Source organism: Salinicola aestuarinus (assembly GCF_003206645.1).
GTDB lineage: Bacteria > Pseudomonadota > Gammaproteobacteria > Pseudomonadales > Halomonadaceae > Salinicola > Salinicola aestuarinus.
On sequence record NZ_PZJP01000008.1, the window covers coordinates 1 to 115,343 of the forward strand.

The window sequence follows — 115,343 nt, forward strand, 5'->3', positions numbered from 1 at the left end:
CGGTTTCGATGCCGCATTCGGCGGGGCGCGACGCGACGAGGAGGCCTCCCGAGCCAAGGAGCGCGTCTATTCGTTCCGCGACAAGCACCACCGCTGGGATCCCAAGAGCCAGCGCCCCGAGCTGTGGAATCTCTACAACGGCCGGGTGAACCAGGGCGAATCGATCCGAGTGTTTCCGCTCTCCAACTGGACCGAGCTCGATATCTGGCAATACATCTACCTCGAGTCAATTCCCATTGTTCCGCTCTACTACTCCGCCCCGCGCCCTGTCGTGGAGCGTGAGGGGATGCAGATCATGGTCGACGACGAGCGGCTGCCGCTCGAGCCGGGTGAAGTGCCGGAAGAGAAGTGGGTGCGCTTTCGCACGCTCGGCTGCTATCCGCTCACCGGCGCGGTGGAGTCCAAGGCGTCGACCCTGCCCGCGATCATTCAGGAGATGTTGTTGACTCGCACCAGCGAGCGTTCGGGTCGAGCCATCGATCACGATCAGGCGGGCTCGATGGAGAAGAAGAAGCGCGAGGGCTATTTCTGACGCCGAGTCACGGGCTTCGAGCGCCTTTTTTCCATTGCAGTGTGTACGACCGGCTCGCAGCCCGAGGCTCGCGGCTCGTGTCATGCCAACGACTACGCGAGGGGCAACCATGTCACACCAGTCTTCAATGATCGCCGACAACATCGAGCAGTATCTCAAGGATCATGAGAACAAGGACCTGCTGCGCTTCATCACCTGCGGTAGCGTCGACGACGGCAAGTCGACCCTGATCGGGCGGCTACTGCATGACTCCAAGATGATCTACGAGGATCAGCTCGCCGCCATCACGCGGGATTCCAAATCCCGTGGCACCACCGGCGAAAAGGTGGACCTGGCGCTGCTCGTCGATGGGCTGCAGTCAGAGCGAGAGCAGGGCATCACCATCGATGTTGCCTACCGTTTCTTCTCCACCGACAAGCGCAAGTTCATCATCGCCGACACCCCGGGCCATGAGCAGTACACCCGCAACATGGCGACGGGCGCTTCGACGGCAAGCCTTGCGGTGATTCTGATCGACGCTCGCTACGGGGTGCAGGTTCAGACGCGGCGGCACAGCTTCATCTGCGATCTGCTGGGCATCAAGCATCTGGTGATTGCGGTCAACAAGATGGATCTGGTGGCGTACTCGCAGGCGCGATTCGATGAGATCGTCGATGAGTATCGGGAGTTCGCGACCCAATTGTCGGTGACGGACATTCGCTTCGTGCCGATGTCGGCACTGGATGGCGACAACGTCGTCAACCACAGCGAGCATATGCCGTGGTATCTCGCTGGCCGGGAGCGCGGGGCACCGCTGATCCAGATTCTCGAAACCATCGACGTCAGCCATGAGCTGCCGCTGGATCAGCTGCGATTTCCGGTCCAGTACGTCAACCGCCCGAATCTCAACTTTCGCGGTTACTGCGGCACGCTCGCGGCCGGCGTCATCCATCCGGGGGACGAGATTCGGGTCATTCCCTCCAACCAACGCTCCCGGGTGTCCCGCATCGTCACCAATGACGGCGACCTGGCGGCGGCCTATCCCGGTCAGGCAATCACGCTAACGCTCACCGACGAGATCGATATCTCCCGCGGGGATCTTCTCGTCGATGCTCAGAGCGACCTCGAGCCCTGCACGGCCTTCACCGCGGACCTGGTGTGGATGCACGACCAACCGCTGGCAGTCGGTCACGAATACGAACTGAAAGCGGGCACGCGCACCGTGGTCGGTCGCGTGGTTCGTATCATCTATCAGGTCGACGTCAACACCATGGCGCGCAGCGCCACCGACCGTCTCGAGCTCAACGGCATCGCCCGCTGCCAGCTCGAAACCACGCAGCCGCTGACGCTCGACGGCTACCAGCGCTCGCCGCACACCGGCAACTTCGTGCTGATCGACAAGCTCAGCAACCTGACCGTCGGCGTCGGGATGGTGGTGGACACACTGAGCGCCAGCAACATCGTCTGGCACGACATGGCGGTGACCAAGCAGCGCCGCGCCGAGCGTAACCGCCAGACGCCCTGCATCGTCTGGTTCACCGGTCTCTCGGGTGCGGGCAAGTCGACGGTCGCCAATGCGCTGGAACGGCAGCTCTTCGGCATGGGGTACAACACCTACCTGCTCGATGGCGACAACGTGCGTCACGGCCTGTGTCGCGATCTTGGCTTCAGCGACAGCGACCGCCAGGAGAATATTCGCCGCGTGGGTGAGGTCGCCAAGCTGATGGCGGACGCCGGCATGGTGACGCTGGTCTCCTTCATTTCGCCGTTCCGTCAGGACCGCCAGATGATCCGCGACATGGTCGGGCCGGGCGAGTTCATCGAGGTGTTCGTCAATACGCCGATCGAGGTCTGTGAGCAGCGTGATCCCAAGGGGCTCTACCAGAAGGCCCGCTCCGGAGAAATCACGCAGTTCACGGGCATCAGCTCGCCCTATGAAGAGCCGGAGGGTGCCGAGGTCGAAATTGATACCTCGGCGCATGACCTGGAAGAGACGGTTGGGCGCCTGATCGCGGCGCTGCGCCGCCACCAGGTCATTTAGTCGTGCGCATTGCGACCGGCGTCGGCAACTGACCGACGCCGGTCCGATGGAAGGGGCAGTGTCGGCCCAGCCGGAGCGATCTAGCGAAGCTGCCGTCACTGCACCCGCATCAATAACCATGAAAAGAATCGATGACCATGAAAACGATCGATGCAATCCATACGCCAAGTCGCCGCTGGTTTCATCTTGCGAGCATCGCGCTGATGGCGCTGATTCTCTCTGGCTGCGCCGCCAACGCGCACCGTGCGAACAGTGCCGACAGCGTCCCCATGGATGACGCCACACCCGCGAACGCCCAGCTCGCTGCCTTTCTCGACGGCGCCGCGCCGGGGAGTACGGTGACGCTCACCACCTCTCCCTGGGGCGACAACGTGGCGGTCTACGCCCGCGACCGCTACTTCGCTGCCAGCGGACGCCAGTGCATCCATCTCGAACTCACGCGTACCACGGCGCCGGCATCGCTGAATGACGGTCGCCTGGCCTGTCGGGTCTCGGGCAAGGGCTGGTACACGCAGCGACTGGTGACGGCCCTTATTCGCTGATCGTTCCGATCCGCGACGCCGTCGAAACCCGCCGACCCAGATAGCGGGAAGGCATTTACGCCGTAAGGCTCGCGACCCCGTTTCCGGGGCCGGCGGACCCCTCATGGCCGCATAAAGAGTGAGGCAGGACAACATGAAAGAGCCGACAGCGATAATTTCCCGAGCGACGCGCTCGGTGTTGGTAGCGTGCCTGATGGCGGTCACGGCGTTGGTGACCAGCGGCCTCGGCGCAACGACGGCCCAGGCGCAGTCGATCGGGGTGAGCAGCAGCTCGTTGCTCGGAAGCCAAGAGGAGGCGCAGCCGATGACGTCCTCCGGAGAGGGCGATGACATGGAAACCTCGCCGCGGGCGAACTGGAATAACGCCAACTACGGCCATGGCCCTCAGGGTCCGAACGGCTATGGTGCCGGCCAGTACCCCAACGGCTCGCGAGGCCTCAATGGGGGCGTGCCGATCAACGCGGACCGGCTGCCGCCGTTCGGCGCCAATCTGTTCACCGGAGGCTTTCGCGGCATCATGGCCGATGGCCTCAATCCGGAGTATCTGATCAAGCCGGGCGATCAGATCACGCTGAGAGTCTGGGGCGGGGTAGAGGTCGATCGCGTCCTGGCGGTGGATGCCCAGGGCAACATTTTCCTGCCGGGGATCGGGCCGCTATCGGTGCAGGGGATCTCCAACGCCCAGCTCAACTCCCGGGTGCGCGGGGCCATCCAGTCGGTCTATCCGGAGAACGTCAGCGTCTACACCAATCTGCAGGGCGTGCAACCGGTCGGAGTCTTCGTCACGGGCTACGTGCAGAGCCCCGGGCGCTATTCGGGAACACCCAATGATTCGGTGCTCTATTTCCTCGACCAGGCAGGCGGCATCGATCACGCGCTGGGCAGCTACCGGCGCATCGTCATCAAGCGCGGCAACACCATGCTCGAGGTGGTCGACCTCTACGACTTTCTCATCGAAGGCCGCATTGCCCGTCCCCAGTTCCGCGATGGCGACACCATCGTTGTCGAGGAGCGGGGGCCCGCGATCAGCGTGGCCGGAGACGTGCAGAAAGCCTACCGCTACGAGCTCGTCGGCGAGACGCTGACCGGACGCGACGTCGTGGATCTGGCGCGGCTACGCTCGGGCGTCTCCCACGTGCTGCTGCGCGGTAGCCGCGACACGGGACCGATCTCGCGTTATCTGCCGCTGACGGCGTTTCGCGGCGCAGAAGTGCGACGGGGCGATGAGGTCCTGTTCAGCGCCGACCGTCGCGATGAAACCATCGTGGTGCAGGTCGAGGGCAGCTACTACGGTCCGTCTCGCTACGCGCTGCCTCGCGATGCGCGGCTCGGCGAGCTTTTGAATGCCATCAGCGTTCCGCAGTCGATGACCAGCTATCGCGACGTCTCCATTCGCCGCGTGAGTGTCGCCGAGCAGCAGGCGGAGTCGCTCAAGCAGAGCCTGCGCCGGCTGGAGACGACCTACCTGGGCTATCCATCGCGCACCGCGAAGGAGGGCGAGATTCAGGTCCGTCAGGCCGAACTGATCGAGCGCTTCGTGCAGAAAGCCTCTCAGGTGGAACCGACCGGGCGACTGGTCGTGGCGCGCACCAACGAGGTGGCGAACATTCGGCTGCAGGACGGCGATGTCGTCACCATCCCCGAAAGCAGCGACTCCATTCTGCTCAGCGGCGAGATCGTGATCCCGCAGTCGATCGTCTTCACGCCGGGGCTGAGTGCGCATGATTACATCCGTCTCGCTGGCGGCTTTACGCCGCGCGCCGATGACGACCAGGTGCTGGTGGTCCATCGCAATGGCGCGGTCATTTCCGCCGAGGACACGGTAATGCGCGCAGGCGACGAGGTCATCGTGCTGCCGGCCGCACCGACCAGCAACATCGAGCTGGCTTCGAGTATCTCGCAGATCCTGTTTCAGATCGCTGTCGCTACTCGCGTGGCGCTGGACCTATGAGCTGGCGCAACGCGCAATGTCAGCCGCCGCCTGGCTCGGGCGCACCGGCTGATCTCGTAGCGGTAGTCGAGACGCCGGCCCGGACAGGGAACGTGCGCGCGATGCCAACCGCTATGCGTCCTGGAGGTGAGTCATGGCGACACTAAGCCTTTCTCAGCGTCCCCGGCGGGGGGCGTGGCGAGTCACCCGTAGCGTCTGGTTCGCGATGTTCATGCGCGAGGCGATCTCGCGGACCATGTCGGACCGCATGGGCTGGTTCTGGATGCTCTTCGAGCCGCTGGCAATCATCGTGGTCATGGTGTCGATGCGCGGGCTCTTTCTCTCCGGGAGCGAGATAGCCGGCGCCGATCATGTGCCTTGGCTGGTGGTAGGGCTGATGGGCTTCGGGCTCTTTCGCGAAAACATGATGCGCTCGCTCGGGGCGATCGAGGCCAACAAGGGACTTTTCGCCTATCGCCAGGTGAAGCCGGTCGACACGGTGCTGGTCCGCTGCTTCCTGGAGGGCGCGCTCAAATCATTGCTGTTCCTGATCTTCATCGGGATCGGCACGCTGCTCGATTTCGATCTGATGCCGGCGCGGCCGCTCGGGGTGATGCTCGACTGGCTGTCGCTCTGGGCGCTCGGTTGGGGCGCGGGGCTTACCGTCTCGGTGCTAGGCGATCTGGTGCCGGAGGTCGCGCGCGTGGTGCGCATCCTCAACCTGCCGCTGCTGTTGCTCTCCGGGGTCATTCTGCCGGTCATGTTTCTGCCGTACCCGTACAGCCATTACCTGCTTTACAACCCGATCGTGCATGGGCTGGAGAGCATGCGAATGAGCTTTTTCGACGGGTATCACACCCTGAATGGGATCGACATGACCTATCTCTGGTTCTGGGCGCTGGCGCTGATCGCGCTGGGGTTGATCCTTCATCTTCGCTTCGCCGCGAAGCTCAAGGCGCAGTGAGGAGACTCCCATGATCGAGATTCGCAACCTCTACAAGCGCTACCACAACCACCACGGCAGCCCCTGGGTGCTCGAGGACGTCTCGTTGACGATACCCGACGGCGTCAGCGTCGGGCTGCTCGGACGCAACGGCGCCGGCAAGACGACGCTGCTGCGACTGATCGGCGGGATGGATACGCCGGACCGAGGCGAGATCGTCCGGGAAAGCCGTGTCTCCTGGCCAATCGGGTTGGCGGGGGGCTTTCAGGGCTCGATGACCGGCCGCCAGAACGTCAAGTTCGTCGCCCGTATTCACGGTGCCGACGAGGAGATCGACGCCATCATCGAAGAGGTCGAGACCTTTGCCGACATCGGCGATGCCTTCGACGAGCCGGTCAAGACCTACTCGACCGGCATGCGCTCGCGACTGGCATTCGGCCTCTCCCTGGCGTTCGATTTCGACGTCTATCTCTCTGACGAGGCCACTGCCGTAGGCGACCGCGGGTTCAAGCAGAAGGCCCGTCAGGCGTTCGAGGCGCGCATCGGCAAGGCGAGCCTGATCATGGTCTCCCACGGCGAGGGCGTACTTCGCGAGTTCTGTCAGGCAGGGATCGTGCTGGAGAAGGGCAGCGCACGCTGGTACGACGACATCGAGATGGCGATCGCCGCGTACCACGAGGCAACGGATGGCCGGCCCCCGAAAGTACCGGTCGTGCCCGAGACCCATGAAGAAGCCAAGCAAGTCCTTGCCGACGCCAATCTCGACTTTGCCGAGGCCAAGGCGGCTTTCGAGGCGGCCGGAGACGACCCGGCTCGGGAAGCGGAAGACGACACGCTGCGCTGGCGGCTCGAAGAGGCGCGCGAGGCGATGCTTGACGCTCGCCGTCACGTTCAACGGTTACGTCCCCAGCCGCCCGAGAAGACTCCTCCGCGCAAGACTCACCACAAGAAGAGACGGTCATGAAGAAACACTCCTCTTTTGCCAGCAAGTATCTCCACTGGCTCGTCTGCGTCGCGGCGATCATCGGTGTCTCGCTCTATTGGATGCTGTGGGCCAGCGACCGCTACGTCTCGCATGCCAACGTGGTCCTGGAGAGCCCGCAGCTTGCCGCGCCCGACTTGAGTTTCAGCTCGCTGCTGACCGGAAGCGCCTCCGGCAATCTGGCAGACATGCTGCTGCTGCGCGACTACCTGCGCTCGGTGGACATGCTCAAGCTGCTCATCGAGCAGGCGGACTTTCGCGACCACTACGCCAATTCCGGCGCAGACCCCTTGAGCACGCTGCGCGACGAGCGCGCGCCACTGGAGACACTTCATGAGTACTACCTGTCGCGCGTGTCGGTCGAACTCGACGATTACGCTGGCGTGCTGCGGCTCGACATCGAGGCGTTCACCCCGGAGAAGGCTCACCAGATCGCCCAGTTGATGCTCGATGAGGGAGAGCGGCACATGAACGAAATGGGCCAGCGCCTCGCCGAGGAGCAGGTGCGTTTTCTGGAGAAGCAGGTGGCGATTCTCGAGCAGAGGTTTCAGGAGACGCGGGATGTACTGCTCGACTACCAGAATGCCAACGGTCTGGTGTCGCCGGTGGGCACCGTGGAGAGCCTGAGCTCCGTCGTCGCCTCGCTGGAGGGCCAGCTCGCGGTGGCCAAGGCGCGCAAGAGCGCGCTTTCGAGCTTCCAGAGTGGTCGCTCGCCGGAGATGGTACGCATCAACGCCGACATCAACGCGCTGAACAGTCAGATTCAGCAGGAGAGCGAGCGGCTGGCCCGCCAGTCCGGCGATGCACTGAACGCGGTCTCCTCCGAGTATCAGACACTGATGCTGCGAGCCGATTTCGCCCAGCAGAGCTACTCCGGCGCGCTGGCTGCGCTCGAGAACACGCGTATCGAAGCCGCCCGTAAGCTGAAGCAGGTCTCGATCTTGCAGGCGCCGACGCTGCCGGAATACCCGGAGCAGCCCGAGCGGCTCTACAACGTCGTGGTATTCGCGGTCATTGCACTCTTCGTGACGCTGATCCTCAACATGCTGATTCTCATCGTGAAGGATCACCGCGACTGAGGCGGGCGCTGCGCCGAACTCGACCCGTCGTCGACACCGGCTCGCGCCGATCGGCGAGCGGTGAAATCAACGACACGTCTCACCAGTGGTCTGTCAGACCGACGACACGCCAGACGACACGACAAATAGAGGGGGAGGGACACCATGAGCAAGACGTTTCTGGTCACCGGCGGCGCCGGTTTCATCGGCTCTGCCGTGGTACGCGAACTGATCCGTGAGACGGGCCACCGGGTCGTCAATGTGGATAAGCTCACCTACGCCGGCAATCCGGAGTCACTCGCCGCGATCGACGAAGACCCGCGTTACACCTTCTATCAGGTCGACATCTGTGACGCCGATGCGATGGCGGCCGTCTTCGCCGAAACCCGGCCGGACGTGGTGATGCATCTGGCCGCGGAGAGTCACGTCGACCGCTCCATCGACGGTCCCGCGGCGTTTATCGAGACCAATGTCGTCGGCACCTATGTGCTGCTCGAGGCCGCCAGGCAGTACTGGAAAGGGCTGAAGGAGAGCGATACGCAGAAAGCGACGGACTTTCGTTTTCATCACATCTCCACCGACGAAGTCTACGGCGATCTGCACGGCGCAGACGACCTCTTCACCGAGACCACTTCCTATGCGCCGAGTTCTCCCTACTCGGCGAGCAAGGCGAGCTCCGATCATCTGGTACGCGCCTGGCAGCGCACCTACGGACTGCCGACCCTGGTCACCAACTGCTCCAACAATTACGGCCCGTATCACTTCCCGGAGAAGCTGATCCCGCTGACGATCCTCAATGCAGTCGCCGGCAAACCGCTACCGGTGTACGGCGATGGTCAGCAGATTCGCGACTGGCTGTTCGTCGAGGATCATGCCCGGGCGCTGATTCACGTCGCGAGCACGGGTGAGATCGGCGAGACCTACAACATCGGCGGCCACAACGAAAAGCCCAACCTCGAAGTGGTGGAGACGATCTGCGCCCTGCTCGAGGAGCTCGCGCCCGCCAAGCCGGATGGCGTGACGCACTATCGAGATCTGATCACGTTCGTTACCGACCGCCCGGGCCACGATCTGCGCTATGCCATCGACGCCGGCAAGATCGAGCGAGAGCTGGGCTGGACGCCACGGGAAACCTTCCAGAGTGGCATGCGCCGTACGGTCATGTGGTTTCTGGATAACGAGGCATGGTGGCACCGGGTTCAGAGCGGCAAATATCAAGGTGAACGACTGGGAGAGAAGGCATGACGGTACTGGTCCTTGGCGGTAACGGGCAGGTCGGCTTCGAGCTAAGACGTTCGCTGGCGCCGCTCGGTACGATCGTCGCCCCGACACGCGCAGAGCTCGATCTAATGGACGCGGGCGCCGTCGATGCCCTGCTGAAGCAGCAGCGCCCGGCCGTGATCGTCAACGCGGCCGCATGGACGGCCGTGGACGCGGCGGAGTCCTCCCCTGAAGAGGCTCGACGGCTCAACGCCGGGCTTCCGGAGCAGCTCGCCGCCCATGCCATCGATAGCGGAGCGGTGCTGGTGCACTACTCCTCGGACTACGTGTATCCGGGCAACGGCGAGACGCCCTGGACGGAGGAGAGTCCCACCGGGCCGCTTTCCGTCTACGGCGCCAGCAAGCTCGCCGGCGATGAGGCGGTGGCGGCCAGCGATGCCACTGCCATTGTCTTTCGCACCAGCTGGGTCTACAGCGCCCGCGGCGGCAATTTCTTGAAGACCATGCTGCGGCTGGGACGCGAGCGGGAAGCGCTCAACGTCGTCTCCGATCAGGTCGGTGCGCCGACGCCGGCTCGGCTGATCGCCGAGGTCACGCTGCTGGCCCTGCAGGGCTTGCGACAGGGAACGTTTGGGCCCGGGCTCTATCATCTTGCGCCGCGCGGCGAGACGAGCTGGCACGGCTTCGCCGAGGCGATCTTCGCCGCGGCGCGGGCACGCGGTGAAACCCTGGCGATTGCTGACGCCTCGCTCGGAGCGATTCCTACTCGCGACTACCCCACGCCAGCACAGCGTCCGCTCAATTCGAGGCTTTCGCTCGACAAGCTCGAGCGCGAGTTGGGGATCGAACTGCCCTCGTGGCAGACCCAGCTCGAGCTCACGCTCGACGAAGCCTTGAACACGCACTGAGCACCTGGCTGGGCTTTCGGGGCTCTTGGGACGTGAAAAGGGTGTGCGCTGTCGACAGCGCAAAGGTTTATGCAGAACGCCGGCTCGACCGGTGAGCAGGTCACGTTGCCGGTCACGCCGGCGTCACGCGTCAATGTCGGACATCCCGACAAGGAGTTTCAACATGGCACGTAAGGGCATCATTCTCGCCGGCGGTTCCGGCACGCGTCTGCATCCGATCACGCAGGGTGTCTCCAAGCAGCTGCTGCCGGTTTACGACAAGCCGATGATCTACTACCCGATCTCGGTACTGATGCTGGCAGGGATTCGCGACATTCTCATCATCTCCACGCCGGAAGATCTGCCGCAGTACGAGTTCCTGCTCGGCAACGGCGAGCAGTTCGGGGTGCATTTTTCCTACGCCGAGCAACCCTCTCCGGACGGCCTCGCGCAGGCGTTCCTGATCGGCGAGTCGTTCATCGGTGACGATTCTGTCTGCCTGGTGCTTGGCGACAATGTCTTCCACGGTCAGCACTTTTCCGAGCAGCTCAAGCGTGCCTCCGAGATAGAGTCGGGCGCGACGGTCTTTGGCTATTTGGTCAAGGATCCGGAGCGGTTCGGCGTAGTGGAGTTCGATGACAGCGGCAAGGCCCTCTCCATCGAGGAGAAACCGAGCGATCCCAAGTCGCCATACGCGGTGACGGGACTCTATTTCTACGACAACGACGTCGTCGACATCGCCAAGGAAGTGAAGCCATCACCCCGCGGCGAGCTCGAGATCACCAGCATCAACAACGCCTACCTCGAGCGCGGGAATCTTCACGTTGAGCGCCTCGGCCGCGGCTTCGCCTGGCTCGACACCGGTACTCACGACAGCCTGCTGGAGGCGGGGCAGTACGTGCAGACCATCGAGCATCGCCAGGGGCTCAAAGTGGCGTGTCTCGAGGAGATCGCCTGGAACCAGCACTGGATCGACGATCAGCAGCTTGCCGCCCGCGGTGACGCGCTGAAAAAGACCGGTTATGGCCAGTACTTGCTCAAGCGTCTGGAGGACAGCCGGCGCGGCTCGGTGGCCTGAACGTCGACGGCTAGGCCTTGTGGACTCTGACAACCGATCCATTTCAAGAGGGAGACCTTCATGCAATACGAACGCCTCGCCATTCCCGACGTTGTCCTGCTCACCCCCAAGGTGTTCGGCGACGACCGTGGTTTCTTCATGGAGACCTTTCGCCATAGCGAATTCGTCGAGCACTGCGGTGATTACGCTTTCGTGCAGGACAATCACAGCAAATCGGGTCGCGGGATTCTGCGCGGCCTGCACTATCAGCTCGAACACCCGCAGGGAAAACTAGTTCGCGTGACCCGAGGCGAGGTGTTCGACGTGGCGGTGGACCTGCGTCGTGGCTCTGCCACCTTTGGTCAGTGGGTGGGGGCACGGCTGAACGAAGAAAACCGCCAGATGCTGTGGGTGCCACCGGGTTTCGGTCACGGCTTCTACGTCACCAGTGACGAGGCCGAGTTCCAGTACAAGTGCACCGATTACTACGCCCCCGGCGACGAATACAGCCTGCGCTGGAACGATCCGACATTGGCCATCGACTGGCCGCTGGTCGATGGCCAGCCGATTCTGTCCGTCAAGGACGCCGACGGTGCGACGCTCGAGAACGCCGCGACTTTCACCTGACCCATCGAGTGGAACGGGCCTTCGAGTGGAACGGGCCTTCGAGTGAAGGGATAGCGAGCGCTTAGGCGGCGCCGACGCGTCACCGCCAGGGCGCGATCCAGGCCCTTAAGGCGCCACGTCGGGGGCTTCAGGTCCTGCTGACCGACTGGCGAGGGCGCCGATACTTTCCCACCCTGTCGTTCCTACGGGAGCACAAACCGGCGGTCAGCGTTCGGCCTCCGGTTGCGGTGAAGGGGCCCGGAGTGGTGGATGGCGTGAGCGCGCGTGGTGCGCAGTCGTCGTCAGATTGGGTCACTGCAATCGGCGAACTCTATGCCTATGTCGACCGTTGGCAGGCACTCTCCCAAGAGAGTCGCGGCGTCGCGCGTGCACGCTGCGGCTTTGCCCGAGGCTGCGAGCAGATGCGCACCATTCTGCGCGGCATGGGGCCTGAGCCCTGGATCTCCCCACGTGCCCTCTGCACGTGTCGTGGCCGCTGACCCCATCACTTCGTCAAAGCGAACTTCTCACGTGAGTAGGCCTGACCGGGGTTCGCATACGCGAGCGCTGCCAATGTGGGCGAATCGCAACGGACTTTCCCTTGACGGTTTACCCGCCCGTGCACTGCTAAGGCATCACTTCCTCCGAACCGTTAATGACAGTGTCGTCAAGAAGCGTCACGACTGCCCAAGGTTGTCACACTTTGGCAACAGTGTCGGATAAGCGCGACGATTTACGTGTTTAATCCGTAACGGCGTGATCAAGCCGAATACAAATGATCCATTACGATGAGTAAATTCATCTTCAGATAAAGGCCATCCGAGCTTAGCCTTTAGTCACGGTGTCGCGATACGATTTGTCGTGGTCTAGCTCTATATTGAGCGTCTAATGTTAAGTGCGACGAGCGTCTTGAAAGTTGCGATTGCTACCGCTATCTGATTTCTGTCGCCACTGGATATCGGCTATTTTCCGCTTTTTCCCTTTGCGGTAATTTGAAACGATGCTGTCTCATTACTTTCGCCTTCTGATATTAGAAACGATACCGTTGAATTAATAGTGTCGAAGTAATTTTGTGATTATCAGAAGCCCTGTTGCGACTTAATAGTGTCATACGGGGCGAGCTTTTTCTTTAATTGGTGTGCGATGTCCGCGGGCATCGTCAAGCGTTTCAACGTTTTTCGAGGCCCAACATGCAAGCGAAGAGTCGAGCATTACAGGATTTCGGCGCAACCTTTCTGGGTCCCGCTCTGCACGCCTATGCCGATGCTATCGAGGCAGAGTCAGCGGGTCATCTCCCTGTGTGTCTGGCGAGGGAGGGGTGGTGCTTCCATCGTTTGCTCGGTCGGCTCAAGCGAGAGGGGCTGATCGAGATCGAGCACGACCCTGTCTATCTGAGAGTTTCCCGGACGCTACTGTTTCGCGCGATGCTCGGCTCGTCGACGATCATGCCAATCGCGCTGGGCAATGACTTCAAGGGCAGCGTGCTGGATCTGATGCGCAAGCGCTTTGGCCTCCAGCTGCATGAAATATTCAGCGTTCTTCCCCTGGAGTTGCTGCAGTTCCAGTGCGAACTCCCGCAGGACAACGACAAGGTGAGCGAGTGGCTTGCCGCGCATCTGCCGGCGCTGACGGCGCTGGTCGCGCCGACCCGCAATGCGCTCGTGGCCTATCTCGCTCGCTCAGGGCTCACCGACTCTCGGATGAAGCCGCTGATGCTCGACCTGGGGTATTCGGGCACCATTCAGAAAATTCTGACCCATGTGACCAAGCGCGATACGGCCGGTCTCTATTTCATCGCCACCAAGCCCGGCGACGCGCCGGTCGGCGATTATCACGCCAATCTGAAAGGCATCTTTCACGAAGGTGTCGGCTGGCGTAGCGGCTGCGTCATGCTCGATCGTTCACTACTTTTCGAGTCGCTGCTTACAGCGCCGCAAGGGCAGATGGTCGATATCCGTCAGAAGCATAACGGCGAGTTCGAGTTCTTTTACGGGCGTGAAGCAGCAACGCAACGTCACTTTCAGGACCTGAAAATGGTGTTCGATGGAGCCATCGACCATGTCATCGACTGCCGTCGCCATGGCGTGAGTTACTCCGCCACCGACGTGCAGAATCTCTACGAAGTGTTTGCTACGCGTCCCAACTGCATTCCGAAAGACGTCTGGCACCTTTTTAGCGTGGATGACGACATTACCGGCAATGGACTTATTAATCCGTTGAAGATGTTCGCAATATAAAAGCGAGGGGACCACATCATGAAATCAGCGGGGAAAATATCGTCGCTACTGCCGTGGCTCTTTCAGGACCCGGCGCGGCGCCGCGCCAATAAGCGGCGAGGCGATCAGGGGGAGGTGCCGGAGGAGATCGCCTCGCTCGACGGTGACAGCGCCATGGTCCATGCGGCCGTCGCTCACCGTGTTGATGTCGAGGAACGTCCGGTCTCCGTGGCCGTTCGTCAGGCGCTTTACAACCTGTCTCGACGAGGGGGTGCAGCGGCCCCTGGTCGAGTGAGTCAGCCGCCGATGGTGTCTCAGGAGTCGACCGTGACCGATAGCGATCAATCCCGTCCTCAACACCTGGCGGATAGCGATAGAGTCGGGCCCCCCTGGCTGCCGGCTGAATCGGACACGCCGCTTATCGAGACTCGAGATGACAGCGCGCCGACTGCGCCGATGCCGGAGCCTATGACGGCCCAGGATTCGATCGTTGCCAGTCTCGGTGCACATCATAACGTCACCCAACAGGCAGCCAATCAGGCGGAGCTTGGGCCCGACGACCCGTTTGCGATGACTGCCGGTCCCAACCAGAGTGGCGATACGCCGGGCCACGCGACAATGGCCGCAAGCCGCAACGTGACTTCGGAGCCGCGACACCAAGACAAGGGCGCTAGCGAAGACCGCAGCGGCCATCCGGCAGGCGAGGAGGCCAGCGAGCGCCCGGTGCTCGGGGGCACCTCGCCGCGTCCGAACGAATTAATGCCATCCCGTGAGGAGAGTCAGGCCTCCAACGATCCACGCGTGGCGGATCAGCACGAGGGCGTGATCGATCGCCGGGACTCGCTGGACAGTCATGCGGCGGCCAACGACGAGCCGGCACTTTCGCTGGTTGACCGGTTGGAGCAGCTCGAGCAGCGCTCGGCGCAGGCCAATCAGCAGGCGATGATGACCCGTGTCTATCAGGAGGCGATCGAGAGCGAGCTATTCGATCCTAACTGGTATCAGGCAACTTATCGCCAGACGTTCGACAGCCCGCGCGCGGCGTTCGACGACTATCTGCGCAAGTCACGTTTCGCACCCGTCAATCCGTCGCCGAAGTTCGACAGCGAAACCTATCACCGCATGTACATGGACGTGTTCCATGCCCAACAAAGCCCGCTACAGCACTACCTGTTGCATGGGCTCACGGAGGGGCGAGTTCATGCTCCCGCAACCGTTCGCTGGTATCCCCGTGAGGTGATCGAACCCGCTGCAACGCTGAGTGAAGCGGCGAGCGAGCTCAAGGTCGCACTCTGCTTGCACGTCTTCTATGACGATTTCATCGACCGTTTTGCCAATGCCATTGCGCAGTTTCCGGTTGACGTCGATGTCTTTCTGACACTGGCCGATGCCAAGTTCGAGACCCGAGCCCGACAGGTTTTCGAAAGTCATGCCCGTGTGGGGCATGTGGAGACTCGCGTCGTTCCCAACCGTGGACGCAACTTCGGGCCGATGCTGGTCGAGTATGGCCCCGAACTGGATGAATACGATCTGGTGTGTCATTTGCACTCCAAGAAGTCGCTCTACTCCGGCAAGGAGCAGACACAGTGGGCGGAGTACCTCATCGAATACCTGCTGCGCGATGTGTCAGTCATGACGCGGCTGCTCAACGCCTTTGCCGGTGATGACACGCTCGGCATCTATTACCCGACGACCTTCTGGATGATGCCGGGCTGGGTCAACCATCTGACCATGAACAAGGGGGCGGTGCGCGAATGGCAGACACGGCTCGGCCTCGGTCGGATCCCCGATTTTCTGAGCTACCCGGCAGGCGGCATGTTCTGGGCGCGGCCAAAAGCGCTCAAGGGGATATTCGATCAGCGATGGACCTACGAGGATTTTCCGAAGGAACCGCTGCCCAACGATGACTCAATGCTGCATGCGCTGGAGCGCGTGCTGGGGCCGCTGGTGGAGAATCTCGGTTATCGCCAGCTCTTTTTCTATCCGCCGACGGGGCAATTCACGACCGATAACGGCTATATCACCTCGAGCTATCACGGCCATATCGATCATCATCTGCCGAGTATTCAGGCCCATCCCTGCGTCAGCTTCGATGTGTTCGACACTCTGGTTCGGCGGCGCTACACCATCCCCGACTACGCGAAATTGAAGCTCGGTGCCCGTCTGCAGGCCCTGGGACTGGTCGACAGTCCACGCGCTTTCGTGGCCCTACGTAATCAGGTCGAGTCGGATCTACGCCGCCGCGCCAATTTCCAGGGGGACGTGCGTATCGCGGATATCTACGTCGAGATCGGCGAGCGACTCGCGGTCGATCCCGCCCTGGCACAGCAGTGGATGAATGAGGAGTTCGAGCTCGACTTGGAGATGATTCTGCCCAAAGACGAGATGGTTGAGCTGTTCAATCACCTGGCGTCCAGCGGCCATATTCTGTGGGTCATTTCCGACAGCTATTACTCACGCGATCAGGTGGGCTTGATGCTGCGAAAGGCGGGCGTTTCCGCTGCCTATCGGTTGATGGTGTCAAGCGATGAGCAGGCGCGTAAAGACAACGGCACGCTCTGGATCAAGGTGAAACAGGATCTCGCCAGTGAGGGCATTACTGGCCACCTGCATATCGGCGACAACGTGGTGGCCGATGCGCAGCGGCCTGGTGACATGGGTATGACCACGTTCCACATCCTGCATCCGATGGACAAGTGGCGTGCGCTCGGATTCCCGGACGTGCTGGAAGGGGGAGAGTCTCTCGACGAGCAGGAGATTCTCAAATGGGGACGCTTGATTAGCGAGGTTGGACGTAATCCGTTCATTGGCCAATGATGAAAAAAGACACGCTATATCTTCACGTAGGTTGGTCCAAGACGGGGACCTCGGCGATTCAGGCGCAGATCCAGGCGCAGAATGCAGAGTTTCTTGCTCGCGGTATCCTCTACCCGCAATCGCTGCAGTGGCCGGATCACTCGCACCATCCATTTGCGCTCGCTTTTCGCAATGCCGGGGTTTACGCCAGTGACATGTCGCCGGCTCAGGCGGTGGACAAGCTGGAGGCCGAGGTAGAGAAGAGTGATGTCGAGAACGTGCTGATCTCGTCCGAGCTCTCGCCCTTTTATTTCGACAATCCGCGTTTTCGTCAGTTCGTGGGGCAGAATTTCCAGCAGGTAAAGGTGATCTTTACGCTGCGCTGCCAGTCGGAGCTTCTGCTTTCATTGTTCAATCAGCTGGTCAAAGATCCGAATATTCGCTATCCCTCATCGCTATTTTCACTGGCGATGAACAACATCAACTGGTTGAACTATCACCAGACGGTCAAGCGCTGGATGGACGTCATCGGCCAGGAGAATGTCGTCATCGTTCCCTACGGTCGAGATGTCGTAGATCGCTTCCTCGGACTTTTCAACGTTCATTACCGGAAGGCGGATGCCAGCGACACCACCATCGTCAATCCTTCAGTGCCCACGCGCTGCCTGTCGATGATCCAGTCAAAAGCGCGCCAGGCGAGTAACAATGAGGAGTTTTTGGCGATTCGTGATCGGATCATTACCGCGTCGAAGTACGTTGACGGGGATCACGACAAGCACGTGCTCTTCGACGTCCCTGAACAGCAGTCTTTTGACCAGTACTTCAAGCACTCCAACCAGACGCTGGCAGAGCAGTTCGATTTCGACGTCTCGTTACTCGAAAAATCGACTTATAACCCCGTGCTGGTGCTGCCGCCCAATTTCAATCTCGAAGCCTGTCAGGTGGCCTAGATCGCGTCGACGCAAGGCGCGCTAGGTTCGCGTGCCCGAACCGTTTTCGACAGGAGAACGTCATGAGTAACGCCTGCTTCACGGCACTGACCATGGTAAGAGGTGAAAGCGACATCATCGGGTCATCGCTCGAGCATCACGCGCGGCTGGGTTTCGATCGGCTGATCGTCATCAGTCACTTGGAACACGCCTTCATACGGGAGTGTGTCGATGAACTCCGCCAGCGCTTTGATGAGTGCGAGATCGATCTGATCGAACTCGAATATGACGGCAACTTTTCGCAGAAAAAAGCGTTTTACGTCAATCGTGCGTTAACGCTCTTTCTCGATCCGAAGCAGGAGAACCATGTCTACTGCTTCGATGCCGACGAGTTCCTGTTCCTCGGTCCGCATCAGGACATCAAGGGGTTCTATCAAGCCTTTACGGATAGCTTGCCGGCGAGTAGCGACCCCAGCGTGGCGTCGCGTTGTTTCTTGCTGCCGTGGCTTAACCTCGTGCCTCGAACGCAGGCGTTCGTCCCGCGTGATCTCTCCGCGCAGTTTCTCGAAGCGGAGTACTTCTGTGTCGACCGGCGTGAACAGAGCCGGACCAAAGTGCTCTTCCAGAAGCACGCCGGTACGCGCGTGCACATGGGCTATCACTTCTCTTTCGACTCGCCGAAGGACGTCCCCATGACGATGACGCCGGCGGCCAAGCAATTCGTCGAGAAGACGGGGTGCTGCGTCTATCACGTGCCGCTGAGAAGCTTTTCGCAGTTCAGTGACCGGCTGGCGGTCTACCGGCGAAGTGCCACCCAGACCGAGAAATACAACACGTTGATCGCGCTCTCCAACGGTCGCGAAGAGGACTTCCTGCAGGCGCTGTTCATGGCCTGCACCGCAGCGCAGCCGCTGTTTTCGACGCTGGAGGAGGCCGCTGGCGTCTTCGGCGATGCCATCACCGACAAGAAGCTTCTGGCCATTACTCGCTTCATCGACAGGCCGCGAGTCGATGTGGGCAGGGTATTGGCCACCGCGACGGCTAGGTTGGCGGCGAGTGAAGCCGTGACGGCTCGCGAGCCGGCAACGCGCGACGTGGCGAATAAAGCCGTGACGTCGGAATAGGGCAGCGCGATGCGCCAGACAGGAAGTCGACGATGAATGACTCATTACACCGTCCGCGACATGAATTCGCGATTGCGGCAATCATCAAGAATGAAGCCCCGTATCTTGCCGAGTGGATCGCCTATCACCGGCTGATCGGCTTTACGCACTTTTTCATCGCCGACAACGGCAGTGAAGACGGTAGCGCCGAGCTACTAACGAGCTGGGCGCGTCGCGGATTCGTGACCACCCGGCACTGGACACCGGAAGAGAAGGCGCAGACGAGCTGGTATCGCCACGTGCTCGACGAGTACGGCGAACAGATCGAACACCTGGCGTTTCTGGATGCCGACGAATTCCTGGTCCATCCACAGACGGACCGGCCACTCGACTGGTTATCGCCGGTGCTCGCGCGAAACGACGTCGGCGCGGTGGCGGTTAATTGGCGAATCTTTGGTTCTTCCGGCATGCGGCATCGCCAGCCCGGGGGAGTCCTTGCGCGTTTTCGCAACGCGAGTCGCGCCGATCGCCAGGTCAACTGTCACATCAAGTCGATCGTCAAACCGCGCCACGTCAAATCGATGACCGCCCATGCGGCCGTGCTCGAACCTGGATTTCGTTACGTGACGGCCGATGGCGTGTCGGCCGCCTTCGTCGATGACAGGCCAGAGTCGGGACGAACGCAGACGGTGTCGCCGACCCCGCTCAAGATCTATCACTTCAACGTCAAATCCCGCGACGAGTTCATCGATACCAAGATGACCCGTGGGCGCGCCAATTTGGGTCCGAATCACTCACGCGACATGAACTATTTCCGTCACCACGATCTCAACGAGGAGCCGGCGTCGCTGCCCGATGGACTCTTCAGCCAGTTGAATGCGCTGATCTCCCGTCTGGGTGTCGAGGAGAGCCAGCGCGCGCCCACCCGTTTCTTCGTGCATATCCCCAAGACCGCCGGCACCAGCTTTCGCCTTGGCGCCAAGCAGTACCTGGGTGACCGCCACGTCTGGCACGACTACGGCGAGAACCAGCGTGAAACGGCGCCCGCGGTCGTGCGCTGGGCTTACGAGCGTCGAGACCACTGGTGGCTGTGGGAGACAGTACGCCAAAGTCAGGTAAAACTGCTGGCGGGCCACGTTCCTCTGGCCAAGTACGCGCATCTCGCCGGCCTGCGCGACTGCTTCACCTTCGTTCGCGAGCCGCTGCAACGGCTCGCCTCCGACTACCACCACTTCGCTCGTCATCATGGCTACGAGGGCAGTTTCCAGGATTTCTACCGCCGGTCCGACATGGTCAACCGCCAGAGCCGCTTCCTCGAATCGACACGGTTGGAAGCGCTCGGCTTCGTCGGAATCACGGAACGCTACGCTGACTCGCTGGCGTTGATCAACGATCTCTACGGTTGGGAGATACCGGGTCTCAAGGAGAACCTGGGCCATGCCAGTGCCGAGCATGTCTACGAGATTGGCGCTGATGATCAGGAAGCGCTACGGGCGTTGAATCTGGAGGACATCCGGCTCTACGAGCAGAGCCTGCGGATCTTCGAAACCCGTTTGAGCCTGTGGAAGGCTGGCCAGCCCTTCGCTCACGGCGCGATCCAACAGTGCCTGTCGGATCGCGTCGTCGGCTGGGCATGGTGGGCGGGCGAGAACATGCCGGTGGAAGTCGACGTCTGGGTCAACGGCATTCGTATCGGTAGCTGCCTAGCCAATGCGCTGCGCCCGGGATTCCTGCGCTGGGGGGCGCCGCGGGGGGCCTACATTGGCTTTCACATGCCGCTCGACGCAGAGCCTGGCGATCGCATCGAATGCTGCGTGGCCCTCACCGGACAGTCGCTCGGCGAGCAGCCAATCGCGGCGACCGAACGCATGGCGACGAGCCAGGAGGCCTGAACCATGTCGCTACGTCCTGTTCCGCTCCTTTCCAACGACTCCCACGCCGTGCCGCTGCGTCAACGCCTGCAAGCGGCGTTACGGCTCGTCTGTGCCCCGCGACTGCGCCCGGTGCATCAACTCGAGGCGATCGATCCGCAGTCACCGGCGGGGCGGGAAGGCTTCACCTGGCGTGCGACGGGGGAGGATCCGCAGTTTCTCTGGCATCGTCGGCTGCCACTGCCGGGCTGGAACATGCTGGAGGCGACACTGGGCCACGATCAGCCCAACGCCGCCGTGCGGCTCTATCTCGATACCGGAGAAGGGTTCAGCGAAGCGCAGAGTCTCTATCTGGTGCTGCTGCCAGGACGCATGAGCAAACGACTTTGCTATATCCCGCCGGGCACACAGGCGATCCGTTTCGATCCGCTGGAGACGCCTGGCAATCTGGTGATTCGACACCTGCGTCTGGTGTGGCTGATGCCGGCGTTCGCGCGTGACCGGCTTGCCCAACGGCTCTGCAACCTCCATCCCGAGTGGCTGGAAACCCCCAAAGACGAGGTGGTCTCGGCACTCAAAGCGGCGGCAAGAGATCGCGGTCAGCCCTGGCGCCCACTGGCGCTGGCGCAGTATGAATCGACTTTCGTCAGGCGCTGCGCCGGGCGAAGCTACAACGAGTGGTTACGCGCACAGACGCCGCTGTCCGCGGTGGCCATTGCCCGGCGGATGGAACGCTTCACACAGAAACCGCTGATCTCGATCGTCGTGCCGGTGCATGACCCGGATCCCGTGCACTTGCGTGAATGCCTGCAGTCAGTGATCGATCAACAGTATCCGCATTGGCAGCTCTGTATCGCCGATGATGCCTCTCGCGACCCCGATGTGTGGAACATACTCTCCGCCGTCGCGGCCAGCGACTCACGCATCGAGCTTGTCCAGCGGGAATCCAACGGCCATATCTGCGCGGCCAGCAACACGGCATTGTCCCTCGCCCGCGGGGAGTTCGTGGCACTGCTCGATCACGACGACTGTCTGCACGCAGAGGCGCTCTTTCGCGTGGTGGAGGCACTGCAATCGAATCCCGCGGCGGAGGTTCTCTACTCCGACGAAGACAAGATCGACGATCGGGGCGAGCGTTTCGAGCCGCACTTCAAGCCGGCCTGGAACCCGGATCTGCTGCTCAGCCAAAACTACATCTCCCATCTCGGCGTCTACCGGCGCGAGCGGCTGCTGTCACTGGGCGGATTTCGACCGGGCTTCGAGGGGAGCCAGGATCACGATTTGGCGCTGCGATTCGTCAATGGCCTCGAGAGCCGCGCGATCGTGCGAGTGCCGCACGTGCTCTATCACTGGCGCGCGTCCACCGGTTCGACGGCGACTGCCGCGGCGTCAAAGAATTACACCCATCAGGCGGGGCTTTCCGCGGTGCGTGAGCACTTGGAACGCACCAATCTCACCGCGTCGGTGGAGGCGGGGCGCTACCCCAATACCTATCGAGTGCGCTGGCCGCTTCCATCGCCTGCGCCTCGGGTCTCGTTGCTCGTTCCCACCCGGGATCGGGTCGAGGTTCTGAGACCCTGCCTGGAGGCGCTGTTAGAACGCACCGACTATCCGAATTTCGAGCTATTGGTGCTCGATAACGGTTCGCGCTGTGCGGAGACCCTCGCGTTTCTCGAGACGGTCGCCAGTGATCCGCGTGTGCGTGTGCTGGGCTGGCCCGCGCCGTTCAACTATTCGGCGATCAACAATTTCGGGGCCCGAGAGGCAACCGGCGACATTCTGGCGCTGATCAACAATGACATCGAACCGCTCAATCCCGACTGGCTGACTGAAATGGTGAGCCAGGCGTGCCGTCCCGGGATCGGCTGCGTCGGCGCCAAACTCTACTACCCCAACGGCACGGTGCAGCACGCCGGCGTCGTTCTGGGGATCGGCGGCGTGGCAGGACACGCGCACAAGTACTTCTCGCGCCACGAGCCCGGCTACTTTTCCCGACTTCATCTGGTGCAGAACTACTCAGCGGTGACCGCCGCCTGTCTGGTGGTTCAGCGCCGGATCTTCGAGGCGGTCGGCGGGCTCGACGAGGCCAACCTGGCGGTCGCATTCAACGACGTCGATTTCTGCCTGAGAGTAGGTGAAGCCGGCTACCGCCACGTCTGGACTCCTTACGCCGAGCTTTGGCACCACGAGTCGGTGTCGAGGGGAGCCGATGACACGTCGAAAAAGCGGCTGCGCGCGGCGGGGGAGGCAAATTACATGCGCACCCGCTGGCGTCATCGTCTCTTCGATGACCCCGCCTATCACCCCAATCTTACGCTGACTTACGAGGATTTCTCGTTGCGTTGACCGCCGAGTCTTTCGGGCGTGTCCTTTTTATCAAGGGGAGTCGACCATGACCCATCCGCGCTGGGTGGTATTGAGTGACGGTAGCTGTCCCACCGAGGACATCTACTTTTTGCGTTCGGTTGGTCCCTGGCTCCAGACCCGCGGCGCGGAGGTTCGGCGTATCGACACCAGCTACTGGCGTCTGCCGATTCTCTGCACGCCATGGCTGGTCGGCGAGATGCGCAACGCCCATGTGATCGTGTGTCGCTCACTCAACACCCACTGGCTCTCCTGGCTTGAGACCAACCGCGGCCAGATGGCCTCGATCCGTTATCTGATCGACGACGATATCGCCGCGGCGGCGCTGGATCCGCGTCTGCCGGAGGGCTATCGCCGGCGCATGGCGCATATCGCCGCCAACGTGCAACCGCGTTTGATGGCAATCTGTGACGAGATCGTGGCCTGCAGCGAGGGGCTCGCCCAGCGCTATCGCGAGTCTCATCCCAACGTGTCGGTGCTGACCCCGTCGCTGATCGTCGCGCCCTCTTGGCGCGATGCTGGCGCGGATAGGCAGGGCATGCCGCTCACCGTAGGATTCTTCGGTTCGCGGGCGCACCTCGCCGATCTCGAGACGATCACTCCCGCTCTGGTCGAGCTGCACGGCAGTCATGCAAGCCTGACCTTCGAAATCATGCTGGGCGGTCACTCGCCGGCATCGCTGCAGTCCCTCGACCGTGTGCGCACGCCCAAACCGATGAGCTGGCGGGCATTCCAGCGCTACCGGCAGCATCAGCGCGTGGACGTCGCGCTCACACCGATGGTCGACACGCCGTTCAACGCCGGCAAGTCGCACATCAAGTTTCTGGACAACGCGATTACCGGCAGTGTCGGGGTCTACAGCGCCTGCTCGCCGTATCGGAACATCGTCGAGCACGGCGTGGATGGCCTGCTGGTGGAGAATCAACCGGGGGCGTGGAAAGCCGCGATTCAGCGCCTGGTCGAGCGACCCAGTGAGGCAAGACGCATGGCGGGTAACGCCGTTCGCAAGGCGATTGAGCTTGGAGACCCGGTTCGGGCCCAGACGTTCTGGTGGCAGCGCCGCTGAGTGCCACGATTCACGGATTAGCCTCCCACCTGTCGCGCCCACCGCTCATCACGGTGGGCGTTGTCGTTTGGGAAGGTCGGTTGGGTACGTCGTTGAGTCAGGTCGCGAGGGTGGGGAGCTCGGTCGTCGCTATGCTCCGCCGGTGTTCCTTCTCTTCAATGCATTAGTCGCTCTTCAATGCATTAGTAGGCGACCCGAGCGTCGGAGTGACGCAGCAGCGTCTCGAGAGGAGAGTGAGTGTCGCTGAGGCGAGGGGCTGCGTTGATGACAGCGAGATCGCGACCTTGCGGACTATAGAGATCGCCGTTGATCTGGGTCGCGTGGATGAGCACGCGACGGTGGGTCGCGACGAGTCTGGCGTCCGGCGATGGTGGCGCGTGCCAGAAACGGTCGAGATGCTGGCTAGCGGCGAGACCGGGGAGCGCGCAGGGTAGCGACGCGCGTGTGAAGGCGGGGCAGCCGGCCGAAAGCGCCGTGAGTGCCTGGGTCATATGGGGGGTAACCCAACCGGCAGCAGCGGACACCACCGGCAACGTCGGCGGGCCGATGACGCCAAGTCTGCCCTCGATGCCCAAGCGGCGCGCCAAGCGCATCAGGTATCGCGTGGTGGCATGAAGCGGCGTTGCCGAACGGCAGGGCGAGCGGTGGACGTCGACGAGCAGCAGACGATAGCCCGACGGCGCATGGTGAGCGAAGGAGGCGACAATGCGTTCCAGCTCATCGAGGCTCAGCAAGCGCCGTCGCGTCTGCCGCAACGTCGCGTCTTTCGCGCCATCCCTGTCCGGCTGCCGTGCCGGCGCCAGCGACAGTAAAAAGTAGGGCGCGCCGAGACGTTGCGGTTGTCGGCGACGCTTCCTGTCGCCCCGTCCAAGCAGTGACGACGTCCGTTCGCGGGGCAGTGAATGAGCCATACCGGGCGCCAGCGAATGCTCGAAGGTGGGCGCGGCCGACTCCCTGATATCGGGCGTGTCACCACCCGAGTGACGGCCGGTGCAGGCCGGTGGCGCCATATCCACGTTGCGCGTCGGCAGATTGAACAGCGGGTTGAAGACGGCCGCGCATCGCTCCAGGGCACCTAACAATCGGTGTCGTACGTGGCTGTGCGGTGCCGGCCGTGGCGGAAGCGATGTCGGTAGGCGTCGCTCGGCATCGGCGTACCAGCCGGCGTCGCGGGGCAGCAGGGAGCGCTGGTGTGAGCCTTCCCGTTCGAGCGTGATCCAGTCCGGCGAGACGTAGCCTTCATCGAATACGTGGTTGCGGATGCCATACCGCCGCGCGAGCGGCGCGGCGATGGCGTGCCATCGGCGATCGTCACGGAATAGAACCTGGTCGGTAACGTGATGCTCCCGCCAGAGTGCCGTTAGCGTTGACTCCAGCATACCTAAGGGCAGCCGGAAAAAGCGCGCTGGCGAGTGGTGCCAGAAGAGCGCGTCGCCGGCCTGAAAGTGCAGTTTCACCACCCGGTGCCCGTCATCGAGTAGACGCTGGCCCAACTGCTGGAAAAAGGGCGATGGCGGCCCCTGAAGAAACAGGAAGGTACGCTGGTGATGAAACATCGAGGGACTCGGTGGCTTCGACGAGGACCGGCGGCGTGGGAAGTAGGCTGACAGTCGATCCCGGGCGGTCGGTGTCTGGCCACTCTATCCCGAATCTCGCGAGGCGCCATGCATCGTTTTCGTGAATCTGGCGGGGGGGAATTGTCATGGTGCGTTGCTGGCTGGGTATGATCAGCTTCACTCCCTGTCGGCTGGATCACTGGCAGGGATATCAGAAGCTTCAAGAGTCTCGAGTCGCGACAGGAGTTCCGGCGTTTGGAAAAAGCGCACCAGCTCGTCTGCGCCGATCGGGCCAATACCGGGATAGCGCTGCCATTGATCGCGGGAGCGCGCGATGAGCGTCTCCAGGGGAGCCGATAGTGCCTCGTCTCGCACCGACTTCGGCACGCCGGGGATGCCGAGGGCGACGAGCCAGCGGGACATCGGCTGGGTTTGCGTGGCCTTGAAAGCGTCGACCCAGTTGGCCGCTCGCGTGGCACCCACACCGGGCAGCGTCTCCAGTTGGCTCCGGGAAAGCGTTCGCCATCCCAGTAGGTCATTGACCAGGCCGGCATCGACGAGTGTCGTCCAACGCCGTTCCCCGATCCCAGGAATCGCCAGCCCTTCACGCCCGCCAAGCCACACGAGCCGGGCAATGAACTGTTCGCGGCACCCGGTCGTCGGGCGCAGGCAGGTGAGCGGGCCATAGCGCGCTGCCGGCGGTGGCGTTAGCGACTGGCGTGGCTCGCCCGGGATGACGACGCGATCGAGGTGGGGAATGGTGGCGCCGGCAAGGCTGAGCTGCACCTGGTCATCGGGACGGACATCCAGCTCGACCCAGTGCGCCACCGAACCCAGGCTAACGGAACGGACTTCGCGATCCTCCAGCAAAACGGGCTCCAGCCTCGCGACGGGCGTGATCCGGCCGGTGCGCCCCACGGTGACGTCGATCTCCTTGACCCGGGCCAGCGTCTTGGCAGCGGGGTACTTCCAGGCCAGGCTCCAGCCTGGCGGCGTGGCTTCCCAGCGCCTGCCAGGCGGGCGATCGGCCCGTTTGACCACAATGCCGTCGGTAGCGAACGGAAGCGCTGCGCGATACCAGCGCCGCCGCCACTCGGCCACGGCCTCGATGCCCTCGACTCGGTGCGTATAATGCGCTAACTGCTCGAAGCCGAGCTCGCGCAGTCGATCGAGCCGTGCTGCACCGTTCGACGGTCCATCCGGCCACCCCCAGGCGAAGAATCCAATGCTGTCCCGCGCTTCAGCGCCAAGGGTGTGGCGTGACATCAGCCCGGCCACGGTAGCGCGGGCGCCATTCGCTCCATCACGCTGCTGCACGTGATCGGTTTGACGACGATAGAGCTCGCCCTGAAGCGTGACCGATACCGGCTGCACCAGCCGAGCGGGAAGCCGGGGAAGGGATTGAACGGTAGTGGTCCAGTTCTCACCCGTTCTTCCATCGCCACGGCTGATCGCGCGAACGAGTTCACCCTGTTGGTAGACCAGCGTCACCGCCACGCCATCGATCTTGGGCTGAACCCACAGGGTGTGAGGCCGCTGCGCGTCGATCCAGCGTGCCAGCGTTTGCCGATCCGGTGTTTTCTCGAGACCGGTCTGGGGGTAGGGATGGGCCAGGCGACGTCCATCGCTACCCTCGGGCGAGTCGCGGTGACGCCGGCCTGATAGCTGCCTGGGCGGTGAGGCCAACAGGCCCAGACAATCCCTTAGGCGATCAAGGCGCCGTTTCGCCTCATCGTAGACGCCATCGGTGACCTGCCTCATACCGTCGTCGTAATAGGCGTCATCCCAACGTTCAATGCGCGCGGCGAGGGTATCGATTCGACGCGCCAACGCCGAGTGATCCATTGTCTTCGTGGCCCGGGGCGGGCAAGTCGAGGCGGCGGGGGCAGGGCAGGCGACAAGCAGACCGGCAAGCGTCGTAAGGGTGATGATGCCTCGAAGCACAAGGTCTCTCCGAAATGGCGGGCTTGTCTGCTACAACGACGACAGGCGCGATTTCTGAAGGGGCACAGGGCCAGGGCTGGCTTTCGCGGGGCGCGTGAAAAGTGGCCTATCAAACAATTGCCCCACGCAGAGCGTGGGGCAAGGGACGTTAACGGTGTCGAGACACGAGGCGGGTCAAAGGGCTGGCCGCTAGTCGCTGGCGGGCTGCTTCAGCGCGACGTAATCCAGCAGGATCTGTGCCGTCTCCTGAAGTTCCGCGCGGTCGAGCGGCTCGACCTCATCGCTCGACGCGTCGGGCTCGCCACTTTCGGTGTCGCTCCCATTGTTACCGCGTGCATCGACCCAGCTCTCCAGCGGCTCTAGCCCCTGCGCGCGCCGACGCTGATTCTCGAGCGCGAGCTGCTCGCTTTCCTGGGCATCCATCTCGCGCTGCCGCTGGTCTTCGTTGAGGCTGATACTCGTCTGCTGCTCCCGCAGTCGTTTGCTCAACTGCGCCTGCTTCTCGAGATAGACGAAGTCCGGGTCGGTAGCGATACGACGCTCGTGTCTATCCTGCAGGGCCTCGAGGTGCTGCCACGGCTGCCCGTAGAGCTGGTACTGAACCGGACGCACGCGGTCCCAGGGCAGCGCATTGTCCAGCGCGCTCTCGCCGATCTGGTCCGGGTCGATCAGGCTGGGATAGAGAATGTCGGGTTCGACGCCGCGGTGCTGCGTGCTCTCCCCCGAAATGCGGTAGAACTTGGCGCGGGTCAGTTTGATCTGGCCGTGGCTCAGGTCGTTCAGTGTCTGCACGGTGCCCTTGCCGAAGGTTCGGCTGCCGATGATCAAACCGCGGCCGTAGTCCTGGATGGCACCGGCGAAGATCTCGGATGCCGATGCCGACAGGCGGTTGACCAGCACGGCGAGAGGACCATCGTAGGCCGTGCCGGCGTCGGTGTCGCCGTAGAGGTTGATCCGCCCGCGGGCGTCGCGAACCTGCACCGTGGGGCCGCGATCGATGAAGAGTCCGATCATCGAATTCGCTTCCTGCAGTGCGCCACCACCGTCATTGCGAAGATCGAGCACGATGCCTTCGACGTTCTGCGCCTTGAGTTTCTTGATCTCCTTGGCGACATCCCGGGTCGTGCTGCGATAGTCCGTCTCGCCTGCCTGCCAGGCGTCGAAGTCGACGTAGAAGGCCGGCACCGTAATGATGCCGATACGGTGCGTCTCTCCATCACGGGTCAGTTCCTCGACGCTGCTGTGCGCCGCCTGGTCCTCGAGCTTGACCGTGTCCCGGGTGATGCGGACTTCCTGGGTGCGGGTCACATCGACCGCCTTGGCGGGAATGATCTCAAGGCGCACGGTCGAGCCTTTCGCGCCGCGAATCAGGTCGACGACCTCGTCGAGGCGCATGCCGACGACGTTGACCATGGCGCCGTCGTCGTCCTGACCGACCGAGACGATACGATCCGCCGGTTGGAGCACGCCGCTCTTGTCCGCGGGGCCGCCCGGGACGAGGCTCGATACCTTGACGTACTCGCCGTCGTTCTGGAGCAGGGCGCCGATGCCTTCGAGGGAGAGTCGCATCTGGATGTCGAAGGACTCACCCTGCTGGGGGGAGAGATATTCCGTGTGCGGGTCCACCGTCCCCGTGACGGCAGCCATCATCAGGACCAGGACGTCCTCTGCCTTGGTCTGACGAACGCGATTGAGCTGGTTGGTGTAACGATCGTGAAGTGATTCTTGAATCTCTTCCGGCGACTGGTCGCTGAGAGAGAGCGTCAGCGCCGCATTTTCCAAGCGCCGACTCCAAAGCTCGTCTAGCGTCTCTTCACTACCGGGCCAGGATGAACCCTCTCGATCCAGAGCCAGACGGTCCTGGGAGGCGTAGTCATAGTCGAGACCGGCATCGACGCGATCGATCAGCCACTGCAGGCGCGACTCGACGCGCTCCTGGTAGCGAGCGTAGAACGCGTAGACACGATCCAGATCCCCGTTCTCGATGGCATCATCGAATGATGCGTTGAGATCGCTGAACTGATCGATATCACGCTGCAAGAGGTAGGAGCGCTGCTCGTCCAGCACGTCCAGTAGCCGTGTGAAGGCGCGCTGCGACCAGTCGTCATCGAGATTCACGTCGGCGTAGGAGCCGTACTGCAATGACTCTGCGACTTCGATCGCCGCTTGGCGCTGCTCATCGGTGGGCGTCGGTGCGGCAAGCGCCGCGGCGCTCCATCCCATCATGAGCAAACACATGGCCGCGTGCCTGGCGGCGACAGTCAGGGTCATCAATGAAGCACTCCCGGTTTCCTGTACACTCTGTTCCCTAGAATATGACTGGATCCATGAATTCGATTCAGGTCCGAAGCCCATTGTAGCAGTCACTACGACTGACCACCGATCGCCATTTGAGGAACCCGATGTCCGAACGTGCTGCTGATTCCGCCACCATCGACCGTTTGATCGACTTTCTTCACCGCTCTCCGTCGCCCTGGCACGCTACCGCCAATCTTGCGGCGCGGCTCGAAGCCGCCGGTTACCGACGACTCGAGGAGACCGAGAGCTGGACGCTGACAGCGGGCGGCAAGTATTACGTCACGCGTAACGACAGTTCGTTGATCGCCTTGCAGCTGCCGGCATCGACGCTCGACGCAATGCGGATGGTCGGCGCGCACACGGACAGCCCGGCACTGCGATTGAAACCTCAGCCGGCGCAGGTCAACCAGGGTTGGCTGCAGCTCGGTGTTCAGGTCTACGGTGGGGCGCTGCTGTCACCGTGGTTCGATCGCGATCTGGGGCTTGCGGGCCGAGTGCATGTTCGTCGAGGGAACGGGCGACTGCAAGGGGTATTGATCGACATTGCCGAAGCCGTCGCGATCATCCCGAGCCTCGCGATCCATCTAGACCGCGAGGCCAATAGTGGTCGCGCGGTCAACCCGCAAACGCAGATGGCGCCGCTCTTCCTGCAGGGCGGCGACGCTCCGGATCTCGATCGACTGCTGGCGCAGTGGGTGGAGCGGGAACACGGCTTTGCCGATGCCGAAATCGTCGACTTCGAGCTTGGGTTCTATGACGTGCAGCCGCCGGCGCGCGTCGGTGTAAACGGCGAACTGCTCGCGAGCGCCAGGCTGGATAATCTGCTCTCCTGTTTCATCGGGCTCGAGGCACTGCTTGGCGCCGACGGTGAGCAGGGCGCGGTGTTCGTGGCCAATGACCACGAAGAAGTCGGCAGCGCCAGTGCCTGCGGTGCCCAGGGCCCGTTTTTGGCGGACGTGCTGAGACGCGTCAACGCCGCGCTGGGCGAGGCGGGTGACGAGGGCTTCGTGAAACTGATCCAGCGCTCGCTCATGATCTCCTGCGACAACGCCCATGCGGTGCATCCCAACTTCAGCGACAAGCATGATCCGCAGCACGGCCCGGCGATCAATGCGGGGCCTGTCATCAAGACCAATGCCAGTCAGCGCTACGCGACCAACAGTGCGACTGGCGCGCTGTTTCGCGATCTGTGCCGCGAGGCGGACGTCCCCGTCCAGGAGTTCGTCACCCGCGCCGACATGGGCTGCGGCAGCACCATCGGTCCGATCACCGCGACCGAGCTCGGCGTGCCGACCATTGATGTCGGGGTCGCGCAGCTCGGCATGCATTCGATTCGGGAAACCGCCGGTACCCGAGATCCGGACTATCTGATTCGGGCGCTGACCACGTTCTTCAATCGGCCGTCATTGTCGGTGGGTTAGCAAGCGGGCTCGCGCCACGTCTTGCTGCATGACGCCCTTCGATGTCAGGGCGTCCGGCACCCGCCGCGTGTCGGGCGGGGCCGCGGAGGCGCTCGATCAGTCCTGCATTGCCAGGCACGCGGCGGTCAGCGCCATGCCGGTTGCGGCTCGACAGGGCTCGACGACCGGCATATCCAGTGCCTGGGACAGTGAGTGTTGATAGTGCGGCATGCCTGCGCAGCCCAGTATCAAGACGTCCGCTTGATCCTCATCGCGCAGTTGCCGACCTACCGTTAACAGCCGATCCCACGTGCGCTGTTCATCGGCCAGCGCTTCGACGTCCAGCCCCAGCGCTCGCTCACCGGCAATGCGGGACGTGACTCCCATTGCCCCCCAACTACGCAGGTGGCGCGGAATCGACGCCGGTTGGATGGCGATCACGCCGGCGCGCTGGCCCTGAATGAGTGCACTCATCATCCCGCTTTCACCAATACCGAGCACGGGGTGCGCCGATGCTTCTCTCGCCATTGCGAGACCGGGGTCGCTAAAACACCCGATCACGAACGCGGACGAATCGGATTCATGGGCATGAATGAAAGCCGCCAACTGCGGTAGCACCTTGATGATGTCAGCTTCGGACTGAATGCCGGGGGGCGCATCGTGCAACGTATGGCAAGTAATGGCGGGGCCACCGTCCAGCCGAAGCGGGGCAAGGGCGGCATCGATTCCCTGCGTCACGGTGACGGACGAGTTGGGGTTGATCACGCGGATGGTGCGGGGCATGGAGATTCCTGTCTCTGCGAAGCGTGAAAGCCAGTCTATCGCGGGGCAAGAATCAATGTGATTGACGAGATGAGGGCCAGACTTAACCTCAGGTTATAGAGTTTGGCGCAATTTTTGCATGCCTAGTGATCGTTAACCTTGCGTTATGGATCACCTGGGAATCGTCCTGAATGTCACTCAATCTTCGCCAGATAGAAGTTTTCCGCGCCGTCATGATCGCCGGGTCCATCAGTGGTGCCTCGCAGCTATTGATGATTTCTCAGCCCGCGGTCAGCCGCATGCTCTCCTATAGCGAACAGCGAATCGGGTTTCGCCTGTTCGAACGCGTGAAGGGGCGGCTCTACCCGTCACCGGAAGCCCGCCGACTATTCAAGGATGTCGAGCACGTCTATCGCGACGTTCAGCGCGTCAATGCCACCGTCACCGATCTGGTTCAGCGCCGGCATGGTGTGGTGCGGCTGGTGTGCAGCCCCAGCCTTGGCCACCAGCTCGTTCCTCAGTCCATCGCGACGTTTCGACACCACCATCAGCAGGTACGAGTCAGCTTGGAGTGTGCGCGCAACATCACGTTGCGGGATCGTCTTCTGGATCACCAGGCTGATCTTGGTATCTCGCTCTTCCCCGTTGATCATCCCAATCTGGAGATCTCGCCACTCTTCGAGACTCGGCTGGTGGGCATCTGTCATCGCGACCATCCGCTGGCCGCAGAGGGAACGCTGGAGGTCGAAAGGCTCTCCCAGCACCCGTTGATCGGGTATGGCGTCGACACGCCTTTCGGCCGGCTGGTGCAGCAGCTGCATGAAAGCCACGGGATGACCTATCAGCCTGCGATTGAAGTCGATTCACCTCACTATGCCTGCGGCCTCGTGCGCAGCCAGGCCGGAATCGCGCTAGTCGATGAATTCTCGCTTCACAGTGACGTGTCGGACTCGCTGTGTATGCTGCCGCTTTCCTATACCCGAACGCTCGAGGTCAACCTGGTCCATCCCCGAAGCGAGCCGCTTTCCCAGTTGGCGCGCGTCTTCATCGAGAACCTGAATGCGGTGTTTCGGCACCAGTTCTCTCTATGAGTGTGGGCGGCGCCTAGGCGCCCCGCCAAAAACGGTGATGCCCGCCGACCATTAACATCTCGTTAAGAGCGCGCGATAAAAAGGCATGTGACATCAATCTGGCCCCCTCGCAGAATCAGCCTGAGACAGGGTCAGAACAACACCTGGCAGGTGACAACGACAACAATCGGGCGCCGTCCGCAGAGGCCAGAGTTCTTGCATGCCCAGCACCCGGGCGGGGGCGATAGCGGTTAATCAGGTCCGTTACTCATGAGGGCCTGGCGCCACCTCAAGGTTCACCGCTCTGCCAACAACGACACAATGACTGGAGCTGATATGACATCAACCGCGACTACGACACCTGGGGATCGTCAGTTCGATCTGGTCGTTCGCAACGGTAAAGTGGCGACCGCGAGCGATACCTACCAGGCGGACATCGGCATCATCGATGGGCGCATTGCCGCGATTGCCGACGACCTGCCCAAGGGAAAGCGCGATATCGACGCCAGGGGACGCTGGGTGATGCCGGGCGGTGTCGACAGTCACTGTCACGTCGAGCAGCTATCCGGGATGGGCCTGATGTGTGCCGACGACTTCTATTCGGCCACGGTGTCGGCCGCGTTCGGTGGCAACACGACGATCATGCCGTTTGCCGCTCAGCATCGAGAGGACAGCGTGCGTGACGTGCTCGAGGACTACAGTGCCCGAGCCGCCGAAAAATCGGTGATTGACTACGCCTTCCACGTCATCGTTACCAACCTCGACGAGCAAACGCTCAACGAGGACCTGCCGCGGGCCATCCGCCAGGGTGTCACATCGCTCAAGGTCTTCATGACCTACGAGCGGATGAAGCTCGATGATTATCAGATTCTCGACACGCTGGCGCTTGCCGACCGTGAAGGCGCGCTCGTCATGGTTCATGCCGAGAACAACGATGTCATTCGCTGGCTGGGAGACCGCCTCACTGAGCGCGGCCTGAAGGCACCCAAGTACCACGCGGTGGCCCACGCCGGTCTTGCCGAAACCGAGGCCACTCACCGCGTGGTGACCCTGTCGCGCGTGCTGGAGACGCCGATTCTGATCGTGCATGTCTCCGAGGCCGAGACCCTGGATTGCATTCGACAGGCGCAGCAGAAAGGCGCGGCGCTCTACGCGGAAACCTGCCCGCAGTACCTGTTTCTGACCGCTGCCGATATCGATAAACCGGGCGTCGAGGGAGCGAAATTCTGCTGCAGTCCGCCGCCGCGAGATGAGCGCTGTCAGACCGCGATGTGGCAAGGACTCACGGAAGGCTCGCTGACGCTTTATTCTTCGGATCACGCGCCTTATCGCTGGGATGAGACCGGAAAACTGCCAAAGGGCGAGAAAACCGGCTTTCGCGAAATGGCCAATGGCTTGCCGGGACTCGAGGTGCGCATGCCGCTGCTCTTCAGCGAGGGGTATCGCAAAGGGCGCCTGACGATCAATGAGTTCGTCGCTTTGACCTCCACTAACCATGCGCGGACCTACGGCCTGTATCCACGCAAGGGCACCATCGCGGTCGGGTCCGATGCCGATATCGTCATCTGGGATGAAGGTCGCGAGATCACCATCACCAATGATTTGCTCCACGATAACGTCGACTACACCCCCTATGAGGGCATGAAAGTGACGGGGTGGGCAGACACAGTCATCAATCGGGGACGCGTCGTCGTCGAAAACGGCGAACTCAAGGTCAGCCGGGGAACGGGCGAATTTTTACCCTGCGGTCTCCCCGAACCGGTGGCCAAGGCGCGCGCCAATCGGCAACCGGATACGTTGATCCGTGAACTGGTGGGCAAGCCGACTGGCGGAGACCAGGGATGAATGAGACTGCAGCGGTGTCTCTCCAGGGTGGTGCGCCTTCGGCGGCGCACAACCCGTTTCCGATCCTTGAATTGATCGGTCTGAACAAGGCCTTCGGCGAGCAGCTCGTTCTGGACAGTATCGACCTGAAGGTCCGACCGGGTGAGTTGGTGTGCGTGATCGGCCCCTCCGGATCCGGGAAAAGCACCATGCTGCGCTGCTGCAATCGGCTGGAGGAGCCGAGTGGCGGCCAGGTGATCGTCGATGGCACGGACCTCATGGATCGCCAGACATCGATCGACCGCATGCGTCAGAAGATCGGCATGGTGTTCCAGCAATTCAATCTCTATCCACACTACAGCGCGCTCGGCAATGTGGCGCTGGCCCTGAGGCTGGTCAAGAAACTGTCGCGCAGCCGGGCCGAATCGCTGGCGTTCGACGCACTGTCTCGCGTCGGCCTGGCCGACCGCGCCGGACACTACCCGCATCAGCTCTCGGGGGGACAGCAACAGCGTGTCGGCATCGCGCGTGCCATCGCACTGGATCCCAAGATCGTATTGTTCGATGAGCCGACCAGCGCGCTGGACCCCGAACTGGTGGGTAGCGTTCTGGAAGTCATGCGGGAGCTTCGTGACATCGGCATGACGATGCTGGTCGTGACCCATGAGATGGCTTTCGCCAGGGCCGTGGCTGACCGCGTGGTCTTCATGGCGGATGGCAATATCGTCGAGCAGGGCCCCCCCGAACAGATTTTCCAGGCGCCTCTGCACGAGCGAACCCGAGCGTTCGTCGAGCAGCGCCACTGAACGGTCGATCGATGCCTGTCACAGGCGACCCAAGTCCGTCCGACAACAACAAAACAGGAATTCTAGCCATGTCCTCTCAAATCTCGTTTGCGAGTTCGAAGCGCCTCGAGCGTTGCCTGAAAGTCAGTGTGCTTACCCTGGGGCTCGGTATTTCCGCGGCTCAGGCCAGTGCGCCGGATAGTTATCACGTGGCGCTCGACGGCACCTTCGCGCCGCACGCCATGCCGACCATGAGTGGTGATGTTCAGGGTTTCAACGTCGACCTCGCTAACGCGCTCGGCGAGCAGTTGGGTGCGGAAATGCAGATCACCTCCACCCAGTTCTCGGGATTGATCCCGGGATTGCAGGCAGGAACCTACGATTTTCTCATGGCGCCGACCACGGTGACCGAAGAACGCGCCGCCAACCTCCTCTTCTCGGAAGGCTATCTGGATACCGACTTCCAGTTCGTGGTGAAGAAGGGAGCGCCCGACATCACGGACCTCCATCAACTCGATGGCCAGGTGGTGGCGGTCAATAAGGGCTCTGCCTATGACAGCTGGGCGCGTGAGCATGCCGAAGAGTACGGCTGGCGTGTGGAAGCGTACGGCACCAATAGCGATGCGATTCAGGCCGTGATGAGCGGGCGAGCTGCAGCCAACGTTGCCGGTAACACGGTCTCTGCCTACGCCGTCAGCAAGAACCCGGCCATCGAGCTCTCCTATCTCGTGGAAACCGGCCTTGTATGGGCCATTCCGTTCCGCAAGGACGATAGCGAAGACCGTGACCGTGTGGAACGGGCACTGGAGTGTCTGAAGATGAACGGTGTGATGGCCGAGCTTTCTGAAAAATGGTTTGGCGTCGAGCCCGCCGAAGACGCGACCGCGGTAACGCCGATACACGGGTTCGGGCAGCCGGGTTTCTCGGGGTATGTTGAAGATGAGCATGCTTTCTCCTGCGATTGAACGCCTTCTAGTCGGCTTGAGTTAACGAGAAGGCAATAGCGCTGGATATCAGTGCACCTCTCACTCATGAGGTGCACCGATCACATATTCATCGCTCGAGAGGAGAGAGCCTCATGGATGGACTGCAGCATTTTTTGCAGGTGTTTTTCGATCCCGTGATTATCAGTCACTACTGGCCGGCGATCGTGGGTGGGCTCTGGGTGACATTGGGGCTGGCGGTAGCAATCGTCATTGCCGGCATTCTCTCGGGGCTCTTGCTTGCCTGCCTGCGCTGTGCCGGTATCCGCTGGCTGAACGGTTTGATCATTGCCTTTGCCGATATCTGGCGCGCCTTGCCGCCGCTGGTCGTCATACTGATCTTGTATTTCGGCCTTCCTGGTGTCGGTATTACCTTTTCGGCCTGGATGGTTTTATTCCTGACGCTGAGTCTGGTGTTGGCGGCGTTTTCCGAAGAGATCTTCTGGGCGGGGATTCGCGCCGTGGATCGGGGGCAATGGGAGGCGGCGAGAGCCTGTGGCATGCGCAGTATCACGGTGCTGATCTGGATTGTCCTGCCTCAGGCCATGCGCATGGCGATGCCATCGTTAACCAATCGCTCTATCGCCATTACCAAAATGACGGCGCTCGGTACCGTTATCGGGGTTCCAGAGATCCTGTACCAGGCCTCCAGCGCGCAGTCTTTTTCCGGTAGCGCGACACCCCTGACAATGGGGGCGCTGGCCTATATCGCGATGTTTCTTCCCTTCGTGATACTGGGGCGCTGGCTGGAATCGAGAATGAATTGGCGGAGAACCTGACATGGAAAATTTCGCTGATCAGTTTTTCAATCTCGATTTGATGTGGCAGTCACTACCTCTGCTCATGAAAGGGCTCTGGGTCACTCTTCAGATCTGCGTGGTCGTCATCATTCTGGGCGGCCTGGGGGGCTTGTTACTGGCGGTGGCAAGCGATAGCAAGAGTGCCTGGCTGCGGTGGCCGACGATAATCTACGTCGATTTCTTTCGCGCGGTCCCGCCGCTCGTCCTGTTGATATTCGTTTACTCCGGCATGCCGTTCGCGGGCGTCAATCTGTCACCCTACATGGCCGTCATACTGGCGTTTCTACTCAATAATTCCGCCTACTACAGCGAAGTCTATCGGGCAGGGCTGCAGTCGATTCCCCCGGGACAAGTTGAGGCCTCGCGGTCGACCGGAATGAGCCGTTTGCAAACCATGGTCTGGGTCGTGATTCCTCAGGCTGTTCGTAATGTATTGCCGGATCTGCTCTCCAATACGGTGGAAGTCGTCAAGCTGACCTCGCTGGCCAGCGTCGTCTCGCTGGGTGACTTGCTGTACCGAGCGGATATGGCGCGGTCAATGAGTTACAACTCCTCGCCCATTGTGCTGGCGGCTCTGGTTTATCTGGTTCTTCTTTGGCCATTGGTTCGCATGGTCAGTCGTTTCGAGCGTAAGCAGCACCAATAAAAGGCTGGTGGCTAGCGCATCGGCATCAGCATCAAGGAAGTGGCGGGCGGTCGTCGTCATTTCCGAATCGATAGGTATAAAGACAAGGAAAACATAATGCGTGAATGGGTCATTGGTGGCGCTCAAATGGGAGCGATCCAGAAAAGCGATAGCCGAGAAAGTGTCGTCGAGCGGATGGTGTCGTTGCTCGATCAGGCTGCGGAAAAGGGCTGCGACCTTGTCGTCTTTCCGGAGCTTGCGTTAACGACGTTCTTCCCACGCTGGTACATGGAAGAACAGGCCGAGGTCGACACCTGGTTCGAGCGTGAAATGCCGAACGCTGCGACGCAGCCGCTGTTTGATCGCGCTCGAGAGAAGCGCATCGCGATCTCCTTCGGCTATGCCGAGCTGACGCCGGAAGGACGTCATTTCAATACCTCGATCGTCACCAATCGCGATGGCGAGATCGTCGGCAAGTATCGCAAGATTCACCTGCCGGGCCATGTCGAGTACGACAGCGAGCGAGACTTTCAGCATCTCGAGAAACGTTACTTCGAGCCTGGTGACCTGGGTTTCGAGACTTTCGACAACGAAGGGACGCTGATGGGGATGTGCATCTGTAACGACCGTCGCTGGCCCGAGACTTGGCGCGTGATGGGGTTACAGGGAGTCGAACTGGTCATGCTGGGTTACAACACCCCGTCGATCAATTCGCAGAACCGTGGCGAGGGTCTTGAGAAACGTCTCTATCACTCCGAGCTCTCCGTGACGGCTGGTGCCTACCAGAACGCAACGTGGGGCGTGGCTGTCGCCAAGGCGGGCGTCGAGGATGGCTTTCCCCTGATGGGCGGTTCCATCATCGTCGACCCCGATGGCTTCGTGGTCGCGCGCGCGCAGACCGAGGGTGACGAGTTGATCACGGCGACCTGCGACATGGATCTGTGTCAGTTCGGCAAGCAAACGATTTTCGATTTCGCACGTCATCGTCGCATCGAGCACTACGGCAGGATCACTTCGCAGGTCGGCGTCGAGCGCTGATCGCGCAACGTACTGTGCTCCCTGGCTGTTCGCTGGCGTCAGTCTATCGCGCCACCGAATGGCCGGGACTTGACGAATAGTCTTTGCCGAGTGCTGCCACTCGGCTCGCCCTGCCATCATCCAGTGGTTCTCTTCGGGAAGTGACAAATGACCTATGACACGCTCATTCGGCGTGCCTGCATCGTCGACGGCACCGGCGCCGATACCTACGTGGCAGACATCGGCATTCGCGGCGACCGTATCGTCGCCATTGGCGATCTGGCGGCCGGTCTGGCAAGCCAGGTCATCGAAGCGGAAGGTCGTTATCTTGCGCCGGGCTTCATCGACGTGCATACCCACGATGATAGTTGTGCGATTCAGCAGCCGGAGATGCTGCCCAAGATCACCCAAGGCGTGACCACGGTGATCGTCGGCAACTGCGGTATCAGTGCGTCGCCGGTCAACGTGACCGGTGAGGTCCCTGATCCGATGAATCTGCTCGGAGAGGCGGACGCCTTCTTCACGACGTTCGGGGACTTTGCCCAGGCCGTCGATGCCGCCTCGCCCGCCGTCAATGTGGCGGCGCTGATCGGCCACACGACCCTTCGCGCCGCTGCCATGGACCGTTTCGATCGAACGGCGACCGACAGCGAGATCACGACCATGCGTGAGTCCCTGCGCAAGGCGTTGCAGGCCGGCGCGATCGGGCTCAGCTCGGGGTTGGCCTATACCAATGCCCGGCAGTCGACGAGCGAGGAGGTCAAGGCGCTGGTCGAGGTGGTCGGCAAAGAGGGGGGGCTCTACGCCACGCACATGCGCAACGAGCGAGAAGCGCTGTTTGAGGCGATGGACGAAGCCTTCGAGACCGCCGCGCATGGCAAGGTGGCGCTCGTCATCTCGCATCTGAAATGCGCCGACGTCGAGAACTGGGGCAAGACCGAGCACGCCATCGAAAAGCTCGAGCAGGCTGCCGCTCGCCAGCCCTGTAACTGTGACTGCTACCCCTATGCGGCATGCTCCACCACGCTGGACCTCTGGCGCGTCTCCGAGGCGTTCGACATTCTCGTCACCTGGTCGAAGCCGCATCCCGAGATGGGCCGCAAGCTGCTGAAGGATATCGCTGCGGAATGGGCTGTCGATCTGACCGAGGCGGCGCGGCGGCTGATGCCGGCGGGGGCCATCTACCACAACATGGACGAAGCGGACGTTAGACGCGTCTTGGCTCATCCGTTGACGATGATCGGCTCGGATGGCTTGCCAAGCGACCCCAATCCGCATCCGCGGCTGTGGGGGAGCTTTCCCCGCATCATCGGCCATTATTGTCGTGACGAGGGGCTATTCGGACTACCGGAAGCGATTCGCAAGATGACCTCGATGTCCGCGGCTCGCTTTGGGCTGGCGGATCGCGGGGTCATCCGCGAGGGCGCCTTTGCGGATCTCACGCTTTTCGATTTCGATAGCGTCCGTGACGGTGCCAGCTTTCTCGAACCGACGACGCCAGCCATCGGGATCGAGTGGGTTATGGTTAACGGGCGATTGTCGTTGGTCGATGGCACGGTAAAGGCGCGCGCGGGGAGGCTGCTACGCCGCCCTGGCAGTTTGGCGAATGCCGGCCATGAGCCGCATTCTGTACCCGCTCACTAGAGAAAGAACGCATGCTCAAGACTCCTTATCTTCTGTTTCTCGGGGATGTCCCCGACCCGCTCTCTGCCAAGGTCGCTCAAGGTATTCGCGACTGGCGTCCGGAGTACGCGCTGGGGCAGTACCGCTTGCCGGGCTGCCAGGCCGACATGCAGTTGCCGGACCTGGACATTCAGGCCGCTGTCGATCAGGGCGCGAAAACGCTGGTGATCGGCGCTGCCAACCGTGGCGGGGTCATCTCGCGCAGCTGGATCGCGGTCCTCAAGGAGGCGCTCGCGGCCGGTATGGACATCGCTTCCGGGCTGCACAACCTGCTGCGCGACGAGCCGGAACTGGTCGAAGCCGCCAAAACGCATGGCGGTCGACTGATCGATGTTCGGGTGCCGCAGGTGCAGTACCCGATCGGTGATGGCAAGAAGCGGCGTGGCAAGCGCTGCCTGGCAGTCGGGACGGACTGCTCCATCGGCAAGATGTACACCGCGCTGGCGCTGGATATCGCGCTGCGCGACGCGGGCGCCAAGTCGAGTTTTCGCGCCACCGGCCAGACCGGCATCTTGATTACCGGCCAGGGGGTGCCTCTGGACGCCGTGATTGCTGACTTCATGGCGGGGTCGATTGAGTGGCTGACACCGGACAATGACGACGACCATTGGGACATTATCGAAGGGCAGGGCAGTCTGTTTCACCCTTCCTACTCGGGCGTCACCATGGCCCTGATCCACGGCGGTCAGCCCGATGCGCTGATCCTGTGTCACGAGCCGACGCGAACGCACATGCGTGGGCTGCCGCACTACCAGCTTCCGTCGCTGGAGCAGTTGCGTGACACGGCACTGCCACTGGCGCGTGTCGTCAATCCCGCCTGCCAGGTCGTCGGTGTCTCGGTGAACACCGCGGCCATGGACGCCGACGAGGCCGGGGACTATCTCCAGGCGCTCGAGGCGCGTCTGGGCCTGCCGTGTGTCGATCCCTATCGCCATGGCGGCGAACGCCTGGCTGAGGCGGTGCTGGCATGCTGACACTGGCCGTCGACGAGCAGGTATTTCCGCTGGCGGAGGTGTTCACCATCTCCCGCGGCTCGCGCAGCGACGCTCGCGTGGTAGTGGCGACCCTATCGGATGGCCATCACGAGGGGCGCGGTGAGTGCGTGCCGTACGCCCATTACGGCGAGTCGGTCGAGAGCGTCATCGCCCAGATTGAGTCGGTCCGCGACGATCTGGCCGAGGGCATGGATCGACAAGCGCTGCAGTCGCGGCTGCCCGCCGGCGCCGCGCGCAACGCGCTGGACTGCGCGTTCTGGGATCTCGAAGCCAAGCTGGCCGACAAGCCGGTGTGGCAGTTGGCGGCGTTGGAAGCGCCGCAACCGGAAATCACGGCTTTCACGCTGTCGCTGGACACGCCCGAGGCCATGCGGGAGAAGGCGCGTCAGCACGCGAAGAAACCGCTTCTAAAGCTCAAGCTCGGTGGCGCGGGTGATATCGAGCGTCTTCAAGCGGTCCGTGAAGGCGCTCCGGCAGCCAGAATTATCGTCGATGCCAATGAGGGTTGGGATGGCGCTGCCTATGAGCGGTTGGCGCCGGTACTGCTCGAACTCGGCATCAGCATGGTCGAGCAACCGCTGCCGTCCGGCAGCGATGAGACGCTTGCGACAATCGCCCGGCCGCTGCCCGTGTGTGCCGATGAGGCCTGCCATGATCGTGGGTCGCTTGCGCAGCTCGTAGGACGCTACGACATGATCAATATCAAGCTCGACAAGACCGGCGGATTGACCGAAGCGCTGGCGCTGAAGCGCGACGCGCTGGCGCAAGGGTTCGATGTCATGGTCGGCTGCATGGTGGGGTCGTCGCTTTCCATGGCGCCAGCCTTGCTGGTCGCGCAGGGCGCAGCGATCGTCGACCTCGACGGGCCGCTGCTGCTGGCCAGGGATCGCGAGTACGGTATGGTGTTCGACGCCGACGGGGTTCATCCGGCAGATCGCAGACTTTGGGGATGAGTCGGTGCACCCATCCGCAACAGATTCGTATCGGGGAGCGCGCATGACGCAGCGAACGGTTTTCGTCAACGGTGACTATGTCGATGAGCGAGAGGCCTGTATCTCGGTCTTCGATCGCGGCTTTCTCTTTGCCGACGGTGTCTACGAGGTGTGTTCGGTACTCGATGGACGTTTGGTCGACTTCGAGGCGCACATGCGCCGATTGCGTCGGTCGGCGAGTGAGCTCGACATCGTGGTGCCCTGGGACGACCCGTCGCTGCTCGAGATCCACCGTGAACTTCTGCGTCGCAATGCGCTGGAAGAGGGCATGGTTTACCTTCAGCTGACGCGCGGCAGCAGTGGCGATCGCGATTTCCACTACCCCGAAATGGCGACGCCCACGCTGGTGCTCTTCACCCAGGCCAAAGCGCTGGTCGACGCGGCTTCAGGGCATCGCGGCATCCGCGTGGTGACGCAGCCTGACTGGCGCTGGGCCAGACGCGATATCAAGACGGTGCAGCTACTCTATCCGGCGATGGCGAAGATGGCCGCTCGCAACGCGGGCGTCGATGACGCCTGGATGGTCGAGGAGGGTTTCGTTACCGAGGGCGCCTCCAACAACGCCTGGATATTGACGGCAGAAGGGCGTCTGGTAACTCGCGAGCTCTCGCACGATATCCTGCCGGGTATCACTCGCGCGGTGGTGTGTGAGCTGGCAGATGCACTCGGCCTGGTGGTGGAGGAGCGGGCATTCACGGTCGAGGAGGCGCAGAGCGCTGCCGAGTGCTTCGTGACCTCGGCCTCGTCGTTCGTGACGCCGGTGATCGAGCTCGATGGGGTCGCCATTGCCGAGGGGCATCCTGGCGAGGTGGTGCGTCGACTGCGTGAGCGCTATATCGAGGAAAGCCGGCGCCGCGCGCTGTAACGCTGAGCCCCGGCGGCGTCAGGCGTCGCCGGCGCTCAGCGACGGCAGGGCGAGTTCCAGCATCGCCCTGGGCCGGGCGGGTCAGAGCGCAACGCGACACACGCCCACAAAAAAGCCCACCGTAAGGTGGGCTTTTTCGATGCTGTCTGGTGGCTACGCCCTGATTCGAACAGGGGACCCCATCATTATGAGTGATGTGCTCTAACCAGCTGAGCTACGTAGCCAATGTTGTCTCGCATCTTGCGTGACAACGGGGGCGAATATTACCATAACTCGATGATGCGTCAACGAATTTCTGGAATTTTCGCCGCCCGCTTTAGACGTTGAAGCGGAAGTGCATCACGTCGCCATCCTGGACGACGTATGTCTTGCCCTCGAGACGCCATTTGCCGGCTTCCTTGGCGCCGTTATCACCGCCGAGCGCGACGAAATCGTCATAGCTCACCACTTCGGCGCGAATGAAGCCCTTCTCGAAGTCGGTGTGGATCGCGCCGGCCGCCTGCGGGGCGGTAGCGCCGATCTTCACGGTCCAGGCGCGGACTTCCTTCACACCAGCGGTGAAGTAGGTCTGCAGGCCCAGCAGACCGAAACCGGCGCGAATCACGCGGTCGAGCCCGGGTTCGTCCATCCCCATCTCATCGAGGAACATGGCGCGCTCCTCGTCCTCGAGTTCTGAAATTTCCGCCTCGAGTTTGTTGCAGACGGGCACGACCACCGCATTCTCCTCGGCGGCGATTTCGCGAACGATATCCAGGTGCGGATTGTTCTCGAAGCCGTCCTCGGTGACGTTGGCGATGTACATGGTCGGCTTCAGCGTCAGAAAGCCGTAGCTGCGGACCTGGCGCTGTTCGTCGGCATCCAGGGAAAGGCTGCGCAGCGGCTTGCCCTCTGCCAGGTGCGGCTGGATGCGGTCGAGTATTGCCTTGGTGGCCACTGCCTCTTTATCACCGCCCTTGACCGCACGTGCCAGACGCTGGATGCCGCGCTCGACGGCGTCGAGATCGGCCAGTGCCAGCTCCAGATTGATCGTCTCGATGTCGGCACGCGGGTCGACCTGGTTGGAGACGTGAATCACGTTGTCGTCGTCGAAACAGCGCACTACATGGGCGATGGCGTCGGTCTCACGAATGTTGGCCAGAAACTGGTTGCCCAACCCTTCGCCCTTGGAAGCGCCTTCGACCAGCCCGGCGATATCGACGAACTCCATCGTGTTCGGCAGCACCTTCTGCGGCTTGACGATCTCGCTGAGGCGGTCGAGACGGGGATCGGGCATCGGCACGATGCCCGTATTCGGCTCGATGGTGCAGAAGGGAAAGTTCTCGGCGTCGATGCCGGAGCGCGTCAGCGCGTTGAAGAGAGTCGATTTGCCCACGTTGGGCAGGCCGACGATGCCGCAATTGAAACCCATGGTGCGTTCCTGAAGGCTAGTTCTGGAAGCCGTGCGTTAGGGCACGGTGAAAGTGCGAATGGCGCGCATTCTACGGGACCTCGCCGGCCTGGGCCATACTCTTGGCGCGCGCAGGCCTCGGAGCGCGACAGGTAGCGCCAGGACGCTTCGCCGTCCGCAGAGCGAGTCGCTGACTCATGCGTAGGCTGCGAGTCGTCAATCCAGAGGGTGGGGGGGGGCGTCAGCTCGGTTTGAAGCTGTGGAGGCGATTCATCGCCTTGGCCCAGTCACCCGTGAGCGCGTCGGGAAGCGTCATGGTGATTTCATCGATAGCGTCGTCGATCGCCTGGCGCTCGGCCTTGCCGGGGCGGCCCAGTACGTAGTTCGTGACGAGCTTGGCCGTGCCGGGATGGCCGATGCCGATACGTAGGCGGTGAAAATCCTTGACGTTACCCAGAGCGCTGACGATATCGCGCAAACCGTTGTGGCCACCGTGGCCGCCGCCGGTCTTGTAGCGAGCGAGTCCCGGGTCGATATCGAGTTCGTCGTGGGCGACGAGCAGCTCTTGCGGGGCGATCTTGAAGAACTGACACAGTGCAGCCGTGGAGGCACCGCTGCGATTCATGAAGGTGGTGGGATTGAGCAGGTGCAGATCGCGTCCACCGAGCGTGATCTTGGCGTAAAGCCCCTGAAACTTGCGCTCGGGACGCAGCGATGTCGCTGCGTCCCGGGCAAGACGTTCGACCAGCCAAGCACCGGCGTTATGACGTGTCTCATGGAACTCCGACCCCGGGTTGCCGAGGCCGATGACCGCTTTGACTTCACTCATACCGACTTGCCTGTCCTGATCGCGTCGTCGAGGCGCTTAGGCCTCGTCTTTCGGCTCGCCGTCTTCGTCGACGCCTTCACCCGCCAGCTCGTCATCACGCACGACGGTCGGATGCGTCACGCTGACGACGCCAGCGTCGTGCTCTTCGCCGTGGGAGAGTTCGACCAGTGACAGGCCTTCCGGCAGCTTGATGTCGGAAAGGTGAATGGTCTCGCCGAGACCCAGCTCAGCGACGTCGACTTCCAGGTACTCAGGAAGCTTCGACGGCAGGCAGCTGACCTGAACGTCGTTGCTGAGCACGTGCAACACGCCGCCTTCATCCTTGACGCCCTTGCACTCTTCCTCGTTGAGGAAGTGGAGCGGAACGTTGATGGTGATTTCGTGAGTCGCATCGACACGCATGAAGTCGGCGTGAGTGATCAGCGCCTTGTACGGGTGGCGTTGCAGATCACGGATGATGACCTGCTGGCTCTTGCCGTCGACTTCGATATCGACGATCGAGGAGAAGAACGCCTCGTCTTCGATGGCCTTGTAGAAGGCCGGCTTGTCGATAGTGATCGGCAGCGGCTCGGCTTCACCACCGTAGATGATGGCGGCGACCTGTTCGTTCTTGCGGCGCAGGCGGCGGCTCGCACCTTTCCCCAGCTCCGTACGAACGTTGGCAGTCAGTGTGTAATGGGACATCGATTGTCACCTCTATTGGTCAAGAAAGGAGAGCGGCACGGCCCGCGACCAGGCCGTGCCGTCTCCTGAGTGCGACTGCCTTCACGGCAGTCGCTCGGCTATCCGCGCGGTGTAACCACGATAACGGGGTGCCTTGGGCGCCCGCGTTTCAGTGGAACATCGCGCTGACGGATTCTTCGTTGCTGACGCGGCGAATGGCTTCGGCGATGAGGCCGGCGACCGTCAATTGACGGATCTGACCGCTGCGACGCGCAGCTTCGGAGAGCGGTATGGTATCGGCAACCACGAGTTCGTCAAGCACCGAGCCACTAATATTGTCGACCGCCGGCCCTGAAAGGATGGGGTGAGTGGCGTAGGCGACGACGCGACGCGCACCGTGATCCTTGAGGGCTTCGGCCGCCTTGCAGAGCGTGCCGGCGGTGTCGACCATGTCGTCGACCACCACACAGGTACGATCCTGGATGTCGCCGATGATGTGCATCACCTGCGCCTGGTTGGCCTGAGGCCGGCGCTTGTCGATGATCGCCAGGTCAACATTGAGCTGCTTGGCGATCGCGCGGGCGCGAACCACACCGCCGACATCCGGTGAGACGACGACAAGATTGTCGTAGTTCTGACGCTCGATGTCGTCGAGCAGGATCGGCGAGCCGTAGACGTTGTCCACCGGCACGTCGAAGAAGCCCTGGATCTGATCGGCGTGCAGATCCATTGTCATAACGCGATCGACGCCGGCCTTGACCATCATGTCGGCGACGACCTTGGCCGAGATCGGCACGCGAGCGGAGCGAACCCGGCGATCCTGGCGCGCGTAGCCAAAGTACGGCACCACGGCGGTGATTCGCGTGGCCGAGGCGCGGCGAAGCGCGTCGACCATCAGGATCAATTCCATCAGGTTGTCGTTGGTCGGCGCGCAGGTCGACTGCAGGATGAAGACATCCTTGCCGCGCACGTTTTCGTTGATCTCGACGGCGATCTCGCCATCGCTGAACTGACCGACCGTGGCATGGCCGAGCCGGTTGTCGAGACTCTCGGCCACTTTTGACGCGAGTGCGACGTTGGCGTTACCGGTGAAAACCATCAATTTAGACACGCGCAGCCACCTTTAAGAGCTTGAGAGGGTCGGTAGGGAGTCGATTTGCGTTGAAGCGAGCGAGTCTGCAGAGGGAACTCGGGGGGCGCGGCGAGGGCGCATGACCGATTGCCGAGCCGGTGCGAACGCACGTATCACCTCCGCGAGTCTCGCGATCCGAGGAGAGTCGAACGTCGAAGCGGCGGAAGAAGCCATGGCGGCGCCGGTAGGGAAGTCGTGTGGACTGAAGGGCCATCGCGTCCCGGTTTCCGTATGCAGGCTTTTGAAGAGCGAAGAGATGGCTGGGGTACCAGGATTCGAACCTGGGAATGCCGATACCAGAAACCGGTGCCTTACCACTTGGCTATACCCCAGCAATGTCGGTAGCGCACATTATGCGCAAAGGCGCTGACCGTTGACCAGACGTGCACGTAAAACCAGTCTCGAGTCGCTGTCGGCTAAGAGGAAATGACGATGGTGCATTCATCTCTCTCGTTGCGATGGCGTCTCGCGTGCAGCCTCAATCGAGTCTCAAGGTGCGATGCAGCGGTGAGCGATTGCAGCCGCGAGCCTTGAAGACCTGCCACTCACTCGGTGCGTTGCGAAGCGCCTCGTCGGCCAGGGCATCGTCGAGCGGGCAGAAGACGCAGGCGCCTGTCCCGGTGAGCATGGCCGGACCGTACTGGGAGAGCCAGACGATGGCACGGTCAACTTCGGGATAGAGCGCGCGAACGCTGCTTTCGCAATCGTTGCGCCACACCGTGTCGGGGGTGGCCCCGGTGAGTGCGTGGCGCATACTAATGGCGAGGCTATGACGTGTCAAACCGGGGTGGTTGAAGACGGCGGCGGTGGAAACGCTCACGCCCGGATGCACGATGACGAACGGGGTTTCCTCGAGTTGGACCGGGCTGAGGCGCTCACCTACGCCCTCTGCCCATGCGCTGTGGCCGCGGACGAAGACCGGCACGTCCGCGCCGAGTTCGAGGCCCAGCTCGGCGAGTCGATCGATGCCGAGCGCCAGCCCCCAGAGTCGGTCGAGACCGAGCAGTGTCGTCGCGGCGTTGGAGCTGCCGCCGCCCAGTCCGCCCCCCATGGGGAGTCGCTTGTCGAGAACGATATTGGCCCCCGCGCGGGTTCCGCTTGCTGCCTGCAGGCGCCGGGCGGCTTTGACCACGAGGTTGTCGTCATGTGCCACGTCTTCCAGCGCGGATGACAGCGCTATCCTGCCATCCTCACGCGGGGAGAAATGAAGCGTGTCCGCGAGGTCGAGCAGTTGAAACAGCGTCTGGAGATCGTGATAGCCATCGTCGCGGCGTCCGGTGATCCGCAATAGTCGGTTGAGTTTCGCGGGCGCAGGCAGGGATAGCGGGGTTGCTCCGGCGCTAGGTTCCTTGCCGGGGGTCATGGTGTCTCACCGGCAGTGCCAGGACGCCATTCGTTGACGACTAAGGTGGCGCGAACCTCGTTGTAAGTCATGACCAGGCGTCGCGGCAGCCAGAGCTCACCGGCGTAGGTCCAGTCACGATATTCAATGCGCCAGCCCGCTTGTTGAAGCGTCTTGGGAAAGCCGAAGGTGTCAGGCGTCGTCTCGAAGACGCTACCCGGCGCCGGCAGGCCGCGCACCCAGTAGTCGAGCGCGGAGATCGGTAGCGACCAGCCCAGCTGCTGTTGCATCAGCGCCTCCGGGGAGGCCGCTTCGAAGGTGCCGTCACCGGTGGTCAACCTGACCGCGCCCGCACGGCCTTCGAGCACGCTGCGGCCGGCGCCGAACGGCCCGCTGATCAGCATGCGATAGTGCTGTGGCGTCTGTCGCCAGTCGAGGTTGGCGCTGGTGCTGTCCTGCGGCGTTCGCAGGCCGACCTTACCGGCGATCTGCCAGGTGTCGAGGGCGGTGAGATCGTCCTGCTGTCGCGCCCAGTCATCACCCTGACGAGGAGTCTCCGGCATCGGCGCCTGGCCGGCACAGCCGGCAAGCCAGAGCGCGACGAAAAGCGCACCGAGTGGACGCCAGCCGCGAAGGCCAGATTGTGGCTTGCAACGCGGGGAATCACTGGCCGTTGGCAGCATCGGCATGGGTACGTCCTGTCGAAATCGAAGAAGAAGTAGTGAGGCCAAGCTCGGGGTGGCGACGGAGCAAGTCGTCGATGTCCGGGTGCGTCTCGCTGCTCGACAGCGCCGCGTTCACCACGCGTTTCGCTTTCTCGGTCTGGCCGAGTGTCAGCAGCGTTTCGGCGTAGTGGGCGGCAATCTCCTGATCGGGTACCGCCGCGTAGGCTCGCTGCAGGTAGTCAAGCGCGAGCTGCGAGTCGCCGAGCTTGAAGTGAATCCAGCCCAGACTATCCAGAATCGCCGGGCTGTCGGGTTCGATGGCGGCGGCGCGCTCGACGAGCGAGAGCGCTTCGTCCAGCCGATCGGTTTCCGTTGCCAATGTATAGCCGAGCGCATTGAGGGCAGCGGCGTCGTTCGGGTCGCGATCGACCAGCGTTTCGAGCGTTTCGAGCATTCGCGCCAGATTGCCCTGGGCGTAGTCACGCATGGCCCGGGTATAAAGTAGATCGTTGTCATCGGGGGCCTGGGTGAGCGCATCGCTGAGCAACGCATCCGCCGCGGCCATCTGGCCTGCGCTGTCCAGCGCCTCGATACCCAGTTGCGTCAGCGTCGTGCGGTGACGCGCATGGCGAAGCGATTCCACGCGGACGAATTCCTGAAGTGCCGCGTAGCGCGCGTCACGCGCCAGCATTCGGATCGCCAGGGCGCGGGATTCGTTGAATCCGGGGCCGGGCGGCACTTGACGGTAATAGAGCAGCGCGTTGTCGGTTTCGCCTCGTTGCTCGGCGATGCTCGCCAGCAGGAGATACGCGCCGGGCGGGGTGTTGTCGCGATCCAGCAGGGGGAGCAGGAGTCGCTGAGCCGGCGCCGGGGCGTCGAACTGGAGATAGAGCCTGGCAAGCGCGAGGCGTAGCGTCGGATTGTCGGGGTAGCGCTGGAGCAACCGGTCGATCTGGCCCTCCGCGGCGGGGATGTCTCCCCGTGAGATCGCGCTCTGCGCCAGGGCCAGGAAAAAGCGGCTATCGCCGGGCGCGAGTGCAAGCCCGCGCCTCGCCGCGGATTCGGCGAGGCCGGTATTGCCGGCTTCGAGGGCGATCTGCGACTGCACGAGCCAGAGCTCGGCGGTGGCGAGGGTCATGGCCGAGAGGCGATCGATACGCGCCAGCGCTGCCGTCGGGTCACCGCCGACCGCTTCGAGTCTTGCCATCGCCAGCCCCGGGTCCAAGTCGGCCGGATGGGCGTCGGCGTAGGCACGAAGCGGCGGGACGAGTTCGCCAAGCGCGACTCCAGACTCGAGGGCGAGGTCGACCAGCGCCAGTAGCTGGCCGTCGCCCCCCTGGCGCGATAGTTCGAGGCGATGGCGAAGCGCCAGCGCCCACTCCCCGCGATCAATGGCAATACCCGACAGCAACGCTTCCGGGGCGTCGTCTTCAGGTGCCAGTGTCTGCCACAGGTCGGCGGTGCTGGAGAGCAGGTCGGTATCTTCGGTATAGCGAGCCGCGAGCGTCGCACGCTCGGCCAGCGCCGCTGAGCGGTAGCGCCTGGCGGCGCCTTGGTATCCGAGCGCGGCGCGTCGAAAATCGCCGCGCTGCCCCGCCATCTCCGCGAGCATGACGTCTGACAGCCCCTGGGCGTCGAAGCCGCGAGTGATCGGCGGTGCGTTACGCATCGGGTCGGGATGGGGGGGCGCGGTGGAATCGGCCGACATGCCTTGGCAGCCGGTCAGAAGCGCCGCGCAGCCGGCGGCGTAGAGCAGACGTTTGGCCATGCCGTCCTCGGGGTCGATCGGTGGCTCAAGCATACCCCGTGAATGCCGGGGGTCAATCGGATGGAGCCGGCGACGCCCTGCGCGCGCAGAGGTTACAAACGAGGGGTAACGCATTGCCTGCTAAGGGTTCTTGGGTTGTGCTAAAATGGCGCCGCTGCGGGGGCCAAGCCGGCCTGGCTGATTCGCTAAGCCGCCGGCGACGCGCTGCGTGAACTGTTGCGAGAGGGGGGCGCGAGTTCGAATGGTGCCGTCATCCGTTCCCGCCGAATCCGCGTAGAGCCTCGGTAAGCACTGACCCCGCGTTGCGGCTGCCCCTGGCGAACCGCTCGACGATGGGCAAGCGGGCATTCATTGCCCAGGTGCCGTCATCGTGATCGTCCGTTCCGACGTGCCGACCTCGGTGATTTGACCCATGCAAGATTATTGACCGTGATTTCATGACGCTGCTAGCTCTGGGTATCAATCACAAGACCGCCGCGGTGGACATGCGCGAGCGAGTTGCCTTTTCGCCGTCGCAGTATGCCGCGGCGCTAGGACAGCTGCGCGCGCTGCCTGACGTGCATGAGGCGGCGGTGCTCTCTACCTGCAATCGCACCGAGCTCTACTGCGTCACAGCCGATGGCGGCGAGAGCCAGCTGCTGGAGTGGCTGAGCAGCTTCCACGGCATGGCAGCCCACGAGCTGCTCAATAGTGCCTACCACTATCATGAGGGCGAGGCCGCTCGGCACCTGATGCGCGTCGCCGCCGGTCTCGACTCGATGGTACTGGGCGAGCCGCAGATTCTTGGCCAGTTGAAGGATGCCTACCAGCTCGCTCGCGAACACGCCGGTCTAGGCAGCGAGCTCGAGCGACTGTTCCAGCAAACGTTCTCGATCGCCAAACAGGTGCGTACCGAGACGTCGATTGGCGAGAACCCGGTCTCGGTGGCCTATGCCGCAGTGAGTCTCGCCAGTCGAATTTTCGATGATTTCGGCCGAGCGCGAGCCCTGCTGATCGGTGCGGGAGAGACGGTGGAACTCGTGGCGCGTCATTTGCGAGAAGCCGGGATCCTGGGAATCACCGTCGCGAACCGAACCCTGGCCCGCGCGGAGGCGCTCGCCGCCGACTGCGGGGGTAAGGCGATCGAGCTCGGCGGCATTCCGCAGGCACTGGAGCAGGCGGACATCGTCATCGCGTCGACGGCAAGCGACCTGCCGATCCTGGGTAAGGGCATGGTCGAGCGAGCGCTGAAAGTGCGCCGGCATCGCCCCATCTTCATGGTGGATATCGCCGTGCCCCGCGACATCGAGCCCGAAGTGGGTGACCTCGATGACGTCTTCCTCTACAGCGTCGACGACCTGCAGCAGGTGATCGCCGAGAACCGTCGCCATCGCGAAGTGGCTGCCAGCCAGGCCGAGACATTGATCGAGCAGGGCGTCGAGCACTGGCTGCACGAGCGCCGTGTGCGCGGCGCTGGCGATCTGATCCGACGCTATCGCCAGCATGGCGAGTCACTGCGCCAGGACGCCGAGACACAGGCGCTCGCGCAGCTGGCGAGAGGCGAGGATCCCGAAACGGTCATCAAGCGGCTCTCGCATCAGCTCGCCAACAAGCTCATGCACGGCCCGACCCTTCGTCTTCGAGAGGCGTCGGGCGAGTCGCGACAAGACATTATCCAGGCGGCCGACAGCTTGCTGATCGACGCCTCCGCCACGACACAGGATTCCGCATGAAAGCGTCTCTGCGCGAACGACTGGACGCCTTCCACGACCGCTTCGAGGAGCTGTCCGCGCTACTTTCCGAGCCCGATACCATTGCCGATCAGCCCCGTTTTCGCGACTACTCTCGCGAATATGCCGAGCTCGAGCCGGTTGTCGAGTCCTGGCTTGAGTATCGCCGCACCGAGGGCGATATCGAGGCCGCCGAGCAGATGCGACACGACAGCGACCCGGAGATGCGCGAGCTCGCCGAAGAGGAGTGGCTCGCGGCTCGCGCTGCGCTCGAAGAGCGCGAAGCGCAGCTCAAGCGTCAGCTGGTGCCCAAGGACCCGGACGACGGCAGCAACGTGTTTCTCGAGATTCGGGCGGGCACCGGCGGTGACGAGGCGGCGCTGTTTGCCGGCGATCTCTTTCGCATGTACTCCCGTTACGCCGAGCGCCGCGGCTGGGGCGTGGAAATCGTCAGCGCCAATCACGGCGAGCACGGCGGTTACAAGGAGGTCATCGCTCGAGTCAAGGGCGACAGCGTCTACGCCATGCTCAAGTTCGAATCCGGCGCACACCGGGTCCAGCGCGTGCCCGCGACGGAATCCCAGGGGCGAATTCATACCTCGGCCTGCACCGTTGCGGTGATGCCGGAGGCAAGCCAGGTCGGTGATATCGACATCAATACCAACGATCTGCGGGTGGATACCTTCCGCTCCAGCGGTGCCGGCGGCCAGCACGTCAACACCACGGACTCCGCGATTCGTATCACCCACCTGCCGTCCGGGGTGGTGGTGGAGTGTCAGGAGGAGCGTAGCCAGCACAAGAACCGTGCCAAGGCGATGTCGCTGCTGGCCGCCCGACTCAAGCAGTCAGCGGTAGACAGTCAGCGCCAGCAGCAGGCGGATACCCGCCGCTCGCTGGTCGGCTCCGGCGACCGTAGTGAGCGCATCCGCACCTACAACTTTCCCCAGGGACGGCTCACCGATCATCGCATCAACCTGACGCTCTACAAGCTCAATGAAGTGGTGGCGGGCGATCTCGACGAAGTGCTGGTTCCGCTGATTAACGAGTATCAGGCCGATCAGCTGGCGGCGCTGCAGGGCGATGCCTGAGTCACTGTCGCCGATGACCGTCGACGAGGCGCTGAGACACGCGGCCTCGCGTCTGAGCGAGAGTCCGTCGCCGCGTCTCGACGCCGAGGTTCTGTTGATGCACGTGCTCGACGTCGGGCGCACCTGGCTCTACACCTGGGGCGATCGCCATCTCGAGGCGGGCGCCGAGGGCCGATTCGAAGCACTGCTGGCTCGGCGACAGGCCGGGTGGCCGGTCGCCTATCTCGTCGGTCGCCGCGAGTTCTGGGGCCTGATGCTGGACACGACGGCAGCGACTCTCATTCCGCGTCCCGATACCGAACGGCTGGTCGAGGCGGCGCTGGCCTCGGCGGCGCAGCCTACGGGCGCGCTGCTCGATCTCGGCACCGGCACCGGCGCGATCGCCCTGGCATTCGCCAGTGAGCGTGCCGGCTGGCGGGTCAGCGGCGTCGATTTCTCGGCGGAGGCGGCGGCGTTGGCAGCCGCCAACGCCGAACGTCTCGGCCTCGATGTCGAGATCCTCGTCAGCGACTGGTTTTCGGCAGTCGCCGGACGACGTTTCGACGTCATCGTCTCCAATCCGCCCTATATCGCCGACGACGATCCGCACCTCGAACGGGGGGATGTACGATTCGAACCCCGAAGCGCCCTCGTCGCTGAGGCCGGCGGTTTCGCCGCGCTGGACACGATCATCGACGGCGCCCGCTCGTACCTGAACGCCGGCGGCTGGCTCTGGCTCGAGCATGGCTTCGAGCAGGGCGAGAACCTTCGTCGGCGCTTCGAGCATTATGGGTATCACGAGATCGCGACACTCGAGGATCTCGGGGGGCGCGACCGCGTCACCGGCGCAAGATGGCGTGACGACGCGACGCCAGCCAGCGCCTGACGATGCCCGTTGGCTGTCCGGCCTTGGGTATTGCAGATGTGTCCGCCGCGAGGCTGTGATAGTACTAATGCGCCGACTCCGCCGGCGCTGCGCGGGCGGGGTCGTTACTCCTCGATTCACTGGCTGGAACAATGACAGCAATGAAAGCCAAATCGCGCTCTCTCGATCGTATCGATCTCAATATCCTGCGCTGTCTCCAGGACAACGCGCGGATCTCCTACGTCGATCTCGCCACCCAGGTGGGGCTGTCGACCACGCCGTGTCTCGAGCGGGTCAAACGACTCGAACGCGCCGGTGTCATCCGCGGCTATCGCGCACTGCTCGATCCCCACGCACTGAAGGCCAACCTGCTGGTCTTCGTCGAGATTAGCCTGAGTACGCAGTCCCCGGCGGTCTTCGACGAGTTTCGCCGCGCCGTGGCGGAACTGCCGCAGATCCAGGAGTGTCACCTCGTCTCGGGGCAGTTCGACTATATCCTCAAGTGCCGGATTCCCGAGATGTCCGCCTATCGCCAGCTGCTGGGCGATGTGGTACTGACGCTGCCGGGCGTCAAGGAGTCGAAGAGCTACGTGGTGATGGAGGAGGTCAAGGAAGCCCTGTCGCTGCCCATTCCCGACCTGGACACGATCGAGGAACGCTGAGTCGCTTCGCTTGCCACGCTGCCCACCAGTGGTGCGATCCACGCTTTATCCAACGCCATCGATGAGACGCCATGAACGACGATCAGCTGCTCCGCTACAGCCGCCACATCATGCTCGAGGAGATCGATATCGAGGGGCAGACGCGCCTGCTCGACTCTCATGCGCTCGTCGTGGGTGCCGGCGGGCTCGGCTCGCCGGCGGCGCTCTATCTGGCCGCCTCGGGCGTAGGGCGGCTGACCCTCGCCGATGACGACGTTGTCGAGCACTCCAATCTGCAGCGCCAGATTGCGCACACGGAGGCATCACTCGGGCGTTTCAAGGCCGAGTCCGCGCGCGAGGCGGCGCTGGCGCTCAACGGCGAGTGTCGCATCGAGGCGCTGTCGAGCCGTCTGGCCGGCGAGGCACTACTCGCAGCGGTGGAGGCGGCGGATGTCGTACTGGATTGCACCGACCGCTTCTCCAGTCGTTTCCCCATCAATCGCGCCTGCGTCAAGACGGCAACGCCACTGGTCAGCGGGGCTGCCATCCGCTTCTCCGGACAGCTCGCGGTGTTCGATCCCAGCGTCGCGGCGTCGCCTTGCTACGCCTGTCTCTACGGCGAGGAAGGGGATGATGACTCGCTGACCTGCGCCGAAAGCGGTGTCGCGTCACCGCTGGTGGGCGTCATCGGGAGTTTTCAGGCGCTGGAGGCCCTCAAGCTTCTGAGCGGCGCCGGGACGCCGCACCGTGGACTTTCCACCTTCGATGGGCTTCGCGGCGAGTGGCGTCGTTTCGAACTGCCGCGAGACCCTCACTGTGCGGTTTGTGGGGCGGCCGTGTCCGACTGAAAAGACTCCCGTTCGAGAACCGTTTGCCAGCGCGCTCGTCGACGCCGGTGGCCCGAGCCGCCAAGATATTCATCAAGGAAAAGATGCCACTCCTCGCTTTGCCACTGCGACAGGCGACGCGCGAAGCGTTGGACATCACGGCGGCGTTCGTGGCGCGGATTGATCAGTGGCCGTGCCTTTTCCAGGTCGATGAAACAGGCGGCGAAGCCATGTGTGGCGGCCGTGTCGGGACGCAGGAACACATGCTTGGCATACAGGCTGCCATGGCGCCAGCGTCTCGCGTGTAGTCGGCGCAGGAGTGCCGCACAGCTGACGACGATCGACTGGCGAATCGGTTGTGAAAGCGTGTCCCACCGCGCATTCAGCGAGACGAGATCGGTGTAGCCTTCCAGTTCCGGCGTTGCCAGAATCGCCTCCCAGTTACCGTCGCGGCGACGCTCGGCATGGTAGGCAGCGGTCAGCGCTGGAATATCCAAACGATGAAACGTCTCGATATTGCGGACTTCGCGCGAGAATGTTGGCTCGCCGAGAGGTCGACGGAGGCTGCGCCCAAGGTGATTGGTCTGTCGCTTCAAGAAAAAGGTACGAGTTGGCAGGCCCGGCGCGTCGAGCGTCAAGCGCACCACTTCGGAGTGACCGCCACGCTCGCGGTTGGGTAGGTCGACCGGCGTGAGTGTCAGCGCCCATAGCGCGTCGAAATCGGTCAGGTCATTGTGCGCAAAGTAAGGGCGGTAGGCGGGAGAAAGGGTCGGGTGCACGTTAGGTCTCGGTAGCCGGCAGTCATTAGGTGGGCCGAGGAGCCGCCGCGTAATGGCTTCTCATGGCGCTCGCCCAGGAGCGACGATATCATCAATTTAAGCGGAGCTTAAGATTTGCCATGAGCGTTTCGCCACCGCACAGCTACTACCACGCCACTCGACAGGTCGAGTTATCCGCCACGACGCCGCTGGCGGGGGAGAGGACGGCCGACGTCTGCATCATCGGGGGCGGCGTGACCGGCTGTTCGGCGGCGCTGCACCTGGCCGAGCGCGGCTATCGTGTCGTGTTGCTGGAGGCCGGCGAGATCGGACATGGCGCCTCCGGTCGAAGTGGCGGGCAGATCCTGCCCGGCTTCGGTACGGAGATGCCGGCGATCGAGAGCGTAGTGGGACTCGACGCCGCGCGGCGCCTCTGGGCGATGAGCGGCGAGGCCGTGGATCTCACCCAGCGGCTAATCGCGACCCACGACATTCCCTGCGACCTGCGCCGTGGCTACGTCCATGCGGCGGTGAAGCCCCGTCATGCCCATGCCATGCGCGCCCATGCCGAGCGTATGGCGCGCGTCTATGGCTATACCGGTGAGCGCTGGCTCGATCCCGAGTCGCTGCGAGACCATGTCAGGACTGACGCCTATCGTGGCGGGTTATTCGATGCGGCCGGTGGTCATCTTCACCCTCTCAATTACACCCTGGGCCTGGCGCGGGCGGCACAGCGTGCCGGCGCGACGCTTTACGTCCGCTCTCCGGTCATCCGGGTCGAGCGCGGTGATGTCACCCGGGTCATGACGGCCAGCGGATGCGTGCGGTGCGACGTCGTCCTCGTCGCCTGCAACGCCTATCTCGACGGTCTGGTACCGCAGCTGGACGGTCGCATCATGCGGGTCAGCAATTACATCATCGCGACGGAGCCACTCGGCGACGCGCTGGCAGCCGACATATTGCCGAGCGATCCGGCGGTCTCGGATGCCAATTTCGTGCTCGATTACTACCGGCTCTCCGCCGACCGCCGTCTGCTGTACGGCGGCGAGGTCAGCTATAGCGGTCGCGAACCGCGCGGACTCGACCGCCGCATGCAGGCCAAGATGGTGTCGCTGTTTCCGGCGCTCGCTGGCACGCGAATCGACTATCGCTGGGGCGGGCAGGTGGGGATCACGCTCAATCGCGCGCCGGATTTCGGCCGCCTCGACGAAACGCTCTATTACGCCCACGGCTACTCCGGGCACGGCATGGCGCTTGCGGGGCTGGCGGGCCAGCTACTGGCGGAGGCGATCGACGGCAACACAGGGAGATTCGACGACATCGCGGCGATTCCGCATCGCCGCTTTCCCGGCGGGGAGCGTCTTCGCGTACCGCTGCTTGCCCTGGCGACAACGTTCTATCGTCTGCGGGACCGTTGGTGATGTCGTTGCGTGTCACCGCCTAATCGGCACCGATATGGCGTTCGCGAACCATGCGATGCAAGGTGGTCATCAATCTCGCCGCGCCGGGGGACATGCGGCGCTCACGCAGGCTGATCAGCCCGTAGGGCTGCACGCTGAGCGCCTCCGGCAGCGCGAGAATTGCAAAGCGCGGCTGACGACAGAGCAGCTCCGCGACTTCCCGCGTCGTCACGGTGATCGCATCCGAACGATCGACCATCGCCAGCGCCATGTAGATGTCCGGGGTATTGATGATCCGTTCGGGCGGCGGGGTGTCGAAATGCAGAAAGAGATGCTCCACGCGCTGACGCATCAGCGACCCGGTGGGTTGAAGGACCCAGGGATAGCCGCCTAGCGCCTCGGGATCACTGATCGGGGTGTCGGCCAGCGGGTGATCGGCACGACAGACCGCGCAGAGAGCTTCCTCGCCGATCTCCTCGAAGACGAATTCGCTGGCCGGCATGTCTGTCGGAATACGCGCGATGGCGAAGTCGTAGACACCGGCCCTCAGTCGCGGCACCAGCTGGCGACTGACGTCGACGTCGATATTGACCTGCAGATGGGGCGCTTCACGGTGGACGCGTTCAATGGCGGTCGCCAGCAGGGTCACCGCGGGTGCCATGACCGTGCCGACGGAGACGGTACCGGCATTGCCTTCCTTGAGCGCGTTGATCTCCTCGCTCGCCTGGGTCAGCGACGTCAGCATGCCATGAGCATGTCGGATCAGGCTTTCGCCGTACCAGTTGGGCGTGACACCTCGGGAGTGGCGATCGAACAGCGCCACCCCCAGGAGAGCCTCGAGATCACCCAGCAGTTTCGACGCCGCCGGCTGGCTCATGCCGAGGCGCTCGGCGGCACGGTGCAGGTTGCGGCACTCGTCGAGTGCGACGAATAGCTGCAAATGACGAAACTTGAGCCTGACGCTGAGAAACCAGTCGGGCGACAGCAGATGGGGGGAGCGAGAGCGCATCGGGTCACCTCGACGGTTCGACTTTGGTTGATCCTTGAAACGGCGTTTCGGCGTAGCCAACTCACCGTACAGCGGCTAGGTTGAAAATTCCGAAGCCGGCACTCGACTCGGCTTCATCGTCTCAATGGTCGAGGGGACCTTCATGACACATCGCGCTTTTTCCTGGTCGATGGGAGTAGGGCTGTCGCTGGCAGCAATCGTCGCAAGCCAGGCCGCGGCCGCGCCCAGTGGCAGTCAGGCGGCCATGCCGTCGACGCTGCCTCCGGGTATCGAGCGCTCGGGGTTCGGCACGCTTCCGGATGGCCGTAACGTCGAGTGCTACACGATCACCAATGCCAACGGCATCGAGATGCGGGTCATCAACTACGGTGGAATCATTTTGTCGCTGGAGACACCGGACCGCGACGGCCACATGGACGACATCGTGCTCGGCTTCGACTCGCTTGGCGATTATCTCTCACCCACCTATCGTCAAGCCAACCCCTACTTTGGTGCCCTGATCGGCCGATATGGTAACCGTATTGCCAACGGTGAGTTCGCAATCGACGGTCAGACGTACGAGCTGGCGACCAATGACGGGCCGAATACGCTCCACGGTGGCGACGAAGGATTCAATCAGAAACTCTGGCAAGTGCAGCCATTCACCAGCGCGGAGGGGCGCGGCGTCGTACTGTCCTACACCAGCGCCGATGGGGAGGAAGGCTTCCCCGGGGAGCTCGCGACCCGAGTGACCTACACGCTGACCGATGAAGATGCGCTGGTGATCGACTATCAGGCGCGAGCGAGCCAGACCACGCCGGTCAACCTGACTCAGCATAGCTACTTCAACCTCGCGGGCGAAGGTGATCCGAGCATTCTTGACCACCAACTGACGATCAACGCCAGTGCCTACACGCCCGTCAACGAAACACTGATCCCGACCGGCAAGATCGCCAGCGTCTCCGGTACGCCGTTCGATTTTCAGACCCCGACCGCGATCGGCGAGCGACTCGGCCAGAGCGATACTCAGCTTGCCTATGGCAAGGGCTACGATCACAACTACGTGCTGATCAAGAACGCCAGCGCGCGGGATGCACTGACTCTTGCAGCCCGGGTGGTCGAGCCGCAGAGCGGTCGCGTACTGGAAGTCGATACGACGGAGCCGGGCATCCAGTTCTATTCCGGCAACTTCCTCGACGGCACACTCGTCGGCAAGAGTGGCAAGCCCTACGTGCTGCGCTCCGGTTTTGCCCTCGAAACCCAGCACTTTCCCGACTCGCCGAATCAGCCGAACTTTCCTTCCACGCTGCTGGCGCCGGGCGAGACTTACCATAGCCAGACGGTCTACCGCTTCAAGACCGAGGACGCGCTTCCCTGACGATGCCGGCGTCATCCGCCCGACGCCGACCCACCGACCGCCCATCCGGGCGGTCTTTTTTTTACCCGGCTGCCCGGCGTGACCAAAGTCGAGCGAGACTTTGGTCTGTCGGAAAATGCCGAACGCCCTGAAACGCTGAGCCTGATATCAGGCTTCATCGTCAGTGATATCCAGAGTGATATCGCTAGGTGCGGCTTTGGATATTAGGCGGTTATTGACCTCGATCTTATCGTCGCGGAGTACCGGCAATTCATGCCGCCAATAACAAATCGGGCCCGTCAGGGCGGAGGAAACCATGAACCGTACCTTCAAGCGTTCGCTACTGGCTTTCAGCATCTCTATCGGCATGGGCATCGGCGGGGCGCAGGCTCAGGACGACGTCAAGATCGGCTTCATCGTCAAGAAACCCGAGCAAGCTTGGTTCATCAACGAGCAGGACGCCGCCTCGAAACTGGGTGAGGAGGAGGGGTTCGAGGTGGTCCGTCTGGCCGGTGAGGATGGTCAGCAGGTGCTCAGCGCCATCGACAACCTGAACTCTCAAGGGGCACAGGGCTTCGTGATCTGCCCGCCGGACGTTCGCCTGGGGCCGGCCATCATGAACCGGGCAGAGCAGTACGGCATGAAGGTTGTCACCGTCGATGATCAGTTCGTGGGAACCGATGGTGAACCGATGGCGGACGTCCCGCACCTGGGAATGTCCGGTTACAAGATCGGTCGCCAGGTCGGCGACACCATAGCCGAAGAGATGGAAGCGCGCGGTTGGGACATGGACAGCGTGGCGGCCTTGCGGCTCAGCAACAATGAGCTACCCACCGCGAAAGAGCGGACCGACGGTGCCACCGATGCGCTGGTCGAGGCGGGCTTCGATGAAAGTCATATCTTCGATGCGCCGCAACAGAATACCGACACCAGCAGCGGTTTCGCTGCCGCCTCGCCGGTCTTCTCCAAGAACGCCGATTTCGAGCACTGGGTGATCTATGCGCTCAACGAGGAGAGCGTTCTGGGGGGCGTGCGCGCCAGTGAGCAGTACGGTCTGGATGCCGAGGACGTCATTGGCGTGGGCATCAACGGATCGGGGGCCGCATTCGCGGAGTTCCAGCGACAGAATCCGACCGGTTTCTACGGCACCGTGGCCGTCAGCTCGACCATGCACGGCCGTGAGAGTGCAGAGAATCTCTACACCTGGATCACCGAAGATGACATGCCGCCGGCCAATACCGAAACCACCGGAGAGCTGATGACCCGCGACAACTGGGAGCAGGTGCGCGAAGACCTTGGGCTCTGATCCGACGCCAATCAAGGGGAGGGTCATCATGGCACAAGCGCAAACGAATCTGCGCGTCGACGGCATTACCGTCGAGTTTCCGGGCGTCAAGGCGCTCGACGGTGTGAGCTTCTCTGCCCGCGGCGGAGAAGTGCACGCACTGATGGGCGAGAACGGCGCCGGCAAGTCCACGTTGCTCAAAGTGCTGAGTGGGGTCAATCGCGTGACGGCGGGCCAGCTCTGGATCGACGACGAAGCGGTCGTCTTTGCCAACGCACGGGAGGCGCTGGCGAGCGGCGTGGCCATCATCTATCAGGAGCTGACGCTGTCGCCCAATCTGTCGGTGGCGGAGAACCTGCTGCTCGGCCAGCTGCCGGCGCATCGCGGTTTTATCGACCGCCGGCAGCTGAGGGAGCGGGCGATGACGATTCTCGAGGACCTGGGAGAGGGCGGCATCCATCCCTCCACCAAGGTGCGTGAGCTCTCCATCGGTCAGCAACAGATGATCGAAATTGGCCGGGCGCTGCTGCGCGACGCTCGGATCATCGCCTTCGACGAGCCGACCAGTTCCCTATCGGTGCAGGAAATTCGACATCTCAAGCGAATCGTCGCCCGTCTTCGCGACGAGGGACGCGTCGTGCTCTACGTCACTCACCGCATGGAAGAGGTGTTCGAGATGTGCGATGCCGTGACGGTCTTCCGCGACGGGCGACATATTCGCACCCACGACACGCTGGAGGGAGTCGACAACGATCTGATCGTCAGTGAAATGGTGGGACGGGATATCGCCGATGTCTACGGCTACCGCCCGCGCCAGCAGGGCGAGGTGTTGATGCGCCTGGAGGGGATCGAAGGTCGCGGCGTCCGCGCCCCGGTCAGTCTCGAGATCCACCGGGGCGAAGTCCTGGGGCTGTTCGGTCTGGTGGGCGCCGGGCGCAGCGAGCTGATGCGCCTGGTCTGTGGCGCCGAGCGAGCCAGTGGGGGGCGCGTGATCTTCGACGGCGAGGCCAGACGTTTCGCCTCGGCAGGTCAGGCCATCCGCGCCGGCATCGCCATGTGTCCAGAGGATCGGAAGTCGCAGGGGATATTCCCGGTGGCAAGCGTCTCCGACAACCTCAACGTCAGTTGCCGACGCTTCTTCCGTCGCTGGGGCATTTTCCGCAATGCCAGGCGCGAGACCGAAAACACCCGTCACTACATACGCCAGTTGAGTATCAAGACCCCGGGGCCGAAAACGCCGATTGCCAACCTCTCGGGGGGCAATCAGCAGAAGGTGATTCTGTCACGTTGGCTTGCCGAGCAGATCGAGCTCTTCGTGATGGACGAGCCGACTCGCGGCATCGACGTCGGCGCGCGTCGTGACATCTACTCGTTGCTCTACGATCTCGCCGAGCAGGGCAAGAGCGTGCTGGTGATCTCGAGCGATCTGGCCGAGGTGAGTTCGATCTGCGATCGGATCGGCGTGATGCGCGATGGTGAGCTCGTCGACGTCGTCCCGCGTGATCAAGCCACGCCGGAGCGGCTACTCGGCCTGGCGCTTCCCGCATGATGTCACGCGGCTCGCCTCGCTGACTGAAGAATGGCCCGTTGACTGAATGGATGGCTCGCCACACGAACGGCTGGCTTGCTTACCAAATCGATTGAAAGGAACTGTCGTCATGTCCAGTGACAAAGCCGCGTCCGCTGGCGCCACCGCGTCGGTAGGGCGCCGGGGATTGCCCAAGCCGCTGCGGGCGCTACTCGATACGTCGGGTCTCATCGCTGTCTTCATCCTGCTGTTCATCGGCCTGTCGGTGCTGGTGCCGGACTTTTTGACCGGTCGCAATATCGTCGGGCTGCTGCTGTCGATCACGCTGATCGGCACTATCGCCACCACCATGATGATGGTCCTCGCCCTGGGCGAGGTCGATCTCTCGGTGGCGTCCATCGTCGCTTTCGCTGGCGTCGTCGCCGCCACGGTCACTTCGACCAGCGGTAGCGTCTTCATCGGTGTTGCCGTGGGGATTGGCGCAGGCGCCGCGGTCGGGGCATTCAATGGCTTCGTTGTCGCGCGGTTCGGCATCAATTCGTTGATTGCCACGCTGGCGGCGATGGAGTTCGTCCGCGGTCTCGCCTACATCACCTCCGGTGGTGACGCGGTCATGATTACCGTGCCGGGCTTTTTCGATCTGGGGAGCGCCAGCTTTCTCGGCCTGACGCTGCCGGTCTGGACCATGATCGGCTGTTTCCTGGTGTTTGGCGTGGTGCTTAACCTCACGGCCTTTGGGCGTAACACTTTGGCAACCGGGGGGAATTCGGAAGCGGCGAGTCTCGCCGGGGTCAACGTGCGTCGTCTCAAGATCATCGTGTTTGCGCTACAGGGACTGGTCGCAGGGATCGCGGGGGTGCTGCTCACCTCGCGCATGGGGCTGGGCGATCCGAATACGTCGCAAGGGCTGGAACTCGCCGTGATCTCTGCCTGCGTACTTGGCGGCGTGTCGCTCGCCGGCGGTGTCGCGTCGATCACCGGTGTGCTCGTCGGGGTCTTGATCATGGGTTGTGTGCAGAACGCCATGGGGCTGCTGAACGTTCCCACCTTCTACCAGTACTTGGTTCGCGGGGCGATTCTCCTGCTGGCGGTAATGTTCGATCGCTGGAAGCAGAGTCGGCGCGCCGGAGGATAAGACGACAGCCCCCGAGACGTTGGTCTAAAGCCGCTGCAACTTTGGTCGTGGGATCGTCGAGGGGCGCACCGCCAGCGCCCCCGGGACATCAAGTGTCGTGCTAATTGATATTCATTGTTGTATCGGATTTTCGGTTATCAGGGATTACCGGTTATCGGTTCGGCTCGATACCGTGACGCGTCGCAATAACAGTTCGTCAACGGCCGCGTCACTACCGAGGAGACCGCCATGCAAGACACTGCGCAAACGGCGTCGGCACTGCCCACCCTCATGCTGATGGGTATTGCGGGCCTCGCCATCGCCACTTTGCTCCTGCTGATCATCAAGGTCAGGCTTCATCCTTTTTTCGCGCTGGTCATCGTCAGTATTGCCACGGCGCTGGCGACGGGCATCTCGGTTGCCGACCTGCTGCCGGTTTTGCTCGATGGATTGGGTACGACACTGGGTAACGTCGCCCTGCTGATTGGCTTCGGGGCAGTACTCGGCCGGCTGGTGGCGGTCTCGGGTGGGGCTCGCGTGCTGGCGGATACGCTAATCCGGGCCTTCGGCCGAGAGAAAGCCCCGCTGGGTCTGTCGATCGCCTGCCTGCTTTTCGGCTTTCCGATCTTCCTGGATGCTGCCTTCGTGGTGATGCTCCCGGTGATCTACTCAGTGGCCCGCGAGCTCAAGGCGTCGCTGCTGCTCTACGGCCTGCCGGCCGCCGGTGCGTTCCTGGTCATGCACGCACTGATGCCGCCGCACCCCGGCCCGGTGGCGGCCGCGGTCTTTCTGCAGGCGGACATCGGTCAGGTCCTGCTCGTCGCCCTGATCGTGGGGCTGCCGACCTGGTATCTGATGGGCTACCGGCTGTCGCTGCTGCTGGCCAACCGCACGCCGTTCCAGCCGGTGCCCAGCCTCATGGGAGATGAGGCCGATGAGGTGCCAGCCGCACGGCGGCCCAGTTTCCGAACCGTGCTGCTGGTATTGCTGCTGCCGCTGGCACTGATCTTTCTCAACACCGGCCTGTCGACGCTGGTCAATAGCGGCGCCATCGACGGTGACAACGCGTTGATTCGCACCTTGACGCTCCTCGGCGAGACCCCGATTGCGATGCTGATCAGCACCTGCGTGGCGATGTGGCTACTGGTGATACGGGGTGGCGAGAGCGGTGCGATGGGGTCGATCAACGAGGTCGTCGAACAAGCACTGGCGCCAGTCTGCAGCATCATTCTGATTACCGGCGCCGGTGGCATGTTCGGCGGGGTGCTGACCGCCAGCGGCATTGGGGATGCGCTCGCCGATAGTCTGCAGACCTTCGGCCTGCCGGTGATCGTCGCCGGTTACGTGATCGCGTCCGTCATCCGTATCGCTCAGGGATCGGCGACGGTGGCAGGCACCACGGCGGCCGGCATCATGGCACCGGTGGTGCTGGGTGATCCGTCGCTCGCCGGTTTGCCGGCGGCCTGCGTCACCGTGGCGATCGTGGCCGGCGCCATCGGCTACTCCCACGTCAACGATTCGGGATTCTGGCTGGTAGGTCGCTTTCTGGGCGTCGACACCCAAACCATGCTCAAGACATGGACGGTCGTCTCGACGGGTATCTCATTGATGGCATTCGGTCTTGCCTGGCTGTTCTTCACGCTACTGTGATTCGAGGAGAGTTTTATGAGCGATTCATCGTCCCATAACCCGGATGCGAAAGACGCATCGGTTGAAGGTGTCAAACTGCGCTCCGCCGAGTGGTTCGGTCGCGCCGACAAGAACGGCTTCATGTACCGGAGCTGGATGAAGAACCAGGGCATTCCGGACCATGAGTTTGCGGGCAAGCCGATCATCGGCATCTGCAATACCTGGTCGGAGCTTACGCCCTGCAACGCCCATTTTCGGAAGCTTGCCGAGCACGTGAAGAAAGGCGTGCTGGAAGCGGGAGGGTACCCGGTGGAGTTCCCGGTGTTCTCCAACGGCGAGTCCAACCTGCGGCCCACGGCAATGTTTACCCGCAATCTCGCGAGCATGGACGTCGAAGAGGCGATCCGCGGCAATCCGATTGACGGGGTCGTGCTGCTGGTCGGTTGCGACAAGACGACGCCGGCGCTGTTGATGGGCGCGGCGAGCTGTGATGTCCCGGCCATCGTCGTCACGGGCGGGCCAATGCTCAATGGCAAGCACAAAGGCAAGGATATCGGATCGGGTACCGTTGTCTGGCAACTCTCCGAAGAGGTCAAGGCCGGCAAGATCACGATGCACGATTTCATGGCCGCCGAGGCGGGCATGTCGCGTTCCGCGGGGACCTGCAACACGATGGGAACTGCTTCCACCATGGCCTGCATGGCCGAGTCTCTCGGTGTCTCGCTGCCGCACAATGCCGCCATTCCCGCCGTGGACTCCCGTCGTCACGTGCTGGCGCACCTCTCCGGTAACCGCATTGTCGACATGGTCAGAGAGGACCTGAAACTCTCCCGAATCCTGACGAAGGAAGCCTTCGAGAACGCTATCCGTACCAACGCTGCCATTGGGGGGTCCACCAACGCGGTCATTCACCTCAAGGCGATCGCCGGACGTATGGGGGTGGAGCTCAGTCTGGACGACTGGACGCGAGTGGGCCGGGGAACGCCGACCATCGTCGATTTGCAGCCTTCCGGGCGCTATCTCATGGAAGAGTTTTACTACGCCGGCGGGCTGCCTGCGGTGCTGCGCCGGCTGGGAGAGGCGAACCGTCTTCCCCACCCGAATGCGTTGACCGCCAATGGTCGCACGCTGTGGGAGAACGTTCAGGATGCTCCTCTCTACAACGCCGACGTGATTCGTCCGCTGGAAGACCCGCTGCGGGAAGATGGGGGGATGTGCGTACTGCGTGGCAACCTCGCGCCGAATGGGGCGGTGCTCAAGCCTTCGGCGGCGAAGGCCGAGCTGATGAAGCACCGCGGTCGTGCCGTGGTGTTCGAGAACCTTGACGACTACAAGGCGCGCATCAACGACCCCGAGCTCGACGTCGAGCCCGATGACATCCTGGTGATGAAGCACTGCGGACCCCGCGGCTATCACGGCATGGCCGAGGTCGGGAACATGGGCTTGCCGCCTAAGATTCTCGAGCAGGGGATCACCGACATGGTGCGCATTTCCGACGCCAGAATGAGCGGCACGGCCTACGGCACGGTCGTGCTTCACGTGGCGCCGGAAGCGGCGGCTGGCGGACCGCTGGCTGCGGTACAGAATGGCGATTACATCTCCCTCGATTGCGATACCGGCTCGCTGGAGCTCGAAGTGGACGCCGCGGAAATTGCCCGGCGTCTGGAGCAGGCCGACCCGACTGCGGAATCGACCAAGATCGCCAGCACCGGTGGCTATCGTCAGCTCTATATCGAGCGCGTGCTGCAGGCCGACGAGGGTTGTGATTTCGACTTCCTGGTCGGCTGCCGAGGCGCCGAGGTGCCAAGACACTCCCACTGAAACAGAGCAAGCGAGGAAGCCGCGCAAGGGCGTCAGTGGACCCCTTGCGCGATTGACACCCACGCCATCACGCCACTCTCCACCAATGACAGCACGTCAATAACACAACAGGAGACGCTCAATGTACGCCACGCCACTCATTCTCTCGCCGCCTCGACTGTCCGAACCTGTTGTTGGCTCGCCGCTCGGTTGAGCAGGTCCAACCCCCTTCATCGGGCGACCATGATGTCGCCCTGGTCGGTGCGCGTGTTCCAAGGAGAGCCTCTATGCGCATTCGCAGGTTGCTACAGCGAGAGTCCCGAATCAGCCTTGTCAGCGATCGCCACCCGCCCTGTATCGGGTTAAGGGAGAGGGCGGTCTTACCCGGAGTCCATGAAGTGAATCATTCAGGGCTCCCCCTCCCGCAGTCGATCGACTTTCGCACCGCCGTCTCTCACGTCGACAGCATCAGTGTTGTCGTCGAGAGCCTCAGCGGTGCTGTCGAGAGCCTCAGCGATGTCGTCAAAAGTATCAGCGGTGTTGTCGAGAGCGGACTTGTGGCGGAGAGAAGAGGCGTGTCGCTCCCTGCGCCACGGTGTCTCGACGGGACCGGAGGAGGTGGCTCATGACTGGCGTGACGCTCAGTGACGTCGAGAAGTCATTCGGCGAGACCACCATCATCGATCACGTCTCCCTGGAGATCGATCACGGCGATTTCGCTGTCTTTGTCGGACCTTCGGGGTGTGGGAAGTCGACCCTGCTGCGAATGATTGCCGGCCTGGAGGAGACCAGCGGCGGCACGATCGAAATCGAAGGGCGCGATGTGACCGAGGTGGAGCCCGCTCACCGTGAGGTGGCGATGGTCTTTCAGTCCTACGCGCTTTATCCGCACCTCAGTGTGTTCGACAACATGGCGTTCAGTCTGCGCCTGGCGCGGGTGCCGAAGACGCAGATCAAGGCGCAAGTCGAAGAGGCTGCGCGGATCCTGAAATTGGGCAAGGAGCTGCACAAAAAGCCCTCCCAGCTATCCGGCGGGCAACGCCAGCGGGTGGCGATCGGTCGAGCGATTGTCCGCAAACCCAAGGTGTTTCTCTTCGATGAGCCGCTCTCCAACCTGGATGCCGAGCTCCGGGTCCAGATGCGCCTTGAGCTCTCCCGCCTCCATCGGCAGCTTGGCTCGACAATGATCTATGTCACCCACGATCAGGTCGAGGCGATGACCCTGGCTGACAAGATATTCGTGCTTCGGGATGGCGTCGTACAGCAGTCGGGCACGCCACTGGCGCTCTACGACGACCCGGATAATCGCTTCGTGGCCGGCTTCATCGGCTCACCTGCCATGAATTTTCTCGATGCCACCGTGGTTGAGGTCACTCCCACGGGGATCGTCGCCACCATTGGCGAGGGGAGTGAACAGACGCTTGCGGCCGGACTCGACACCGCCACGCTGGGTAAGGGCGATGCCGTCACGCTGGGCGTGCGGCCTGAGCACCTGCAGTTTCGTGCGGTAGCTGACGTCGAGGTGGCAGGCGAAAGCCGGCGAGACGTGGGTGTCAGGACCCGGGTCGAAATGACCGAGAACCTGGGCGGTGTTGCCTACCTCTATACGCGGATGGAAGACGGCCAGGAGGTCGTCATCGAGCGTCGAGGCGAGCGTCAGACACAGCGTCAGGAGAGCATCACCTTTACCGCCGACGCCGGCCACGTACTGGTGTTCGATCAGCAGGGGCAGCGCTTGCGCTAGTGCCATGGGCTGACGCAGCGCCGTTCGACTGGGGTTGGGATTGACGACACGAGGGGAGAAGAAAAATGAAACGACTCACATCACTGGTACTCGCCACGGCGACCTTCGCCGCGGCGCTGCCCGCCATGGCGCAGACAGAGGTCGTCTGGTGGGACTTCTTCGTCGGTGGCGATGGTCAGCGGATGAAAGCGCTGATCAGCCAGTTCAATGAAGAGCATCCTGATATCAACATCGACGCCACCTCCTCGGAGTGGGGGGTGCCGTTCTACACGAAGGTACGGACGGCGGCGGCCGTCGGTCAGGGACCGGATATCGTCAGCTACCACCTGTCGCGGGTGCCACTGGCGCTCTCGGAAGGAATACTGACGCCCATCAGCGACAGCGATCTGGCTCAGGCAGGATTGAGCCGCGATGATTTCTTCGAGCGGTCCGTCAGTGCGGCCTCCGATGACCAGGGGACGCTCTACGCCGTGCCTTTCGATATCCACTCGATCATCCTCTATTACAACAAGCGTTATTTCGAGGGCACCGAGTATCTGGATGAGGACGGCAAGCTCACCGGCATCGACAGCCTGGACGATCTGAACGCGGCGCTGGCCGTGGCCAAGGCAAATGGCTCTGAGACACCACTCTCCTATCAGACCGGCGGCCCCGGTGGTATCTGGCGCGTCTTCTACACGCTACTCAGCCAGCAGGGGGGAGAGCTCATCGTGGATGGCGAGGTACTGCCTGGCGATAACTTCGACAAGGCCGTGCGCGCGATCTCCATCATGCAGAACTGGGGAAATGAGCAGTATCAGCCCGAGCACGCCGAGTACGAGGCTTCCGTCGCGCTGTTCACCTCCGGGCGCTCGGCCATGTTCCTCAACGGTGTCTGGGAGGTGCCGACCCTGGTCGACATGCAGGAGGCCGGCAATCTGGGGTTCGAGTGGGGCGCGGCCACAGTGCCCACGCTACTGGAAGAGGACGCCGTCTGGGCGGATAGCCACGCCTTTGCGATACCGGTGCAGGGTGATGAGCCGATGTCGGACGACAAGCGGTCGGCAGTCATGACAGTGATTGGCTGGATGGAGAGCCATTCGCTCGACTGGGCGGCAGCAGGCCACATCCCTGCCTATCTTCCGGTTGCCGAAAGCGACGCCTTTACCGAGATGGAACCCAACGCCACCTATGCCTCGCTGGCCGACGAAGCGGTTTACGACCCGCGCTCGCCCATCGCTGGCGTCGCCTCCCCGGTCTATGACACCGCGCTCAATGTGATCGCACCGGCCATCCACGGCTTTCTCGATCCGGAACAGGCCGCCGAGCACATGCAGCAGGAGCTTCAGGCGCTGATGGACTAGCTGCCCGGCCAACAACCACGACAAGATGCTAGGCCCCGCGGCTGGGAAAGCGGTCTTCGCCCGGTCGCGGGGCACGCAAGGGAGTTCCTCTAGTGGCTACGATCACCCATCGGCGCAACCATATCGTGGTGGCGATAACGCTCATTGCGCCCTTCGTGCTTATCTTTGGGCTGGTTTTTCTCTATCCCACGCTCCGCATGATAGAGCTCAGTTTCACCAATGCACCGCTGATCGGCGCCGGTGAGTGGGTGGGCCTGGATAACTACCGGCAGCTATTCAGCGACAACCTGTTCTACACCTCGCTCAAGAACAACGGCTACTTCGTGCTGTTGACCGTGGTGCCCACGACCGTGATCGCGCTGGCGATCGCGCTGGCGGTCAATCGCCTGTCAGGACGGATGCAGGCGTTCGTGCTGGCCATTTTCTTTCTCCCCTACATCCTGCCGGTATCGGTGGTGACGCAGATCTGGGCGTGGATGCTCGATTTCCAGTTCGGCATTCTCCAACCGCTGCTCGAGTGGGTGACGGGGCGACCGGTGGCGGTGTTCAAACACCCTGCGTGGGTGATGCCCACGGTGGCGGCCATCACGATCTGGTGGACCAACGGCTTTAACGTGCTGCTGTTCATCGCCGGGTTACGCAACATCTCGACGGATCTTTACGAGGCCGCCGCATTGGACGGTGCCACGCGACGTCAACTCTTCACGAAAATCACTTGGCCGCTGCTGTGGCCGGTTACCGCACTGGTGCTGACGCTGCAGTTGATTCTTCAGCTCAAGCTGTTTGACCAGGTCTATCTGTTGAGCGGCGGAGGGCCTTTCAACTCCTCCTACGTGCTGTTGATGATGGTCTATCGCGAGGCGTTTCAGCTCAATCACGGTGGCTACGCCTCGGCGGTGGCGCTGGTGCTGTTCGTCATCATCATGGTGGTCTCCGTACTGCAATTTCAGCTTCTGAAAATCAGGAGGCGTTAATGGCAATGATCAAAGCCGGCCGTGCGCAGACGCGCCCAACCGCCGCCAAATGGGTCAAAGTCGGCAGTAGCGTCAGGCGGCGCCGGATCGAGCGTCGTCTGCTCCTGATGCTGACATTGCTGGCGGCCATTATCTGGATCTTCCCGCTCTACTGGGCGCTGGTCACGTCGCTGCGAAGCGAAGACCATGTGGTGAGCGACAATGCCGGGCTCTTGCCCGACATGTTCAACCTTGCCGCCTACCAGGATGCGCTGTTCAACTCGAATCTGTTGACCTGGTACGTCAACTCCATTGGCACGTCGCTGATCATCACTGTTCTGGTGCTGATTTCGGGCATGATGTGCGCCTATGCGTTGTCGCAAATGCGCTTTCCCGGCCGTCGGACGCTCTATGGCGTCGTGCTGGCGAGCTTCATGATCCCCTCGCAGGCGTTGGTCGTCACTCAATTCGTGCTGATGAGTGACATGGGGCTTGTGAATAGCTGGGCGGGAATTATCCTGCCGCAATTGATCGTTCCCGTGGTCATCATTGTCTACAAGCAGTTCTTCGATGCCGTGCCCAGCGAAATGCGCGAAGCCGTGTTGCTGGATGGCGGCAACGAGTACACGCTGCTGTTCAAGATCTACCTCCCGCTCAACTGGGGAATCACCTCCGCGCTGGCCATCATCACTTTCATCATGGCCTGGAACCAGTTCTTCTGGCCCTTCCTGGTCACCACGTCCGAGAGCATGATGACCATTCCGGTGGGGATCACCCAGGTGCGCGACACCTTCGGGGTCAACTACGCGCGAGTCATGGCGGTGGCGCTACTCGGCGCGGCACCGGTGGCAATCGCCTATCTGCTCTTCCAGAAAAAAGTGACCGAGGCGGTGATGATCTCCTCGGGGGTCAAAGGATGATGCGCCGCCACCCGGCGCGAGTCGTCAGTCGGCTAACGGCGCGCCTTCGGGTCAGGATCGCTCGATGTCTCGCGCTGGCAGCGATCACCGCTGTCGGCGCCACGCACCTGGCCGCCATGGCGGCGGATGCGCCCGAAGTGAGTATCCATGACCCGGTGATGGCGGAAGAGAACGGCACCTACTACCTGTTTTCGACAGGCCCCGGTGTCCCGATCTATCGGTCCACGGATCGGCAGCACTGGCAGCGCAACGGCCGTGTCTTCGATACCGAGCCGGACTGGGCGCGCCGGGTCATTCCCGACTTTGCCGGGCACTTATGGGCGCCGGATATCATCGCGCGTGGAGGGAGGTTCTACCTTTACTACTCGGTGTCGGCGTTCGGCCGCAACACCTCAGCCATCGGTGTGGCGACCAACGCGACGCTGGACGCCACCAGCCCCGACTACCAGTGGCAAGATCAGGGGGTCGTGCTGCAGTCCGTGCCGCATCGTGACCTGTGGAACGCCATTGACCCGCACGTCATTCTCGATGAGCAGGGCACGCCCTGGATGAGCTTTGGTTCTTTCTGGGGGGGGATCAAGCTGGTCCGGCTGGCCGACAACATGACGGAGCTGGCCGAGCCGCCACAGTGGTATTCACTGGCCAAGCGTGAGCGTCCCGCGTTCACGCCGGACGACCATGCCGGCCCTGCCGAGATCGAGGCCCCGTTCATCTTCCACCACGGCGATTTCTACTATCTCTTTGTCTCCTACGGCAAATGTTGCCGGGGTGCCGAGAGCACCTACCACCTTGCCGTCGGTCGTTCAGCCGAGCTCCAGGGCCCTTATGTCGACCGGCAGGGCGAAGACATGGTTACGGGGGGTGGGTCGGTCATCCTGGAAGGTGACGACGATTGGTATGGCGTGGGCCACAGTAGTCTCTATCGCTTCGGTGGCCGGGACTACCTGGTGTTTCATGCCTACGATGCCGCCGACGAGGGGTTGCAGAAGCTGAAAATCGCGGGAGTGGGCTGGTCGGATGGTTGGCCCTCTGTTGAGGCGTCGGCGCTGGAAGATTATCGAAGCGAGCTGATGGAAGCCGAGTAGCGCTGCGACTCGACGCGTCGTCCGGTGGCAGTCGGCGTCGCCAGTCGAGCACCGGTCATCCCATCTTCTCGTTGAGGAGACGACCCCCGGCCTGCCTTGAGTGACCCACCCGACCGTAAGGAGGGGTGGACGCGTCTCACCAGGGTCTCCGGCGCCGCTCCACGGCGTCGAAGGACCGCTTTCGAGAGGGGATTCAAGGCGCGGTGGTGAGCGATGGCTTGCCGAAGCGCGGGAATCCCTCGCTATCCCAGGTGAACGGCTTAATGAAAGTATGCCGGTTAGGGTCCCACAGCGGGTCGCCCTCTATCTCGGTGTACGTGCGTGCATGGTAGACGAGGATGTCAGTCTCGCCATCTTCGGCCACCGTGAAGCTGTTGTGACCTGGACCGAAGATCGAGCGCGACGGGTCGCTGACGAAAACGGGCTCGGCGGATTTATGCCAATTGGCCGCATTGAGCAGGTCCGTATGCGCGTCGGCCCAGATCAGCCCCATGCAGTAGTTTTCATCGGTGGCGCTGGCAGAGTAGGTGATCAGCACACGGCCGTGGCGGATGAGGACGGCCGGTCCTTCATTGACCAGAAAGCCCCGTGTCTCCCATTCGAACTCTGGAATCGTCAGGCAAACGGGTGGCGTGGCCAGCGTTTCGGGTGTCTCCATTCGCGCAATGTAGAGATTCGAATTGCCTGCAATCGCCGGATCCTTCTGTGCCCATACGTAATAGAGCACGCCATCGTGGTTAAAGGTGGTGGCGTCGAGGCAGAAGCTATCCATGCCGGTGTCGATCGACTTGGGCTCGCTCCAATCGCCCTGAGCGGGATCGTCAGAGGCGTTGTGGATCACGTACATCCGGTGCTGGAAGAGCCCGTCTCGAATCTCGCGACTCGGCGCTGCGGCGAAATAGATGTACCAGACGCCCTCATGGCGGTGTAGCTCGGGCGCCCATATCAGCTCGCTGAGCACGCCGTGTTCGGGCTTGGTCCAGAGCGTCGTTGGCGTTGCCGTCGCGAGCGCCGAGAGCGAATCGGCGCTGCGCAGCTCCAGCCGGTCATAGGCGGGGACCGAGGCGATAAAGTGATAGCGCTCTCCCTGCTTATGAATGAACGGGTCGGCGCGCTGCTCGATCAACGGGCGAATCGTCTGTTCCATAGCGCTCTCCAGGTTGTCATGTTGGATAGAAACGTCGTGTGTCGGTCGCCGCGGGCGAGCGCTCACGGCCGATAAGGGCAATGGCACCTCGCGGTGGTGCTTTTCGTCACTCGCCCGTGAGTGTCGCGGTCACCCGACGTGCACCGCCGTGCTGGCGATGCTCACCCAGCCAGATGCCCTGCCAGGTGCCACTCAACAGTCGTCCACGCTCCACGGCCAGCGTGAGCTCGGTGCCGAAGAGGCTCGCCAGCACGTGGGCGGGCATGTCGTCCGGTCCTTCTAAGGTGTGGCGCATGCCGGCAAGATTGGCCGGCGCCAGCTTCTCGGCAAATAACGTCATGTCGTGCCGCACGTCGGGGTCGGCGTTTTCATTGAGAGTCAGCGACGCCGACGTGTGCATGAGCTGGAGATGGAGCAGGCCGGTCTGCACGTTCTTCACTTCGGGAACGGCGGCGAGAATCTCGTCGGTGACGAGATGAAAGCCCTGTCGATACGGCTTCAGACTGAACTGTTGGCGATGCCACATTTGGCGGCTCCATATTCGGTAGCGTGAGTCATGAACGAGCGTGTCACTCCGACAGCGCGATCGCGGGGGCACGAGATTCGGAGGGCAGCGCATCGCGTAAGCCCGACGGCGCTTCGAGCATCGCGGGGCGCGAGTGTGATGCCGACAGCAGGTAGTCCAGCTTGGCGACCCACGCTTCGGTCGACCGTGAATCGGTCTGTGCAATGATCGTCCGGCGCTGCAGGCAGCGCCACAGCGAGAGCATGACGAAGAGTGTCTGTCGGTTCTCGGCCGAGACAGCAAGGTCGCCCCGAGAGCCGTGCGTTTCGGTAAGCACGCGAGCGTACTCCTCTTCGAAACGCTGACGCAGGTCGTCGAACCGCGTCAATGGCGTGTGCGAGAACAGCTTGGCGAGGAAATCGCCACCGTCGAAACCCAGTCGGCCGACCTTCACTTCGCTCCAGTCGAGCAGATAGAGACGTTGATCGTCATCCACGAGCATGTTCTTGGCGGCGTAGTCGAGATGAGAGATGCAGCGCCGGGACCGGGTCGCGCGGCGCAGACGGCGCTGCAACGCCGGCGCCAGAATGCGCAGCTGCGATGAGAGCCGCTGGCGCGTGGCGGGTGAAATATCCGCTAACTCGAGATTGCCAATGAAGCGTTGAAAGTTGAGTCGCGTATGACGCAGGTAGGGCCAGCGAAAGAAGTCCATCAGCCAGAAGTCCAGGCCACTACCCGGTGGCGGGCTGGCGATATACCGTGACGAGACCGCTTCGAGTTCGGCGATGCCGGCCGCTGCATCCTGCAGTAGCTTGCCGCGCACCGGGCGCACACCGTCGATGAACTCGGAATAGACCGCTGAATGTCGCGGCGTCTCGACGACCTTGAGCAGTGTTGGGTAGCTGATCTTGCGGCATGACGCGAGCATGGCGTAATGACGATAGAACCGCGCTTCGCGGCTGCGATAAAGCAGCGGCTTGCGCAGCGATTTCTCGACGACTTCCCAGGTCGCGCTGGATTCGTGCCTGGCGAGCGTGTGGTGGCGAACGTAGTTGACACCAGCCCCGTTGGAAGGGAGTTCCCGGGTGAAACGCGCACCGCCACCCTCGAGGGGGAGGGGTAGCCGATCCGGTGACGGTCGAGGTCGGGAGTAAGCGTTGTTGTAAGCCTTCATGCGTTGTTATGACTATCCGGGCAGTAGATGGGGCGCTGGCGCTAGCGCTGTCGGGTCGTCGTGACCCCGGGTATGCCAGCTGGAAACTGGCGATGGCCACCTTCCTGACAATCACAAAAGCGTAGCGACTGGCAGCGAATAGGCCAATAGCGATTCATCATTCCTAGCGGAGTCTCGCCGGCTGTCCGGGCGCGGTTTGGCGTGCGCATTACCTATGACGACACGGGTCGACCGACGCCTCAGTCCGAGGCGTGGTGAGCATTTGCCGATTGCTGGGGGCTGGCGTGATCCCAAGACCAAAGTTCGGTTGTGCGACCCAGAAGAGGTATGTCTGGATGCAGTGAGCTGTGAGGCCATGCACGACAGTGCCTGGGTCGATGTCCGCCGCCCACCCCGTCGGGAGAATCGCCATGAAACCAATGCGGCTTTACATGTTCCAGACAGGCACGCTCCAGTGTCGCCGCTGCAATATCAGCATGAATGCGGGGCTTGAAGATTACGAGATTCCCGTGCCCTGGTACCTGATCACCCACCCGAGAGGGTATGTGGTCATCGATGGCGGCTGCGCCGTGGAGTGTGCGTCGGACGCTGAGGCCCATTGGGGCGCTATCACGCAGGTCTACCGGCCGGTCATGCGAGAGGAGGAGGGGTGTGTCCAGGCGCTTGAGGCGATGGGTATCGCACCGGAAGACGTTCGCTATGTGCTTCATAGCCACCTGCACCTCGACCATACCGGGGCAACCGGTCGCTTTCCCAACGCCGTTCATGTTGTCCGTCGGCGGGAGTACGAGTACGCCATGGCGCCTGACTGGTTTGCCGCCGGCGGGTACATCCGCAAGGACTTCGATCGCCCGGGGCTCACATGGCAATTTCTCGACGATAACGAGGATGGTCATGACCTGTTCGGCGACGGCTCGATCCGTTTTATTTACACGCCTGGCCACGCGCCCGGCCACGCCAGCTTTCTGGTAGACCTCGAAGAGACCGGTCCGGTTCTGCTTGCCGTGGACGCGGCCTACACCATGGATCACTGGAACGAGAAGGCGTTGCCGGGCTTTCTGGCGTCGACGGTCGAGGCTGTCCGTTCGGTGCAGAAGTTGCATGCGCTAGCCCGCAAGACGCAGGCAATGGTCGTGACCGGTCACGACCCCGAGGCGTGGCCGACGTTCCGCCACGCCCCTGACTATTACAGCTGACACCCCGGCGACAGTCGCCACCGCCATCCCCCATCACCTTCAGGGAGAGAGTTAATGAAAATTCGTGCCGCCGTGATTCATGAGATGGAGCGTTCCAGACCTTACAGCGAGTCGCTGCCGCTATCGATTGAAGAGGTCGAACTAGACCCGCCCGGCGCTGGCGAGGTTCTGGTCAAGATTCGCGCGGCGGGGCTCTGCCATTCTGACCTGTCGACCATCAACGGCGATCGTCCACGCCCGCTGCCCATGGTACTGGGCCATGAGGCTGCGGGTGAGGTCGTGGAGGTGGGAACTGGCGTCAGCGATCTGGCGCCGGGCGATCACGTGGTGTTCTCCTTCGCGCCCAGCTGTGGCGGTTGTGCATCCTGCCTATCCGGGCGGGCAGCGCTCTGCGCGCCGGGGCAGGTGGCCAATACCGCCGGTCATCTACTGAGTGGAGACATCCGCCTGCATCAGGACGGTCAAACGGTCTATCACCATATCGGCGTGTCCGGGTTCGCCGAGTACGCGGTGGCGTCAAGACGCTCGCTGACCAAGATCGATCCCGAGTTACCGTTTCATATCGCGGCGCTTTTTGGCTGCGCGGTGCTCACCGGCGTGGGGGCGGTAGTTCACACCGCCGGGTTGCGACTCGGCCAGTCCGTCCTGGTGGTCGGGCTCGGCGGCGTCGGCCTGGCCGCGGTAATGGGCGCCATTGGCGGTGGCGCCAAACATGTCATCGCGGCGGATATTGCCGACGACAAACTCGAGACCGCCCGGGCCTTGGGCGCCACCCATATCGTCAACAGTGGCGATCCGGATGCGATCCAGCAGGTGCGAGAGATCACGGGGGGTGGCGTCGATATCGCCGCCGAATTCGCGGGGGTCTCAAAGGCTCTGGAGTTTGCCTATGAATGCACGGCGCGAGGCGGCACGACCGTGACGTCAGGCTTACCGCACCCCGACGTCCGCTTTGCCATCAGCCCGACGCGGATGGTCGCTGAGGAACGCACGTTGAAGGGCTCTTACCTGGGCGGGCACGTGCCGTCGCTGGACGTACCGGAGTACATCGCCCTCTATCAGTCCGGTCGACTGCCGGTTGATCGATTGCTGACCCATCGTCTACGCCTCGATGAGATCAATCTCGGCTTCGAGCGTCTGGCCAAAGGCGAAGCGATCCGACAGGTCATCGAGTTCGACTGAATGGCGTTGCGCCAAACGCCGCGGTCCGTGTGGCGCTGAATCGCGCCATGCTGAATCGCGCCATGCTGAATCGCGCCATGCTGAATCGCGCCATGCTGAATCGCGCCATGCTGGTGATCGACTGCTAGCCTTGTGAGGGCCCAGGGCGCGCGAGCGGCCGCGCCCTGGGTCGGTCAAGCATCCGAATCGCAAAGGGAGAAGGTCATGACCCAGAAACGCGTCGAACGCGACAGCATGGGGGAGCTCGAGGTACCGCAGGACGCGCTCTACGGCGCCCAGACTCAGCGAGCCGTCAACAATTTTCCGGTGAGCGGCCAGCCGCTACCCGGCGAGTTCATCGCGGCGGTCGCGCGGATCAAGCGTGCTGCGGCGCAGGTCAATCAGGCGCTTGGGCTGCTCGACGACGCCCGCGCCGAGGCGATCGTCGCGGCAGCAGACGAGATCATCGAGGGTCGCCACGCCGACCAGTTCCCGGTGGATGTCTTCCAGACAGGGTCCGGCACATCCACCAACATGAACGTCAACGAGGTGATCTCGCATCTCGCCAGTCGTGACGGTCTCGACGTCGGCCCCAATGACCACGTCAACATGGGCCAGTCGAGCAACGACGTGATTCCGACGGCCGTGCATCTCGCCGCCGCTCTAGAGGTCCAAGAGCGGCTGCTACCGGCGTTGGCGCATCTCAGGTCGAGCATCGACGACAAGGCCCAGAGCCTCGACGACGTGGTCAAGACCGGGCGGACCCACCTGATGGACGCCATGCCGGTACGGATGAGTCAGGAACTCGGCGGCTGGTCGAGCCAGGTAGGCCAGGCCGCAGAGCGGCTGGAAGATGGGCTCAAGCGGATTACGCGACTCGCCCTGGGTGGCACGGCAGTGGGCACCGGGGTCAATGCCCATCCGGATTTCGCCGGAAAAGTGGCTGAGTTGCTGGCACAGGATACCCGGCTCGAGTTTCGCCCCAACGATAGCTTCTTCGCGAGCCTGGCCTCCCAGGATGCCGCGGTGGAACTCTCGGGCCATCTGCGAACCTACGCCTGCGCCGTGATGAAGATTGCCAATGATCTGCGCTGGATGAATTCGGGGCCGCTGGGCGGGCTCGGTGAGATCGAGCTGGAAGCGCTGCAGCCGGGCAGCTCGATCATGCCGGGCAAGGTCAATCCGGTTATTCCGGAGTCCGCGGCGCAGGTGGCCGCGCAGGTGATAGGCAACGATGCGGCGATCACCGTCGGCGGCCAGAGCGGCAATTTTCAGCTTAACGTGATGCTCCCGATGATCGCGCACAACCTGCTCGGGTCGATCCGCCTGCTGACCAACGTCAGTCGATTGCTGGCGGACAGCGCCATCGCGACCTTCAACGTGCGTCGGGATAACATCGAGACGCCGCTCTCCAAGAACCCGATTCTGGTCACTGCGCTCAACTCGGTGATCGGCTACAACGCCGCTGCGGCGGTGGCCAAGAAGGCCTATCAGGCCGGGCGCCCGATCGTCGACGTCGCGGCCGAAGAGACCGAGCTCTCGCGTGAGGAGCTTGCGCGTCTGCTGGATCCCGCCAGGCTGACCGAAGGCGGCATACCGGAGTGAGTCGCGGCATTCGAGCGCGATATCGGCAGCCTAGTACCATGAAAAACGCCNNGGCGTTTTTCATGGTGACCTTGTCATGGCAGGGCGTTACACCGGCGCTTCACCATGGCGATCTTCGGCTTCCTGGATGGTCTCCCGGGCATCTTCCTTCTCCTCTGCATCGGCCGATTCCGGTTCGTTCTCGTCGGCGTGGCTCGGGGTGTAGCTCAGGGTCACCAGCATGGGAAAATGATCGGAGCCGATCTCGCCGAGCCGCCCCATCGACACCAGAGAAAAGTGCGTGGAGACGAACACGTGGTCCAGGGGCCAGCGAAGTGGTGGATACTTGGCATGGAACGTGCTGTACATGCCCCGCCCACGGCGCAGGTCGAGCATGCCACTGATGCGGCAGAAGAGCTTGGTGGTGCGTGACCAGGCCACGTCGTTGAGATCCCCTGCGACCATCGTGGGGTAGCTGGTGTCGGCGATCTCCTTGCCCACCAACAGCAGCTCGGCGTCACGCCAGAGAGACTCTTCGCTCTCTGAGGGTGCCGGTGGGCGCGGATGCAGCGCGTGGAAGCGGATGCGATCGCCGCTATCGAGTTTGACCCAGGTATGGATCGACGGGATGTCGTCCTGGATGAGCCACTTCACCTCCGTCTCTTCCAGCGGCAGTCGGGAATAGAGGTGCATGCCATAGAGGTTGTCGAGAGGAATCCTGACCGCTTCCGGCATGGCCTCGCTGATGGCCGCATCGAGCTGATCTCCCCACCACTCATCGGACTCCAGTGTCAGCAGCATGTCCGGCTGATGCTGTTTTACGTGGGCGATCAGTTTGTCCGCTTCTCGATTCGGCGTCAGCACGTTGGAAACGAGAAGCGTGAACTGCTGCTCCTTGTCCTGCTCGCCAGACCCCTCATGATGATGGGTCCGGATGACCTGCGCGCGAGCCAGCGGCGTCCACGGATAGATGCGCGCCCATTGAATCAGGGCGGCCGTCAAGCTGGCCCCGACGCCGCACCATTGCCACCACGTCTCCGGGCTGAAGGCGAGCTGGAGCACAGCCAGCAGTGTCGCGATGGTGGCGATCTGAAGAAGCGGGAAGTCGAGACTTCGAATGAGATAGTGGCGAAGCTTCAGGTAGGGCAGCAGGGTGATCAGCAGTACGAGGCAGCCGAGCAGGGTCGATAGCGTTTGGAGCAAGGGAAAACACCTCGTCGAAAGATGGGAGGGGCACTTGCCGCAAGGGTAGCAGAGCGCCGGGCCCAAGCACGGTTTTCCCCGATAAACGCCAGGGGCCTTGCAGTGCCTGACACACCGCCGACTCGGGATCTCACCGTCTAGCTCTCGCCTGCCTGGACGGAAAGCGGCTGGCCGGCGAGGTCCGGATGGCCCTTCAGGTAGTGGTCGAGCGCCTGGCGCTGGGCGTCGTTGAAGAACAGCCCCAGCTTGGTTCGACGCGTCAGGATGTCTTCGCTCGTGCGCGCCCATTCGTGGCCAACCAGGTAGTCGACCTCGGCCTGCGTCAGCCCACTCCCAAAGGCATAGCCCAGCGCGGCCTGGCTTTCCCGGCCCTGGATAAACGCCAGGCAGAGCGTGCCGTAACTCGAAGCGAAGCGGTCGCGCTGGTCCGAGTCGAGGAACGGAAATTCGCGCTCGAGTCGACTGGCGAACGCCGCCCGGCTTTCGATATCGCCACCCGGTAGCGTCGCGTCCGCGGTCCACGCCGCGCCAAGCGAGTCGAACAGCGGCTCCAGCTTGTGCATGGCCGCCTCGGCAAGCTTTCGATAGGTGGTGATCTTGCCGCCAAAGACCGACAGCATCGGGGCGCCGCTACGATCGAGATCGAGCGTGTAGTCTCGAGTCATCGCTGACGGGCTTTCGGATTCGTCATCGCAGAGTGGACGGACCCCGGAGTAGGTGGCCATCACATCGTCCCGACTCAGCTTCTTGACGAAGTGCGAGTTCAGTACCTCGAGCAGGTAGTCCGTCTCTTCTTCGCTGATGCCCACCTGAGAGGGATCGCCTTCATAGCGTCGATCGGTGGTACCAATGAGGCTGTAGTGACGCTGGTAGGGCAGGACGAAGACGATGCGTCCATCCTGATTCTGCAGGATGTAGGCGCGCTCGTCGTCGTTGAGGCGAGACACGATCAGGTGACTGCCCTGGATCATGCGAATGCCGTAGCGGGATGCTCGCTTGGCGTTCCCTTTGACGAATGATTCGACCCAGGGGCCGCTCGCGTTGACCAGTGCCTTTGCTCGCACGGCCTCGCGCTGCCCACTCAGCCGGTTCTCGAGCGTCACCTCCCACTCGTCCTCCACCTCTTTTGCATCGATGCAGCGAGTGCGTACGCGGATGTCCGCCCCTTTTTCCTGGGCCTGAAGGGCGTTGAGCACCACCAGGCGCGCGTCGTCTACCCAGCAGTCGGAGTACTCATAGCCACGACGGATCTCGGGAACGAGCGGACCATTTGCGTCGAACGTCAGCCGCTTGGCGTTGGGCAGGCTGTCCCGGCGGCTCAGATGGTCATAGATGAAAAGGCCGGTGCGAATCATCCAGCCTGGGCGCAAATGGGGTTGATGGGGAAGAATGAAACGCAGCGGCCAGACGATGTGCGGGGCTTTCCGCAGCATGACCTCGCGCTCGCGCAAGGCTTCGCGGACCAGGCGAAACTCACGGTGCTCGAGGTAGCGCAGCCCGCCATGGATGAGTTTGCTGCTCGAGGAAGACGTGGCACTGGCGAGATCGGCCTGCTCGCAAAGCAGAACCGAAAGCCCTCGGCCGGCAGCATCGTTGGCGATGCCCGTTCCGTTGATGCCGCCGCCCACCACGACGAGATCGTAACGCTTCTGCTCTGCATCGCCAGCCATAAGTCGCTCCCGTCGTTGACTGTTCATCGCCATGTTCGAAAACGAAAGTAGTGTAATCGGTTTCGAACATCAATGCGAAAGTGAAAGAGCTCGCCTAGCCGGCGAGCTGATCGAGTGAGACGTCGCTGCGGCGTGAGGCAGGCGATCGGCAATCAAAGGGTCGGGGAAGACTCCACCGCGTCACCTTCTGCACCGATTGCCTCGACGCTGTCGGCTTCCGGGTTGGCGACATGCAGCGCCACGCCGTGCTCGCGCATTAGTTGCACCAGGGGATCGGGCGGCTGGCGGTCGGTGAAGAAGGCGTCCAGCTGGCCGAGATTGCCCTGCCGCACGACCGCGTTGCGGTGAAACTTCGAGTGGTCAGCAGCGAGAAAGATCTGACGTGAGTTCTGGATGATGGCCTGAGCCACGCGCACTTCTTGATAATCGAACTCCAGTAGCGATCCGTCGCGATCAATGCCGCTGATACCGATGATGCCGAAATCGACCTTGAACTGGTTGATGAAGTCGATGGTCGCCTCGCCGATGATGCCGCCATCCCGTGAGCGGACCTGGCCGCCTGCCACGATGACGTTGAAATCGGTCTTGTGCTGGAGGATGGCCGCGACATTCAGGTTATTCGTGATGACCTCGAGTCCACTGTGGTGACACAGCGCTTCGGCAATGAATTCGTTGCTGGTACCGATGTTGATGAACAGCGACGAGGAGTTGGGTATACGGCCGGCAAGCAGTTCCGCGATGCGCCGTTTGGCGTCCAGATTGAGCGTCTTGCGCGTGTGGTAGGCAGTGTTGACGGTGCTCGATTCGATGCCGGCACCGCCATGCACCCGTTTGATAACGCCATTGTCGGCAAGCAGATTGAGGTCGCGTCTTACCGTCTGAGGCGTGACGACGAACGCCTTGGCCAACTGCTCGATCGAGGCGTAACCGTGTAGTTTGACCATCTCGACGATGGCTTCGTGGCGTTCCTGCTGCGTCATTGACTGTCCGGCATTGTACCGCTGCTGAGGGAAGCGTCAGATTATCCCCGAGTCCCGGCCCGGGCAACCGGAGTGACCGCAAGGCGTTTCCGCGCTGATCGATCGACATTCGTTGGCCAATGGCGATGACGGCGAAACCGGGACACTCGACGAGTCTCTGCACGCAGCTCAACAAATGATACTAAGGTAGTAGAGGGTTGAACCTCTTATAAAACAGTTATCTATGATGACTGCTCAAGCGTGGGTAATTCATAGTGTCGCTTTATGAGTGCCGTCGATAGGATGCTCGAAAGACAACAGGATCTCGAGGCTGTGTTCGAAACGTCGATCTCTTGGGGCGGTTGGACGTCACCGACGTCATGCGAGCCCACAAGGTCAATGGCGCCGTCTTGTTCTCGCTGCGGGTGATCTCGGTCGGTCCTTGCCGGGAAGGTCGACGGCCTTCGCCCTCCATCAATCGCGCGACTTGGGCCCTTGCGTTGCCAATGCCGAACGCGGGCAGGCGCGACGGTTGCGGGGTTCTGTTGCCGGTTATCGGGCCGGCCACCGGCGGATGTCTTGCGGCGCGGCGCGCTGACCGTGAATGAGTCCACCGCGTTGGATTTCACTTGCTGCCAATTGAGGAGGCTCCTCCCATGAGCAATCAAAAGAAGTACATTCTCGCGATCGACCAGGGGACGACCAGCTCACGGGCGATGCTTTTCGATCATCGCGGGCAAGTGGCGGGGCTTGCCCAGCGAGAGTTCGAGCAGATCTTCCCTCGCCCCGGCTGGGTCGAACACAATCCGCGGGAGATCATGACCAGTGTGCTGACGACGCTGGCCGAGGTCATCAATAACTCGGGAATCGACGTCGCTGACATCGCCTCGCTCGGGATTACCAATCAGCGTGAGACGACCGTGGTGTGGGACAGGCACACCGGCCATGCCGTCTGCAACGCCATCGTCTGGCAGTCGCGCCACTCCGCCGAGATCTGCGATGAGCTCAAGGAGGCGGGGCACGCCGACCTGATCCGCGACAAGACGGGGCTCGTGATCGACGCCTACTTTTCGGCGACCAAGCTGAAGTGGATCTTCGACAATGTCGATGGGGTCAAGGAGAGGGCCGAAAGGGGGGAGCTGCTCTTCGGTACCGTTGACACCTGGCTGGTGTGGAACCTCACCGGCGGTGAGGTCCACGTCACTGACGTGAGTAATGCCTCGCGGACGATGTTATTCAACATTCGCGAGCGTCAGTGGGATCCGGAGCTTCTGGAGCTCTTCGGTGTGCCCGAGAGCATGCTGCCGGAGGTCAAATCGAACAGCGAAGTCTATGGGCAAGTGTTGCCCAAGTATCTGTTCGGGCATGAAGTGCCGATCGCCGGCATGGCGGGCGACCAGAACGCGGCGCTGTTCGGTCAGGCCTGCTTCAAGCCAGGCATGGCCAAGAACACCTACGGTACCGGGTGCTTCACGCTGATCAACACCGGCACTGTGGCAACGCCTTCAAGCCATGGTCTGCTCACGACCGTCGCCTGGGAGGTCGAAGGCACGCTGGAGTACGCGCTGGAGGGGAGCGTATTCGTGGCGGGCTCGGTGATTCAGTGGCTGCGCGACGGTCTGCGGATGCTGGGCCGGGCGTCGGACTCCGAAGCGTATGCCGAGCGCGCAGGTGACAGCGAAGGGGTCTACATGGTCCCGGCTTTTACCGGCCTAGGGGCGCCTTACTGGGACTCCAACGTGCGCGGCGCCATGTTCGGGCTGAGTCGAGGTACGACCAAGGAGCACTTCGTACGGGCAGCCGTGGAGTCAATGGCCTACCAGAGCGCGGACGTGCTCAAGGCCATGCAGGCAGATGCCAATATCGGGCTGACCGAGCTGCGGACTGACGGAGGCGCCATTGCCAATAATTTCCTCGCCCAGTTCCAGGCGGATATTCTTGGCGTCGATGTGCTGCGCTGCCAGGTCAATGAGACAACGGCGTTGGGAGCGGCCTATCTCGCAGGGCTTGCGGTGGGCTTCTGGTCGTCTCGTGACGAGATATCCGAACAGTGGGCGGTGGAGCGTCGTTTCGAGCCCGCGATGGGCGAGTCGCAGCGGGAAACGCTCTACGCCGGCTGGAAGCAGGCAGTCGAGGCGACAATGGGATTTCGCGTCGAATCCTGAGCCCGCTCAGGCGGCGGTGATCCGCCGATCTCAGTGTCGCCGTCGGGCTTGCCTTCATGATGAAACGGGTATGACATTACCCTCGACCCGCGCTGCGCGCGGTTTATCCCGACTATCGACGGGTGGCGCTTTCGCGTTGTGAACGCGAAACACCTGGCGATGTGTGGGCGCGGGGATTCGAAGCTCGAGTCCCACGCTGCGACATTGGCTAAGCCGTTGACTATGCGGAAAGTTATGCGTGAATTTTTTACTTTTAGGGGTTGCAATCCACGGCCGGGTCGGTAGAATTCGCATCCGTTGTCACGGCGAGATCGCCGAAGATAGCTTCCAGATCCAGGACCGTAGCTCAGTTGGTTAGAGCGCCACGTTGACATCGTGGAGGTCAGCGGTTCAAATCCGCTCGGTCCTACCAAGTCTGGCTGCTGTGACATCATTTAGGACCGTAGCTCAGTTGGTTAGAGCGCCACGTTGACATCGTGGAGGTCAGCGGTTCAAATCCGCTCGGTCCTACCAAATTCGAAACCTCGAGCCACGGCTCGGGGTTTTTTTATGCCTGTCCGACGCGCATGCTTGAGTCTTGCGGCCCAGCATGTCGCGGTCGCCAGAGAACGCCCATACAATAATGAAGACACCCTGGTGGTCTCTACTCGAGAGTCAACATGTCATTGGTTCCCCTATTCGAGAAAATTCATCAACTGCCGACGGTGCCCGCGGTTGTCAGCGAGCTCATCAGTAGCCTCGACAACGACCGGATCAGTATTCATCACGTCTCGGCGAGTATTCGTAAAGACCCCAGCCTGAGCCTGAAATTGCTAAGGTCGGCCAACTCGGTTCGCTACGGGGTGGGGCGCAACGTGGCCACTATCGACAACGCCCTGTTGCTGCTCGGTTTCGATCGAGTGCGAACGCTCGTTATCGCGTCCGGCGTCGTCGGGGTTCTCAAGGATGTGCCGGGGCTCGATCGACGAACGTTCTGGCACGAATCCTTCATGGTCGCCAATATCAGTCGCGCTTTGATGCGGCACAGTCGCCTCGAGGGGCTGGCCCCGGAGACAGCATTTACCTGCGGTATTCTTCATCGTGTCGGCGCGGCGTTGATGCACATTGCCCATCCGCAAGTGATGTCCCGAATCGATGCGCTGGTAGCGAGCGGTGCGCCGAGAGGCGAGCTTGAGTTCGATCAGTTCGGCTTCAACTATACCGAAGTGGGGGCAGAGCTTGCCCGGCACTGGCGTTTCCCTGAGCCGATCAGCACGGCCCTTGCCTACCAAGAGCGGCCGCTCGAGGCGGCGCCTTTTTCCGCCTATGCGGCCGCGGTCAATCTTGCGATCGAGCTCTCCCGGCATGTTGGTGAAGGCTGGCGAGAAGAGCACGCGCTGAGTGAAATGCCCCGCGCGGTGAGGCGCCCGTTGGCACTCGACTTGCTGAGCCTCTACGAAGAAGTTCTGGATATCCTCAAGGCGGATGACGAGCTCGGTGTTTTCTTCGATTGAGCTCGACGCGCGGTGGTGTGCCGCGCGTCGGGACTGACTCAGTCGAAATCGGAGGCGTGAATGAACGTCTCGCAGAGTCTTTCGATCCCTGCCTGATCTTCCGCGTTGAAGCGCGACGGTTGTGGGCTGTCGATATCCAGCACGCCCCAGAGATGCCCCTCGATGACGATGGGGATGACGAGTTCCGAGCGGGAGTCGGCATCGCAGGCGATGTGATCGGCCACGGCGTGCACGTCGTCGACCCGCTGGGTCTCTCGATGGCGGGCCGCGGCGCCGCACACGCCACGGCTGAAGGGAATCGGGTTGCACGCCGGTTTGCCCTGGAAAGGCCCGAGAATCAGTGTATCGGGTTGGCGCTGAAGGTAGAAACCTACCCAGTTCAGGTCGCCGAGACTCTCGATCAGAAAAGCGCTGGTCTGCGCGGCGTTGGTGAGCCAGTCACGGGTATCAAGCAGCGCCGCAAGCTGGCGTTGAAGGCTGGCGTAATCAGTAGGCTCTGTCATGCGTGTTGGCTCTCGAATCGTAAACGGGTAATCGGGTGGCTAAGAGCGCAGCGAAAGGCGGTCGACCGCCCCCTTTCGCCTGGCCTGAATGCAAAAAAACCAGCGCCGGAGCGCTGGTTTCTGACCCACGACGGCATCACTTCCAGCCGGGAACGGCACCCGCGCCGAAGAGTTCTTCCGCCTTTTCAGCCACGACGTCAGACTGGTAAGCCTTGACCAGATTCTGGATCGCTTCGCGATCCTGGTCACCGTCGCGCACGACGATCAGGTTGACGTAGGGTGACTCCGGGCCTTCCTTGATCAACGCGTCGTCGAGCGTCAGGCCCGCAGGTTGGGTGAATGTGCTGTTGATGAACGCCAGGTCGACGTCTCTGAGTACCCGCGGCATTTGCGCAGCTTCGATCTCTTCGAAGTCGTAGTCGTGCGGGTTGTCCACCACGTCGATCGGGGTGGCTTCCAGGTTTTCCGGGTCGTTAAGTTCGATCAGGCCTTTGTCGTGCAGCAGGATCAGCGCACGGCCTTCGTTGGTCGGGTCGTTGGGCAGGGCGATAGTCGCACCGTCCGGCAGCGCGTCGATATCGTCATACTGAGCCGAGTAGGCGCCGATCGGATAGACAAACGTCTTGCCGGCAACCGCGAAGTCGTAGCCACGGTCTTTGACCATTGCCTCCATGTACGGCGCATGCTGATAGGCGTTGGCATCCAGGCTGCCATCGTCGAGTGCGGCGTTGGGCGTCACATAGTCGCTGAACTCGATGATCTCGACGTCGAGATCGTATTGCTCTTTAGCCACTGAAGCCGCGGTCTGCATGATGTCGCTTTCCGGACCGGCCATGGTGCCAACCTTGATGCTGTCGGCGGCCTGTGCGCTGCCGGCGGCAAGACCGAGTCCCATCGCGGCGACGCCGAGTGTCTGTTTGAGTGAAATCGGCATTGGCTACAATCTCCCTGATCGATATGGCGATAACGCAGCGCCCGGACGCCGAACGGTTCCTCGAGTCGACGGCGGGGCGCATTGAGTGGCTTTACATTAACGGAATAACCAAAATCGTGCTAATTCGTTTTAGTTATTAACGCCCTGCGACAACGTCGAGCGCTATTTATGGTCGCTCTTGCGCACCAGATAGTCTCCGACGCTCTGGAAGACCTGCACCATGACGACGAGGATCACGACGGTGATCAGCATGATCGTCGGGTTGAACCGGTTGTAACCGTAGCGAATGCCGAGATCTCCCAGACCGCCGCCGCCTACCGCGCCCGCCATGGCGGAGTAGCTCACGAGCGCAACCACGGTGATGGTCAAGCCGTTGATGATGCCGCCGCGAGCCTCGGGGAGGAGTACTTTCATGACGATCTGCATCGGTGTGGCGCCCATCGACTGGGCGGCCTCGACCAGACCCGGCGGTACCTCGTTGAGTGCGCCTTCGACCAGGCGAGCGACGAACGGTATGGCCGCGATGGTCAGCGGCACGGCCGCGGCGTTGGTACCGATCGAGCTGCCCACGATCATCCGGGTGAAGGGAATGATCGCTACCAGCAGGATGATAAAGGGGATCGAACGGCCGACGTTGGTGACGAGGCCGAGCACACGGTGTGCCACCGGCTGGGCAAGGATCTGACGCGGTCGCGTGACGTAGAGCAGAATGCCCAGCGGAATGCCGAGCAGGGCTGCGATGATGCCTGAGACGGCGACCATGTAGAGCGTCTCGAGCGTGGATTCCCAGATGAGATCAATCAGTGCGCTGGACATGGCCCAGTACCTCCACGTGCAGGTCAAAGGATTCGAGGGTCGCCAGGGCCTGGGTGGTCTGCTCGGCCTGGCCCATCAGTTCCGCGATCATCAGGCCTAGCGTGCGTCCCTGAACGGACTCCACCTTGGCCTGGAGAATGCTGACATCGATACCGTGATCCCGTGACAGCTTCGAGATCAGCGGTGTCGAAACGCTATCCCCCGAGAACGTCAGGCGTACCACTGGGTGAGTCTGTGCGCTCGGCGCCGCTTCCAGCCGCTCGACTAGCGCCCTTGGCGGCTCCAGTTCCAGAAAGTCGTTCAGGAAGGTGCGGCCCAGTTGAGTGCGGGGCGCGGTGAAGAAGTCGCCGACGTCGGCGTCTTCCACCAGCTTCCCATCGGAGATCAGACCCACGCGGTGGCAGATCGTCTTGACGACTTCCATCTCGTGCGTGATCAGCAAGATGGTGAGGCCGAGCTTCTGGTTGATCTCCTGGAGTAGCGTCAGGATCGACGCGGTCGTCTGCGGGTCGAGTGCCGAAGTGGCTTCGTCGCAGAGCAGCACCTTGGGCCGGGTTGCCAGCGCGCGCGCAATTGCCACGCGCTGCTTCTGACCGCCGGAGAGCTGTGCCGGGTACTGGTGCGCCTTGTCGGCTAGGCCCGTCATCTCGAGCAGTGACTCGACCCGCTCACGGATGGTCTGACGCGACTCGCGCATCAGTTCGAGGGGGAGCGCCACGTTGTCGTAGACGCTGCGATTGGTCAGCAGGTTGAAGTGCTGAAAGATCATCCCGCAGCGGTGGCGTGCGGCGCGGAGCTGAGCAGCGTTCATTGCCGTCATCTCCTCGCCGTCGATGTGCACCTTGCCGTTCGTCGGGCGCTCCAGCAGGTTGACGCAGCGAATCAGCGTCGACTTGCCGGCGCCGGAGAGGCCAATAACGCCGTAGATGGCGCCCTGCGGCACGTCGAGGTCGATATCGACCAGCGCCGACACGGCGCCCGCGCCGCTGCCGTAGGTCTTGGAAACCTTGTCGAGTGAAATCATGGGACCCGTGAGATCGTGGGGGCCGTTGAGCCGAAGAGTGAACTGGTGGCCGCTGAGCCGCGTCGACGATGGGACGGCAACGGCTCCAGCGAGCGCGTTAGTATACTGGTCCCGTGTTTCCGGGGCGACCGGCTGACGTCGACGATGTTACCGGGATCCGGTCGTCCATAACGGTGCGTGCCGGCGAGACCTGACGCGGTCTGTTCACGGGTAACTCTCTGAATTGCCCGCCAGGTCGTGTGGCCGGTGTCGAAATTGCATCTGTTGCCTCACGCCCGGTGATCCTCCCATTGCCCGGGTCAATCACGCCTTGGCGACCGGAGACGACAATGCCATCCACTCTCGACCAGTCCACGCTCGACAAGCTTTTTCTGCAAGCGCGTACCCACAACGCCTGGCAGGCGCGACCCCTGGGGGCTGATGTTCTCGAAATACTCTATGACCTGGTGAAGATGGCGCCCACGTCAGCCAACTGTTCCCCGGCTCGCTTCGTTTTCGTCCAGAGCGAAGAGGGAAGGGCAAAGCTGATCCCCTGCGTATCCTCAGGCAATCGGGAAAAAACGGCGGGTGCCCCTTGCACGGTTATCGTCGCTTACGACACGCGTTTCTTTGATGCGTTGCCCACGCTCTTTCCGCACGCGGACGCGCGGAGCTGGTTCACCGGAAGTGCCGCTTTTGCCGAGGAGACGGCGCTGCGCAATAGCTCGATGCAGGCGGGGTATCTGATTCTGGCGGCGCGCGCGTTGGGGCTGGATACCGGGCCGATGTCCGGTTTCGATGCCGAGGCCGTCAACGAGACGTTTCTGTCGGAGACCTCGTGGCGGGCCAACCTGCTGATCAACCTGGGCTATGGTGACGACACGGGGCTCAAACCGCGGCTACCTCGGCTCGATTTCGACGATGCCTGCCGCACGGTCTGACCGGCCATCCGCCCGGGCCGCTCGGCTCGCCCGGTCATTCGTCCCGGCGCCGTCTGATGAGGCGAGCGCCTGCCAGCGAAAGTCAGAAGTCGCTGTCATCCAGGTCGGTTGGCGATGGCGTCAGGCCGCCAAGCACGACGCGCTGGACCGTTCTGACGGCTGTTTCGAAGAATGCCGGGTTCTCTAGGGTGTGGCCGGAGACGGCCTCGATCTGAACGGCGAAATCCGCGTAGTGCTGTGTGGCACCCCACAGCAGATAAAAGAGATGGTGCGGGTCGACGGGGCGCAGTTCGCCATTCTCTATCCACGTCTCGATGACCCTGGATTTCTCCCTTACCAACTCCCTCAGCTCACCGGCAAGCACCTCTTTCAGTAGTGGTGCCCCCTGCATCATCTCCAGACAGAACAGTCTGGACGCTTCGCTGCGATCCCGGGAGAGCACGAGCTTGACTCGGATGTACTGCGCGATCGCGACTTGCGCAGACTGATCGGCCTGGAAATTGCGCATCGGCGACAGCCAGCTATCCAGGATGTGGCGAAGAACGGCGATATAGAGCAGCCGTTTCGAGGTGAAGTGGTAGAGCAGATTGGACTTGGAGACCCCCGCCTGTTCGGCAATCGCCTCAAGGCGCGCGCCGCGAAATCCGAATTGAGAGAAGAGCGTCAAGGCGGCATCGCGAATCTGTTGCCGGCGATTGTCGCTGGCCGCGGTGCGCGTGTCGTCTACCTCGTGTCGCGATTTGTGCATCGACTGTTCGACCCTTCACGTGCCGTCTCTCGGCGAAATAAAGAAGTGGCGGCAGGCCAGTTCCCGACGCCACCACTCTATCACGCGGTCAGCTTTCCAGGGCCGGGTCCAGGCCGCACCACCCGGTGGTGAGTGCCGGGCGTCGCTATCGATAGCGAAAAGTCTCGAAATCTCACCTGAGCGGAAAAGCCTCCATCTGCACCGAAAGAGTACGCAAATGACGAAAAATGCATCCGATTGGCGCGGGATGGAGTCAGCCACTGGACCATTTGGTCCGACCGATTATCGAGAAAGTGGCGCAAGCCTTTGAATCCGATTCGAGAACTGCCGGCTGGCACGCGGGTTGTTTACCGTTTGGCAGGTGGCGCGGTCTTCGCAGCAAAAGCGCGTCGCAGTGAGTCACTCATCGCGCAGGCAGGAGGTGAAACATGCAGCTTGGCGTTTTCATTCCGATCGGCAACAACGGCTGGTTGATCTCGGAGAATTCACCGCAGTACATGCCGACGTTCGAACTCAACAAGATCGTGACCCAGAAAGCAGAGCACTACGGCTTCGAATTTGCGCTGTCGATGATCAAGCTGCGCGGCTTCGGCGGGAAGACCGAGTTCTGGGATCATGCCCTCGAGTCTTTCACGCTCATGGCGGGATTGGCCGCCGTGACATCCAGGATCAATCTCTACGCGACGGCGGCAACGCTGGTCATGCCGCCGGCGATCGCCGCGCGTATGGCATCGACCATCGATTCGATCGCACCCGGGCGTTTTGGCATCAATCTCGTTACCGGTTGGCAGCGCCCCGAATACAGCCAGATGGGGCTGTGGCCGGGGGACGACTATTTCGCGAAGCGGTACGAATATCTCGACGAATACACAACGGTAATGCGTGAGCTGCTCGAGTCCGGCAGCAGCGATTTCCAGGGTGAATTTTTTCAGATGGACGACTGCCGGCTGAGCCCGCGCCCGTCGCAGGGGGTGAAGATTGTCTGTGCCGGGCAGTCCGGTGCCGGGCTTTCGTTCACTGCCAAGCATGCGGACTACAGCTTCTGCTTTGGCAAGGGATTCAACACGCCCGTTGCATTTGCGCAGACCGCCGAGCGGCTACGCCAGGCGGGGGCGCAGAGTGGGCGAGACATCGCGTGCTACGTCCTGTTCATGGTCATTGCCGACGATACCGACGAGGCCGCGCTGGCGCGCTGGGAGCACTACAAGGCGGGCGCCGATGAAGAAGCGATCGGCTGGCTGATGGATCAGGGGGGCAAGGACAATCGCTCCGGAAAGGATACCAATGTGCGCCAGATGGCGGATCCCACATCGGCCGTCAATATCAATATGGGAACGCTGGTCGGCTCCTACCCAAAGGTGGCGCGGATGCTCGACGAGATCGACGCCGTCAAGGGCGTGGCGGGGGTGATGCTCACGTTCGATGACTTTGTCACGGGACTCGAGGTGTTCGGTCAGAAAGTACAGCCGCTGATGCAAAGCCGCACGCACGTCCTGGGGACTCCCCAGGACGTGGCGGAGGGCGTCTCATGAACGATCTTGCCTCCTCTCCGGTTGTGCGTCGAGGGAATGCCGCAGCGGCTGACGAGATCGTGCTGGCGGGGCGCCCGGAAGCCATTGCGATGTCGCGATCGCAAGCGGCGCTTGTCGTTGTCGACATGCAGAACGCTTATGCCTCTCGCGGCGGCTATCTAGACATCGCCGGCTTCGATGTCTCTTCTACGCAAGCCGTGATCGAACGCATCGCGCGCGCCGTGATGGCCGCGCGTGCCAGCGGTATTCAAATCATCTTTTTTCAGAACGGGTGGGATGCGGACTACGTCGAAGCTGGCGGACCCGGCTCGCCGAACTGGCATAAGTCGAATGCGCTGAAAACGATGCGCCGCCGTCCCGAGCTCGAGGGCAAATTGCTGGCGCGTGGGGGCTGGGATTACGCGCTCGTCGATGCCCTCGCGCCTCAACCGGAGGACATCGTTCTGGCCAAGCCCCGCTATAGCGCCTTTTTCAACACCCCGCTCGATAGCGTTCTGCGCTCACGGGGCATTCATCATCTGCTATTCACTGGCATCGCCACGAATGTCTGCGTGGAGTCGACGCTGCGCGACGGTTTCTTTCTCGAGTACTTCGGCACGGTGCTGGAAGACGCTACCCACCAGGCCGGTCCGTCGAGCGCGCAGCGTGGCGCGATCTACAACATCGAAACGTTCTTTGGCTGGGTCTCCACGGTGGCAGCCTTCGAGGCCGCCTGCGCGGCTGTCGCGCTGCCGCAGACCAGTGATCTTGAGCAAGTCAGCGTGTGAACTTGCGGCACGGGTCGACAAGGCTGCGGACCCCGTCCACGGCATCCTGACGAAACGCATAAGGAGGAAGTGATCATGCCTAAGTCCAGTGTGGTTCCCGAGGGTAGCGGTTCGCCGCTGGCCCCCTATGTGCCGGGCTCCCAAGCCGACAATGTGCTTTATATCTCCGGCACGCTGCCGTTCGATGCCCATAACGATGTCGTACATGTCGGCGACGCCGCTGCGCAGACCCGGCACGTGCTCGAGACGATCCAGCGCGTGGTGGAAACCGCCGGCGGCAGCATGGATGACGTCGTATTCAACTCCCTTTTCCTGACGGACTGGTCTCACTACGCGGCGATCAACGAGGTGTATGCGACGTTTTTCCCCGGAGACAAACCGGCTCGCTACTGCATTCAGTGTGGATTGGTGAAGCCGGATGCCTTGATCGAGATCGCGTCGATCGCTCACCTGCCGCACTAGCGCCTGGCTTGCCGAGAACCTCCACCCGTTCAGGAGTTCGCGAGTGCACTACGAAATGTTGGGTAATCAGGCCGCCGGCGCGCCAACGCTACTGCTGTCGGCTGGACTGGGTGGCGCAGGGCGGTTCTGGGAGCCTCAGTTGGCGGCACTGGGGCATACGCACCGACTGTTGATCTACGACCACTCGGGGACGGGACGCAGCCCCGCCAGTCTCTCGTCTGACTACGCCATCCAGGATATGGCCCAGGAAGTGTTGGCGCTGCTCGATGCGCTGGCTATTGAGCGGGTCGACATGATGGGGCATGCGTTGGGTGGTCTCGTGGGGCTGGAGTTGGCACTCAATGCGCCGTCGCGGATCAATCGGTTGATCGTGATCAACGCCTGGAGCCGTGTCGACGTCCAGAGCCAACGCTGCTTCGACGTGCGTAGGGCGCTTCTCGCCGACAGTGGCGTGGCGGCCTACCTGCATGCCCAGCCGCTCTTTCTCTATCCGGCGGATTGGCTCTCGACCCACAACGACCATCTGCTCGCCGAAGAAGCCGAAGCGCTTCGGCATTTTCCGGGCGAGCAGAACGTGCTGGCGAGAATTGGCGCTTTGACCCGTTTCGACATCGACGCACGGTTGGGAGAGATCGAGACGTCGACGCTCGTCGTTGCGACTCGCGACGATCTTCTCGTGCCTTACACCCGCTCGCAGCATCTCGCGCGTTGCCTGCCCAATGCTGAGCTGGCGCTGTTTGACTACGGGGGCCACGGCCTCACCGTCACCGTTCCAGAGCCGTTCAATCAGGCGGTCAAAACATTTCTGGGGCGGGAGCGATGACGGTGGCTTAGCAGGGAAGTGCATTTGGGTGCGGGCTGACAGTGTCCAGCGGTCAGGGTCGTGAGCGAGTCCGAATAGACACAACAACAACGGTTAGGAGAAAGCCTTATGGTTCCCCCGAGAACCCCCTCCCTGACGGCATCCGCGCTCGAGCCGGTCGATTCATCCGCCTTCCGTGATGCGATGTCGCGGTTGGCGTCTGCCGTTCACGTGGTAACCACCGCTGGAGAAGGCGCACGTGCCGGGTTCACCGCCTCGGCGGTGTGTAGCGTGACCGACGCGCCGCCGACGCTACTGGTCTGCATCAATCGCGGCGCCTCCGCCTATGAGGCGTTCAGCGATGCCCAGGGGCTCTGTGTCAACGTGCTCGGCGCCACTCATCGCGAGGTCTCCAAGGCGTTTGGCGGCAGGACTGCCATGGAGGAGCGCTTCGCACTGGCCGACTGGGTCAGCGGGGCAACGGGCGCTCCGGTGCTGAGCGATGCGCTGGCCCATTTCGAGTGCCGTGTGTCTCAGCGTGTGCCAGTGGGGACGCATGACGTGCTGTTCTGCGAAGTCGTGTCGATGTCGACCCGTGACGAGAGTCAGTGCCTGCTCTATTTCGACCGCCGTTACCACGAATTGCCGCTTGCGGTTGCCAACGGGTGATCGATTCCTTTCAAGGTTACCGAATTCGGGAGATAGACAATGACAATCGCCAAGTCCCGTATGGTCGAGCGTGACGGTCAGGTCGAGCTCGTGCTCGGTGATGACGTTCGCCAAAGTCGCCGTTTCAACGCCGATATCGCGCCGACGTCGGCCGCTGAGCGCACCTGGACCCGATGGAACGTGGCGGCGCTCTGGGTCGGCCTTTCGATCTGCGTGCCCACTTATACGCTGGGTGGCGTGCTGACCGCATACTTCGGCCTGAGCGTCAAAGAAGCACTTGCCACGATCCTGCTCGCCAACCTGATTCTGCTGCTGCCGCTGACACTCAACGCCTTTCCCGGCACGCGCTACGGCATACCGTTTCCCGTACTTCTACGCGCCTCGTTCGGTATACGAGGGTCCAACGTACCCTGTCTGATCCGGGCGCTGGTGGGCTGCGGCTGGTTTGGTATCCAGACAATGTTCGGCGGGCTGGCCATCCATCTGCTGCTATCGGCAATCCTGCCGGGCTGGGCATCGCTGGGCGGTGTCGGACAGGTGATCGGGTTCTTTCTCTTTGCCGCGATGAACCTGTGGGTGGTGATTCGGGGCGCCGAGTCGATCAAGTGGTTGGAAACGCTGTCCGCACCGCTCCTGCTGATCGTGGCGGTGGGTCTGATGCTGTGGGCGCTGCCACACGTCTCGCTCGGCGAACTCATGGCGCAGCCGCCGTCACGGCCGGAGGGGGACGCCGCCACGCCGTATCTGTTGTCAGGACTGACTGCCATGGTCGGCTTCTGGGCGACGCTTTCGCTCAACATTCCCGATTTCAGCCGGTTCGCGAAGACGCAGAAGGACCAGATCGTCGGACAGGTGTTCGGCTTGCCGTTGACGATGTTCTTCTTCGCTGCGTTGGGTGTGATCATGACGGCCGCATCGTCATCGCTGGTCGGCGAGACCGTCTCGGATCCGGTGACGCTCATTGGTCGGATCGACAGCCCGGTCTGGGTGTCCGCGGCCATGGTGCTGATCGTGATCGCGACGATCTCCACCAATACGGCCGGCAATATCGTCTCGCCGACCAACGACTTCCAGAATGTGGCGCCTACCCGAATCGGCCGCACGGGTGGCGTGCTGCTGACGGGGTTGGTCGGGACGCTTTTGATGGGGCACGACCTGTTGCAAAAAGCCGGCATCATCGTCTCGGACATGACCCTCGAGAGCCTCTACTCCAACTGGCTTCTGGGGTATTCGAGCCTGCTCGGGCCGATCGCCGGCATCATGGCGGTGGACTACTTTGTCATCAAGCGCCAGCGGCTGGATGTCGCCGACCTCTACCGTGACGAAGGCCGGTACCCGGCGGTCAATGCCGCAGGGTTTGTGGCTCTCGGTATCCCCGTGGCACTCACTCTCGTCTCGCTGATGACCGGACTCTGGCAGTGGTTCTACGATTATGGGTGGTTTACCGGCTCTGCTCTGGGCGCGCTGATCTATTACGTCGCCAGTCGCATCCTCGATGGTAAGCAGCAGGTGGCGGCAGAGCCCGTGTCGAGCTGATGGCCCTGACCGTCTCCGCCGGACCGGCGTGTTAGACTCCCTGGTCGGTAAGGGGTAAGGCGCGACGCAAGCGTGCGTCTGCCGTTACCCAACGTCAGGACGGTCTTTATCAGCGGAGTATGGTCATGTTCACCGGCATCGTTCAGGAAGTTGCCACCGTCGTCGCGATCGAAAAGCGCGAGCAGCTCGCCACGCATGTTCTCGCGCTTTCCGAGCGGATGCGCGACGGGTTGGCGCTGGGCGCTTCCATCGCCCATAACGGCTGTTGTCTGACGGTCACAGCGATCGACGGCGAAAACGTCAGTTTCGATCTGATGCGTGAAACGCTTCGCCTAACCAATCTGGGCGATCTCGACGTAGGCGGGCGGGTCAATCTCGAGCGCGCCGCGCGCATTGGCGATGAAATTGGTGGTCATTCGATGTCGGGCCACGTCATGGACATGGCGCGCGTGGTTGAGATAGAGGAAGCACCCAACAATCGCCGGCTCTGGTTTGAACTACCCTCGACGTTGTCGCGCTTTGTGTTCGACAAGGGCTATATCGGTGTCGATGGCATCAGTCTCACCGTCGGTGCGGTCGATGACGGTCGGTTCTGCGTGAATCTGATTCCCGAGACGCTGGCACGAACCACGATCGGTGATCGGATGCCGGGCGATCACGTCAATATCGAGATCGACCCGCAGACACAGGTGATCGTCGAGACGGTCGAGCGGGTGCTCGCTTCGCGAGGCTGAACGTCGTGCGGTCGGCCTGCGCTGTGGGCTCGGCGAGACGCGCTGTCGTGACACGCGAAATCGGCAATCGGGTCGCGTCGGCGTCCGGGCTTGGTTAACATGAGCGGCTTTGCGCAGTGGCCGCATCTCTGGCGTGCCCGGCTGCGCCGCCATCCGGTTTATGGAGTTCTCTTCGATGAGCAGTATCTACGGCGACTATATCAAGTCGGTGATCCGCACCGTTCCCGATTGGCCACAGGCGGGGGTGAACTTTCGTGACATCACGCCGCTGCTGCAGAATAGCGCTGCGTTTCGCAAGTTGATCGACAGCTTCGTGCATCGTTATCAAGAGCTCGAGGTGGACGCGATCGCCGCCATCGACGCCCGCGGTTTCATTGTCGGAGCGCCGCTGGCCTACGAACTCGGCTGCAGCTTCGTGCCGGTTCGCAAGAAAGGCAAGCTGCCGTTTCAGACCATCAGCGAGACCTACACGCTGGAATACGGTGAATCGACGATCGAGCTTCACTCGGACGCGTTCCGTGAGCACGACCGCATCGTGTTGATCGACGATCTCATCGCGACCGGTGGCACCATGCTCGCGGCGGCGTCGCTGATCTCGCGAAGCGGCGGCCACATCGTCGAGCTCGCGTCGATTCTGGATCTTCCTGAACTGGGCGGCTCGCAGCAGATTCGCGACGACGGCTACAGCGTCTTCTCCGTCTGCAGCTTCACCGAAGACGAGTGATCTCACTTGCCGCCGCCGCAGGGCAGTGGTGTCGCCACAGATACGGAATACGCCAATGACCGCCGATCGCTATCATCATCAATTCACGGTCTCGTGGGATCAGATTCATCGCGATGTCCGCGCGCTCTGTCACCCGCTGATTGAAAGGGATTTTAAAGGGATCGTCGCCATTACCCGCGGCGGCCTGATTCCGGCGGCGCTGATTGCGCGCGAGCTGAACCTTCGATTGATCGACACGGTTTGCATCAAGAGCTATGACGTTCAAGAGCAGGGGCATCTCGACGTCATCAAGGGTGTCGAGCATGACGGCGACGGCTGGCTGCTGGTCGACGATCTGGTCGATACGGGCAAGACGGCCCGCGCGGTGCGTGAGATGCTCCCCAAGGCGCACTTCGTCACGGTATACGCCAAGCCAGAGGGCCGTCCGCTGGTGGATCAGTATCTGACCGAAGTCGAACAGGACTGCTGGATCCAGTTCCCCTGGGATCTGGCGCCCACCTATGTGGAGCCGCTGGTCGACCAGGTTCGCACACCCAAGCCTTGAGCGGCGCCGGGTTGCCGACCCTGCCGGCTGCTCGACGTCGTTTCGCTCTTACCGGACTGCGCTCGCCGCACCGAACCTCTGCATCCGTCTCCAAGGAGGGAGTCGACATGGCGTCTTCGCCGCTTCCGGAAAGCTGGAACGCTCACCTCCATCAGGAGTTCGAGGCCGACTACATGCGCCAGCTTCGTGAGTTCCTGGCCGCCGAGAAGGCCGCTCACAAGGTTATTTATCCTCACTCGGCACACTGGTTCCGCGCCTTCGAGCTGACGCCCCTGAATGAGGTCAAGGTGGTCATTCTCGGACAGGATCCTTACCACGGCCCGAACCAGGCCCATGGTCTCTGTTTCTCGGTGCACCCGGGCGTGCCCAAGCCGCCGTCGCTCAAGAATATCGACCGTGAACAAGCCGAGGACGTCGGCATCACGCCGGTTTCCCACGGTTTTCTCGAGAGCTGGGCGCGCCAGGGTGTCCTGCTGCTCAACAGTGTGCTGACGGTCGAGCAGGGCAACGCCGGTTCGCACCGCAACCGCGGTTGGGAAACCTTCACGGATCGCGCCATCCAGGTCGTCAACGAACAGTGTGATGGGGTGGTCTTTCTTTTGTGGGGAAGCTATGCGCAAAAGAAGGCGAGTTTCGTGGATCGGCAGAAGCACCTGGTCCTGCACGCGCCGCACCCGTCACCGCTGTCCGCGCATCGCGGATTCTTCGGCAAGCGACATTTCTCTCAGGCCAACGCCTTTCTCGAATCCCGCGGGCGTGCTGCCATCGATTGGCAATTGCCGGTGAGCGTCGCCTGAGCGGGGCCTTCTCGCGTACAATGTCGGCGTTTAGATCCATTTTTGACGAAGGCGCCGATCATGAGTGTTCACCAAATCGACCACCCGCTGGTTAAACACAAGCTGGGACTGATGCGCGCTGCCGACATCAGCACCAAGAGCTTTCGTGAGCTGGCGTGCGAGGTGGCGAAACTGCTGACCTATGAGGCGACGCAGAATCTCGAGCTCGAGCCTGCAACGATCCAGGGATGGGATGGCGGTCCGATTCCCATCGAGCAGATCAAGGGCAAGAAGGTCACGATCGTACCGATTCTCCGCGCGGGACTCGGCATGCTCGACGGCGTCACCGACCTGATTCCGAGTGCTCGGATCAGTGTCGTCGGTCTCTATCGCAATGAAGAAACGCTGGAACCGGTTCCCTATTTCGAGAAGTTCGTCAGCGACCTCGATGAGCGACTGGCGATTGTCATCGATCCGATGCTTGCCACCGGTGGCTCAATGGTTGCGACACTCGATATGCTTCGCGAGCGTGGCTGCCAGCAGATCAAGGTAATTGTTCTGGTTGCGGCGCCGGAGGGGATCGAGCGGGTCAAGCAGGCGCATCCCGACGTCGAAATCTACACGGCGGCCGTGGATGAGAAGCTCGACGAGAGCGGCTACATCGTGCCCGGTCTCGGCGACGCCGGTGACAAGATCTTCGGCACGCGTTGATTCCGCCATCTGATATCACGGCGGTGCTGCTTGCGGGTGGCCGTGGCCGCCGGATGGGCGGTATCGATAAGGGGTGGGTCGAGGTGTCGGGCCGGCCGCTGATCGAGCGCCTTGTCGAGCGACTGTCACCGCAGGTCGGTGGCGTGATCGTCAACGCCAACCGTGAGCTGGCGCGGTACCGCGGATTGGGCGTCCCTGTCGTCAGTGATGATGTGCAGGGGTATCCAGGGCCGCTCGCCGGCGCCGCAGCTGGTATGCGTCGCGTCACGACACCGTGGACGCTTCTCGCCGCGGTCGATATGCCCTGGCTACCGTTGGACTGCGTGGCCTCGCTGGCAAGCGCGGCAGAGGGGGCCGATATCATCTCCGCCCACGATGGCGAGCGCTGCCAACCCCTGGTGGCATTGATACGCACCGCGCTCCATATCGATCTCGATAATTGGCTTGCCGAAGGGGGAGCCAAGGTGACCGATTGGTACGCTCGCCATCGTTGGCAGGAGGTTCGATTCGTGAACGGTGATCAAGCTTTCGCAAATCTCAATACGCCGGAAGATCGGGCAGCGGCCGAACGCGACAGCGAGAGGTGGTAATGCAGCGTCCCGCCACGGCAGCGCCCGTCATCCCTGTGCTCGGTATCGTCGCCTGGAGCGGAACGGGCAAGACGACCTTGCTTGAAAAGCTGCTGCCGCGCCTCGGCGCTCTCGGCTGGCCGGCTGCCGTCATCAAGCATGCGCACCATGCGTTCGATGTCGACACGCCGGGCAAGGATAGCTATCGGCTACGCGCGGCAGGCGCCGCGCCGACACTGGTCGCCTCAGGGCGACGCTTTGCGCTGATGATGGAGACGCCGGGGCAGGAGGAGCCGGATCTCGGCACGCTGATCTCTCAGGTCGCAGCGCTCGGTCCGGCGCTGATCCTGGTTGAAGGGTTCAAGTCGTGGCCAGTCGCCAAGCTCGAGCTGCGTCGGGGTGGCGCTAGCGATGACGTCGCCCCTCACAGGGAGCTGGCGAAGAATGACCCCTGGATTCGCGCTGTCGCCATGAAGCCATTAACCCCCATGGCGGGAGTGGCTTCACTGGATCTCGACGATCCCGGTGCCATCGCCGACTGGATCGCTGCCTGGGCCGCAGCCTTCGATCCCGACAGGGATCTTGATGCGAGTCTGATCCACGCCGCCAGACGGCGGTAGAGATCTTCTCTTAACGAACTTACTCAATCGACGATCTCTTGAGTCGGCTTTGACGGCGCTGGGAAGTCGCTGCTATCCGAACTAAGATTAGGGGTCGCCGTAAAGACTGATTAGCGAGGTCGAAGCGTTATGACGCTCACCCATCTCAACGCCCGCGGTGAAGCCCACATGGTCGACGTTGCTGATAAGCAGGAGACGCGACGTGAGGCCACGGCATCCGGGCGAATTCACATGCTGCCGCAGACGCTGGCGCTTCTCGTCGAGGGGGGGCTGCCCAAGGGGGACGTACTGGCGACGGCGCGCATTGCCGGCATTCAGGCGGCGAAGCGCACCCCCGAATTGATACCGCTGTGCCACGCACTGGCGCTTTCGAAGGTGACGGTCGATTTTGATCTCGACCACGACAACGCCTGTGTGAAGGTCAAGGCGACCTGCCGCTTGAACGGTCGAACCGGCGTCGAAATGGAAGCGCTCACTGCTGTCTCGGTGGCGTGCCTGACGCTTTACGACATGTGCAAGGCGGTCGACAAGGGGATGACGATCGACGCGATACAGCTCGAGGAGAAAAGTGGCGGCCGCTCCGGCGATTTCTCTCGAGCCAGCGAGCGTGCGGCGTTACCGACAGAGTCACCGGCAGTGTCCGATGAGTCGGGGGTCAGCGACGCAACGGTGACCGCATCAAAAGCGGGTGACGTGCCGTCGGTGCGTGTCCGATTTCTTGCCGAGCTGCGTGAGCGGGTGGGGCAGGAAAGCCTGACAGTGCCGGTGGCGTCGCTGGCCAATGCCGACATACTGAGCGTCAAGCGAGCGCTACGTGAACGTGATGATCGTTACGCCGCGCTGGACGAGCCGCGTATCCTGATGGCACACAACCAGACGCTGGCAAGCGACGCCACGCGCGTCGAAGCCGGCGACGAGGTGGCTTTCTTTCCGCCGGTGACGGGCGGGTAATCACTGCCATGCTGACGACGGTGTGGCCTGCCGAGGGCGGGCAACGTCCTGTCTCGGCGTGACAGGCGCGGGAACCGTCAACCGCTTGCCGTCCAGAACCGATTGGACGCCGGATGACTCAATGAGGAGAGAGGCTTGACTTGGGAAGTACGGGTGCAGGAACCGGCGTTCGACGTCGGTATCGAGCAGGCTCGCTGGTTCGGAACGCGTCATGACGTCGGTGCCATCGTCAGCTTTACCGGCTTGGTGCGCGACTTCAACGAGCGTCCGGATGTCGAAGCGCTCACTCTCGAGCACTTTCCCGGCATGACGGAAAAGGCGCTTGCCGACATCGCCCGTCAGGCAAGCGAGCGATGGCAGCTAGAGGGCATTGGCATCATCCACCGGGTCGGACGATTGCTGCCGGGTGATGTCATCGTGCTGGTGAGCGTTGCCAGTGCGCACCGTCGAGACGCCTTCGAAGCCTGTGACTTCGTCATGGATTATCTCAAGACTCGGGCCCCATTCTGGAAGAAGGAACATACCGCCAGCGGGGATTACTGGGTCTCTGAACGACAAAGCGATCGAGACGATGCCGATCGCTGGGAGCAACAATGACAGCTTTAGTCGACAATTTTTCTCGCCAGGTACGCTACGTGCGCATTTCGGTCACTGATCGATGCGATTTTCGTTGTGTCTACTGTATGAGCGAGGAGATGACGTTCCTGCCGCGGGCACAGATCCTCACACTCGAGGAGTTGCAGCAGGTAGCCCGCGCCTTTACTGAGCTCGGGGTCGAGAAGATCCGTCTGACGGGAGGCGAGCCGCTGGTTCGACAGGGTATTGGTGACCTCGTCACCGGCATGGGCCAGCTGCCGGGACTCAAGGATTTCGCCATGACCACCAATGGCGCGAGTCTGCCCAAGCATGCAGAGACGCTGAAGCGTGGCGGACTGTCGCGATTGAACATCAGTCTGGATTCGCTGAATCCGGAGCGATTTCGGCAGTTGACGCGAACCGGGGATCTGGCAAAGGTGATCGACGGTATTCACGCCGCCCAGGACGCCGGCTTCGAGCGGATCAAGCTCAACGCGGTCATCCTGAAAGGTCGCAATGACGATGAGGTGCTTGATCTCGTGGATTTTGCCCGCGATGAGTCTCTCGACATCAGCTTCATCGAGGAGATGCCGCTTGGCGACGTGTCGGACCACTCCCGAGGGGAAACTTTCTATTCCAGCGATGACGTGCAGTCGTACATCGAGTCACGCTATTCGCTCATTCCCTCAGCGGAATCGACCCTTGGGCCTTCACGCTACTTCCGCATGGCGGACAGCAACAGTCGCATCGGATTCATTTCGCCCCATAGTCACAATTTCTGCAGTACCTGTAATCGGGTGCGCGTCACGGTAGAAGGGCGTTTGCTGCTGTGTCTCGGCAATGAGCATTCAGTAGATCTTCGTCAGACACTCCGCCGCTATCCCGGGGAGATGAAGCCCTTGAAGGATCAGATTATCGGCGCGATGGACCTCAAGCCGGAACGGCACCACTTCACGACCGACGGTGATGTTCAGGTCGTCAGATTCATGAATATGACCGGCGGGTAGAGAAGTAATTCTGCTAAGCATTACTGGCTTTGATGGCAAAAAGGCACGCGATTAACGCGTGCCTTTTTTATTTCGATTCTTGCCAAATTGGCGTGCGGGCATATACTTTTAAACCATCATCTGCCGTCAAGCCGCTATCGGTATTCGCAAGGGAGGGGACGATGTCCACCGAATCATTGGAGCGGATCGCTCGTAATAAAAACGTCGCACGTGCAGCGGCTCGTCAGCTCAGTATGGAGCAGCTTCATAAGCTCTCCGAAGTCATCGGCGAAGTCATTGAGCAGAAACAACAGGAAGATCATCTGCGTCAGAAAGAAGAAGCCGACAAGCAACAGAAACTGGCGGAAATTCGTGACGCCATGAATACTGCCGGCCTCTCGATGGATGATCTCGTCGGGGAGCAACCGCGCAAGCGCCGTGGCCGACCACCGAAGAATGCCGCCAAGAACGGCTGACGATAGCCGCGCTCGTTGCTCAACCGCCCTTGTGGCGTGAGGCGCGCCGAAGAGTGCCTGCGGCCGAGGAGGATAGAGCCACTCGCAAAGCCCTCTTCATAGCCTCTCCTAAAGCCTCTCAAAAAGTTCCGCACTGGGACTCTTGGCTGACGGGAGTTGATGTCTATCTGGGTAATGAAAACGCGTGAGTCGACTGACTCGCGCGTTTTTTTGTGCGCCTGCAATCCCGCCGTTGGCTAGAAAGCGTCGTTAGCACGCACCTCGTACTCGGGTTGCGGGTCGACGGGCATCAACTGGAGGTGGACCTGTACGCGGCTGGACAGCCGCTCGTCGAGCCAATCGCAGAGCGGACGGAAGAGCTGTTGGCGCAGTTGTAAAAGTGTCTGGGCCGGGATCGCGTCGATGCGCTCATCAAGCCACTGTGCCAGCGCCTCGTCATCGAGATTCAGTTCGACGGCGCTATCCCAGATCAGCCGGCCGATGCGGGTCCAGCCGGTCTCCGTGGGTAGAATTGTCACCGCGATGGCCAGGGAGCGCGTATCCCGAGACGTTTCCGGTTTGGGCTTGTCGCCGGGGCGCTGGCGGCCGCGAAGCAGGACCGGGCGCAAGTGGTGCTGGGTCCTGGTGTGAAGCGTCTCGCCTTCCCAGGCGACGATCTCACCATTCTGGGCGAGCAGCGGGACGGAGATGCCCAGCGACTGCGCGAGATCCCGGTGCGCTTCCTGATGGGCTATCTCGCCATGAACCGGTAGCAGGGCCTTGGGGCGTAGCCAACCGTAGAGCATTCGTAGCTCATCCCGTCCAGGATGCCCCGAGGCGTGCAGGGAGGGGTTGGTGGTCTCATCGTGGACCACGACATCGAGTCGTTTGAAGCCGTTCTTCAAGCGTTCGATAGGGCGCTCGTTCCCAGGAATGGCACGCGCCGAGAAGATGACATTGTCTCCGGCTTCAAGGTCGAGCACTGGATGCCGGCCCTGAGCCATGCGGGATAGCGCCGAACGGGGCTCCCCCTGACTACCGGTCGCAATGATCAGCACTTCGTCGACGGGTAGGTACCCAATGTCGTGAGTCGGTACTCGCGGCGGGAAGTCCTCTAGATAGCCAAGCTGCATCGCGGTAGCCACCATCCGCTCCATCGAACGACCGAGCAGACCGACACGTCGGCCGCAGCGCTGCGCGATACGGCCGAGCACCTCGATTCGGGCAAGGTTGCTGGCGAAGCAGCTTACGACCACCCGGCCACTGCACGCGCGGATAGCCTCTTCGAGCGCTGCCGCGGCTTCGGATTCGCTGCGGGAGTGGCCCTCGACGTCCGCATTGGTCGAATCCGCCACTACCAGATCCACCGGGGCTAGCGCTTCGAAGGTCGATGCCTTCATCGGTGCGCCGATTAGCGGCGCCTCATCGAGCTTCCAGTCGCCGGTATGGAAAACGTTGCAGCTCGGCGTGACGATCGACAGCGCGCAGCTTTCGGGAATCGAGTGCGTGACCGACAGGAACGTCACACGGAATGCCCCGCAGGTAATCTCCGTGCCCCGAGCGATCGGGGTCAGGGCGTCGGTTTTCAATCCCTGCTCGAGGAACTTGGTACGCAGCATCTCGATCGCGAGTGGGGTGGCATAGATCGGGCAACCCCAGTGTGGCCAGATCCATGCCAGGGCGCCGATGTGATCCTCATGACCATGGGTGATGAAAACCGCTTCGGGAATCATCGACTCGGCAGCCAGATGCTCGACATCGGGGACCTGAAGCGGCTGGTCCGGTAGATCCTGACGGATCATCATGCCGCAGTCGACGGCGATCCAGCGGCCGTCGTAGCCGTAGAGCGAGAGGTTCATGCCGATTTCGCCACAGCCGCCGAGAGGGTGGAACAGCAGAGGAGGATGACTTCGGGGGCGGATCTGAGCGCGGGGAGAAAACATCGGCGTCCTTAGCGAGAAAAACTGGTTTCACTATAAGTCATGGCTCTTGGCGGGCTCAAACGCCCGTTCATTCGCTATCGCCGAGCATTCAATCCCCACAACGCCTCTTGCCTGGCGCGAGGTCTCAGCGACTGGTCGTGAATCGGATATAATGACGCTGTCGATACAACGACTGTCGCACTCGTCGACAGTCCAGGACTGGGTCCAGGTTTCTTCGTTCCTTCTTTCTCATCGTGAACATTTTGTAGTGTCTATGCCAACATCAGCCAACGTTTCGCAGACGGCAACGCCGTCGTCTTCCGCTATGCCTCCGTCGCCGGCTGACGCCTCGGCGGGGGCGGCGAAGCCTGCCCCGCATCACTATCGTCTCATCGTATCCTGCCCGGATCGCGTGGGAATCGTCTCGAGGGTCTCGAGTTTCATCGCTGACCAGGGCGGCTCCATCGTCGAGGCGAATCAGCATTCGGATCTCGATGCCGGTCGCTTTTTCATGCGTTACGACATCCAGTCCAATGCACTGACTGCCGACGACTTTCGCGCTGCCTTCGAGGTGATTGCAGGAGAGTTCGACATGGACTGGCGCTTGAGCGAGCCGGCCCGGCCCCAGCGACTCGTGATCATGGTGTCCCGACAGTCCCACTGTCTGGTCGACCTGCTCTATCGCTGGTCGTCGGGAGAGCTCGACTGCGAGATCCCCTGCGTGATCTCCAACCATGACGAGCTGCGCGCTATGGTCGAATGGTACGGCATCCCTTTTCATCACGTGCCCGTCGATCCAGCGGATAAAGCCCCGGCCTTCGCTGAGGTCGAGCGTCTAATCGAAGCCGAGAACGTCGACAGCATCGTGCTGGCGCGCTACATGCAGATTCTTCCGCCGGCGCTTTGCCAGCGGTATGCGGGGCGGGTCATCAACATCCATCACAGCTTTCTGCCGTCATTCGTCGGGGCAAAACCGTATCACCAGGCGTTCGAGCGTGGGGTCAAGCTAATCGGTGCGACCTGCCACTACGTGACGGAAGAGCTCGATGCCGGCCCGATCATCGAGCAGGACATCCAGCGCGTGTCGCACTGCCATGCGCCGCAGGATCTGGTGAGACTGGGCAAGGATGTCGAAAAATCGGTGCTCGCCCGCGGGCTTCGCTGGCATCTGCAGGACCGGGTGCTGATTCACGGTAACAAGACCGTCGTCTTCTCCTGACCCGATGCGTCTGATTGGCCGGGCGGGTTCGACGTGGCCGCCCGGCTCTCCGGGCATTGCGTTCGGTGGCATGCAGGCAGTAACGACAAGGCGGGAAGGGGTGTCGAGGCAGGTATGGGGCGGATGGTGATTCGCTCAGTCGGGGGCGTCGACCGCATCGAAGAGGCCGAGCTGGCGCTGTTCGAGCGCCGGCGCGAGGCGAACTCCGACGCCCAGCAGGCGAACAGGGCGAGCGCCGCGTTGCCACGCGCTCTCCAGTAGCTCGTGAAAGCGGGCATCGATGACGCCGCGGGCGCTGGTTTCCTGCGTGGTGCTGGTGAAATCGTTGAACTTCACCTTGACGAACTGTTTGGCAATCCCTGGATCACCGTGCTTGGCCAGTCTTTCGTGCAGCCGAGCGATGAGCGGCTGCAGCGCCTGCTGACACTGGGCAAGATCGCCAAGATCTTGATCGTAGGTGTTCTCGACGCTCACCGACTTGCGCTCGCGCGTGACGTTGACCGGTCTGTCATCGATGCCATGGGCGAGTTCATGCAGGCGGCGCCCGAACTTGCCGTACTGATCCAGCAGCCGTTCGAGCGGCTCGGCGCGAAGATCGGCGCAGGTCGAGATTCCCTGGTTCTCCAGCTTGCTCGCCGTGGCGGGACCGACACCATGGAGCTTTTTCACCGATAGGTCGGTAATGAAGCGCTCGGTTTCCTCCGGCGTTATGACGAACAGGCCATCCGGTTTGTCCCAGTCGCTGGCGATCTTCGCCAGAAACTTGTTCGGGGCAACCCCGACCGATACCACGATACCCGTGCGGGCAAGAACGGCCTGTTTCAGCCAACGCGCCATCCACGTCGCGCTGCCATGGAACTGCTCTACCTCGGTCACGTCGAGATACGCCTCGTCCAACGAAAGCGGTTCGACCAGGGGCGTGAGTTCGTGGAAGGTCGCCAGCACCTGCTGCGACACCTGGCGATACTTGTTGAAATCGGGGGAAAGCACCTTGAGGTCGGGACAGAGCCGCACAGCCCGTGCCGTCGGCATGGCCGAATGGATACCGTAGGCACGGGCCGGATAGTTGCAGGTCGCGACCACGCCCCGGCGCTCGGCGCTGCCGCCGATCGCCAGCGGGACGTGTGTCAGCGAGGGATCATCGCGCATCTCCACGGCGGCGTAGAAGCAGTCGCAGTCGGCGTGGAGAATCTTGCGCATCGTCGCGTCGACGCTTACTGCAAACCCGAGCTGCCGCCGCGGATGACGCCGACGCCAAGACCCTCGATTTCAAGGTGCTCGTTCTTGAGATCGATTTCGATTGGCGCGAAATCCGCATTCTCCGCCACTAGCGTGACCCGACTACCCTGTCGCTGGAACCGTTTCACGGTGACGTCGTCTTCGATGCGCGCCACCACGATCTGGCCATCACGCACTGTCTGGGTCCGATGCACGGCGAGCAGGTCGCCATCCAGAATACCAACATCCTTCATCGAGAGGCCGCGAACTCGCAGCAGGTAATCAGCCTTCGGTGTGAAGTAGTCCGCTGGCATCGGGCAATAGCGATCAATGTGCTCGGCGGCCAGAATCGGACTTCCGGCCGCCACGTTACCAATGATCGGGAGTCCTGATTCCTCTGATTGCGTCTCGCTGGCGGTGTCGAAATCCGTCTCGCTCGCAGGTAGACGAATGCCCCGCGACGTACCCGGGATCATACGAATCACGCCTTTGCGATCCAGCGCCCGCAAGTGCTCTTCCGCTGCATTGGGTGAGCGGAAACCGAGTGCGCGAGCGATCTCGGCACGGGTCGGTGGATAGCCGAACTCTGCCATCGTCTTGACGATGAAATCGTAGACCGTTTGCTGTCTGGCGGTGAGCGGTCGCGACATTGGCGTCTCCCGGGGCCCGAGCCGCCTTGGCGACGACTGCGAGCGTGTTTATGTATACAGCCTGGGATTGTATCCAGTCATTGCGCTATTGGAAAGTCGTCGTCCGTCGGCAACGCCACGTAAGTTGGGGTTCTCCAAGACTTAGGCGCAATTGTCGAAGACCCGCAAGGGTGCTTAAAATCGCTGGCGTTTGAAACGGGCGTTTTCATTCGAAGACGCGTTGCCAGCCCAGAGGACGTCATGGCGCAATCCGATACGGTCAGCCGAATTCTCGATACCGCCGAGGTGCTCTTCGCGGAGAAGGGCTTTGCCGAAACCTCGCTGCGAAGCATCACGACCCGCGCCAAGGTCAACCTGGCGGCGGTCAATTACCACTTCGGGTCCAAGAAGGCGCTGATACAGGCGGTTTTCGCGCGTTACCTGGACCCCTTTGCCGAGCGACTCCATGCGGCGCTCGACGCGCTGGAGACGCGCTACGTCAGTGCGGCGATTCCGCTGGATGCGCTGCTCGAGACGCTGGCGCGCAGCGTGTTGGAAGTCCCCGCCGAGCGCCATAGCCTGCAGATCTTCATGAAGCTTCTGGGCCTGGCCTATAGCCAGGCACAGGGGCATCTGCGGCGCTACCTACAGGCTGAGTACGGAGAGACATTCGAACGCTTCGTGGCGTGTCTGCGCATCGCCACGCCCGAGTTACCCGATGCCGAGCGGTTCTGGCGCCTGCATTTCATGCTCGGCACCGTGATCTTCACCCTCTCCGGACTGGATGCGCTTCGCGATATCGCCGATCACGAGTATCAACAGCACATGTCGGTGCGCGAGTTGATCAATCACCTGAGACCCGTTGTCGTCGCCGGGATGCGTGCGCCACTGCCCGATGTCGATGGCGTGCAAGCGCTGGCCTGAACGCAGTGAGGGCAACGCAAACTGGCGTTCCGATGGACGGGTGCTGTCATGACTCCCGAGCGTCGTCTAGAATCGGGCGCTTCACGGTTTCAGGTAACGGCTAATGACTCAACCTCTCGGTCCGGTGATGCTGGACGTACAAGGCATCAGGCTACGGGAAGACGAGCGAAAGCTGATCGCGCGGCCGGAAGTCGGTGGCGTCATACTGTTCGCCAGGAACACCCCGGACGTTGCGACAACGCAAGCGCTGACTGCCGACATTCGAGCCTGCCGTCCGGACATCCTGATCGCCGTCGATCAGGAGGGTGGCAGGGTTCAGCGACTCCAGCAGGGGGTGACCCGTATCCCCGCGATGGCGGCATTCGGTCATCAGTACGCCGCCGATCCCGAGGGCGCCTTGCTGCTCGCTCAGGACACGGGGTGGCTGATGGGCATGGAACTCGCCGCCTGCGGTTTCGATCTTACCTTCGCGCCGGTGCTCGATCTCGACGACGATCAGTCTCCAGCGATCGGCACGCGCAGTTTCTCCACGGATCCGGAGGTGGTCGCCCGACTTGGCGCAGCCTTCATCGAGGGTCTTCATGAGGCCGGTATGGTCGCCGTGGGCAAGCATTTCCCCGGGCATGGCGGTGCGCGCCAGGATTCCCATCACGCCGTCGCTGAGGATGCCCGCTCGCTGGACGCGCTGCGCAAGCGCGATCTGGTGCCATTCACGCGACTGGCTGGCAAGCTCGACGGCGTGATGCCCGCCCACGTGATCTATCGTGCCTTCGACGATCGGCCCGCCGGTTTCTCGCCCAGCTGGCTGGGGCTGCTGCGCGAAGAGCTGGGCTTCAAGGGGGCGATCTTCTCGGACGACCTGACCATGGCCGCTGCGCATGCGGCCGGCTCGCCCGCCGAGCGGGCGCGCGCTGCCTGGGCGGCCGGCTGCGACATGGCAGTCATCTGCAACGCGCCGGAGGACGCTCGCCAGGTCGTCGATGCCTGCCAGGGGGAGGGCTCGACCCGACTCGGCAAGCTGCGTTACGCCCGGGCGCGGCCAAGCCTTGCATCGCTGGCCGCGATCTCGCGCTGGCGTCGTACCCATTCCCGGCTGGAGGCGCTCAACGAGGCCGCGGCTACCCCCAGCGGCTCTCTCGGCGCCCAGTAGGCCAAGACCGACAGTCCCACCGACCGTGACGGCGCGGCCTAGGCGCCGTCACTCTCAGCAACGATACGGAAGACGATGACTCAATCTTTACCGACCGACGCCCTCGCTTCGATGCAGGATGTCATGGACAACGCCGACTGCCTCATCGATCAGGCACAAGTGGAAACCGCGCTGGATCGCATGGCCGATGAAATCACTCGCGATCTGGGCGACAAGCTGCCGGTCTTCTACTGCGTGATGAACGGGGGGCTGATCACCACCGGCCATCTTCTGACCCGACTCGGGTTTCCGCTTGAGGTGGACTATCTGCATGCCACGCGGTATCGCGGTGGCACGCGGGGTGGCGAGCTTTTCTGGCGAGTGTCGCCGGAAATTCCGATGTCCGGCCGTCACGTGGTCATTGTCGATGACATCCTCGACGAAGGCGCAACGCTAGCGGCAATTCTCGACTATTGCCGACAGGCAGGCGCTGCCAGCATCACCACTGCCGTGCTGGTCGACAAACAGCACGATCGCAAGGCAGCCCCCGACCTGAAGGCGGACTACTGCGGCCTGGAAGTGGTCGACCGCTACGTTTTCGGTTTCGGCATGGACTACAAGGGTTACTGGCGTAACGCGCCCGGAATCTTCGCCCCCAAGGATCTCTAGGACCGCCTGACGCTTGTGCGTCAATTCAGGGTCCCTGCCTTCCCTATTCAGCCCGCCTAGCGCGGGCTGAAGCGTCTCTGCAGCCCACTCTCGTTGATCATGCGCGTCGAGATCTCCTCGATGGAGAAACGCGTGGTATCGATGAACTGAATATGGTGCCTGCGGTAGAGCGCCTCGGCCTGCGCCAGCTCCTGCATGCACTGGTCCATCGAGCAGTACCGGCTGTTGGGTCGGCGCTCGGTGCGAATCGCGGCTAGACGCCGCGCGTCGATCGTCAGCCCGAACAGCTTGTGCCGGTGCTTGGCCAGCGACGCCGGCAGCGTCAGCGTGCCGTCCTCGTCGAGATCATCTTCCGTGAGCGGATAGTTGGCGGCGCGGATGCCGAACTGCAGAGCGAGATAGAGAGAGGTGGGGGTCTTCCCGCAGCGCGAGACGCCGATCAGGATGATATCGGCCTCTTCGTACTGATAGGTGCGAGCGCCATCGTCATTGTCGA

Annotated in this window: 102 protein-coding genes and 4 tRNA genes (1 of these 106 running past the window's edge); 76 read left to right on the plus strand and 30 right to left on the minus strand. The window is 62.3% G+C overall.

Annotation, left to right across the window (positions count from 1 at the left end):
* The 18 genes from cysD to DOM41_RS12025 all read left to right on the plus strand — a co-directional run.
* A partial coding sequence (gene cysD / locus DOM41_RS11940) for a sulfate adenylyltransferase subunit CysD (protein WP_157956929.1) occupies positions 1–532 on the plus strand: 532 nt, incomplete at its 5' end.
* A 109-nt stretch (positions 533–641) separates the two neighbouring features.
* The gene (gene cysN, locus DOM41_RS11945; protein ID WP_110687102.1) at positions 642–2,552 is read left to right on the plus strand and encodes a sulfate adenylyltransferase subunit CysN; all 1,911 of its coding nucleotides are present in this window, start codon (positions 642–644) and stop codon (positions 2,550–2,552) included.
* Positions 2,553–2,689: 137 nt separating this feature from the next.
* Positions 2,690–3,094: a DVU3141 family protein gene (locus tag DOM41_RS11950; protein ID WP_157956930.1), complete on the plus strand. Its 405-nt coding sequence runs from the start codon at positions 2,690–2,692 to the stop codon at positions 3,092–3,094.
* A 133-nt stretch (positions 3,095–3,227) separates the two neighbouring features.
* Entirely contained in the window at positions 3,228–5,045 is a 1,818-nt protein-coding gene (locus tag DOM41_RS11955) for a polysaccharide biosynthesis/export family protein (RefSeq protein WP_245391829.1), read from the plus strand.
* Positions 5,046–5,178: 133 nt separating this feature from the next.
* Positions 5,179–5,988, plus strand: coding sequence for an ABC transporter permease (locus tag DOM41_RS11960; RefSeq protein ID WP_188112400.1), 810 nt, complete (start codon positions 5,179–5,181; stop codon positions 5,986–5,988).
* A 10-nt stretch (positions 5,989–5,998) separates the two neighbouring features.
* Positions 5,999–6,931 (plus strand): ABC transporter ATP-binding protein, encoded by a 933-nt coding sequence (locus DOM41_RS11965; RefSeq protein ID WP_110687106.1) that lies wholly within the window; start codon positions 5,999–6,001, stop codon positions 6,929–6,931.
* A complete protein-coding gene (locus tag DOM41_RS11970; protein ID WP_110687107.1) occupies positions 6,928–8,028 on the plus strand; it encodes a KpsE/RkpR family capsule polysaccharide export protein in 1,101 nt (366 codons plus the stop codon). Before DOM41_RS11965 ends, DOM41_RS11970 begins: the two co-directional genes overlap by 4 nt.
* Before the next feature lie 144 nt (positions 8,029–8,172).
* Positions 8,173–9,252 carry a dTDP-glucose 4,6-dehydratase gene (gene rfbB, locus DOM41_RS11975; protein ID WP_110687108.1) on the plus strand — a complete coding sequence of 360 codons (1,080 nt, stop codon included), beginning with the start codon at positions 8,173–8,175 and terminating at the stop codon, positions 9,250–9,252.
* Complete coding sequence (rfbD, locus tag DOM41_RS11980; RefSeq protein ID WP_110687109.1) at positions 9,249–10,136, plus strand: dTDP-4-dehydrorhamnose reductase; 888 nt, start codon at positions 9,249–9,251, stop codon at positions 10,134–10,136. Before rfbB ends, rfbD begins: the two co-directional genes overlap by 4 nt.
* A 163-nt stretch (positions 10,137–10,299) precedes the next feature.
* A complete protein-coding gene (gene rfbA, locus DOM41_RS11985) occupies positions 10,300–11,193 on the plus strand; it encodes a glucose-1-phosphate thymidylyltransferase RfbA (protein ID WP_110687110.1) in 894 nt (297 codons plus the stop codon).
* 60 nt (positions 11,194–11,253) lie between these two features.
* Positions 11,254–11,799 carry a dTDP-4-dehydrorhamnose 3,5-epimerase gene (gene rfbC, locus DOM41_RS11990; protein WP_110687111.1) on the plus strand — a complete coding sequence of 182 codons (546 nt, stop codon included), beginning with the start codon at positions 11,254–11,256 and terminating at the stop codon, positions 11,797–11,799.
* Between the two features lie 1,169 nt (positions 11,800–12,968).
* A complete protein-coding gene (locus tag DOM41_RS11995; protein ID WP_110687112.1) occupies positions 12,969–14,015 on the plus strand; it encodes an HAD family hydrolase in 1,047 nt (348 codons plus the stop codon).
* A gap of 18 nt (positions 14,016–14,033) precedes the next feature.
* Positions 14,034–16,811: a rhamnan synthesis F family protein gene (locus DOM41_RS12000; RefSeq protein ID WP_223160987.1), complete on the plus strand. Its 2,778-nt coding sequence runs from the start codon at positions 14,034–14,036 to the stop codon at positions 16,809–16,811.
* Positions 16,808–17,740 carry a hypothetical protein gene (locus DOM41_RS12005; RefSeq protein WP_157956931.1) on the plus strand — a complete coding sequence of 311 codons (933 nt, stop codon included), beginning with the start codon at positions 16,808–16,810 and terminating at the stop codon, positions 17,738–17,740. The genes DOM41_RS12000 and DOM41_RS12005 overlap by 4 nt, the downstream gene beginning before the upstream one ends.
* Positions 17,741–17,802: 62 nt before the next feature.
* On the plus strand, positions 17,803–18,843 hold the full coding sequence (locus DOM41_RS12010) for a glycosyltransferase family 2 protein (protein ID WP_110687114.1): 1,041 nt from the start codon (positions 17,803–17,805) through the stop codon (positions 18,841–18,843).
* A 32-nt stretch (positions 18,844–18,875) separates the two neighbouring features.
* Positions 18,876–20,714, plus strand: coding sequence for a glycosyltransferase family 2 protein (locus DOM41_RS12015; RefSeq protein ID WP_110687115.1), 1,839 nt, complete (start codon positions 18,876–18,878; stop codon positions 20,712–20,714).
* A 3-nt stretch (positions 20,715–20,717) separates the two neighbouring features.
* Positions 20,718–23,039: a glycosyltransferase family 2 protein gene (locus DOM41_RS12020; RefSeq protein ID WP_110687116.1), complete on the plus strand. Its 2,322-nt coding sequence runs from the start codon at positions 20,718–20,720 to the stop codon at positions 23,037–23,039.
* A 46-nt stretch (positions 23,040–23,085) separates the two neighbouring features.
* Complete coding sequence (locus DOM41_RS12025; RefSeq protein WP_110687117.1) at positions 23,086–24,123, plus strand: glycosyltransferase family protein; 1,038 nt, start codon at positions 23,086–23,088, stop codon at positions 24,121–24,123.
* A 182-nt stretch (positions 24,124–24,305) separates the two neighbouring features.
* Here the strand turns inward: DOM41_RS12025 and DOM41_RS12030 are convergent, their stop codons facing one another.
* The 3 genes from DOM41_RS12030 to DOM41_RS12040 form a co-directional block, all read right to left on the minus strand.
* Positions 24,306–25,679 carry a capsular polysaccharide export protein, LipB/KpsS family gene (locus tag DOM41_RS12030; RefSeq protein ID WP_110687118.1) on the minus strand — a complete coding sequence of 458 codons (1,374 nt, stop codon included), beginning with the start codon at positions 25,677–25,679 and terminating at the stop codon, positions 24,306–24,308.
* A 177-nt stretch (positions 25,680–25,856) separates the two neighbouring features.
* Positions 25,857–27,623 (minus strand): NAD-dependent DNA ligase LigB, encoded by a 1,767-nt coding sequence (ligB, locus tag DOM41_RS12035; RefSeq protein ID WP_280951227.1) that lies wholly within the window; start codon positions 27,621–27,623, stop codon positions 25,857–25,859.
* Between the two features lie 189 nt (positions 27,624–27,812).
* Complete coding sequence (locus DOM41_RS12040) at positions 27,813–29,849, minus strand: carboxy terminal-processing peptidase (protein WP_245391830.1); 2,037 nt, start codon at positions 29,847–29,849, stop codon at positions 27,813–27,815.
* 176 nt (positions 29,850–30,025) lie between these two features.
* On the opposite strand from DOM41_RS12040, the gene DOM41_RS12045 reads away from it, so the two are divergent.
* Positions 30,026–31,342, plus strand: a complete 1,317-nt coding sequence (locus DOM41_RS12045; RefSeq protein ID WP_110687121.1) for a M18 family aminopeptidase — start codon at positions 30,026–30,028, stop codon at positions 31,340–31,342.
* Positions 31,343–31,438: 96 nt separating this feature from the next.
* Here the strand turns inward: DOM41_RS12045 and DOM41_RS12050 are convergent, their stop codons facing one another.
* Positions 31,439–32,104: an aspartate/glutamate racemase family protein gene (locus DOM41_RS12050; RefSeq protein ID WP_110687122.1), complete on the minus strand. Its 666-nt coding sequence runs from the start codon at positions 32,102–32,104 to the stop codon at positions 31,439–31,441.
* Between the two features lie 170 nt (positions 32,105–32,274).
* On the opposite strand from DOM41_RS12050, the gene DOM41_RS12055 reads away from it, so the two are divergent.
* From DOM41_RS12055 to DOM41_RS12105, 11 genes are all read left to right on the plus strand, one after another.
* Positions 32,275–33,174 (plus strand): LysR family transcriptional regulator, encoded by a 900-nt coding sequence (locus DOM41_RS12055; protein WP_110687123.1) that lies wholly within the window; start codon positions 32,275–32,277, stop codon positions 33,172–33,174.
* Between the two features lie 315 nt (positions 33,175–33,489).
* A complete protein-coding gene (gene hydA / locus DOM41_RS12060) occupies positions 33,490–34,998 on the plus strand; it encodes a dihydropyrimidinase (protein ID WP_110687124.1) in 1,509 nt (502 codons plus the stop codon).
* On the plus strand, positions 34,995–35,783 hold the full coding sequence (locus DOM41_RS12065; protein ID WP_110687125.1) for an amino acid ABC transporter ATP-binding protein: 789 nt from the start codon (positions 34,995–34,997) through the stop codon (positions 35,781–35,783). Before hydA ends, DOM41_RS12065 begins: the two co-directional genes overlap by 4 nt.
* A 68-nt stretch (positions 35,784–35,851) precedes the next feature.
* On the plus strand, positions 35,852–36,727 hold the full coding sequence (locus DOM41_RS12070; RefSeq protein ID WP_110687126.1) for a transporter substrate-binding domain-containing protein: 876 nt from the start codon (positions 35,852–35,854) through the stop codon (positions 36,725–36,727).
* 113 nt (positions 36,728–36,840) lie between these two features.
* A complete protein-coding gene (locus tag DOM41_RS12075) occupies positions 36,841–37,524 on the plus strand; it encodes an amino acid ABC transporter permease (RefSeq protein ID WP_110687127.1) in 684 nt (227 codons plus the stop codon).
* A 1-nt stretch (position 37,525) separates the two neighbouring features.
* Positions 37,526–38,191, plus strand: coding sequence for an amino acid ABC transporter permease (locus DOM41_RS12080; protein ID WP_110687128.1), 666 nt, complete (start codon positions 37,526–37,528; stop codon positions 38,189–38,191).
* Between the two features lie 96 nt (positions 38,192–38,287).
* On the plus strand, positions 38,288–39,208 hold the full coding sequence (locus tag DOM41_RS12085) for an N-carbamoyl-D-amino-acid hydrolase (RefSeq protein ID WP_110687129.1): 921 nt from the start codon (positions 38,288–38,290) through the stop codon (positions 39,206–39,208).
* 147 nt (positions 39,209–39,355) lie between these two features.
* Positions 39,356–40,831: an N-acyl-D-amino-acid deacylase family protein gene (locus DOM41_RS12090; RefSeq protein ID WP_110687130.1), complete on the plus strand. Its 1,476-nt coding sequence runs from the start codon at positions 39,356–39,358 to the stop codon at positions 40,829–40,831.
* An 11-nt stretch (positions 40,832–40,842) separates the two neighbouring features.
* Complete coding sequence (gene dgcN / locus DOM41_RS12095) at positions 40,843–41,844, plus strand: N-acetyltransferase DgcN (protein WP_110687131.1); 1,002 nt, start codon at positions 40,843–40,845, stop codon at positions 41,842–41,844.
* Positions 41,838–42,818, plus strand: coding sequence for an N-acetyl-D-Glu racemase DgcA (gene dgcA / locus DOM41_RS12100; protein WP_110687132.1), 981 nt, complete (start codon positions 41,838–41,840; stop codon positions 42,816–42,818). The genes dgcN and dgcA overlap by 7 nt, the downstream gene beginning before the upstream one ends.
* 43 nt (positions 42,819–42,861) lie before the next feature.
* Positions 42,862–43,722: a D-amino-acid transaminase gene (locus DOM41_RS12105; protein ID WP_110687133.1), complete on the plus strand. Its 861-nt coding sequence runs from the start codon at positions 42,862–42,864 to the stop codon at positions 43,720–43,722.
* Positions 43,723–43,869: 147 nt separating this feature from the next.
* Here the strand turns inward: DOM41_RS12105 and DOM41_RS12110 are convergent.
* The 9 genes from DOM41_RS12110 to DOM41_RS12150 form a co-directional block, all read right to left on the minus strand.
* A tRNA-Met gene (locus DOM41_RS12110) sits at positions 43,870–43,946 on the minus strand.
* A 92-nt stretch (positions 43,947–44,038) separates the two neighbouring features.
* Positions 44,039–45,130, minus strand: coding sequence for a redox-regulated ATPase YchF (gene ychF / locus DOM41_RS12115; protein ID WP_110687134.1), 1,092 nt, complete (start codon positions 45,128–45,130; stop codon positions 44,039–44,041).
* Between the two features lie 220 nt (positions 45,131–45,350).
* On the minus strand, positions 45,351–45,938 hold the full coding sequence (pth, locus tag DOM41_RS12120; protein WP_110687135.1) for an aminoacyl-tRNA hydrolase: 588 nt from the start codon (positions 45,936–45,938) through the stop codon (positions 45,351–45,353).
* 36 nt (positions 45,939–45,974) lie between these two features.
* The gene (locus DOM41_RS12125; RefSeq protein ID WP_110687136.1) at positions 45,975–46,622 is read right to left on the minus strand and encodes a 50S ribosomal protein L25/general stress protein Ctc; all 648 of its coding nucleotides are present in this window, start codon (positions 46,620–46,622) and stop codon (positions 45,975–45,977) included.
* A 148-nt stretch (positions 46,623–46,770) separates the two neighbouring features.
* Entirely contained in the window at positions 46,771–47,712 is a 942-nt protein-coding gene (locus DOM41_RS12130) for a ribose-phosphate pyrophosphokinase (RefSeq protein ID WP_188112401.1), read from the minus strand.
* Positions 47,713–47,990: 278 nt separating this feature from the next.
* A tRNA-Gln gene (locus DOM41_RS12135) sits at positions 47,991–48,065 on the minus strand.
* A 146-nt stretch (positions 48,066–48,211) separates the two neighbouring features.
* Positions 48,212–49,096, minus strand: a complete 885-nt coding sequence (gene ispE / locus DOM41_RS12140) for a 4-(cytidine 5'-diphospho)-2-C-methyl-D-erythritol kinase (RefSeq protein WP_110687137.1) — start codon at positions 49,094–49,096, stop codon at positions 48,212–48,214.
* Complete coding sequence (gene lolB / locus DOM41_RS12145) at positions 49,093–49,758, minus strand: lipoprotein insertase outer membrane protein LolB (protein WP_110687618.1); 666 nt, start codon at positions 49,756–49,758, stop codon at positions 49,093–49,095. Before lolB ends, ispE begins: the two co-directional genes overlap by 4 nt.
* Positions 49,739–51,508: a tetratricopeptide repeat protein gene (locus DOM41_RS12150; RefSeq protein ID WP_188112402.1), complete on the minus strand. Its 1,770-nt coding sequence runs from the start codon at positions 51,506–51,508 to the stop codon at positions 49,739–49,741. Before DOM41_RS12150 ends, lolB begins: the two co-directional genes overlap by 20 nt.
* 437 nt (positions 51,509–51,945) lie before the next feature.
* Between DOM41_RS12150 and hemA the strand changes: the two genes are divergently transcribed.
* From hemA to DOM41_RS12175, 5 genes are all read left to right on the plus strand, one after another.
* Positions 51,946–53,220 carry a glutamyl-tRNA reductase gene (hemA, locus tag DOM41_RS12155; protein ID WP_110687139.1) on the plus strand — a complete coding sequence of 425 codons (1,275 nt, stop codon included), beginning with the start codon at positions 51,946–51,948 and terminating at the stop codon, positions 53,218–53,220.
* Positions 53,217–54,305, plus strand: a complete 1,089-nt coding sequence (gene prfA / locus DOM41_RS12160) for a peptide chain release factor 1 (RefSeq protein WP_110687140.1) — start codon at positions 53,217–53,219, stop codon at positions 54,303–54,305. The genes hemA and prfA overlap by 4 nt, the downstream gene beginning before the upstream one ends.
* Before the next feature lie 13 nt (positions 54,306–54,318).
* Positions 54,319–55,170, plus strand: coding sequence for a peptide chain release factor N(5)-glutamine methyltransferase (gene prmC / locus DOM41_RS12165; RefSeq protein ID WP_110687619.1), 852 nt, complete (start codon positions 54,319–54,321; stop codon positions 55,168–55,170).
* Positions 55,171–55,310: 140 nt separating this feature from the next.
* Positions 55,311–55,811, plus strand: a complete 501-nt coding sequence (locus DOM41_RS12170) for an Lrp/AsnC ligand binding domain-containing protein (RefSeq protein ID WP_110687141.1) — start codon at positions 55,311–55,313, stop codon at positions 55,809–55,811.
* Positions 55,812–55,882: 71 nt separating this feature from the next.
* On the plus strand, positions 55,883–56,638 hold the full coding sequence (locus tag DOM41_RS12175) for a HesA/MoeB/ThiF family protein (protein ID WP_110687142.1): 756 nt from the start codon (positions 55,883–55,885) through the stop codon (positions 56,636–56,638).
* Here DOM41_RS12175 and DOM41_RS12180 read toward each other — a convergent pair.
* Positions 56,602–57,396, minus strand: a complete 795-nt coding sequence (locus DOM41_RS12180; RefSeq protein WP_157956932.1) for a lipopolysaccharide kinase InaA family protein — start codon at positions 57,394–57,396, stop codon at positions 56,602–56,604. The two genes, DOM41_RS12175 and DOM41_RS12180, sit on opposite strands and share 37 nt — an antisense overlap.
* A 119-nt stretch (positions 57,397–57,515) precedes the next feature.
* Here DOM41_RS12180 and DOM41_RS12185 point away from each other — a divergent pair, with 119 nt between their 5' ends.
* On the plus strand, positions 57,516–58,796 hold the full coding sequence (locus DOM41_RS12185) for an NAD(P)/FAD-dependent oxidoreductase (RefSeq protein WP_110687144.1): 1,281 nt from the start codon (positions 57,516–57,518) through the stop codon (positions 58,794–58,796).
* Positions 58,797–58,815: 19 nt separating this feature from the next.
* On the opposite strand, the gene DOM41_RS12190 is transcribed toward DOM41_RS12185, so the two are convergent.
* Positions 58,816–59,784 carry a LysR substrate-binding domain-containing protein gene (locus DOM41_RS12190; RefSeq protein WP_110687145.1) on the minus strand — a complete coding sequence of 323 codons (969 nt, stop codon included), beginning with the start codon at positions 59,782–59,784 and terminating at the stop codon, positions 58,816–58,818.
* Between the two features lie 142 nt (positions 59,785–59,926).
* On the opposite strand from DOM41_RS12190, the gene DOM41_RS12195 reads away from it, so the two are divergent.
* The 11 genes from DOM41_RS12195 (at position 59,927) to DOM41_RS12250 (ending at position 74,521) form a co-directional block, all read left to right on the plus strand.
* Positions 59,927–61,141 (plus strand): aldose epimerase family protein, encoded by a 1,215-nt coding sequence (locus DOM41_RS12195; protein ID WP_245391831.1) that lies wholly within the window; start codon positions 59,927–59,929, stop codon positions 61,139–61,141.
* A gap of 295 nt (positions 61,142–61,436) precedes the next feature.
* Positions 61,437–62,426, plus strand: coding sequence for an arabinose ABC transporter substrate-binding protein (locus tag DOM41_RS12200; protein ID WP_110687146.1), 990 nt, complete (start codon positions 61,437–61,439; stop codon positions 62,424–62,426).
* A 28-nt stretch (positions 62,427–62,454) separates the two neighbouring features.
* Positions 62,455–63,954, plus strand: coding sequence for an L-arabinose ABC transporter ATP-binding protein AraG (araG, locus tag DOM41_RS12205; RefSeq protein ID WP_110687147.1), 1,500 nt, complete (start codon positions 62,455–62,457; stop codon positions 63,952–63,954).
* A 109-nt stretch (positions 63,955–64,063) separates the two neighbouring features.
* Positions 64,064–65,068, plus strand: a complete 1,005-nt coding sequence (gene araH, locus DOM41_RS12210) for an L-arabinose ABC transporter permease AraH (RefSeq protein ID WP_110687148.1) — start codon at positions 64,064–64,066, stop codon at positions 65,066–65,068.
* Positions 65,069–65,296: 228 nt separating this feature from the next.
* The gene (locus DOM41_RS12215; protein WP_110687149.1) at positions 65,297–66,697 is read left to right on the plus strand and encodes a GntP family permease; all 1,401 of its coding nucleotides are present in this window, start codon (positions 65,297–65,299) and stop codon (positions 66,695–66,697) included.
* 15 nt (positions 66,698–66,712) lie between these two features.
* The gene (locus DOM41_RS12220; protein ID WP_110687150.1) at positions 66,713–68,497 is read left to right on the plus strand and encodes an IlvD/Edd family dehydratase; all 1,785 of its coding nucleotides are present in this window, start codon (positions 66,713–66,715) and stop codon (positions 68,495–68,497) included.
* 604 nt (positions 68,498–69,101) lie between these two features.
* The gene (locus DOM41_RS12230) at positions 69,102–70,220 is read left to right on the plus strand and encodes an ABC transporter ATP-binding protein (RefSeq protein WP_110687152.1); all 1,119 of its coding nucleotides are present in this window, start codon (positions 69,102–69,104) and stop codon (positions 70,218–70,220) included.
* A gap of 65 nt (positions 70,221–70,285) precedes the next feature.
* Positions 70,286–71,563 (plus strand): extracellular solute-binding protein, encoded by a 1,278-nt coding sequence (locus DOM41_RS12235; RefSeq protein WP_110687153.1) that lies wholly within the window; start codon positions 70,286–70,288, stop codon positions 71,561–71,563.
* 92 nt (positions 71,564–71,655) lie between these two features.
* Complete coding sequence (locus tag DOM41_RS12240; RefSeq protein WP_110687154.1) at positions 71,656–72,537, plus strand: carbohydrate ABC transporter permease; 882 nt, start codon at positions 71,656–71,658, stop codon at positions 72,535–72,537.
* Positions 72,537–73,436, plus strand: coding sequence for a carbohydrate ABC transporter permease (locus DOM41_RS12245; RefSeq protein ID WP_223160988.1), 900 nt, complete (start codon positions 72,537–72,539; stop codon positions 73,434–73,436). Before DOM41_RS12240 ends, DOM41_RS12245 begins: the two co-directional genes overlap by 1 nt.
* Positions 73,433–74,521, plus strand: a complete 1,089-nt coding sequence (locus DOM41_RS12250; protein ID WP_223160989.1) for an arabinan endo-1,5-alpha-L-arabinosidase — start codon at positions 73,433–73,435, stop codon at positions 74,519–74,521. Before DOM41_RS12245 ends, DOM41_RS12250 begins: the two co-directional genes overlap by 4 nt.
* Positions 74,522–74,714: 193 nt before the next feature.
* Here the strand turns inward: DOM41_RS12250 and DOM41_RS12255 are convergent, their stop codons facing one another.
* From DOM41_RS12255 to DOM41_RS12265, 3 genes are all read right to left on the minus strand, one after another.
* Positions 74,715–75,668 carry a glycoside hydrolase family 43 protein gene (locus DOM41_RS12255; protein WP_110687155.1) on the minus strand — a complete coding sequence of 318 codons (954 nt, stop codon included), beginning with the start codon at positions 75,666–75,668 and terminating at the stop codon, positions 74,715–74,717.
* Between the two features lie 106 nt (positions 75,669–75,774).
* Positions 75,775–76,194, minus strand: a complete 420-nt coding sequence (locus DOM41_RS12260) for a secondary thiamine-phosphate synthase enzyme YjbQ (RefSeq protein WP_110687156.1) — start codon at positions 76,192–76,194, stop codon at positions 75,775–75,777.
* A 43-nt stretch (positions 76,195–76,237) separates the two neighbouring features.
* Entirely contained in the window at positions 76,238–77,347 is a 1,110-nt protein-coding gene (locus tag DOM41_RS12265) for a phosphotransferase (protein ID WP_110687157.1), read from the minus strand.
* 410 nt (positions 77,348–77,757) lie between these two features.
* On the opposite strand from DOM41_RS12265, the gene attM reads away from it, so the two are divergent.
* From attM to DOM41_RS12285, 3 genes are all read left to right on the plus strand, one after another.
* A complete protein-coding gene (attM, locus tag DOM41_RS12270) occupies positions 77,758–78,543 on the plus strand; it encodes an AttM family quorum-quenching N-acyl homoserine lactonase (protein ID WP_110687158.1) in 786 nt (261 codons plus the stop codon).
* A gap of 54 nt (positions 78,544–78,597) precedes the next feature.
* Entirely contained in the window at positions 78,598–79,725 is a 1,128-nt protein-coding gene (locus tag DOM41_RS12275) for a zinc-dependent alcohol dehydrogenase family protein (RefSeq protein ID WP_110687159.1), read from the plus strand.
* 204 nt (positions 79,726–79,929) lie between these two features.
* Positions 79,930–81,309 carry a class II fumarate hydratase gene (locus tag DOM41_RS12285; protein WP_110687161.1) on the plus strand — a complete coding sequence of 460 codons (1,380 nt, stop codon included), beginning with the start codon at positions 79,930–79,932 and terminating at the stop codon, positions 81,307–81,309.
* 87 nt (positions 81,310–81,396) lie between these two features.
* Here the strand turns inward: DOM41_RS12285 and DOM41_RS12290 are convergent, their stop codons facing one another.
* The 3 genes from DOM41_RS12290 to DOM41_RS12300 all read right to left on the minus strand — a co-directional run bounded on the left by DOM41_RS12290 (position 81,397) and on the right by DOM41_RS12300 (position 85,141).
* On the minus strand, positions 81,397–82,491 hold the full coding sequence (locus DOM41_RS12290; RefSeq protein WP_188112415.1) for an endonuclease/exonuclease/phosphatase family protein: 1,095 nt from the start codon (positions 82,489–82,491) through the stop codon (positions 81,397–81,399).
* A 137-nt stretch (positions 82,492–82,628) separates the two neighbouring features.
* Complete coding sequence (gene glpD, locus DOM41_RS12295; RefSeq protein WP_110687163.1) at positions 82,629–84,161, minus strand: glycerol-3-phosphate dehydrogenase; 1,533 nt, start codon at positions 84,159–84,161, stop codon at positions 82,629–82,631.
* 152 nt (positions 84,162–84,313) lie between these two features.
* Complete coding sequence (locus DOM41_RS12300) at positions 84,314–85,141, minus strand: DeoR/GlpR family transcriptional regulator (RefSeq protein ID WP_110687164.1); 828 nt, start codon at positions 85,139–85,141, stop codon at positions 84,314–84,316.
* A 635-nt stretch (positions 85,142–85,776) separates the two neighbouring features.
* Here DOM41_RS12300 and glpK point away from each other — a divergent pair.
* The 4 genes from glpK (at position 85,777) to DOM41_RS12320 (ending at position 88,778) form a co-directional block, all read left to right on the plus strand.
* Positions 85,777–87,285, plus strand: coding sequence for a glycerol kinase GlpK (gene glpK / locus DOM41_RS12305; RefSeq protein ID WP_110687165.1), 1,509 nt, complete (start codon positions 85,777–85,779; stop codon positions 87,283–87,285).
* Between the two features lie 335 nt (positions 87,286–87,620).
* A tRNA-Val gene (locus DOM41_RS12310) sits at positions 87,621–87,697 on the plus strand.
* A gap of 24 nt (positions 87,698–87,721) precedes the next feature.
* A tRNA-Val gene (locus DOM41_RS12315) sits at positions 87,722–87,798 on the plus strand.
* A gap of 146 nt (positions 87,799–87,944) precedes the next feature.
* The gene (locus tag DOM41_RS12320; protein ID WP_110687166.1) at positions 87,945–88,778 is read left to right on the plus strand and encodes an HDOD domain-containing protein; all 834 of its coding nucleotides are present in this window, start codon (positions 87,945–87,947) and stop codon (positions 88,776–88,778) included.
* 38 nt (positions 88,779–88,816) lie between these two features.
* On the opposite strand, the gene DOM41_RS12325 is transcribed toward DOM41_RS12320, so the two are convergent.
* The 4 genes from DOM41_RS12325 to DOM41_RS12340 form a co-directional block, all read right to left on the minus strand.
* Positions 88,817–89,281, minus strand: coding sequence for a GAF domain-containing protein (locus tag DOM41_RS12325; RefSeq protein WP_110687167.1), 465 nt, complete (start codon positions 89,279–89,281; stop codon positions 88,817–88,819).
* 136 nt (positions 89,282–89,417) lie between these two features.
* Positions 89,418–90,215, minus strand: coding sequence for a MetQ/NlpA family ABC transporter substrate-binding protein (locus tag DOM41_RS12330; RefSeq protein ID WP_110687168.1), 798 nt, complete (start codon positions 90,213–90,215; stop codon positions 89,418–89,420).
* A 162-nt stretch (positions 90,216–90,377) separates the two neighbouring features.
* Entirely contained in the window at positions 90,378–91,031 is a 654-nt protein-coding gene (locus DOM41_RS12335) for a methionine ABC transporter permease (RefSeq protein WP_110687169.1), read from the minus strand.
* Positions 91,012–92,055, minus strand: coding sequence for a methionine ABC transporter ATP-binding protein (locus DOM41_RS12340; protein ID WP_110687170.1), 1,044 nt, complete (start codon positions 92,053–92,055; stop codon positions 91,012–91,014). Before DOM41_RS12340 ends, DOM41_RS12335 begins: the two co-directional genes overlap by 20 nt.
* A 329-nt stretch (positions 92,056–92,384) precedes the next feature.
* Here DOM41_RS12340 and DOM41_RS12345 point away from each other — a divergent pair, with 329 nt between their 5' ends.
* The gene (locus tag DOM41_RS12345; protein WP_110687171.1) at positions 92,385–92,975 is read left to right on the plus strand and encodes a malonic semialdehyde reductase; all 591 of its coding nucleotides are present in this window, start codon (positions 92,385–92,387) and stop codon (positions 92,973–92,975) included.
* An 82-nt stretch (positions 92,976–93,057) separates the two neighbouring features.
* Here DOM41_RS12345 and rutR read toward each other — a convergent pair whose 3' ends face one another.
* Positions 93,058–93,723 (minus strand): HTH-type transcriptional regulator RutR, encoded by a 666-nt coding sequence (gene rutR, locus DOM41_RS12350; protein WP_110687172.1) that lies wholly within the window; start codon positions 93,721–93,723, stop codon positions 93,058–93,060.
* Between the two features lie 428 nt (positions 93,724–94,151).
* On the opposite strand from rutR, the gene rutA reads away from it, so the two are divergent.
* The 17 genes from rutA to DOM41_RS12435 all read left to right on the plus strand — a co-directional run bounded on the left by rutA (position 94,152) and on the right by DOM41_RS12435 (position 107,158).
* A complete protein-coding gene (rutA, locus tag DOM41_RS12355; protein WP_110687173.1) occupies positions 94,152–95,255 on the plus strand; it encodes a pyrimidine utilization protein A in 1,104 nt (367 codons plus the stop codon).
* Entirely contained in the window at positions 95,252–96,022 is a 771-nt protein-coding gene (gene rutB, locus DOM41_RS12360) for a pyrimidine utilization protein B (protein WP_110687174.1), read from the plus strand. Before rutA ends, rutB begins: the two co-directional genes overlap by 4 nt.
* A 75-nt stretch (positions 96,023–96,097) precedes the next feature.
* The gene (gene rutC, locus DOM41_RS12365) at positions 96,098–96,484 is read left to right on the plus strand and encodes a pyrimidine utilization protein C (protein WP_110687175.1); all 387 of its coding nucleotides are present in this window, start codon (positions 96,098–96,100) and stop codon (positions 96,482–96,484) included.
* 43 nt (positions 96,485–96,527) lie between these two features.
* On the plus strand, positions 96,528–97,307 hold the full coding sequence (gene rutD, locus DOM41_RS12370) for a pyrimidine utilization protein D (protein ID WP_223160990.1): 780 nt from the start codon (positions 96,528–96,530) through the stop codon (positions 97,305–97,307).
* A gap of 108 nt (positions 97,308–97,415) precedes the next feature.
* Complete coding sequence (locus DOM41_RS12375; protein WP_110687176.1) at positions 97,416–97,955, plus strand: flavin reductase; 540 nt, start codon at positions 97,416–97,418, stop codon at positions 97,953–97,955.
* A gap of 39 nt (positions 97,956–97,994) precedes the next feature.
* Positions 97,995–99,491 carry an NCS1 family nucleobase:cation symporter-1 gene (locus tag DOM41_RS12380; RefSeq protein ID WP_110687177.1) on the plus strand — a complete coding sequence of 499 codons (1,497 nt, stop codon included), beginning with the start codon at positions 97,995–97,997 and terminating at the stop codon, positions 99,489–99,491.
* Between the two features lie 125 nt (positions 99,492–99,616).
* Positions 99,617–100,225 (plus strand): riboflavin synthase subunit alpha, encoded by a 609-nt coding sequence (locus tag DOM41_RS12385; RefSeq protein ID WP_110687178.1) that lies wholly within the window; start codon positions 99,617–99,619, stop codon positions 100,223–100,225.
* A gap of 175 nt (positions 100,226–100,400) precedes the next feature.
* The gene (locus DOM41_RS12390) at positions 100,401–100,949 is read left to right on the plus strand and encodes an adenine phosphoribosyltransferase (RefSeq protein ID WP_110687179.1); all 549 of its coding nucleotides are present in this window, start codon (positions 100,401–100,403) and stop codon (positions 100,947–100,949) included.
* 55 nt (positions 100,950–101,004) lie between these two features.
* Positions 101,005–101,493 (plus strand): xanthine phosphoribosyltransferase, encoded by a 489-nt coding sequence (gpt, locus tag DOM41_RS12395; RefSeq protein ID WP_110687180.1) that lies wholly within the window; start codon positions 101,005–101,007, stop codon positions 101,491–101,493.
* Between the two features lie 107 nt (positions 101,494–101,600).
* Entirely contained in the window at positions 101,601–102,290 is a 690-nt protein-coding gene (gene ung / locus DOM41_RS12400) for a uracil-DNA glycosylase (RefSeq protein WP_110687181.1), read from the plus strand.
* A gap of 60 nt (positions 102,291–102,350) precedes the next feature.
* On the plus strand, positions 102,351–102,980 hold the full coding sequence (upp, locus tag DOM41_RS12405; RefSeq protein ID WP_110687182.1) for a uracil phosphoribosyltransferase: 630 nt from the start codon (positions 102,351–102,353) through the stop codon (positions 102,978–102,980).
* The gene (gene mobA / locus DOM41_RS12410; protein WP_245391832.1) at positions 102,977–103,570 is read left to right on the plus strand and encodes a molybdenum cofactor guanylyltransferase MobA; all 594 of its coding nucleotides are present in this window, start codon (positions 102,977–102,979) and stop codon (positions 103,568–103,570) included. Before upp ends, mobA begins: the two co-directional genes overlap by 4 nt.
* Entirely contained in the window at positions 103,570–104,169 is a 600-nt protein-coding gene (mobB, locus tag DOM41_RS12415) for a molybdopterin-guanine dinucleotide biosynthesis protein B (RefSeq protein WP_110687183.1), read from the plus strand. The genes mobA and mobB overlap by 1 nt, the downstream gene beginning before the upstream one ends.
* 129 nt (positions 104,170–104,298) lie before the next feature.
* On the plus strand, positions 104,299–105,120 hold the full coding sequence (gene moaC / locus DOM41_RS12420; RefSeq protein WP_110687184.1) for a cyclic pyranopterin monophosphate synthase MoaC: 822 nt from the start codon (positions 104,299–104,301) through the stop codon (positions 105,118–105,120).
* 135 nt (positions 105,121–105,255) lie between these two features.
* A complete protein-coding gene (gene moaE / locus DOM41_RS12425) occupies positions 105,256–105,717 on the plus strand; it encodes a molybdopterin synthase catalytic subunit MoaE (protein ID WP_110687185.1) in 462 nt (153 codons plus the stop codon).
* On the plus strand, positions 105,714–106,703 hold the full coding sequence (gene moaA / locus DOM41_RS12430) for a GTP 3',8-cyclase MoaA (RefSeq protein ID WP_110687186.1): 990 nt from the start codon (positions 105,714–105,716) through the stop codon (positions 106,701–106,703). The genes moaE and moaA overlap by 4 nt, the downstream gene beginning before the upstream one ends.
* A gap of 161 nt (positions 106,704–106,864) precedes the next feature.
* Positions 106,865–107,158: an H-NS family histone-like protein gene (locus tag DOM41_RS12435; protein ID WP_110687187.1), complete on the plus strand. Its 294-nt coding sequence runs from the start codon at positions 106,865–106,867 to the stop codon at positions 107,156–107,158.
* 236 nt (positions 107,159–107,394) lie between these two features.
* On the opposite strand, the gene DOM41_RS12440 is transcribed toward DOM41_RS12435, so the two are convergent.
* Positions 107,395–109,080, minus strand: a complete 1,686-nt coding sequence (locus DOM41_RS12440) for a ribonuclease J (protein WP_110687188.1) — start codon at positions 109,078–109,080, stop codon at positions 107,395–107,397.
* A 304-nt stretch (positions 109,081–109,384) separates the two neighbouring features.
* Between DOM41_RS12440 and purU the strand changes: the two genes are divergently transcribed.
* The gene (gene purU, locus DOM41_RS12445) at positions 109,385–110,278 is read left to right on the plus strand and encodes a formyltetrahydrofolate deformylase (RefSeq protein WP_110687189.1); all 894 of its coding nucleotides are present in this window, start codon (positions 109,385–109,387) and stop codon (positions 110,276–110,278) included.
* Between the two features lie 135 nt (positions 110,279–110,413).
* On the opposite strand, the gene dinB is transcribed toward purU, so the two are convergent.
* Positions 110,414–111,478 carry a DNA polymerase IV gene (gene dinB, locus DOM41_RS12450; RefSeq protein ID WP_110687190.1) on the minus strand — a complete coding sequence of 355 codons (1,065 nt, stop codon included), beginning with the start codon at positions 111,476–111,478 and terminating at the stop codon, positions 110,414–110,416.
* Positions 111,479–111,492: 14 nt separating this feature from the next.
* Positions 111,493–112,146 carry a transcriptional repressor LexA gene (gene lexA, locus DOM41_RS12455; protein WP_110687191.1) on the minus strand — a complete coding sequence of 218 codons (654 nt, stop codon included), beginning with the start codon at positions 112,144–112,146 and terminating at the stop codon, positions 111,493–111,495.
* 240 nt (positions 112,147–112,386) lie between these two features.
* Here lexA and DOM41_RS12460 point away from each other — a divergent pair, with 240 nt between their 5' ends.
* From DOM41_RS12460 to DOM41_RS12470, 3 genes are all read left to right on the plus strand, one after another.
* Positions 112,387–113,049: a TetR/AcrR family transcriptional regulator gene (locus DOM41_RS12460; RefSeq protein ID WP_110687192.1), complete on the plus strand. Its 663-nt coding sequence runs from the start codon at positions 112,387–112,389 to the stop codon at positions 113,047–113,049.
* 103 nt (positions 113,050–113,152) lie between these two features.
* The gene (nagZ, locus tag DOM41_RS12465) at positions 113,153–114,199 is read left to right on the plus strand and encodes a beta-N-acetylhexosaminidase (RefSeq protein ID WP_110687193.1); all 1,047 of its coding nucleotides are present in this window, start codon (positions 113,153–113,155) and stop codon (positions 114,197–114,199) included.
* Between the two features lie 75 nt (positions 114,200–114,274).
* Positions 114,275–114,847, plus strand: a complete 573-nt coding sequence (locus DOM41_RS12470) for a hypoxanthine-guanine phosphoribosyltransferase (protein ID WP_110687194.1) — start codon at positions 114,275–114,277, stop codon at positions 114,845–114,847.
* A 56-nt stretch (positions 114,848–114,903) separates the two neighbouring features.
* On the opposite strand, the gene ppsR is transcribed toward DOM41_RS12470, so the two are convergent.
* Positions 114,904–115,343: the 3' portion of a posphoenolpyruvate synthetase regulatory kinase/phosphorylase PpsR gene (gene ppsR, locus DOM41_RS12475; RefSeq protein WP_110687195.1), read on the minus strand. The gene runs 394 nt beyond the window's last position; the window shows 440 of its 834 coding nt (coding positions 395–834); its start codon lies beyond the right edge, outside the window; it ends in the stop codon at positions 114,904–114,906.

Bases quoted from the DNA above. Each gene is read 5' to 3' on its own strand.
- DOM41_RS12105 (WP_110687133.1), top strand. From the start codon at position 42,862: ATGACGCAGCGAACGGTTTTCGTCAACGGTGACTATGTCGATGAGCGA.
- DOM41_RS12265 (WP_110687157.1), bottom strand. From the start codon at position 77,347: ATGAAGGCTTACAACAACGCTTACTCCCGACCTCGACCGTCACCGGAT.
- rutR (WP_110687172.1), bottom strand. From the start codon at position 93,723: ATGCACAAATCGCGACACGAGGTAGACGACACGCGCACCGCGGCCAGC.
- DOM41_RS12185 (WP_110687144.1), top strand. From the start codon at position 57,516: ATGAGCGTTTCGCCACCGCACAGCTACTACCACGCCACTCGACAGGTC.
- DOM41_RS12260 (WP_110687156.1), bottom strand. From the start codon at position 76,194: ATGTGGCATCGCCAACAGTTCAGTCTGAAGCCGTATCGACAGGGCTTT.
- ychF (WP_110687134.1), bottom strand. From the start codon at position 45,130: ATGGGTTTCAATTGCGGCATCGTCGGCCTGCCCAACGTGGGCAAATCG.
- DOM41_RS12285 (WP_110687161.1), top strand. From the start codon at position 79,930: ATGACCCAGAAACGCGTCGAACGCGACAGCATGGGGGAGCTCGAGGTA.
- rutB (WP_110687174.1), top strand. From the start codon at position 95,252: ATGAACGATCTTGCCTCCTCTCCGGTTGTGCGTCGAGGGAATGCCGCA.
- mobB (WP_110687183.1), top strand. From the start codon at position 103,570: ATGCAGCGTCCCGCCACGGCAGCGCCCGTCATCCCTGTGCTCGGTATC.
- rfbA (WP_110687110.1), top strand. From the start codon at position 10,300: ATGGCACGTAAGGGCATCATTCTCGCCGGCGGTTCCGGCACGCGTCTG.
- DOM41_RS12015 (WP_110687115.1), top strand. From the start codon at position 18,876: ATGAATGACTCATTACACCGTCCGCGACATGAATTCGCGATTGCGGCA.
- DOM41_RS12320 (WP_110687166.1), top strand. From the start codon at position 87,945: ATGTCATTGGTTCCCCTATTCGAGAAAATTCATCAACTGCCGACGGTG.
- prfA (WP_110687140.1), top strand. From the start codon at position 53,217: ATGAAAGCGTCTCTGCGCGAACGACTGGACGCCTTCCACGACCGCTTC.
- DOM41_RS12080 (WP_110687128.1), top strand. From the start codon at position 37,526: ATGGAAAATTTCGCTGATCAGTTTTTCAATCTCGATTTGATGTGGCAG.
- prmC (WP_110687619.1), top strand. From the start codon at position 54,319: ATGACCGTCGACGAGGCGCTGAGACACGCGGCCTCGCGTCTGAGCGAG.
- hydA (WP_110687124.1), top strand. From the start codon at position 33,490: ATGACATCAACCGCGACTACGACACCTGGGGATCGTCAGTTCGATCTG.
- DOM41_RS12075 (WP_110687127.1), top strand. From the start codon at position 36,841: ATGGATGGACTGCAGCATTTTTTGCAGGTGTTTTTCGATCCCGTGATT.
- DOM41_RS12055 (WP_110687123.1), top strand. From the start codon at position 32,275: ATGTCACTCAATCTTCGCCAGATAGAAGTTTTCCGCGCCGTCATGATC.
- DOM41_RS12375 (WP_110687176.1), top strand. From the start codon at position 97,416: ATGGTTCCCCCGAGAACCCCCTCCCTGACGGCATCCGCGCTCGAGCCG.
- attM (WP_110687158.1), top strand. From the start codon at position 77,758: ATGAAACCAATGCGGCTTTACATGTTCCAGACAGGCACGCTCCAGTGT.
- DOM41_RS12170 (WP_110687141.1), top strand. From the start codon at position 55,311: ATGAAAGCCAAATCGCGCTCTCTCGATCGTATCGATCTCAATATCCTG.
- moaC (WP_110687184.1), top strand. From the start codon at position 104,299: ATGACGCTCACCCATCTCAACGCCCGCGGTGAAGCCCACATGGTCGAC.
- upp (WP_110687182.1), top strand. From the start codon at position 102,351: ATGAGTGTTCACCAAATCGACCACCCGCTGGTTAAACACAAGCTGGGA.
- DOM41_RS12440 (WP_110687188.1), bottom strand. From the start codon at position 109,080: ATGTTTTCTCCCCGCGCTCAGATCCGCCCCCGAAGTCATCCTCCTCTG.
- DOM41_RS12330 (WP_110687168.1), bottom strand. From the start codon at position 90,215: ATGCCGATTTCACTCAAACAGACACTCGGCGTCGCCGCGATGGGACTC.
- rfbC (WP_110687111.1), top strand. From the start codon at position 11,254: ATGCAATACGAACGCCTCGCCATTCCCGACGTTGTCCTGCTCACCCCC.
- DOM41_RS12020 (WP_110687116.1), top strand. From the start codon at position 20,718: ATGTCGCTACGTCCTGTTCCGCTCCTTTCCAACGACTCCCACGCCGTG.
- DOM41_RS12040 (WP_245391830.1), bottom strand. From the start codon at position 29,849: ATGATGGGATGGAGCGCCGCGGCGCTTGCCGCACCGACGCCCACCGAT.
- DOM41_RS12090 (WP_110687130.1), top strand. From the start codon at position 39,356: ATGACCTATGACACGCTCATTCGGCGTGCCTGCATCGTCGACGGCACC.
- DOM41_RS12050 (WP_110687122.1), bottom strand. From the start codon at position 32,104: ATGCCCCGCACCATCCGCGTGATCAACCCCAACTCGTCCGTCACCGTG.
- DOM41_RS12345 (WP_110687171.1), top strand. From the start codon at position 92,385: ATGCCATCCACTCTCGACCAGTCCACGCTCGACAAGCTTTTTCTGCAA.
- rutA (WP_110687173.1), top strand. From the start codon at position 94,152: ATGCAGCTTGGCGTTTTCATTCCGATCGGCAACAACGGCTGGTTGATC.
- glpK (WP_110687165.1), top strand. From the start codon at position 85,777: ATGAGCAATCAAAAGAAGTACATTCTCGCGATCGACCAGGGGACGACC.
- DOM41_RS11950 (WP_157956930.1), top strand. From the start codon at position 2,690: ATGAAAACGATCGATGCAATCCATACGCCAAGTCGCCGCTGGTTTCAT.
- DOM41_RS12195 (WP_245391831.1), top strand. From the start codon at position 59,927: ATGACACATCGCGCTTTTTCCTGGTCGATGGGAGTAGGGCTGTCGCTG.
- DOM41_RS12275 (WP_110687159.1), top strand. From the start codon at position 78,598: ATGAAAATTCGTGCCGCCGTGATTCATGAGATGGAGCGTTCCAGACCT.
- DOM41_RS12215 (WP_110687149.1), top strand. From the start codon at position 65,297: ATGCAAGACACTGCGCAAACGGCGTCGGCACTGCCCACCCTCATGCTG.
- DOM41_RS12070 (WP_110687126.1), top strand. From the start codon at position 35,852: ATGTCCTCTCAAATCTCGTTTGCGAGTTCGAAGCGCCTCGAGCGTTGC.
- DOM41_RS12435 (WP_110687187.1), top strand. From the start codon at position 106,865: ATGTCCACCGAATCATTGGAGCGGATCGCTCGTAATAAAAACGTCGCA.
- araG (WP_110687147.1), top strand. From the start codon at position 62,455: ATGGCACAAGCGCAAACGAATCTGCGCGTCGACGGCATTACCGTCGAG.
- cysN (WP_110687102.1), top strand. From the start codon at position 642: ATGTCACACCAGTCTTCAATGATCGCCGACAACATCGAGCAGTATCTC.
- DOM41_RS11970 (WP_110687107.1), top strand. From the start codon at position 6,928: ATGAAGAAACACTCCTCTTTTGCCAGCAAGTATCTCCACTGGCTCGTC.
- glpD (WP_110687163.1), bottom strand. From the start codon at position 84,161: ATGGCTGGCGATGCAGAGCAGAAGCGTTACGATCTCGTCGTGGTGGGC.
- DOM41_RS12175 (WP_110687142.1), top strand. From the start codon at position 55,883: ATGAACGACGATCAGCTGCTCCGCTACAGCCGCCACATCATGCTCGAG.
- DOM41_RS12390 (WP_110687179.1), top strand. From the start codon at position 100,401: ATGAGCAGTATCTACGGCGACTATATCAAGTCGGTGATCCGCACCGTT.
- dinB (WP_110687190.1), bottom strand. From the start codon at position 111,478: ATGCGCAAGATTCTCCACGCCGACTGCGACTGCTTCTACGCCGCCGTG.
- DOM41_RS11965 (WP_110687106.1), top strand. From the start codon at position 5,999: ATGATCGAGATTCGCAACCTCTACAAGCGCTACCACAACCACCACGGC.
- DOM41_RS12255 (WP_110687155.1), bottom strand. From the start codon at position 75,668: ATGGAACAGACGATTCGCCCGTTGATCGAGCAGCGCGCCGACCCGTTC.
- DOM41_RS12300 (WP_110687164.1), bottom strand. From the start codon at position 85,141: ATGACGCAGCAGGAACGCCACGAAGCCATCGTCGAGATGGTCAAACTA.
- rfbD (WP_110687109.1), top strand. From the start codon at position 9,249: ATGACGGTACTGGTCCTTGGCGGTAACGGGCAGGTCGGCTTCGAGCTA.
- DOM41_RS12460 (WP_110687192.1), top strand. From the start codon at position 112,387: ATGGCGCAATCCGATACGGTCAGCCGAATTCTCGATACCGCCGAGGTG.
- DOM41_RS12335 (WP_110687169.1), bottom strand. From the start codon at position 91,031: ATGTCCAGCGCACTGATTGATCTCATCTGGGAATCCACGCTCGAGACG.
- dgcN (WP_110687131.1), top strand. From the start codon at position 40,843: ATGCTCAAGACTCCTTATCTTCTGTTTCTCGGGGATGTCCCCGACCCG.
- DOM41_RS12325 (WP_110687167.1), bottom strand. From the start codon at position 89,281: ATGACAGAGCCTACTGATTACGCCAGCCTTCAACGCCAGCTTGCGGCG.
- ung (WP_110687181.1), top strand. From the start codon at position 101,601: ATGGCGTCTTCGCCGCTTCCGGAAAGCTGGAACGCTCACCTCCATCAG.
- DOM41_RS12010 (WP_110687114.1), top strand. From the start codon at position 17,803: ATGAGTAACGCCTGCTTCACGGCACTGACCATGGTAAGAGGTGAAAGC.
- DOM41_RS12150 (WP_188112402.1), bottom strand. From the start codon at position 51,508: ATGGCCAAACGTCTGCTCTACGCCGCCGGCTGCGCGGCGCTTCTGACC.
- rfbB (WP_110687108.1), top strand. From the start codon at position 8,173: ATGAGCAAGACGTTTCTGGTCACCGGCGGCGCCGGTTTCATCGGCTCT.
- DOM41_RS12385 (WP_110687178.1), top strand. From the start codon at position 99,617: ATGTTCACCGGCATCGTTCAGGAAGTTGCCACCGTCGTCGCGATCGAA.
- DOM41_RS12125 (WP_110687136.1), bottom strand. From the start codon at position 46,622: ATGTCCCATTACACACTGACTGCCAACGTTCGTACGGAGCTGGGGAAA.
- DOM41_RS12235 (WP_110687153.1), top strand. From the start codon at position 70,286: ATGAAACGACTCACATCACTGGTACTCGCCACGGCGACCTTCGCCGCG.
- araH (WP_110687148.1), top strand. From the start codon at position 64,064: ATGTCCAGTGACAAAGCCGCGTCCGCTGGCGCCACCGCGTCGGTAGGG.
- DOM41_RS12200 (WP_110687146.1), top strand. From the start codon at position 61,437: ATGAACCGTACCTTCAAGCGTTCGCTACTGGCTTTCAGCATCTCTATC.
- DOM41_RS12230 (WP_110687152.1), top strand. From the start codon at position 69,102: ATGACTGGCGTGACGCTCAGTGACGTCGAGAAGTCATTCGGCGAGACC.
- lexA (WP_110687191.1), bottom strand. From the start codon at position 112,146: ATGTCGCGACCGCTCACCGCCAGACAGCAAACGGTCTACGATTTCATC.
- lolB (WP_110687618.1), bottom strand. From the start codon at position 49,758: ATGCTGCCAACGGCCAGTGATTCCCCGCGTTGCAAGCCACAATCTGGC.
- hemA (WP_110687139.1), top strand. From the start codon at position 51,946: ATGACGCTGCTAGCTCTGGGTATCAATCACAAGACCGCCGCGGTGGAC.
- DOM41_RS11995 (WP_110687112.1), top strand. From the start codon at position 12,969: ATGCAAGCGAAGAGTCGAGCATTACAGGATTTCGGCGCAACCTTTCTG.
- moaA (WP_110687186.1), top strand. From the start codon at position 105,714: ATGACAGCTTTAGTCGACAATTTTTCTCGCCAGGTACGCTACGTGCGC.
- DOM41_RS12045 (WP_110687121.1), top strand. From the start codon at position 30,026: ATGTCCGAACGTGCTGCTGATTCCGCCACCATCGACCGTTTGATCGAC.
- purU (WP_110687189.1), top strand. From the start codon at position 109,385: ATGCCTCCGTCGCCGGCTGACGCCTCGGCGGGGGCGGCGAAGCCTGCC.
- gpt (WP_110687180.1), top strand. From the start codon at position 101,005: ATGACCGCCGATCGCTATCATCATCAATTCACGGTCTCGTGGGATCAG.
- DOM41_RS12030 (WP_110687118.1), bottom strand. From the start codon at position 25,679: ATGTTTCATCACCAGCGTACCTTCCTGTTTCTTCAGGGGCCGCCATCG.
- DOM41_RS12220 (WP_110687150.1), top strand. From the start codon at position 66,713: ATGAGCGATTCATCGTCCCATAACCCGGATGCGAAAGACGCATCGGTT.
- DOM41_RS12025 (WP_110687117.1), top strand. From the start codon at position 23,086: ATGACCCATCCGCGCTGGGTGGTATTGAGTGACGGTAGCTGTCCCACC.
- DOM41_RS12065 (WP_110687125.1), top strand. From the start codon at position 34,995: ATGAATGAGACTGCAGCGGTGTCTCTCCAGGGTGGTGCGCCTTCGGCG.
- DOM41_RS12250 (WP_223160989.1), top strand. From the start codon at position 73,433: ATGATGCGCCGCCACCCGGCGCGAGTCGTCAGTCGGCTAACGGCGCGC.
- DOM41_RS12380 (WP_110687177.1), top strand. From the start codon at position 97,995: ATGACAATCGCCAAGTCCCGTATGGTCGAGCGTGACGGTCAGGTCGAG.
- DOM41_RS12470 (WP_110687194.1), top strand. From the start codon at position 114,275: ATGACTCAATCTTTACCGACCGACGCCCTCGCTTCGATGCAGGATGTC.
- DOM41_RS12190 (WP_110687145.1), bottom strand. From the start codon at position 59,784: ATGCGCTCTCGCTCCCCCCATCTGCTGTCGCCCGACTGGTTTCTCAGC.
- DOM41_RS12245 (WP_223160988.1), top strand. From the start codon at position 72,537: ATGGCAATGATCAAAGCCGGCCGTGCGCAGACGCGCCCAACCGCCGCC.
- DOM41_RS12340 (WP_110687170.1), bottom strand. From the start codon at position 92,055: ATGATTTCACTCGACAAGGTTTCCAAGACCTACGGCAGCGGCGCGGGC.
- dgcA (WP_110687132.1), top strand. From the start codon at position 41,838: ATGCTGACACTGGCCGTCGACGAGCAGGTATTTCCGCTGGCGGAGGTG.
- DOM41_RS12000 (WP_223160987.1), top strand. From the start codon at position 14,034: ATGAAATCAGCGGGGAAAATATCGTCGCTACTGCCGTGGCTCTTTCAG.
- DOM41_RS11960 (WP_188112400.1), top strand. From the start codon at position 5,179: ATGGCGACACTAAGCCTTTCTCAGCGTCCCCGGCGGGGGGCGTGGCGA.
- pth (WP_110687135.1), bottom strand. From the start codon at position 45,938: ATGAGTGAAGTCAAAGCGGTCATCGGCCTCGGCAACCCGGGGTCGGAG.
- DOM41_RS12005 (WP_157956931.1), top strand. From the start codon at position 16,808: ATGATGAAAAAAGACACGCTATATCTTCACGTAGGTTGGTCCAAGACG.
- rutC (WP_110687175.1), top strand. From the start codon at position 96,098: ATGCCTAAGTCCAGTGTGGTTCCCGAGGGTAGCGGTTCGCCGCTGGCC.
- ispE (WP_110687137.1), bottom strand. From the start codon at position 49,096: ATGACCCCCGGCAAGGAACCTAGCGCCGGAGCAACCCCGCTATCCCTG.
- DOM41_RS11955 (WP_245391829.1), top strand. From the start codon at position 3,228: ATGAAAGAGCCGACAGCGATAATTTCCCGAGCGACGCGCTCGGTGTTG.
- nagZ (WP_110687193.1), top strand. From the start codon at position 113,153: ATGACTCAACCTCTCGGTCCGGTGATGCTGGACGTACAAGGCATCAGG.
- DOM41_RS12085 (WP_110687129.1), top strand. From the start codon at position 38,288: ATGCGTGAATGGGTCATTGGTGGCGCTCAAATGGGAGCGATCCAGAAA.